The organism is Myxococcus eversor, assembly GCF_010894455.1.
GTDB classification, from domain to species: Bacteria; Myxococcota; Myxococcia; order Myxococcales; family Myxococcaceae; genus Myxococcus; species Myxococcus eversor.
This window is the reverse complement of sequence record NZ_JAAIXY010000003.1, coordinates 57,672-173,014: the sequence shown is the minus strand read 5'-3', so window position 1 is coordinate 173,014 and position 115,343 is coordinate 57,672. Positions and strand designations below refer to the sequence as shown.

96 protein-coding genes and 2 riboswitches (2 of these 98 cut by a window edge) are annotated in these 115,343 nt (G+C 69.2%); of the genes, 50 read left to right on the top strand and 46 right to left on the bottom strand.

Annotation, left to right across the window (positions count from 1 at the left end; all coding sequences use genetic code 11):
• A protein-coding gene (gene fliB, locus G4D83_RS07500; protein WP_163863993.1) for a flagellin lysine-N-methylase crosses the window boundary here: on the top strand, positions 1–197 show its 3' portion. Its footprint begins 1,078 nt before the window's first position; 197 of the gene's 1,275 nt are visible here — the last part of the coding sequence; its start codon lies off the left edge, out of view; its stop codon occupies positions 195–197.
• A gap of 79 nt (positions 198–276) precedes the next feature.
• On the opposite strand, the gene G4D83_RS07495 is transcribed toward fliB, so the two are convergent.
• Positions 277–897 carry a DsbA family oxidoreductase gene (locus tag G4D83_RS07495; RefSeq protein WP_163863992.1) on the bottom strand — a complete coding sequence of 207 codons (621 nt, stop codon included), beginning with the start codon at positions 895–897 and terminating at the stop codon, positions 277–279.
• Between the two features lie 158 nt (positions 898–1,055).
• Here G4D83_RS07495 and G4D83_RS07490 point away from each other — a divergent pair, with 158 nt between their 5' ends.
• The gene (locus G4D83_RS07490) at positions 1,056–3,089 is read left to right on the top strand and encodes a S9 family peptidase (RefSeq protein ID WP_163863991.1); all 2,034 of its coding nucleotides are present in this window, start codon (positions 1,056–1,058) and stop codon (positions 3,087–3,089) included.
• A 57-nt stretch (positions 3,090–3,146) separates the two neighbouring features.
• On the opposite strand, the gene G4D83_RS07485 is transcribed toward G4D83_RS07490, so the two are convergent.
• From G4D83_RS07485 to G4D83_RS07450, 8 genes are all read right to left on the bottom strand, one after another.
• The gene (locus G4D83_RS07485; protein WP_163863990.1) at positions 3,147–3,425 is read right to left on the bottom strand and encodes a hypothetical protein; all 279 of its coding nucleotides are present in this window, start codon (positions 3,423–3,425) and stop codon (positions 3,147–3,149) included.
• A gap of 51 nt (positions 3,426–3,476) precedes the next feature.
• Positions 3,477–3,914, bottom strand: a complete 438-nt coding sequence (locus G4D83_RS07480) for a DUF1622 domain-containing protein (RefSeq protein WP_163863989.1) — start codon at positions 3,912–3,914, stop codon at positions 3,477–3,479.
• An 88-nt stretch (positions 3,915–4,002) separates the two neighbouring features.
• A complete protein-coding gene (locus G4D83_RS07475; protein WP_163863988.1) occupies positions 4,003–5,766 on the bottom strand; it encodes a peptidase MA family metallohydrolase in 1,764 nt (587 codons plus the stop codon).
• A gap of 11 nt (positions 5,767–5,777) precedes the next feature.
• Entirely contained in the window at positions 5,778–8,921 is a 3,144-nt protein-coding gene (locus G4D83_RS07470) for a DUF4175 family protein (RefSeq protein WP_163863987.1), read from the bottom strand.
• A gap of 459 nt (positions 8,922–9,380) precedes the next feature.
• A complete protein-coding gene (locus G4D83_RS07465) occupies positions 9,381–9,926 on the bottom strand; it encodes a MarR family winged helix-turn-helix transcriptional regulator (RefSeq protein WP_163863986.1) in 546 nt (181 codons plus the stop codon).
• 304 nt (positions 9,927–10,230) lie between these two features.
• Entirely contained in the window at positions 10,231–11,940 is a 1,710-nt protein-coding gene (locus G4D83_RS07460; protein WP_163863985.1) for a dipeptidase, read from the bottom strand.
• Positions 11,941–12,105: 165 nt separating this feature from the next.
• Positions 12,106–12,459 carry a ComEA family DNA-binding protein gene (locus G4D83_RS07455; protein WP_163863984.1) on the bottom strand — a complete coding sequence of 118 codons (354 nt, stop codon included), beginning with the start codon at positions 12,457–12,459 and terminating at the stop codon, positions 12,106–12,108.
• Entirely contained in the window at positions 12,456–12,704 is a 249-nt protein-coding gene (locus tag G4D83_RS07450; protein WP_163863983.1) for a hypothetical protein, read from the bottom strand. Before G4D83_RS07450 ends, G4D83_RS07455 begins: the two co-directional genes overlap by 4 nt.
• Before the next feature lie 391 nt (positions 12,705–13,095).
• Between G4D83_RS07450 and G4D83_RS07445 the strand changes: the two genes are divergently transcribed.
• From G4D83_RS07445 to G4D83_RS07370, 16 genes are all read left to right on the top strand, one after another.
• Positions 13,096–13,995 (top strand): MBL fold metallo-hydrolase, encoded by a 900-nt coding sequence (locus tag G4D83_RS07445; protein WP_163863982.1) that lies wholly within the window; start codon positions 13,096–13,098, stop codon positions 13,993–13,995.
• A 67-nt stretch (positions 13,996–14,062) separates the two neighbouring features.
• Complete coding sequence (locus G4D83_RS07440; protein ID WP_163863981.1) at positions 14,063–15,322, top strand: dipeptidase; 1,260 nt, start codon at positions 14,063–14,065, stop codon at positions 15,320–15,322.
• A 169-nt stretch (positions 15,323–15,491) separates the two neighbouring features.
• Positions 15,492–16,595 carry a hypothetical protein gene (locus G4D83_RS07435; protein WP_163863980.1) on the top strand — a complete coding sequence of 368 codons (1,104 nt, stop codon included), beginning with the start codon at positions 15,492–15,494 and terminating at the stop codon, positions 16,593–16,595.
• 44 nt (positions 16,596–16,639) lie between these two features.
• Positions 16,640–17,236, top strand: a complete 597-nt coding sequence (locus G4D83_RS07430; RefSeq protein WP_163863979.1) for an RNA polymerase sigma factor — start codon at positions 16,640–16,642, stop codon at positions 17,234–17,236.
• Complete coding sequence (locus G4D83_RS07425; protein ID WP_163863978.1) at positions 17,233–18,159, top strand: tetratricopeptide repeat protein; 927 nt, start codon at positions 17,233–17,235, stop codon at positions 18,157–18,159. The genes G4D83_RS07430 and G4D83_RS07425 overlap by 4 nt, the downstream gene beginning before the upstream one ends.
• Positions 18,156–19,424 (top strand): DUF7305 domain-containing protein, encoded by a 1,269-nt coding sequence (locus tag G4D83_RS07420; RefSeq protein WP_163863977.1) that lies wholly within the window; start codon positions 18,156–18,158, stop codon positions 19,422–19,424. The genes G4D83_RS07425 and G4D83_RS07420 overlap by 4 nt, the downstream gene beginning before the upstream one ends.
• 117 nt (positions 19,425–19,541) lie before the next feature.
• Positions 19,542–20,066, top strand: a complete 525-nt coding sequence (locus G4D83_RS07415; protein ID WP_240356200.1) for an FHA domain-containing protein — start codon at positions 19,542–19,544, stop codon at positions 20,064–20,066.
• A gap of 7 nt (positions 20,067–20,073) precedes the next feature.
• A riboswitch (cobalamin riboswitch) is annotated at positions 20,074–20,222 on the top strand.
• 59 nt (positions 20,223–20,281) lie between these two features.
• Positions 20,282–22,417, top strand: a complete 2,136-nt coding sequence (locus tag G4D83_RS07410) for a TonB-dependent receptor plug domain-containing protein (protein WP_205522585.1) — start codon at positions 20,282–20,284, stop codon at positions 22,415–22,417.
• On the top strand, positions 22,392–24,005 hold the full coding sequence (locus G4D83_RS07405) for an MXAN_6577-like cysteine-rich protein (protein ID WP_163863976.1): 1,614 nt from the start codon (positions 22,392–22,394) through the stop codon (positions 24,003–24,005). The genes G4D83_RS07410 and G4D83_RS07405 overlap by 26 nt, the downstream gene beginning before the upstream one ends.
• Positions 24,006–24,025: 20 nt before the next feature.
• A riboswitch (cobalamin riboswitch) is annotated at positions 24,026–24,239 on the top strand.
• Positions 24,240–24,387: 148 nt separating this feature from the next.
• Positions 24,388–25,812, top strand: coding sequence for a hypothetical protein (locus G4D83_RS07400; RefSeq protein ID WP_240356232.1), 1,425 nt, complete (start codon positions 24,388–24,390; stop codon positions 25,810–25,812).
• Complete coding sequence (locus tag G4D83_RS07395) at positions 25,809–26,534, top strand: cell surface protein (RefSeq protein WP_163863975.1); 726 nt, start codon at positions 25,809–25,811, stop codon at positions 26,532–26,534. The genes G4D83_RS07400 and G4D83_RS07395 overlap by 4 nt, the downstream gene beginning before the upstream one ends.
• A complete protein-coding gene (locus tag G4D83_RS07390) occupies positions 26,531–27,025 on the top strand; it encodes a QcrA and Rieske domain-containing protein (protein ID WP_163863974.1) in 495 nt (164 codons plus the stop codon). Before G4D83_RS07395 ends, G4D83_RS07390 begins: the two co-directional genes overlap by 4 nt.
• Positions 27,026–27,186: 161 nt before the next feature.
• Complete coding sequence (locus tag G4D83_RS07385; RefSeq protein WP_163863973.1) at positions 27,187–28,869, top strand: FHA domain-containing protein; 1,683 nt, start codon at positions 27,187–27,189, stop codon at positions 28,867–28,869.
• An 83-nt stretch (positions 28,870–28,952) separates the two neighbouring features.
• Entirely contained in the window at positions 28,953–32,237 is a 3,285-nt protein-coding gene (locus G4D83_RS07380) for a serine/threonine-protein kinase (protein ID WP_163863972.1), read from the top strand.
• A gap of 75 nt (positions 32,238–32,312) precedes the next feature.
• Positions 32,313–34,004, top strand: coding sequence for a carbon starvation CstA family protein (locus G4D83_RS07375; RefSeq protein WP_163863971.1), 1,692 nt, complete (start codon positions 32,313–32,315; stop codon positions 34,002–34,004).
• 19 nt (positions 34,005–34,023) lie between these two features.
• Complete coding sequence (locus G4D83_RS07370; RefSeq protein WP_163863970.1) at positions 34,024–36,555, top strand: spermidine synthase; 2,532 nt, start codon at positions 34,024–34,026, stop codon at positions 36,553–36,555.
• A gap of 1 nt (position 36,556) precedes the next feature.
• On the opposite strand, the gene G4D83_RS07365 is transcribed toward G4D83_RS07370, so the two are convergent.
• Together G4D83_RS07365 and G4D83_RS07360 are read right to left on the bottom strand one after the other, a co-directional pair.
• Positions 36,557–37,327: a YoaK family protein gene (locus G4D83_RS07365; RefSeq protein WP_163863969.1), complete on the bottom strand. Its 771-nt coding sequence runs from the start codon at positions 37,325–37,327 to the stop codon at positions 36,557–36,559.
• A gap of 110 nt (positions 37,328–37,437) precedes the next feature.
• Positions 37,438–37,782 carry a histidine triad nucleotide-binding protein gene (locus tag G4D83_RS07360; protein ID WP_163863968.1) on the bottom strand — a complete coding sequence of 115 codons (345 nt, stop codon included), beginning with the start codon at positions 37,780–37,782 and terminating at the stop codon, positions 37,438–37,440.
• Between the two features lie 192 nt (positions 37,783–37,974).
• Between G4D83_RS07360 and hprK the strand changes: the two genes are divergently transcribed.
• The 6 genes from hprK to G4D83_RS07330 all read left to right on the top strand — a co-directional run bounded on the left by hprK (position 37,975) and on the right by G4D83_RS07330 (position 43,664).
• Complete coding sequence (gene hprK, locus G4D83_RS07355) at positions 37,975–38,940, top strand: HPr(Ser) kinase/phosphatase (protein WP_163863967.1); 966 nt, start codon at positions 37,975–37,977, stop codon at positions 38,938–38,940.
• A complete protein-coding gene (rapZ, locus tag G4D83_RS07350; RefSeq protein WP_163863966.1) occupies positions 38,937–39,800 on the top strand; it encodes an RNase adapter RapZ in 864 nt (287 codons plus the stop codon). The genes hprK and rapZ overlap by 4 nt, the downstream gene beginning before the upstream one ends.
• Before the next feature lie 12 nt (positions 39,801–39,812).
• Positions 39,813–40,358, top strand: a complete 546-nt coding sequence (locus G4D83_RS07345; RefSeq protein WP_163863965.1) for a manganese efflux pump MntP — start codon at positions 39,813–39,815, stop codon at positions 40,356–40,358.
• Positions 40,359–40,509: 151 nt separating this feature from the next.
• On the top strand, positions 40,510–42,027 hold the full coding sequence (locus G4D83_RS07340; protein WP_163863964.1) for a flavin-containing monooxygenase: 1,518 nt from the start codon (positions 40,510–40,512) through the stop codon (positions 42,025–42,027).
• Between the two features lie 87 nt (positions 42,028–42,114).
• Positions 42,115–42,960 carry an SDR family NAD(P)-dependent oxidoreductase gene (locus G4D83_RS07335; protein ID WP_163863963.1) on the top strand — a complete coding sequence of 282 codons (846 nt, stop codon included), beginning with the start codon at positions 42,115–42,117 and terminating at the stop codon, positions 42,958–42,960.
• Entirely contained in the window at positions 42,957–43,664 is a 708-nt protein-coding gene (locus tag G4D83_RS07330; RefSeq protein WP_163863962.1) for a QsdR family transcriptional regulator, read from the top strand. The genes G4D83_RS07335 and G4D83_RS07330 overlap by 4 nt, the downstream gene beginning before the upstream one ends.
• A 46-nt stretch (positions 43,665–43,710) precedes the next feature.
• Here G4D83_RS07330 and G4D83_RS07325 read toward each other — a convergent pair whose 3' ends face one another.
• The 3 genes from G4D83_RS07325 to G4D83_RS07315 form a co-directional block, all read right to left on the bottom strand.
• Positions 43,711–44,817: a hypothetical protein gene (locus tag G4D83_RS07325; RefSeq protein ID WP_163863961.1), complete on the bottom strand. Its 1,107-nt coding sequence runs from the start codon at positions 44,815–44,817 to the stop codon at positions 43,711–43,713.
• A 32-nt stretch (positions 44,818–44,849) separates the two neighbouring features.
• On the bottom strand, positions 44,850–46,370 hold the full coding sequence (locus tag G4D83_RS07320; RefSeq protein ID WP_163863960.1) for a DNA cytosine methyltransferase: 1,521 nt from the start codon (positions 46,368–46,370) through the stop codon (positions 44,850–44,852).
• 190 nt (positions 46,371–46,560) lie between these two features.
• Positions 46,561–47,115: a very short patch repair endonuclease gene (locus tag G4D83_RS07315; RefSeq protein ID WP_163863959.1), complete on the bottom strand. Its 555-nt coding sequence runs from the start codon at positions 47,113–47,115 to the stop codon at positions 46,561–46,563.
• Positions 47,116–47,400: 285 nt separating this feature from the next.
• Between G4D83_RS07315 and G4D83_RS07310 the strand changes: the two genes are divergently transcribed.
• From G4D83_RS07310 to G4D83_RS07295, 4 genes are read left to right on the top strand one after another with little or no spacing between them, the layout of a single operon-like run.
• Positions 47,401–49,662 carry a hypothetical protein gene (locus tag G4D83_RS07310; protein ID WP_163863958.1) on the top strand — a complete coding sequence of 754 codons (2,262 nt, stop codon included), beginning with the start codon at positions 47,401–47,403 and terminating at the stop codon, positions 49,660–49,662.
• Positions 49,652–50,497 (top strand): hypothetical protein, encoded by an 846-nt coding sequence (locus G4D83_RS07305; RefSeq protein ID WP_163863957.1) that lies wholly within the window; start codon positions 49,652–49,654, stop codon positions 50,495–50,497. Before G4D83_RS07310 ends, G4D83_RS07305 begins: the two co-directional genes overlap by 11 nt.
• Position 50,498: 1 nt before the next feature.
• Positions 50,499–51,278, top strand: coding sequence for a DUF6339 family protein (locus G4D83_RS07300; protein ID WP_163863956.1), 780 nt, complete (start codon positions 50,499–50,501; stop codon positions 51,276–51,278).
• Between the two features lie 35 nt (positions 51,279–51,313).
• Complete coding sequence (locus G4D83_RS07295) at positions 51,314–51,763, top strand: SitI3 family protein (protein WP_163863955.1); 450 nt, start codon at positions 51,314–51,316, stop codon at positions 51,761–51,763.
• Between the two features lie 35 nt (positions 51,764–51,798).
• On the opposite strand, the gene G4D83_RS07290 is transcribed toward G4D83_RS07295, so the two are convergent.
• The 13 genes from G4D83_RS07290 to G4D83_RS07230 form a co-directional block, all read right to left on the bottom strand.
• The gene (locus tag G4D83_RS07290; RefSeq protein ID WP_205522584.1) at positions 51,799–52,215 is read right to left on the bottom strand and encodes a DUF2000 domain-containing protein; all 417 of its coding nucleotides are present in this window, start codon (positions 52,213–52,215) and stop codon (positions 51,799–51,801) included.
• Entirely contained in the window at positions 52,146–53,072 is a 927-nt protein-coding gene (locus G4D83_RS07285; protein ID WP_240356199.1) for an AraC family transcriptional regulator, read from the bottom strand. The genes G4D83_RS07290 and G4D83_RS07285 overlap by 70 nt, the downstream gene beginning before the upstream one ends.
• Positions 53,073–53,216: 144 nt before the next feature.
• Positions 53,217–53,864 (bottom strand): hypothetical protein, encoded by a 648-nt coding sequence (locus tag G4D83_RS07280; protein WP_163863953.1) that lies wholly within the window; start codon positions 53,862–53,864, stop codon positions 53,217–53,219.
• The gene (locus tag G4D83_RS07275; RefSeq protein ID WP_176435736.1) at positions 53,861–54,415 is read right to left on the bottom strand and encodes a hypothetical protein; all 555 of its coding nucleotides are present in this window, start codon (positions 54,413–54,415) and stop codon (positions 53,861–53,863) included. Before G4D83_RS07275 ends, G4D83_RS07280 begins: the two co-directional genes overlap by 4 nt.
• Before the next feature lie 10 nt (positions 54,416–54,425).
• Positions 54,426–57,758, bottom strand: a complete 3,333-nt coding sequence (locus G4D83_RS07270) for a glycoside hydrolase family 2 TIM barrel-domain containing protein (RefSeq protein ID WP_163863951.1) — start codon at positions 57,756–57,758, stop codon at positions 54,426–54,428.
• Positions 57,755–59,125, bottom strand: a complete 1,371-nt coding sequence (locus G4D83_RS07265; protein WP_163863950.1) for a GH1 family beta-glucosidase — start codon at positions 59,123–59,125, stop codon at positions 57,755–57,757. The genes G4D83_RS07270 and G4D83_RS07265 overlap by 4 nt, the downstream gene beginning before the upstream one ends.
• Positions 59,106–60,101, bottom strand: a complete 996-nt coding sequence (locus G4D83_RS07260; protein WP_163863949.1) for an ABC transporter ATP-binding protein — start codon at positions 60,099–60,101, stop codon at positions 59,106–59,108. Before G4D83_RS07260 ends, G4D83_RS07265 begins: the two co-directional genes overlap by 20 nt.
• Complete coding sequence (locus tag G4D83_RS07255; protein ID WP_163863948.1) at positions 60,098–61,867, bottom strand: dipeptide/oligopeptide/nickel ABC transporter permease/ATP-binding protein; 1,770 nt, start codon at positions 61,865–61,867, stop codon at positions 60,098–60,100. Before G4D83_RS07255 ends, G4D83_RS07260 begins: the two co-directional genes overlap by 4 nt.
• Positions 61,860–62,840, bottom strand: coding sequence for an ABC transporter permease (locus G4D83_RS07250; RefSeq protein ID WP_163863947.1), 981 nt, complete (start codon positions 62,838–62,840; stop codon positions 61,860–61,862). Before G4D83_RS07250 ends, G4D83_RS07255 begins: the two co-directional genes overlap by 8 nt.
• A gap of 2 nt (positions 62,841–62,842) precedes the next feature.
• The gene (locus tag G4D83_RS07245; RefSeq protein ID WP_163863946.1) at positions 62,843–64,498 is read right to left on the bottom strand and encodes an ABC transporter substrate-binding protein; all 1,656 of its coding nucleotides are present in this window, start codon (positions 64,496–64,498) and stop codon (positions 62,843–62,845) included.
• Positions 64,495–65,340: a glycoside hydrolase family 16 protein gene (locus tag G4D83_RS07240; protein ID WP_163863945.1), complete on the bottom strand. Its 846-nt coding sequence runs from the start codon at positions 65,338–65,340 to the stop codon at positions 64,495–64,497. Before G4D83_RS07240 ends, G4D83_RS07245 begins: the two co-directional genes overlap by 4 nt.
• The gene (locus G4D83_RS07235; RefSeq protein ID WP_163863944.1) at positions 65,337–66,563 is read right to left on the bottom strand and encodes an ROK family transcriptional regulator; all 1,227 of its coding nucleotides are present in this window, start codon (positions 66,561–66,563) and stop codon (positions 65,337–65,339) included. The genes G4D83_RS07240 and G4D83_RS07235 overlap by 4 nt, the downstream gene beginning before the upstream one ends.
• A 45-nt stretch (positions 66,564–66,608) precedes the next feature.
• On the bottom strand, positions 66,609–67,373 hold the full coding sequence (locus tag G4D83_RS07230; protein ID WP_163863943.1) for a hypothetical protein: 765 nt from the start codon (positions 67,371–67,373) through the stop codon (positions 66,609–66,611).
• A 521-nt stretch (positions 67,374–67,894) separates the two neighbouring features.
• Here G4D83_RS07230 and G4D83_RS07225 point away from each other — a divergent pair.
• Positions 67,895–68,614, top strand: coding sequence for a dioxygenase family protein (locus G4D83_RS07225; protein ID WP_163863942.1), 720 nt, complete (start codon positions 67,895–67,897; stop codon positions 68,612–68,614).
• A 17-nt stretch (positions 68,615–68,631) separates the two neighbouring features.
• On the opposite strand, the gene G4D83_RS07220 is transcribed toward G4D83_RS07225, so the two are convergent.
• The 6 genes from G4D83_RS07220 to G4D83_RS07195 all read right to left on the bottom strand — a co-directional run bounded on the left by G4D83_RS07220 (position 68,632) and on the right by G4D83_RS07195 (position 75,628).
• Positions 68,632–69,372, bottom strand: coding sequence for a hypothetical protein (locus G4D83_RS07220; RefSeq protein ID WP_163863941.1), 741 nt, complete (start codon positions 69,370–69,372; stop codon positions 68,632–68,634).
• Between the two features lie 11 nt (positions 69,373–69,383).
• On the bottom strand, positions 69,384–71,450 hold the full coding sequence (locus G4D83_RS07215) for a TonB-dependent receptor plug domain-containing protein (protein ID WP_163863940.1): 2,067 nt from the start codon (positions 71,448–71,450) through the stop codon (positions 69,384–69,386).
• Positions 71,451–71,538: 88 nt separating this feature from the next.
• Positions 71,539–72,615: a PEGA domain-containing protein gene (locus G4D83_RS07210; protein ID WP_163863939.1), complete on the bottom strand. Its 1,077-nt coding sequence runs from the start codon at positions 72,613–72,615 to the stop codon at positions 71,539–71,541.
• A gap of 57 nt (positions 72,616–72,672) precedes the next feature.
• Positions 72,673–73,896, bottom strand: a complete 1,224-nt coding sequence (locus tag G4D83_RS07205) for a serine/threonine-protein kinase (RefSeq protein ID WP_275902358.1) — start codon at positions 73,894–73,896, stop codon at positions 72,673–72,675.
• 139 nt (positions 73,897–74,035) lie between these two features.
• Positions 74,036–74,830 (bottom strand): imm11 family protein, encoded by a 795-nt coding sequence (locus G4D83_RS07200; protein ID WP_163863937.1) that lies wholly within the window; start codon positions 74,828–74,830, stop codon positions 74,036–74,038.
• Positions 74,831–74,920: 90 nt separating this feature from the next.
• Complete coding sequence (locus G4D83_RS07195) at positions 74,921–75,628, bottom strand: metallophosphoesterase family protein (protein ID WP_163863936.1); 708 nt, start codon at positions 75,626–75,628, stop codon at positions 74,921–74,923.
• A 194-nt stretch (positions 75,629–75,822) separates the two neighbouring features.
• Here G4D83_RS07195 and G4D83_RS07190 point away from each other — a divergent pair, with 194 nt between their 5' ends.
• From G4D83_RS07190 to G4D83_RS07180, 3 genes are all read left to right on the top strand, one after another.
• Positions 75,823–76,836 carry an SPFH domain-containing protein gene (locus tag G4D83_RS07190; protein ID WP_163863935.1) on the top strand — a complete coding sequence of 338 codons (1,014 nt, stop codon included), beginning with the start codon at positions 75,823–75,825 and terminating at the stop codon, positions 76,834–76,836.
• A gap of 24 nt (positions 76,837–76,860) precedes the next feature.
• Positions 76,861–77,781 carry a diacylglycerol kinase catalytic domain-containing protein gene (locus G4D83_RS07185; RefSeq protein ID WP_163863934.1) on the top strand — a complete coding sequence of 307 codons (921 nt, stop codon included), beginning with the start codon at positions 76,861–76,863 and terminating at the stop codon, positions 77,779–77,781.
• Between the two features lie 89 nt (positions 77,782–77,870).
• Positions 77,871–78,959, top strand: coding sequence for a 6-phosphofructokinase (locus G4D83_RS07180; protein ID WP_163863933.1), 1,089 nt, complete (start codon positions 77,871–77,873; stop codon positions 78,957–78,959).
• A gap of 38 nt (positions 78,960–78,997) precedes the next feature.
• On the opposite strand, the gene G4D83_RS07175 is transcribed toward G4D83_RS07180, so the two are convergent.
• The 3 genes from G4D83_RS07175 to G4D83_RS07165 form a co-directional block, all read right to left on the bottom strand.
• Positions 78,998–79,564, bottom strand: a complete 567-nt coding sequence (locus tag G4D83_RS07175; protein WP_163863932.1) for a protease — start codon at positions 79,562–79,564, stop codon at positions 78,998–79,000.
• 116 nt (positions 79,565–79,680) lie between these two features.
• Entirely contained in the window at positions 79,681–80,787 is a 1,107-nt protein-coding gene (locus tag G4D83_RS07170) for a M35 family metallo-endopeptidase (RefSeq protein WP_163863931.1), read from the bottom strand.
• Between the two features lie 482 nt (positions 80,788–81,269).
• Complete coding sequence (locus G4D83_RS07165; RefSeq protein ID WP_163863930.1) at positions 81,270–81,767, bottom strand: peroxiredoxin; 498 nt, start codon at positions 81,765–81,767, stop codon at positions 81,270–81,272.
• 420 nt (positions 81,768–82,187) lie between these two features.
• Between G4D83_RS07165 and G4D83_RS07160 the strand changes: the two genes are divergently transcribed.
• The 7 genes from G4D83_RS07160 to G4D83_RS45485 all read left to right on the top strand — a co-directional run bounded on the left by G4D83_RS07160 (position 82,188) and on the right by G4D83_RS45485 (position 87,411).
• Entirely contained in the window at positions 82,188–82,610 is a 423-nt protein-coding gene (locus G4D83_RS07160; RefSeq protein ID WP_141647100.1) for a PTS sugar transporter subunit IIA, read from the top strand.
• Positions 82,611–82,643: 33 nt separating this feature from the next.
• Positions 82,644–83,129 carry a PTS sugar transporter subunit IIB gene (locus G4D83_RS07155; RefSeq protein WP_163863929.1) on the top strand — a complete coding sequence of 162 codons (486 nt, stop codon included), beginning with the start codon at positions 82,644–82,646 and terminating at the stop codon, positions 83,127–83,129.
• 4 nt (positions 83,130–83,133) lie between these two features.
• The gene (locus G4D83_RS07150; protein WP_163863928.1) at positions 83,134–83,850 is read left to right on the top strand and encodes a PTS sugar transporter subunit IIC; all 717 of its coding nucleotides are present in this window, start codon (positions 83,134–83,136) and stop codon (positions 83,848–83,850) included.
• Positions 83,847–84,614 (top strand): PTS system mannose/fructose/sorbose family transporter subunit IID, encoded by a 768-nt coding sequence (locus tag G4D83_RS07145; protein WP_163863927.1) that lies wholly within the window; start codon positions 83,847–83,849, stop codon positions 84,612–84,614. The genes G4D83_RS07150 and G4D83_RS07145 overlap by 4 nt, the downstream gene beginning before the upstream one ends.
• Positions 84,615–84,638: 24 nt before the next feature.
• A complete protein-coding gene (locus tag G4D83_RS07140) occupies positions 84,639–84,917 on the top strand; it encodes an HPr family phosphocarrier protein (protein WP_163863926.1) in 279 nt (92 codons plus the stop codon).
• Between the two features lie 46 nt (positions 84,918–84,963).
• Positions 84,964–86,781 (top strand): phosphoenolpyruvate--protein phosphotransferase, encoded by a 1,818-nt coding sequence (ptsP, locus tag G4D83_RS07135; protein ID WP_163863925.1) that lies wholly within the window; start codon positions 84,964–84,966, stop codon positions 86,779–86,781.
• A gap of 135 nt (positions 86,782–86,916) precedes the next feature.
• Positions 86,917–87,411: a hypothetical protein gene (locus G4D83_RS45485; protein ID WP_176436891.1), complete on the top strand. Its 495-nt coding sequence runs from the start codon at positions 86,917–86,919 to the stop codon at positions 87,409–87,411.
• 220 nt (positions 87,412–87,631) lie between these two features.
• On the opposite strand, the gene G4D83_RS07125 is transcribed toward G4D83_RS45485, so the two are convergent.
• From G4D83_RS07125 to G4D83_RS07105, 5 genes are all read right to left on the bottom strand, one after another.
• Positions 87,632–88,141: an MgtC/SapB family protein gene (locus G4D83_RS07125; RefSeq protein ID WP_163863924.1), complete on the bottom strand. Its 510-nt coding sequence runs from the start codon at positions 88,139–88,141 to the stop codon at positions 87,632–87,634.
• An 11-nt stretch (positions 88,142–88,152) separates the two neighbouring features.
• Positions 88,153–88,752, bottom strand: coding sequence for an MXAN_6521/LA_1396 family lipoprotein (locus G4D83_RS07120; RefSeq protein ID WP_163863923.1), 600 nt, complete (start codon positions 88,750–88,752; stop codon positions 88,153–88,155).
• 66 nt (positions 88,753–88,818) lie between these two features.
• Positions 88,819–91,494 carry an efflux RND transporter permease subunit gene (locus G4D83_RS07115; protein WP_163863922.1) on the bottom strand — a complete coding sequence of 892 codons (2,676 nt, stop codon included), beginning with the start codon at positions 91,492–91,494 and terminating at the stop codon, positions 88,819–88,821.
• Positions 91,495–91,621: 127 nt separating this feature from the next.
• The gene (locus tag G4D83_RS07110) at positions 91,622–93,769 is read right to left on the bottom strand and encodes a site-specific recombinase (protein WP_163863921.1); all 2,148 of its coding nucleotides are present in this window, start codon (positions 93,767–93,769) and stop codon (positions 91,622–91,624) included.
• Positions 93,770–93,876: 107 nt separating this feature from the next.
• Positions 93,877–94,452 (bottom strand): Tgt2/MlaC family protein, encoded by a 576-nt coding sequence (locus tag G4D83_RS07105; protein ID WP_163863920.1) that lies wholly within the window; start codon positions 94,450–94,452, stop codon positions 93,877–93,879.
• Positions 94,453–94,680: 228 nt separating this feature from the next.
• Between G4D83_RS07105 and metK the strand changes: the two genes are divergently transcribed.
• On the top strand, positions 94,681–95,862 hold the full coding sequence (gene metK / locus G4D83_RS07100; protein ID WP_163863919.1) for a methionine adenosyltransferase: 1,182 nt from the start codon (positions 94,681–94,683) through the stop codon (positions 95,860–95,862).
• Positions 95,863–95,949: 87 nt separating this feature from the next.
• On the opposite strand, the gene G4D83_RS07095 is transcribed toward metK, so the two are convergent.
• Positions 95,950–96,771 carry a penicillin-binding transpeptidase domain-containing protein gene (locus tag G4D83_RS07095; protein WP_163863918.1) on the bottom strand — a complete coding sequence of 274 codons (822 nt, stop codon included), beginning with the start codon at positions 96,769–96,771 and terminating at the stop codon, positions 95,950–95,952.
• A 414-nt stretch (positions 96,772–97,185) separates the two neighbouring features.
• On the opposite strand from G4D83_RS07095, the gene G4D83_RS07090 reads away from it, so the two are divergent.
• Both G4D83_RS07090 and G4D83_RS07085 read left to right on the top strand, forming a co-directional pair.
• Complete coding sequence (locus G4D83_RS07090) at positions 97,186–99,969, top strand: CHAT domain-containing protein (RefSeq protein WP_240356228.1); 2,784 nt, start codon at positions 97,186–97,188, stop codon at positions 99,967–99,969.
• A gap of 42 nt (positions 99,970–100,011) precedes the next feature.
• Positions 100,012–100,656 (top strand): hypothetical protein, encoded by a 645-nt coding sequence (locus tag G4D83_RS07085; protein WP_163863916.1) that lies wholly within the window; start codon positions 100,012–100,014, stop codon positions 100,654–100,656.
• A 66-nt stretch (positions 100,657–100,722) separates the two neighbouring features.
• Here G4D83_RS07085 and G4D83_RS07080 read toward each other — a convergent pair whose 3' ends face one another.
• Together G4D83_RS07080 and G4D83_RS07075 are read right to left on the bottom strand one after the other, a co-directional pair.
• The gene (locus G4D83_RS07080; RefSeq protein WP_163863915.1) at positions 100,723–102,318 is read right to left on the bottom strand and encodes a TIGR02996 domain-containing protein; all 1,596 of its coding nucleotides are present in this window, start codon (positions 102,316–102,318) and stop codon (positions 100,723–100,725) included.
• Positions 102,319–102,357: 39 nt separating this feature from the next.
• The gene (locus G4D83_RS07075) at positions 102,358–102,828 is read right to left on the bottom strand and encodes a YchJ family protein (RefSeq protein ID WP_163863914.1); all 471 of its coding nucleotides are present in this window, start codon (positions 102,826–102,828) and stop codon (positions 102,358–102,360) included.
• Between the two features lie 124 nt (positions 102,829–102,952).
• On the opposite strand from G4D83_RS07075, the gene G4D83_RS07070 reads away from it, so the two are divergent.
• Positions 102,953–103,846, top strand: a complete 894-nt coding sequence (locus tag G4D83_RS07070) for an undecaprenyl-diphosphate phosphatase (RefSeq protein WP_163863913.1) — start codon at positions 102,953–102,955, stop codon at positions 103,844–103,846.
• 16 nt (positions 103,847–103,862) lie between these two features.
• On the top strand, positions 103,863–104,486 hold the full coding sequence (locus G4D83_RS07065; RefSeq protein WP_163863912.1) for an NUDIX hydrolase: 624 nt from the start codon (positions 103,863–103,865) through the stop codon (positions 104,484–104,486).
• Here the strand turns inward: G4D83_RS07065 and G4D83_RS07060 are convergent.
• A complete protein-coding gene (locus G4D83_RS07060) occupies positions 104,477–105,895 on the bottom strand; it encodes an MBOAT family O-acyltransferase (protein ID WP_163863911.1) in 1,419 nt (472 codons plus the stop codon). The genes G4D83_RS07065 and G4D83_RS07060 overlap by 10 nt on opposite strands.
• Before the next feature lies 1 nt (position 105,896).
• A complete protein-coding gene (locus G4D83_RS07055) occupies positions 105,897–108,779 on the bottom strand; it encodes a GDSL-type esterase/lipase family protein (protein ID WP_163863910.1) in 2,883 nt (960 codons plus the stop codon).
• A gap of 124 nt (positions 108,780–108,903) precedes the next feature.
• Between G4D83_RS07055 and G4D83_RS07050 the strand changes: the two genes are divergently transcribed.
• The 6 genes from G4D83_RS07050 to tpx form a co-directional block, all read left to right on the top strand.
• Positions 108,904–109,968 (top strand): mannose-1-phosphate guanylyltransferase, encoded by a 1,065-nt coding sequence (locus G4D83_RS07050; protein WP_163863909.1) that lies wholly within the window; start codon positions 108,904–108,906, stop codon positions 109,966–109,968.
• Between the two features lie 201 nt (positions 109,969–110,169).
• Positions 110,170–112,119, top strand: coding sequence for a protein kinase domain-containing protein (locus G4D83_RS07045; protein ID WP_163863908.1), 1,950 nt, complete (start codon positions 110,170–110,172; stop codon positions 112,117–112,119).
• 249 nt (positions 112,120–112,368) lie between these two features.
• Positions 112,369–113,739: a phosphomannomutase/phosphoglucomutase gene (locus G4D83_RS07040; protein ID WP_163863907.1), complete on the top strand. Its 1,371-nt coding sequence runs from the start codon at positions 112,369–112,371 to the stop codon at positions 113,737–113,739.
• Positions 113,740–113,741: 2 nt separating this feature from the next.
• Positions 113,742–114,293 carry an NADPH-dependent FMN reductase gene (locus G4D83_RS07035; RefSeq protein ID WP_163864349.1) on the top strand — a complete coding sequence of 184 codons (552 nt, stop codon included), beginning with the start codon at positions 113,742–113,744 and terminating at the stop codon, positions 114,291–114,293.
• 14 nt (positions 114,294–114,307) lie between these two features.
• Complete coding sequence (locus tag G4D83_RS07030; RefSeq protein WP_163863906.1) at positions 114,308–115,240, top strand: ROK family protein; 933 nt, start codon at positions 114,308–114,310, stop codon at positions 115,238–115,240.
• Positions 115,241–115,258: 18 nt separating this feature from the next.
• Positions 115,259–115,343: the 5' end (the start) of a thiol peroxidase gene (gene tpx, locus G4D83_RS07025; protein WP_163863905.1), read on the top strand. Its footprint extends 434 nt past the window's final position; only the first 85 of its 519 coding nucleotides appear in the window; its start codon is at positions 115,259–115,261; the stop codon falls past the right edge of the window.

Genomic DNA, 115,343 nt, shown 5'->3' with positions numbered 1-115,343 from the left:
CGCTGTGCGAGCGCGAAGACCTCCAGCCCACGGAGGAGGCTCGCGCCCTGCTCGACGCGGCGGCGGTGGAGTGCTTCCAGCTCAGCGCGAAGCACCTCGAACAGTCTTCCGAGCTGCACGCGCTCGCCCAGGGACTCTCGGGCGGCGCGGGGCCGGAATCACTGCCCCGGATGTTGGTGCTCCTCCAGGGGCTCTGAGCCGCGCCGAGGTCGCCGCACGCGGCTCCACGCGCGGCCGACCTTCAGCGTGATGACAGCCGCGTGAGCTTTCGCGCGCTCAGGTCGCCGAGCGAGGCTTCGCGCCCAGCCGCTCCATCGCCTGACGGAACACGGCGATGTCCTGCGCGCCCTGGATGCCGAAGCGGTCTCCCACCACGAACGTCGGCACCGCGCTGACGCCCATCTCCCGCGCCTCCCCCACCGCGTCGTCCACCACCTTCTCGAAGTGTCCGCCCTCCACGGCCTGCTGGAGCGCGTCCGGCTCCAGGCCCACCTCCGTCGCCGCGCCGCGCAGCGTCTCCCACGCCCAGAGGTCCTGTCCCTCGCTCCAGTAACGTCGCAGCAGGGCCGCGTGGTACGGCTCCAGCTTGCCCTGGGTTCGCGCGTACTCGGTCGCCTGGTGCGCCCGCCGCGTGGACGGGATGACGTCCCGGTCCACCATCGTCAGACCCTCCTGTGCCGCGCGCACCTTCAACGGGTTGTTGGGGTCCTTCATCTTCTCGCGGATGTGCGCGGGCAGGGGCAGCCCCTCCGGCGGTGTCTCCGGACGCAGGAAGAACGGACGCCAGTCCACCTGGATGTCGTACTCCCGGCTCAGCTTTTTGACTTCCTGCAGGCCGACGTAACACCAGGGACAGACGAAGTCGGACCAGACGCGGACAGTGACGGGCTCGCTCATGCCCCTCTCACTAACCGGAGTGGCGCGTCACGTCATGGCTTCCGTGCTTCCACGACGGTGGACAGCGTCCAGAGGAGCGGGCACGGTCCACCCCCGAATGCCCCCAACCCGAGCGCTCGCCTGGAGGCCAGCGCCTGGGTCCACCCCAGGAGGACACCTTGTCGCTGTCGCTTGTCGCGGCCCTGGCCATCGCCGCCTCTCCGGCGCCCGCCCGGCCCCAACCGTTCACCCACCACGACATGATTTCGATGCGCCGGCTGAGCAACCCGCGCGTCTCGCCGGACGGAAGACAGGTCGCCTACGTCCTGCGCACCACCGACCTGGAAGCCAACAAGGGCCGCAATGACTTGTGGCTCGTCAACCTGGACGGGAGCGGCTCGCGTCAGCTCACCTCCCACCCCGACTCGGACTCCGACCCCACCTGGGCCCCGGACGGCAAGAGCCTCTTCTTCCTCTCCTCGCGCGGCGGCTCCTCGCAGGTGTGGCGCCTGCCCGTCGACGGCGGCGAGCCCCTCCCGGTGACGAAGCTCCCCCTGGACGTGGGCTCCTTCCGCCTGTCCCCCGACGGCACGCGCCTCGCCGTCTCCATGGACGTGTTCCCCGACTGCGCCTCCGGCCTGGAGTGCAACACCCAGCGCGAGACGGAGCGCTCCAAGCGCAAGGCCACCGGCCGCACCTACGACAAGCTCTTCGCCCGTCACTGGGACTCGTGGAAGGACGGCAAGCGCTCACACGTGTTCGTCGTCCCCGTGGCCGGCGGCACGCCCGTGGACGTGATGAAGGGCATGGACGCGGACAGCCCCTCCAAGCCCTTCGGAGGCCCGGAGGAGTACACCTTCACCCCCGACGGCAAGAGCGTCGTCTTCACCGCGCGCGACGTGGGCCGCACCGAGTCCTGGTCCACGGACATGGACCTCTTCGTGGCTCCGGTCGACGGCAAGGCCAGGCCGCGCAAGCTCACCGACAAGAACCGCGCGACGGACACCAGCCCCGTCTTCAGCCCCGACGGCAAGACGCTCGCGTACCTCGCCATGGCCCGTCCGGGCTTCGAGGCGGACCGCTACCGCGTCATCCTGCGCACGTGGCCGGGTGGCCAGGAGCGAGTGCTCGCCGAGGACTGGGACCGCTCCGCCGGCTCGCTCGCGTGGAGCCCGGACAGCAAGACGCTGTACACGGCCGCGGGCCACATCGGTCAGGTGCCCCTGTTCGCGCTCGACGTCGCCAGCGGTCAGGCGCGCCAGCTCACCAAGGACGGCACGGACGACTCGCCCCAGCCCGCCGCTGGCGGCACGCTGGTCTACGTGCATGACGACCTGGACTCGCCCGCGGACCTGCACGTCCTCAACACGGACGGCACCTCCAAGCAAATCACCCAGGTGAACCAGGAGGCGCTCGCGCGCATCCGCTTCGGCGGCTTCGAGCAGTTCGAGTTCCCCGGCTGGAACAGCGAGACGGTGCGCGCCTACGTGGTGAAGCCGGTGGACTTCGACCCGAAGCGCCAGTACCCGCTGGCCTTCCTCATCCACGGCGGACCGCAGGGCTCCTTCGGCAATCACTTCCATTACCGGTGGAACCCGCAGGTCTACGCGGGCCGAGGCTACGTGGCCGTCATGGTCGACTTCCACGGCTCCACCGGCTACGGGCAGGCCTTCACCGACTCCATCACCGACGACTGGGGCGGCAAGCCGCTGGAGGATTTGCAGAAGGGCCTGGCCGCCGCGCTGCAGCGCTACCCCTTCATCTCCAAGGAGAAGAAGTGCGCGCTGGGCGCGAGCTACGGCGGGTACATGATCAACTGGATTGCCGGCAACTGGCCGGACGGCTTCAAGTGCCTCGTGAACCACGACGGCATCCTCGACGAGCGCATGGGCTACTTCGACACCGAGGAGCTGTGGTTCCCGGAGTGGGAGCACAAGGGCACGCCGTGGGAGAACCCGGACGGCTACGGCAAGCACAGCCCCATCAACCACGTGGCGAAGTGGAAGACGCCGATGATGGTGGTGCACGGCGGCCAGGACTTCCGCGTCGTGGAGACGCAGGGCCTGGGCACCTTCACCGCGCTCCAGCGCAAGGGCATCCCCTCCAAGCTGCTGTACTTCCCGGAGGAGAACCACTGGGTCCTGCGCCCCGCCAACAGCATCCAGTGGCACGACGAGGTCCTGGCCTGGCTGGACCAGTGGACGCGCAACTAGCGAGCTGAACAACACCCCGGGGCCCGCGTCACGCGAGCGGGCCCCGGCGGCTTCTCTTCAGGGAACGACGAAACACTCGTCGATGCAGTGCTCCAGGTACTCGGAGCAGCTCTTGTCGGCGGCGCAGTCGGCACACTCCGCCACGGCGTCCTTGCGGTCCTCGGAGTCGCGGTCATCCACCCAGTCGTTGATGGTGTCCGCGCACTTCCCCGTGTCGAGTTTGGAGTCGAAGCACTCCTTGCGATGGTCACAGATGGTGTCGGCGTTGCTGGAGCAGCCGGTGAGCACCGCGCTGAGCGCCAGGAGGGTCGTCACTGCGATGTTTCGGATGGACATGGGGCGGTGTCCTAGCGCACCCGGTCCGCTTCGGGAAATAGCCCTTCACGCTCAATGTCGAGCGGCTTGTCCCGTGGGCCGTGTGCGAACCACCCGGGCCGGACGCACCGGCGGTGGAGGCGGGCGCGGCGGAGAGGACGCACGGTGCTCGCGCTCGGGCTGCCACGGCCAGCGGCCCTCCAGCTCCACTGTCAGGGTGAAGCTGAGGAAGGTCCGGACCAGGACGATGAGGCCCAGCACCAGGACGTCACGCAGGGTGGGCTCGTTGCTCACGGTGCGCAGGATGTCCGCGGCGACGAGGAACTCGAGGCCGAGCAGGATGGCGCGGCCCAGGTTCAGTCGGAAGCGGCGGTAGGCCTCACCGGCTGACAGCTCCTGGCGTCGGAACAACAGCGCGGCGAGCGCGAGCAGGGCGCCCAGCACCATGGCACTGACACCCGCGCCTTCCATCAGCCGGGCGGACAGCGAGACGAGCGGCCGGATGTCCATGACGACGCCTCCCCGGCTGAACCTGGGCACGGAGGGCGTCAGGCTTCAGTGGCGGGCAGGGCCTCGGCTGGCGGCTTGCTGTCGGGCCTCAGCGCCCCGCGTCCGTCGGCCCCGAGGCGGGTGTCGCCGGCGTGGCGGATTTGGCTGGAGCGCCTCCCGTGGCGGGGACGTTGGTCTCCGACAGCTCGCCCTCTTCGCGCAGGAACTGCTGGGCCAGCTTGTCGACCTCCGCGGGCTCCAGGCCGGTGAGCACCGCCGTCGCCGTCTTCGCGCGAGTCGCCAGCGCCGTCTCACCGAGCGCGCCGTGGATGCGCGTCAGCGCCACGTGGATTTCGGGGTCGAACGGGTCCGACGCGAGCGCCTCCAGGTAGGCCGTCTTCGACTTCGGGTAGTCCTTGCGGTGCAGGAGGATGCGGCCCAGGTGCACGTTGGTGGCGGGCGAACCCGGGTGCACGCGCAGGCTGCCGCGCAGCACGGACTCCGCCTCGTCCAGGCGCTTGAGCTCCAGGAGCGCCAGCGCGTACTTGTTGGAGACGGACTCGTACTTGTCGCCCACCAGCTTGTGCGCCTTGGCGTACTCCTCGGCGGCCGCCTTCACGCGGTTGCGCTCGCGCAACAGCTCACCCAGGTGCGCGAACTTGCGCGCGGGCACCTCCGCCACCTCGTTGAAGTCGCCGAAGGAGATTTCACGGCCCTTCTTCTCGCCGTCCTCCTTCCCCTTGTTCTTGGCGTCCTCCTTCAGCACCACGCGGTCGTCGCGCGGCACCAGCTCCGAGGGGAAGGGCTGCTTCTTGATGTGCGCCAGCCACGTCTTCTCGAACAGGGCGAAGGGCATGCCCGTGGCAGCCTCCACTGCTTTCCTGTCCGTCTGCCCGGCCTTCAACTCGCGCACCACGGCGCGCAGCCCCGCCGAGCCCTTCGTCTGGTGCACGTAGTCGATGGCGTAGAACACCTCGGCGAAGGCGGTGGCCGCGTCCTCCGCGGTGGGCAACAGCGCGATGGACGGGTGCATCTTCTCGAACGGGATGAGCGTGTCCGCCTTCACGCGCTTGCCCAGGAGCGCCTGCGTGGACGGCGTCATCGCCAGGCCCGCCTTGCCGCGCCAGCGCGACTCCAGGAACTTGGCCATGCCCTCGTGCAGCCAGATGGGCACCGTGTTGCGGCTCATCTGACTGACGACGAGGTGGATGTACTCGTGCGCCAGCGTGTCCTGCCAGTCGTAGCCCTGCGCCACGGCCTTGGGGCTGGTCACCATCAGCTTGTTGAACTTGCAGATGGCGATGGTGCCGGTGGTGCGAATCTGCTTCTCGGTGAGCGTGCTCACCTTGGACAGCTCGCGCGCGTTGTTCACCACCTCGACGCGAATCTTCCCGCCCGGCGGCGTCCAGCCCAGGTCCTCCGCCATGGCCCGGTGGATGGCCTCCAGCGTCTCCAGCGCGTAGGGCACCAGCACCGCTTCCTTGCCCTTCGGGTAGAAGAAGATGAAGTGCTCGCTCTCCGCGCGCTCGTGGCTCTTGACGATGTCGCGAGTGTCCTTGGCCAGCCGCAGGTAGCTGCCCGGCTTGTCCTCGATGTTGGCGCCTTCGAGCAGCCCCACTGCGTCGTCGTAGCGGCCCTCCTCGAAGGCCACGCGGCCCTGGTAGTACTTCAAGGGCTCCACGTCGGAGGGGATGAGCTGCTCCACCGCGGCCAGCTCGCGCCTGGCGCCGGGCACGTCCCAGTCGTCCAGGCCCTGCTCCACCTGGCCCAGGCGCGTCTTCACCTCGTCCTTGAGGGAGGACTCCTGCTGCGCGACGGCGGGCGTTGCCACGCCCAGTCCCAGGGCCAGCGCGAGGGCCACCCAGCGATTCATCCGGCGGTCTCTCACTTCACCAGCTCCTCGTAGTAGCGCTTCACCTGCTCGCGGTACTTCTCCGGCGCGCCCTGCTTCATCGCGTCCAGCAAATCCTTGCGGAACTCCTTGGGGGCCTGGAATGCGTCCTCGTCGGGCAGCTCCACCTGGTCCTTCGGGTCTCTTCCGGAGTTGCCCTGCTTGCGCCCGCTCATGCCACCGGGCAAGGGCAGCCCGCCCTTGCGGCCCTTCTGGCCCTGCTGCATCTGCTGCTGGAACTGGCGCAGGCCCTCCAGCGCGGCCTGCTGCTCGCCGTAGCCCCGGCCCGGGTCCTTGCCCTGCATCCGCTGCGCGGCTTCACCCATGCGCTGGCCCACGCCCTCCATCTGCTGCGAGGCCTCCTCGCCGAACAGCGGCGCCGTCTGCTCCATCTCCTCCATCTGCTGACGCAGGTCCTGCGCGCGCTGCTCCAACTGCTGCTGCTGCTGGGAGAGCTGCTGGAGCTGCTGCTTCTCCTGCTGCGAGAGCTGTGAGCCGGGAGGAGGGAAGAGCGACTGGAGCTGCTTGTTCACGTCCTGCACGTTGCGCGCGTCGCGGTCCAGGCGCTGGGCCAGCTCCGAGGACTGCTGCCGCACCTCGGGCGGGTTGCCGAACATCTCGTCGAGCTGCTTCTGCTGCTCGCCCATGCCCGCGAGCTGCCGGGCCGCGTCCTCGGCGCGCGCGGCGGCCTCCGCGGCCAGGTCGAAGTCGTTCACCTTCAGCGCGTTCTCCACGTTGCGCAGCTCCGACTGGGCTTCTTCCAGGGGGCGCGCGGCGCGGCTGTTGAGGTGCTCGGGGTTGAGCTTGTCGTAGCTCTGCTGGGCCTGCTGCACCTTGCGCATCAGGTCGCTCTTGATGGACTCACCGCGCTCGGAGAGGCGCTCCTTGTTCTGCGCGCGGGCCTGGTCTCGCAGCTGGCGCGTCTGCTCGGCCACGCGCTGCTGCTCGTCCACGGTGCCCTTCAAGTCCTCCATGAACTTGCCGAACTTCTCCGCGAGCTCCGGGTACTGCTCGCCGCCGAACTCCTCGTTGGCTTCGTCCAGGCCCTTGAGCATCTCGTCCATCTGCATGCCCAGTTCCTGGAGCTTCGCGAGCGCCTCGTCCGTCTTGCCCTCGCGCATCAGCTTCTCCACGTCGTCCAGGGCGCTCTGCATGTCCTGGTCCTTCATCATCTCGGACAGGGCCTCGGCGTTGAGGTGCTCGTCGCGGATGCCCTTGCGCATCTCCGCCATGCGCTGCATCAGCTCCTGGATGCGCGCCTTGAGCTGCTGAATCTGCTCCATCACCGCCTGGCGCGCGGACTCGTCCGGGTTGGCCTTGAACTGCTCAATCAGGCGCGACAGCTCGCGGCGCTCGCCGGCCAGCTGCTTACCCATCTCCTGGAGCGCCTCCAGCTTCTGGCGGTCCAGCAGGGCCTCCAGGTAGAGGATGTCCTTCTCCAGCTCGGCGATTTCCTCCGTCACCACGCCGGACAGGCGGTTGCCGGTGCCCCAGTCCTCGCCCCGCGCGCGCTGGGTGCGCAGGTAGAGGCGGCGGAAGTCCGCGGTGCCGTTGATGTGGCTGCCCAGGGACTCGGAGATGTTGGCGAGCGCGGAGACCAGCTCGGTGGGCACGTCGCGCTCGCGCGACAGCGTCTGCGCCAGCGTGCGCATGTCGGTGATGAGCTGCTGGCCGCTGGTGTCCACGGACGCGGCGGAGGCGATGGCCTGGGCGTCCTTCTGCTTGTCCCGGTCCGGACCCTCCAGCCGGTCCGCCAGGTGGTCCACCATGCGGCCCCAGAGCTGCTCGGCCTTCTCCAGCGCGGCGCGGTGGTGCTCGGCGGCGGAGTAGATGCGCAGCACCTGGGTGCGGCTGACGCCCTTCTTGGGGCCCTCCACCGCGTCGTTGTCCTGCGCCTCCACGAAGTACGTAATCCGGTCGCCAGGGTCCACCTTGAGCGAGCCCAAATCCCACGTGTACGTGTCGCGGCTGCGCCGTCCGTCCTCGCGGCGCAGCGGCACGCGCGTGTCCTTCTGCGCGCCCGGCGTGCGGAAGACGAGCGACAGACCGGACAAGCCGTAGTCATCGGTGGCCTCGTACTTGAGCGTCACCTTCTGGCCGGGGTCGACTTCCAGCTCCGCGGCGGGCGTCATCAGCGTCACCTGGGGCGCCTTGTCCGCTTCCACGGTGAGCGGGATGTCGGGGCCCACCGCGAGCGGCTTCTCGCGCCGCGCGTAGAAGACGAAGCGGTAGTGGCCGGTCTTCTTCGCGATGAAGGTGCCTTCCAGGTCGCGGTTGCCGGTGACCTGGAGCGGCACCGTCTCGTCGTTGATGACCAGCTCCGCGCGCTCCACGGGGCGGTCCGAGCGCGTCTTGAGGACGACCTCGGTGCCGGCCGGAGCGCTGACGGCGCCGTCGGTGCCGGGCACGGTGCGCTGGGACAGGCCGGTGTACGCGGGGTAGCGGTACGTCAGTTCGATATCGCCGGTGATGGGCTCGACCTGGGCCTGGGCCACCGGAGTGCGAGCCACCTCCAGGATGCGCTTCACGCCCGCGCCCCACTTCTCACCGAACAGCCCTAGCACCAGCGCGAGCGCCAGCAGCACGCCGCATGCGGCCAGGGCGCTGCGCTGCGCGGGGCGGCCGTCGACGACGGAGCGCGCGTCCACGGTACGCACCCGCGTGTCCATCTGAGAGAGGAAGGCGTCCGCCAGTTCCGGCGAGCCGTTGGCCTGCCCGTCCTGCTCGCGCCGCAGCTCCACCGCCGCCAGCACGTCCAGCGACAGCTCCGGCCGGCGCTGGCCCACCAGGCGCGCGGTGAGCAAATCGTCGCCCACCTGTCGCCGCGCGAGCCACAGGCCGAAGCCACACGCCACCGCGGCGCCCACCGGCAAGGCCAGCCCGAGCATCGAGCCGCCGATGCGCGGGGCCACGAGTCCCAGCAGGCCGCCACCCACCCACAGGAGGCAGGCCGCCACGAAACCCAGGGCGGTTCCCTGGAGCCACAGGTACCGGCGCTGCCGGGCGCGCACGGCGGAGAGCAGGGCTTCCACGCCACGGCCTCGCGAGGACCTGCCCACCCGCGTGGGTGAGGCCGGTGGCGGAGGCGGCGGGGGCGGCAGCTCGGGGCCTGGGCTCTGCGGGGTGTCGAGGTTCACGCTGTCCTGTCCGCTCAGTGGCGAGGCAACTCCCGGCGGAGGTGCCTATTTCCCGATTCTCTAGCAACGTCCGACGGGCCGCGAGGTGCTTGGGCCCCTGGATTTCACCCAGGATGGGCGGGGCTGTCCGACGCCGGAAGGACCCAGGCGCCGGAGGGTCCGGGAGGCAACGCGGCTGGGGCCTCCCTTCGTCCCGTCGGCCCGCGCCAAGTGCCCGTCATGACTCGGGGAAGGGCCGTGGGGCCCGCCCGTGGAGCCGGTGGGCCGGCGGCGGTCGACCTCGGGCGACACGTGGCCGCGAAGCGGGGTCCCATCCGACGCCGAGATTCTGGGAGGGGTGGAGGAGAGCGTCGAGGGCCTGCGCGGAGGCGGCACCGGGTCGACGCTCGTTGGCTCAGCGACCCGCCGGGCGACCGAGCGAGGGCCCGCCAGGGGAGGGCGGGCCGGGGTGGAGCTTCTTCAGCGAAAGTCCGGCTTCTTCGCGGCCGAGTCGGCGGCCAGCTCCTCTTCTGGATGCGGCACGCCACCCAGCTCCTGCGCGAGCGCGGTGAGCACGTCCTGCGTGCAGAGGATGCGGTTGCGCGACATCCGGGAGAGGACACGCTGCACGGCGGACTCGACGGTGCCCTCGGAGGGGATGTCGAGCGCGCGCCCTGACTCCGTGAGGGCGAACAGCGCCTTGCGCCCATCCAGCGGGTCCGACTTGCGCTCCAGCAGGCCGCGCTTCTCCAGCCGCTTGAGGACGCCCGTCAGGGTGCTCGGGTGCACATGGAGAATCTGGGCGAGCGTGCCGGCGGTGATTCCGGGGAAGCGTCCCACCAGCCGGATGACCAGTCGCTGCGGGCCGGTGAGGCCCAGCGTCGACTCCATCCGCTTCGAGGTGGACTGGAGCCCGTGGTCCACGGCCCACAACAGGCGCATGAACTCGAGCACTTCGCCGAGCGGCGGGCCCTTGAGCCGCTCACCTTCCTGGGGGTCCGGCTCCCCACTGGCCGTGTCCTTCATGACTTCATCTTCCCTCACCTGCCGCCTCCCTGTCTCTGCAAGTCTTTGAGCCGCAGGGGGTCTATCTCTTCGCGCTCCCCCCGCCCTGTAACTTCGTTGTGTATCAGTCACCAGAAGACGTGGGGAGGCTTTCACCTTCCGCCAGTTCCGCCTTCCGCACTCGTGCTTCCCATGACCCGGGAGGGGGGCGCCCGTTCCTCCACCCCGTGAGGTGGGAGGCGGGGAGCGCCCCGCCTGGGTGGACCCGCTCGGTGGCGGGCCCTGGTGGCCCCTCCTGGCCTGGGGCCTGGGAGGGGGCGGGGGACTACGGCGCGGGCGCCACGGTGGGCTTGGGCGCGGGCGGCGGGGGCGTCTTCGGGCCGGGGCCGGGGGCCGCGACGGGCTTGAGCTCCTGGGGCTCGGGCGGCATCTCCAGCGTCTTGCCGCGCTCCTGGGCGATGCGCCGGTACCAGCTCTCCGGGTACTTGGGGTGGTTCACCTTGCCCTGCTCGTCGCGGACGTTGCCGTCGATGTACTTCACCAGCAGCGTCTCGCCGAGCTTCCGCCAGCGCGCGTGGACCTTCTCGCCCTGCTGCACCGAGTAGGTGGTGAGGTACTGCCGCGCCTCTTCCGGGCTGCGCTTGTAGTGCTCCAGCGCCGTCTTCTCGATGTCGGCCTGGTCCGCGAGGAACTGGCCCTCCAGCGCGCCCTGCTCCTTCCGCACGTCCACGGACATGTCGCTCCAGCGCGAATAGGCCTGGTTGGACACCCAGTTGAACACCCAGAAGGAGGAGTCCCAGGAGAACGCCCCGCGGCTGGCGACGCCCTGGGCGAAGTTCCTCGGCACCTGCCGGATGCCCGCGTACATCGGCGTGTAGACGGTCATCGACGTGTCATCCACGCCGAACCAGAGCACGCCGCCGATGGGCGCCGGCATGGAGCCGCGCATCTGCGCGACGAAGGAGAAGCCCGTCTGCTGCGTGGAGATGGCGCGCTCGTGGACGTACTTCTTGCCGTCCACCTCCCACGTCATCGGCCGCCAGCGGTAGGGCAGCGCGTAGGGCCCCGCGCCCACGTCCTTGGACATGTCGAGCGGCGTGTTGTCGAAGTGGTCGCGCATCAGCGCCATGACGTCCTGCACGGACAGCTTCTTGTCCGGCTTGACCCACAGGGGCAGCCGCTTGGCCGGCGCGGAGCCATCCGCGTACTCCGGACCGAAGTTCTTCGACGGCGCCGCGCGCCGGAAGATGCTCCACACCCGCGCCTCGGAGAAGCGCTGCCCGCCGAAGTCGAGCGGGTTGTACGTCTCCGCGAAGCTGAAGTCCTTGTCCGCGCCCTTGAACCAGCCCTTCTCGCGAGCGAAGGAGATGACGTCCGGCGAGTACAGCACGTTGTCCGAGTCGTTCAGCGGGAACTGCTCGATGCGCGACTGGTTGGCGTGAGCGGTGATGTGCCCTTCGGGCAGCTTGCGAGCCACCCACACCGCGCCCTTCTGGCCTTCGCCCTTGCCAATCATCTCCAGCAGCCACGCCTCCTTGGGGTCGGCGATGGAGAAGGACTCACCGGTGGACGCGTAGCCGTGCTCGGCCACCAGCTTGGTCATCACCGAGATTGCCTCGCGGGCCGTCTTGGAGCGCTCCAGCGCGATGTAGATGAGCGAGCCGTAGTCGACGATGCCCGCGGGCGCCTCCAGCTCCTTGCGGCCGGAGAAGGTGGACTCGCCGATGGAGAGCTGGTGCTCGTTCATGTTGCCGACGACGGAGTACGTCACCGGCGCCTCGGGGATGCGCCCCAGGTGCTTGCCGGTGTCCCACTCGATGATGTCGCGCCAGGCGCCCTCGGCGTGGCGGCGCGCGGGCGTGTAGTACAGCTCGCCGTACAGCTCGTGCGCGTCCGCGGCGTACGTCATCAGGGTGGCGCCGTCCGCCGTGGCGCCCTTGTTGACCAGCATGCTGGTACACGCGAGGACGGGCGGAGCAACCAGCGCGGCCGAGACGGGCAGCGCGGTGAGCAGTCGAGGCAGTCGTCGGTTCATGGCGGCGGATGCTCTACCAGCCGGGTTCCAGATACAAACCTCACTTGCGAGGTGCCTGGCCGCTCCCCCGGCGCGAAGCCGGGACTTCGGGCAGGGCCACCGCCCGGGCCACGATGCGGACCCGGGCGGCGACCCCGCTCCCCAGTAGTGAATGGATGCGTCGTGTCAGTTGTTCGTGGCGACCACCTCCTTTCCCTCGGGAGGCGGGGCCACCTGCTCCACCTTCAAGGTGGTGGGGCCGCTCAGCGTCAGGTGGGCCTTGAGCTTGAGGAACTTCTTGCGGCCGAAGCCCTTCACCCGCACCAGCTCCTCCACCCGCTGGAAGGGGCGCTTGCCCCGGTGCTGGATGATGCGCTGCGCCGCCGCGTCACCCACGCCGGGCAGCAAGTCGAGTTCCGCCGCCGTCGCCTCGTTGAGGTTCACCACGCCCGAGTACTGGGTGCGCAGTCGCGCCGCGTCCGCCACGCCGGGCTTCCCCACCAAGAGCACCAGCGCCAGCAGTCCCCACGCGGCCCTCACGAGTGGCCCCCCACGGGCGCCGCGTCCAGCCCCACCTCGGGCGCGTACCGCCCGCCGACTCCCGGAGTGTCCCGCTTCTCCGCCGCCTCACGCACGTGCAGCTTGCCGTCCAGCGGCAGCACATCCAGCAACACGTTCAGCGAGCCGTCCTTGTTCACGAACGCGCTGCCCGCCCGCACCCAGATGCTCCCGCCCTTGCCCTCGCGAATGGAGAACACCGCCAGTCGCTTCCCCGCCATCAGCATCTTCCGCCTCCACACTCCACACCGCGCCACCACGGCGCGACCGCCTCTCCGGCTTGACCGCCTGAGGTCGCCGGCTGCTTGAGCAGTCGCCGTGCCAGGGCCGTCTCCCTCGGAGGCGCGTCATCACCACCGTGCACGCATCCGCGAGGTGTCCCACCGCGAGGACGGGCGCCGGGACTCCAGTGGCTTCTCACGCGGCGAGATGCGTGAGGTTCACCGAGGCGCGCGAGGCGCCCACGCGCGAGAAGGGCGCTGCGCGATTCCTTGCGCTGGCGCGCCGCTTGTTCGCGGGACGGTCCGTGGCTCGCGGGAGAAGTGAGGCTCTCGGGAATGAACGAACGCCAGGTTTGCTAAGAAGCCCGCGGACGCATCCCCGTCGTCTGGAGGTCGCATGAAGGCCGTTGCCGCCGTGCTCGTCCTGCTCCCCTGCCTCGTGCTCGCGCAGGAGCGCGACTTCTCCCAGGTGGAGGTGCGCGCCACGCCCGTCGCCGGCAACATTCATCTGCTCCAGGGCGCGGGTGGCAACATGGCCGTCTCGGTGGGGCCCGACGGCGTGCTCCTGGTGGACGACGACTTCGCCCCGCTCATCGACAAGGTCCGCGCGGCGCTGAAGACCCTGAGCAAGCAGAAGCTCGTCTACGTCCTCAACACGCACGTGCACAGCGACCACACCGGAGGCAACGCGGTGCTCGGGCGCGAGGCGACCCTGGTGGCGCACGACGCCGTGCGCGCGCGCATGTCGAAGCCGAGGGTCCGCCGGGGTGAGACGCTGCCTCCCGCGCCGGAACACGCGCGTCCCATCCTCACCTTCCAGCAGGGCCTCAGCCTCTGGTTCAACGGCGAGGAGGTTCGGATGACGCACCTGCCGTCGGGCCACACCGATGGTGACAGCACCGTGCTCTTCGTGGGCAGCAACGTGTTGCACGTGGGCGACCAGTTCTTCACGGACCGCTTCCCCGTCATCGACCTGGAGGCGGGCGGCAGCGTGGAGGGCTACGTGCGCAACGTGGAGGGCGTGCTCGCGAGCCTGCCCACGGGCGTGCGCATCATCCCGGGCCACGGCGCGCTCGCGGGGCGCGAGGAGTTGGAGCGCTTCGTCGCCATGCTGCGCGAGACGACGGCGCTCGTGCGGCGCAAGAAGGTGGCGGGCAGGACGCTGGAGCAGGTGAAGGCCGAGGGGCTGCCGGAGCAGTACCGGAGCTTCGGCGAGGGCCACGTCAAGACGGAGAAGTGGCTGGAGACCGTCTACGCGGGCCTGGGCGTGGTGGGGCAGGGCAGCACGCGTCCCTGACATCCCTTCATCCCATCCAGGCTCCGTGGGAGAGTCCCCCCAAGTCCCGTCGTTCCGAGGTGTCCGCGTGAACCGCTCCGTCCTCACCGCCCTGCTCCTCCTGGGCGCGCCTTCGCTCGCCGCCGCGCCCGCCGCGTCGTCGCCCATCTCCGCGAAGGCCCGCGCCATCCACGAGTCGGCGCTCATCATCGACACGCACGTGGACACGCCCCTGCGCATGCTCAACGAGGGCTTCGACGTGGGCTCCCAGCCGCCCAATGGCCAGGGGCACCTGGACCTGACCCGCGCTCGCGCCGGCAACCTGGGCGCGGCCTTCTTCTCCATCTGGGTGGAGCCCAAGGAGTTCGCCGGCCAGTACACCCACCAGACGCTGCGCATCATCGACTCGGTGCTCAGCGCGGTGGAGAAGCACCCGGACCAGATGGTGCTCGCCCTGTCGTCGAAGGACATCGTCGCCGCGCGCGCCGGCAAGCAGAAGAAGCTCGCCACGCTCATGGGCGTCGAGGGCGGCCACTCCATCCAGAACGACTTGGGCGTGCTGCGCGACTTCTACCGGCTGGGCGTGCGCTACATGACGCTCACCTGGTCCAACACCAACGAGTGGGCGGACTCGTCGGGCGATATCCAGGACGCGGCGGTGAAGCACCATGACGGCCTCACCGACTTCGGCCGCGACGTCGTGCGAGAGATGAACCGGCTGGGCATGCTCGTGGATGTCTCCCACGTGTCCGACAAAACGTTCTTCGACACGGTGAAGGTGACGCGCGCGCCCGTCATCGCGTCGCACTCGTCCGCCCGCGCGCTCACGGACCATCCGCGCAACATGACGGACGAGATGCTCAAGGCCGTCGCGGCCAACGGCGGCGTCGTCATGGTGAACTTCTTCTCCGCCTTCGTCGACGACACCTACCGCAAGGCCTACGCCGCCATGGCCACCGAGCGGAAGGCCGCCGAGGCCGCGGTGGAGGCGAAGCACAAGAACTCGGACCCCGTCACGCGCTTCCGCGCGGACTCCGAGGTGAGCTGGGAGTGGGCCGCGAAGGTGCCGCGCCCGCCGCTGGAGGCCGTCATCAACCACATCGACCACGTCGCCAAGGTGGCCGGCGTGGACCACGTGGGCCTGGGCTCGGACTTCGACGGCATCAACTCCTCGCCCCAGGGGCTCGACTCGGTGGCGGACCTGCCGCGAATCACCGAGGCGCTGGTGGCCCGGGGCTACACCCGCGAGCAGCTCCACAAGATCCTGGGCGGCAACCTGCTGCGCGTCTTCCGCGAGGCCGAGCGCGTCAGCCGCGAGCTGCGCGCCACCCCGAGCGTCCAGCGCTGAAGCCGCTCGCGAAGGCAGCCTGGAGTCCCAGGCCCATGGCTGCCCGTCCGCCGGAGGATTGCAGGCGCAGCGCGTCTTTTCCGGTGCGCCTGCCACCCACGTCGTCGCGGTGAGGCGTGTTTGCCCCGGGGCTTCCCGCGCGCACTCACGAGACGCTAGCCTCCGCGACATGGCATCGGGCGTCGTGTTGATTCGGCTGGGGCTCGTCGCCGCCCTGTGCCTGGGCGTGGAGGTGCGCGCGGCGGACGGCGGCTCGTGGCTCGCCGTGGCGCGTGTGTCCTCGGACGAGGACGGCGCCCTGCTCGAACGCGTGCGAGGCCAGAGCAGCGACCTGCCCGTCGAGCTGCGCGCCATGCCCGGCCCGTCCCTGGAGGGCACGCCCCAGGACCAGTGGCGCTCCGTCGTCGAGCTGGCGGATGCCCAGCAGGCCCGCGCCGTCCTCTGGTTCCAGCGCTCGGGCTCCGAGCTGCGCGTCCACTTCGCCGAGCCCGGCAGTCGCCACCTCTTCGTGCGCATCGCCCGACTGGAAGGGCAGCCCGGCGCGCTCGAGTGGTCCGCGGGCGCCGAGGCCGTGGCTCTCGTCGTGCGCTCCGCCCTGCGCGCGGTGGAGGCCGGCACGCCCCTGGGAGACGTCGTCGAAGTCGCGTCCCCGCTGCCCGCGCCCGCCACCCCCGAGACGGAGCGCGAGCCCACGCCCATGCCGCCAGAGCTCTGGTCCATGCCACCGGCGGCCTCGGACTCGGTGTCGCTGCGCTGGCAGGTGATGGTGGGCGGGGTGATGACGCTGGATGGGTATGAGAGCTCGGGCCATCAGGGCCTGCTGCTCGCCTCCGGCTGGGAGTTCCGCACGCTGCGCATCCGCCTCCAGGTCCTCGCGGGTCTGGAGAAGAAGCTCCCGGATGGGCGCACGGACGTGAAGCTGGAGCAGTACGCCGGAGGCCTGTGGTTGGACACTCCGCTCATCGAAGCGGGGAACCTTCGTTGGGGCGTGGGCGCGGGACTGGGCCTGCTCATCTTCGGCCGCAGCACGGAGTCGTACTTCGGCGGAATCATCGCCGCCAAACCCCGCTTCGTCCCCGCCCTGCTGGCCGGGCCCGACACCTCGCTGCGCTGGCGCTTCTCCCAACTGGTCGCGATGGAGGCCACCGTCGCCGCCGATGCCGTCTTCGGGCGCCCCCGGCTCGGTTACTCCGAGGACGGAAACTTCGTGCCGCGCAATGAGGGCTGGGCGGTCAGGCCCCGGTTCGCCCTGGCGCTGGTGTTGCTGCCGTGAGTGGAGATGACCCGTTTTCGCCTCGACCTCCCTCCATGGGGGCGATGACGAGCACGGGACGGGAAGTGGTCGGCAAGGCACGTCCTGGAGCGGACCCCCGCATCCAGGCGGCCATCCAGGGACGCCGGGAGGCCGCCGAGTCCTTGCTGATGGAGCTGTTGCCGCGCGTTCGCAACCTCGTGCGCTACCTGGTGCATGGGGATGGAGAGGTGGAGGACATCTCGCAGGAGGCGCTCATCGCGCTGTTGCGCGGGCTCTCCACGTATCGGGGTGAGGGGCAGTTCCAGTCCTGGGTGGACCGGGTGGTGGCGCGAACGACGTTCGCCTGGCTGAAGCGCGCTCGGGGCAACGAGGCGCGGCGCGGCGATGACTCCGCGGAGTTGATGGCGGTGCCGTCCGAGGACGCGCCTCCCGACGAGTACGTGCACCGCCGTCGCATGGTGATGCTGCTGGACCGTATTCCCGACGAGCAGCGACATGCGATGGTGTTGCATCATGTGCTCGGCATGAGTGTGCCGGAGGTATCAGACGAGCTGGGAATTCCCTTCGAAACGATTCGCAGTCGGCTGCGACTGGGGCGCACGGCGCTCCGCGCGCTGGCGACCGAGGACGGCTCCGTTCCGGATGGAGGTACGGAATGAGCCGGCCCCTGGATGAGGACGGGCTGTCGGCGGGGATGCTCGCGCCGCTCGATGAGGGCTCGGGGCCCGCACGGCGACTGTCCCGGCAGAAGTCCGCGGCGCTGGTGCAGGCCGCCATGCTCGCCGCGCTGGATGCGCCTTCGCCGCCACCGCGTCCCCGTCGACGGTACGAGTGGTTGATGGGCGGCGCGCTGCTCGTGGTGAGCGCGGCGGCTGTCGCCACCTGGCACCTGTCTCGCCGGAGTGAGTCGGACGCGCCCGTCGAGCCGTCCGTCGTCGCGAGCCCCACTGGGGCCGAGCCCGCGCGTCCGGAGCAGGTCGACGTGGGGCGGCCATCGCCCGAGGTCACCGGGGTTGGTGGAGCGCGGGCTTTGCCGGATGGTACCGGCGTCAGCGGCGGGCTGACCGTGCCCGAGGGCGCCGGTGTCGATGGCTCGCGGGCCGAGTCCGAGGTGCCTGGCGTCGACGCGGCCCGGCCCGAAATCATCGCGCCGCCACCGTCCACGAAGCCCCGGGTGGAGCACCGGCTTCCGGGTGCGCCCGCGCCGGAGGATTTGTTGCGCCGGGCCAATGAGCACCGGGCCACGGGACAGTGGAAGGCCGCGGAGGCGCTCTACCTGCGTGTCATCCGGACCGACCCGAAGGACATGTCCGCGTATGTGGCACGCGTGGCCTCGGGCTCGCTGCGGCTGGAGCACCTGGGCGATGCACGCGGGGCGTTGCGGCAGTACCAGGAGGCGCAGCGGGGCTGGCCCGGGGGCATCCTGGAGGAAGAGGCGAGTCACGGTGTCGCGGAGGCCCTGCGGGCCCTGGGCGACAGGGACGGCGAGGCGCGAGCGCTGGAGGCCTTCCTCGCGCGACATCCTGATTCGCCCCATGGGGTGGCGGCTCGGACCCGACTGAGGGAGATTTCAGGTCGATGACTCGCGCCTTCGCATCGCGGTGGAAGCGTTCTCCTGGCGGCTTCGTCCTGCTGGGCTGGCTCGCGGTGGGGCCCGCGTGCTCGGTGAGGGACCCGGTGGCCTTCATCAACACCCCGCACAACGACGCGGGTCCGGTGGCCTCGTCCGATGGTGGGCCGACGGGGGAGGCCGAGCCTCCCGATGACCAGGCGGCCTTCTGTGCGTCCACCGGGCCGCTGCTGCTCGTGGGCGACAGCGTCACGGGCGAGAAGGTGTGCAGCGGCCATCTGGCGGAGCGCGCCTTCCGGTTCGCGTTGTGCTCGTGTGACAGGCTCGCGTTCAGCGCGGCGCTCACCACGGACGCGTTCCGGAGCTCCCTGGGCAAGTACGTGCCGGGAGGGCAGGGCGGCGCGGTGGCGACGAATGGCGGCGTCGCGGCCAACGACACGTTGAAGGTGGGCGGTGGGTTCAGCGCGGGCGGCGCGGATGGCATCTCGCTGGGACGAGGCCTGTCGGTGGGCGGCGGCCTGTACAGCGGAGGTCCGCTCACGGGCAACGTGTCAGCGCAGGTGACGGGCGATGCGTGGGTTCGCGGCGACGTGGGTCTGGCGTCGCTGACGGTGGAGGGCAAGCTGGCCGTGCCCGCCGGGAATCTCATGTCCGGCACGGTGACGGCCTCGGAGGTGCTGCGCGAGCCGGTGGAGTCGGTGGCGCCATGCGCGTGTGATGACGCCTCGCGGGTGGATATCCGCGGCCTCATCGCCAACCACGCCGAGCACAACCACAACGCCGCCATCGGCCTGGATGCTGCGTCGCTGGAGGGCTTTACTGGAGAGCGCACGCTGGAGCTGCCGTGCGGGCGCTTCTTCCTGACGGGCATCGAGGGACAGGGGCGGCTCAACCTCGTCGTGCGCGAGCGCACCGCGCTGTTCGTGCGCGATGCCGTCGTCATTGGCGAGCGGCTCTCCGTGGAGGTGGTGCCGCCCGGAGAGCTGGACCTGTTCATCGGCGGCGACGTGACGGTGGCGGGACAGCTGCTGCTGGGCTCGGTGGATGCGCCGGCCCGCGTCCGGGTGTACTCGGCGGGCACCGGGACGCTGGGCATCTCCGCGGGCAGTGTCATCGCGGGAAATTTCTACGCGCCCGGCGCGACGATGACGCTCAGTGGGAACGCGGAGGTGTATGGCTCGCTCTTCGTGCGCCACATCGAGGCCTCCGGCGCCCTGGGGCTGCACTACGACGCGGACGTGCTCACGCTCGGGAGCGCCTGCGGCCTCGCGAAGTGAGGTGCATGCCACTTCCTCGCGACACCGGGACGACTTCGCTCACGAGCGGGGGTGGACAGACGAGAGAGGCGTGCACAAGCTAGTGAGCGCACCTTCCTTCCGGCCTGGAGGACCCCTGTGCTCCACCGTCTGTCAGCGCTGATGGCCCAGCTCCAGGAGGACCGCGAGGCGCTGCTGCGAGGTGTCGGGTGGCCCGTGCTGGTGTGGGACTCGATGCCGCGTCTCCCTCGCGCGGTGTCCCCGGTGGAGGCTCCGACACTGATGGGCCCGTCGCCGTCGCGTGTGGTGGAGCCCGTCGTCTTCGAGCTGCGGCCGCGGCTGCCGGGAAGTGGTTCCGAGGTGACGGTCGGACGCAGCCCGGAGTGCGACATCGTCCTGCCGGAGCCCACCGTGTCGCGACAGCACGCGCGATTTCGTCCGGAGCCGCACACCGAGGTGTGGAGCGTGACGGACCTGGAGAGCCACGGCGGCACGTACCAGGAAGGCGTGTTGATAGTGCCGGGGCGCACCTCACCGCTGTTCAGCCGAGCGTCGCTGCGACTGGGTGGCGCGGAGGTGGTGTTCCTCCAAGCGAGTGCCTTCGAGCAGTACGTGCGCTCGCGTGCCGCGTCGTCCCGGGTGCGCTTGACGCGACGGAGGTGACCCCCTTAGAAGGGGTGCGCCCTTGGGTGCCCATGTCGGGCTTTCAAGAGGGAAACCGGTGAGATTCCGGTGCGGTCCCGCCACTGTGATTGGGTAGCCCGGAGGACAGGGCAGGAGCCCATCAGTCAGGAGACCTGCCCAGGGGTGCGAACGTGTCGCGCGGCGACACGCTCGGATGGCCTTCTCTCTTCGATGGAGAGAGCGGAAGGCGGAGCATGCGGCGCACCTTCCTCGTCGGGCACCTGGTGTGCCTGGCGCTCAGCCTCCCCGCCAACGCACGCGCCCAGGCGTCGGATGATGCCGATGTGGGCACGCCCCCCGAGCACGTCGAGCCCACGGCCGGCGTCGAGGCGATGCCTGTCGGCGGCGACGAAGCGAACTCCGATGCCATGCGGGACGTGGAGGCGAGTCCACCCGAAGTCGCCGTGGAGCCAGAGAGACCCGGCGCGCGCTCCACTGTCGTGCGGGGCAAGTCACCACCGCCTCCTGACTCACCCGAGCGCAGGGACCCGACGGGCGCCATCACCGTCATCGACGCCACCGCTCGCACGGGCGAGGCGCGTGACTCGGCGGAGTTGCTCGTCGGTTCGGTGGGCCTCGCGGTGCAGGACTCGGGGGGCTATGGCCAGAGCAAGAGTCTGGTCGTCCGAGGCGCCGCGTCGAACGGGGTGTTGGTGTTCCTCGATGGAATCCCGCTCAACGGCGCGGGAGGCATGGCGGACCTGTCCCAGGTCCCCGCCGCGTTGGTGGAGCGCTTCGAGGTGCTGCGCGGCGGCGCGGGTGCTCGCTATGGCTCGGGAGGCCTGGGCGGCGCGGTGAACATCGTCACGCGCGCGCCTTCCGCACAGGCGCGCGCCAGTGGCGAAGTCACGTACGGAAGCTGGAACACGGCGCTGGGGCACGTGGCCGTCACCGGCCCGCTGCTCGACGGACATGGCCTCGTGTTGCTGCACGCGGGACGCTCGGATGGGGACTTCGCCTACGAGCTCGATGAGCTGCCCGCCGTGGACGACAACCCCGTCACCGCCGAGGCCCGCGCGCGCAACGATGCCCAGGGCGGCGGCGTGCTCCTGCGCTATCGACGACGACTGCCCGGAGGCTCGCGCCTGGATGTGCTCTCCGAGCTGGCCCTGGAGGACCGCGCCATCCCCGGCACGGTGCAGAACCCCCAGTCCGCCGGGCGACAGGATTTGGACCGGCTCTCGCTCGGCGTGCGCTGGTCGGGTGCGCTCGGAGGCGCGGGAACACAGGGCAGCGCGCGCGGCTTCTTCCGGCGAGATGGCCTGGAGGTGACAGGCGGGCTCCTCGGCGCGGGTGGTCCGCAGCGGCACCTCGTGGGCGGTGTGGAGCTGGAGGGACGGCTGCCGCTGGGCGGCGCTCACACGCTGACCACCACCGTGGCGTCTTCCGGCGAGCAGGTCACCGAGGCTCGGGGCTCGCAGTCCGCGGGATGGTGGCGCGGAAGCGTCATGGCCATGGATGAGTGGGCGCTGTTCGGCGGCGTGCTGGACGTGGTGCCCTCGCTGCGGCTGGAGCGCGTGGGGCCCTACTGGCTCTTCTCTCCGAAGCTCGGCGCCGCGGTGTCGCTGGGCGGTGGCTTCGGCCTGCGCGCCAACGCGGGCCAGTCCCACCGCGCGCCCTCGTTCCTGGAGCTGTACATCCGACAGGGCACGCTCCTGCCCAACCCCGGCTTGAAGCCCGAGCGCGCGCTGTACGCGGACACCGCCCTGGTCTGGGACTCCGAGGAGACCGTCTCCGGTGCACCCCGCTGGAGCGCGACGGCGGGTGGGTTCGCCGCGCTGTACGAGAACCTCATCGCCTACGAGCTGTATCCGCCGATGATGGCGCGGCCCTACAACTTCGACGCCGCCCGCGTGTGGGGTGTGGAGCTGGAGGGCGAGGCGCGGCCCTTCTCCTGGCTGTCCGCCAGCGGCAGCTACACCTGGTTGCGCACGCAGAACCGACTGGGCGACCCGCGCTACTACAATCAGGACCTGCCCTATCGCCCTCGCCACAAGTGGGTGGGCCGCGTGCGCGCTGGCCCCGACTGGCTCAACGCGCGCACCGAGGTGCTCTACCAGGCCGCGCAGCTCGTCAACCGCACCGGCACGCGCGACCTGCCGTCCCGTACCCTCTGGAGCGTGGGTGCCTCCAGTACGTTCCTGCACGCGCCGGACGTCACCTTGTCCGTCGAGGTGAAGAACCTCCTCGACTCGCGGGCCCAGGACTTCACCGGCTTCCCGCTGCCAGGACGCGCGGCCTACGCGACGCTCGCGGTGGCGCTCGACCCGAACCCCGCTTCGCCTCCTTCCTCCGAGGACTCCCATGCCCCGCGCGCCCCGTCTCCCTGAGTCCACGCCGCTGGCGTTGCTGTCGGTCTGTCTCCTGGCGCTCGTGCTCACCGGCTGTCCGGACGAAGGCGTGGTGTGCACCGCGGGCCTCACCGTTTGCGAGGGCACCTGCGTGGACCTGCGCGGCGACACCGCTCACTGCGGCGCCTGTGGAACCACCTGCTCCACGGGCGAGGTCTGTCAGGACAGCGTCTGTGGTTGTCGCGCCGGCACCGAGTCCTGTGGTGGCGCCTGCGTGGACACCGCGACGGACGTGGCCCACTGCGGGGCGTGCGGCTCGGCCTGTGCCACGGGTCAGGTGTGTGAAGCGGGCACGTGTCGCGCGGGTTGCTCGGAGGGGCTGCTGCGCTGCGGTGGCGCGTGCGTGGATGCTCGGAGTGACGTGCTGAACTGCGGCGCGTGCGGCGTCGCGTGTCCGGACGTGCAGTCGTGCCGCACGGGCCGGTGCTCCTACGACGTGGTGACGGCGTGCTTCACGAACGGACAGCTCGTGGGCATCCAGGCGGGGACGGACCAGCTCGGGCCCCGGCGCGAGTTCGGCGCGGGCGTGCAGTCGCTCGCGTCGTGGGATGGCTACGTGCTCGCGGCGGACATGACGAACGGCAAGCTGCTCCAGGCGGCGGGGGGCAACCTGGGGGCTCTCGTCGAGGAGGACTCGCTGGGCGTGGTGTCCGGCTCACCCAACGACATCCTCGTGGACCCGCCCTACGTGTACGTCATCGATTCGGTGAACAACACGCTCCAGGTGCTCAAGCGCGAAGGCGCCGCACAGGGCAACGGTCTGGGCCTGCGCACGGTGGGCCAGGTGAACCTGGGGGCGAACACCAGTCCCCAGGCGCTCGCGCGCTTCGGCTCCACGCTCTACATCCCGCTGTTCGGCACCGCGAGCTCCAGCTTCCAGCACGGCAACGCCGTGGCTCGCGTGGACATCTCCAACCCGGAGCAGCCGCGCAAGGTGGACACGCTGTCGCTCACGGGCCTGGACCTGAAGCCCTTCGGCGGAGGCCCGGTGATGCCACTGCCGTACTCGGTGACGGCGACGCGCTCGGCTGTCTACGTGGCGCTCACCAACCTCAACCCCGCGAATGACTACCGTCCCAACGGGCCGGGCATGCTCGCGCGCATCGACCCGGCCACTGGCGCGGTGAGCGCCATCGACCTGGGCGCGGAGCGCTGCCTCAACGCGGGCTACGTCGAGGCGGTGGGAGACCAGCTCGTGGTCGCCTGCATCGGCGAGGCCATCTATGACCCGGAGAATGGCTACATCGCCACGTCCGTGCGCTCCACCGGGTTGGTGCTGGTGAAGGACGACTCCGTCGTGGCCTCCTACGCGCTCAACCCCGGCTGCCAGTCCGGTGCGCCCGGGTGTGTGCTCTCCGTGGCCAGTCGCTTCGCGGTGGCGAAGGGCGCGGTGTACCTGGCGGACACCAACGCCGGCCGAGTCTTCGTGGTGGAGGTGGGAGACGGTCGCCTCACCGAGCGCCGTGGCTACTCCACGCCCGAGGCGAAGGGCCCCGCGCTGGAGGCGTGCCCGTTGGACCCGCGTCGCCCCGTGTCCAATGCCATCGACGTGACCTCGCTCCATTGACAATGCACGCCACCCGCCATATCCCGGCCGGCGTCCTCGGTGCTGGCGTGGAAACACGGTGGCTCTAGGGAACCCGGTGTGAATCCGGGACTGCCCCGCAGCGGTGTGCAGGAACGACCGCCGTCACGAAGCACTGGTCCCTCCGTGGGGCTGGGAAGCGACGGCCATTAGGTGGGTGCCCCTGGGGCATCCGCGCCTGCGAGTCCGAAAACCTGCCAAGGACCCGTGCCCTTCGGGCACGGACATCACCGAGGCCTCCGAGGGGAGGCGGCGGAGGCGTCAGCCTTTTTTCCGTGCACGTGGGTGTGCCCGGGACCGCCTTCGACCGCGTCCTCCTGGAAGCCCACCCGCCCGTGGGGGCGGAGAGGGACCGAGGACGCTGATGAAGACCGTTGACTGGAAGCGCGTAGCCCCCTGGACGAAGTCTGCTTCGCTCGCTGTGACCACCTTCGCGGTGGCCCTGCTCGGCACCGGTTGCAATCCCGAGTGCGTCGACCAATTCGACTGCCGCGCCGACAATGGCCAGCCCCCCGCGGGCCAGCAGTGGGTCTGCGTCGACGAGAAGTGCGAGACGGAGCCGGTGGAGCAGCCTCCGACGCCCGACTCGGGTACTCCGGACGCTGGCCCCGTGGACTCGGGCACGCCGGATGCTGGCCCCGTGGATTCGGGAACGCCGGACTCGGGCCCGGGTCCCGCCGACTCGGGAACGCCGGACGCAGGCCCCGTGGATTCGGGCACTCCGGACTCTGGCCCGGTGGACCCCACGCCGGACGCGGGAACGCCGGACGCCGGCCCTGTCACCTGTGAGAACACGCCGCACGACGCGAAGCTGGGCACGCTCGCGCTCCAGCCGGGCTTCGTCGCCACCGAGACGGCCCCGCTGCCGGATGGCATCTCCGCCCTGGGCTCGTCGCCGGGCCCGACGTACGCGTTCTACGCGGTGCAGGGGGGCGGCAAGGACGCCGCGCTGTACTCGATGGGCACGTGGCCCGACCTCCAGCTCTCCACCACCAGGCTCTATGACGTCGTCACCCCGGAGGACCGCGCTGGCAGCGTCGCCGTCTACGCGGGCGGCTACCTCATCAACGACGGGCAGCGCGTCTTCACCGGCTACACCACGGGCGCTTCCGGGGCTCCGGGCTCCGTCTCGCTCTACGACATCGCCACGCCCGCCTCGTCGTCCTTCCTCTCCGCGCCGAAGAACTACTCCGCGGCGGCCTTCTCGAACGGGAACACGAGCGCGGTGCTCATCAACGGCGGCGGTCTGGGCACCCTGCCCACGGGCCTTGGCATCTACGGCCTGGTGACGTCCGAGAATCCGCTGGGCACGGTGCGCGTGGCCAACTTCCCGGAAGGCACGGTCGGCAGCGGCTTCACGGCCGTGGCGGACAACGGCGTCGCCGCGCTGGGCTACTTCAACGGCGACTTCGTCAACGTCATCTACGGCGTGGCCCCGTCCGTCGTTGCCCAGGCCATCACCAGTGGGACGCCGGTGGAGCTGGCGAGCCAGTCGCCCATCGTCGTGGGCAGCGACTTCGACAGCGCGTCCTCCTTCGGCGCGGGCGTGGTGGTCAACCGCGGCGGGTATGACGAGAACTTCAGCTTCGTGAGCACCGACGTGTCGCGCTTCGCGCTGTCCACCAGCTCCGGTGGCGACACCGTCAACGTGGGCGCGCGCGCCGCCGTGCTCGACTACGTGGACCAGTGCACCACCGTCACGATGCTGGAGCCGCTCGGCTCGGACGTGCTGGTGGGCGTCGCGGACAAGAATGGCCAGCGGCTGGTCCGCCTCCAGGTGGTCCCGTGAGTCGCCGCGCGTCCTGGCTCTACAGGGGCTCGGCGCTCGCCGTGCTCCTGAGCCTCACGGCCTGCGGAGGCGAGGACTCGCCCTCCGGAGACGCGGGGCCGAACGACTCGGGGCAGCCTGGGGACGCGAGCGTCGCCGTGCCGGCGGACCCGTACGCGGACGAAGTCGTGGAGTTCCTTCCGGGCCTCGGCGCGGGCTTCGGGCAGGACCGCTTCCCGTCCGTCGTCCTGGGGCCGCCGGTGGGCTCGGGGTTGGACAGCGGCTCGCTCGATGTCCTCTCGCTGGGCAAGTCGGGCTCCATCACCCTGCGCTTCACGGACATCGCGGTGATGGACGGGCCGGGCGTGGACCTGCTCGTCTTCGAGAACGCCTTCCTCATCGCCGGAGGCCCTCGCGCCTTCACCGAGCGGGCGAAGGTCTCCGTGAGCGACGACGGCGTGCGGTGGTTCGAGTTCCCCTGCGCCCCTTCGGACGCGGCGAACAACTACCCGGGCTGCGCGGGCGTGCGTCCCGTGACGGCCAACCCCGCTGCTGGCATCAGCGCCACGGACCCCGCCGTGGCGGGTGGCGACGGTTTTGATCTGGCCACCGTGGGCCTGCGCCGGGCGCGCTACGTGCGCATCCAGGACTCCGGCACCAACGGCTCCGCCGGCACGTCCGCCGGGTTCGATTTGGACGGCGTCGCCGTGGTGAACGGCGTGTCGCTCACCGCCGCGCCATGACGAAGAAGCTGGACCGCCGCACCGCGCTCCTCACGCTGGCCCAGGGTGGCTGTGCCCTGGCCGCGCTGGGAGTGGGGTGCGGCGGAGAGTGGCGGGAGGCTGTCGTCCTGGACCTCCCGCCCGACGGCGCCGCCTGTCCCGGGGCGCCCCTGCCGGGCACCGCCGAGGAGGGTTGGGTGGAGGTGCGGCTCGCGGACCACCCGGCGCTCCAGGCTCCCGGTGGCCACGCGGAGGTGCGCGTGCCCCAGGCCCTCCTGGACGTGGTGCTCGTGCACACGCGGCCCGGATGTTTCGTGGCGTTGTGGCGCATCTGCACTCACGGTGACTGCGCGGTGGACTGGCTCCCGTCCGAGGGCGTCATGGAGTGCCCCTGCCATGGCTCCCGCTTCGCCCTGGATGGCGCGGTGCTCCAGGGGCCCGCGCAACGGGCGCTGACGACCTTCACCGCGGTGCGCCAGAATGAGAGCGTCTTCATCTACCGGCCCCGCTGAAGTCCTGCCCGGCCGGGCACTTGCGAGTCGTCCCGCGCACTGTCAATCTTGACGCGGCGCATGGCACTCGCGCCCGTGGTCCGGGTCACTCCTGTCCCCCCTCTCGAAGCGGTGTCTCCTTCTCTCATGAGACGGGAGAGTCGTGTAATGTCGGGCATTCGATGTGGCAGATCATCATCAACGGGCCCGGCTACTTCGATACGTCCTACGATTTGCCCGAGGGCGTGACGAGCCTGGGCCGAGCGGACGAGAACGATATCGTCCTCGGTGGCGACCTCGTCTCGCGCCGACACGCGCGCCTGTACGTCGAGGCGGATATCCTCCGCATCGAGGACCTGGGCAGCCGTAACGGCAGTCGTGTGAACGGCGCGCCGCTGCAGGGCTCGCGGCAGCTGTCCACCGGGGACACCGTGGCGCTGGGCGAGAACACGCTCGCGGTCCGCCAGCCCAACACGGTGGAGAACGCGGCCACGGAGATGGTGGACCTGGGCGCGGGCGGCGTCGTGCGCTTCGGCCATGGGCAGGACGTGGGCCCCTCCGTGCTGCTCGCCAAGAGCGTGCGGGACGCGGACGTGCTGCGCCTGTTGGACAACGTGGGGCCCATGCCCTTCGAGGACTTCAGCACCGCGTCCACGCCGATTGCGTCCGCCAGTCCCCGCGTGGGCCAGGAGACGCTGGTGCTGATGTTCCGCACCGCGGAAGCGCTCTCCACCGCCACCACGCTGTCCACCTTCCTGGACACGACGATGGACCGGCTCCTGGAGCGCACGGACGCGACGACGGCGGTGGTGCTGCTCAAGCACCCCACGGGCGCGCTGGTGCCCGCGGCCGTGCGCCACCGGGGCAAGCTGGCCAAGGGCGAGGTGCCCGTGTCGGACGCCATCGTCGAGGAGGCGCTGAAGCAGGGCCGCGCGCTCGCGGTGGGCGACGTGCGCGACGACCGCCGCTTCGCCGCGCGCGAGAGCGTCATCCTCTACGCCGTGGACAGCGTGCTGTGCATCCCCATTGGCGCGGAGCCCCCGTACGCGGGCGTCCTCTACGTCAACACCACCACCAAGGGGGACGGGCTGGAGCCCATGCTGGACGCCTGCTCGGCGGTGGCCCACCTGGTGGCCACGGGCGTGCAGAAGTTCTCCCCCAAGGAGGGCGGCGCCACGCTGGAGCGCGCGCGCCGCACGCTGGAGCGCTTCCACCCGCCGGACATCGCCGAGCGCCGCGCCTCCGAGGCCCTTCGCCAGGGAGGCAGGCTGACGGGCCTGGAGGAGCGCACCCTCACCGTGCTGCACGTGGAGCTGGTGGGCTTTGGCGCCCTGGCCCTTCGCATCGGCGCGGCCAAGGCCACCCAACTGCTCAACGACTTCCACGCGCGCGCCACCGGCATCGTGTTCAGCTTCGAGGCCACGGTGGAGGGCTTCCTGGGCGACTCCATGCGGGCGCTCTTCGGCGTGCCGTACATGAAGGGCGAGGACTCCGTGCGGGCCGTGCGCGCCGCGCTGTCCCTGCGCTCCGACTGGGAGCGGGCCATGAGCCGCCGCCCCCAGGACGAGCGCTGCGAGCTGCGGCTGGCCCTGCACACCACGCGCGCGCTGGTGGGGATGATCGGCAGCGAGGTGCGCTCGGACTACACGGCCGTGGGCGAGGGCATGCCCGTCGCAGGGTGGCTGGCCGCCACGGGCAACCCCGGGCAGGTGCTGATGACGGGGAAGATGCTGGCCTCCGTGGGGGCCCGCTTCGACGTGATGCCCCTGGGAGAGCGGCTGGTCCGCGCACCCCGGGAGAAGGTGGCCGTCTTCGAGGTGCTCGACGAGGACGTCGGCACGCTCACCAACCCGGGCCTGCGGTGAAAACCCCTCGCGGCAGGTTGACGGGTTGATGCAGTGGCCCTGGACGGGGTTCAATGGAGTCCCAATGGTGGACCCCCGCCTCCATGAACGCCCATAACCCTTCCGCCCGGCTGCGTCCGTTCCGGCCTCAGCCCTTTGGCCGGTACACCCTCCTGTCCCATCTGGCGACGGGCGGCATGGGCGAGATCTACCTCGCCCGCCTGGAGGGCGCGCAGGGCTTCGAGAAGCTGTGCGTCATCAAGAAGATCCTCCCGCAGCTCGCGGAGGACACCGACTTCGTCGAGCGCTTCGTGGGCGAGGCGCGCACCCTGGTCCGGCTGAGCCACGGCTCCATCGCCCAGGTGCTGGACATGGGGCTGCACGAGGCCGAGGCCTACATGGCCCTCGAGTACGTGGACGGCAAGGACCTGCGCAAGGTGGCCGCCCGGGTGCGCGACAGGCAGGTGCCGCTGCCGCTCACCTTCATCCTCTATGTCATGGGCCGGGTGCTGGACGCGCTCGCCTATGCGCACCGCAAGAAGGATGACGACGGCGAGGACCTGAAGCTGGTCCATCGGGACATCTCTCCGCAGAACATCCTCATCTCCTACGAAGGGGAGGTGAAGGTCGTCGACTTCGGGCTGGCCAAGAGCCGGCTGTCGGCGGCGAAGACGAACCCCAGCATCATCCTGGGCAAGTTCCTCTACATGTCCCCGGAGCAGGCGCGGCACCAGCCGGTGGACCGCCGCAGTGACTTGTACGCGGTGGGCCTCACGCTCTACGAGCTCATCGCCGGGAAGAATCCCTTCGACGGCATCCACCCCGGCGAGCTGATGTCCGTCGTCGCCAACCCCAAGGTGCCGCCGCTGGACGAGGTGGAGCCGCTCACGCCGCGCTCGGTGACGGCGCTGGTGGCCAAGGCGTTGGAGGTGGACCCCGCGCAGCGCTTCCAGACGGCGGAGGAGTTCCGCGGCCGGCTGCAGACGTGCCTGATGGAGATTGACGCGAACGCGGGCCCGGAGAGCGTCAGCCGCTTCATGCGCGAGCTGTTCACCGCGGACTTCCAGTCCGAGCGGCGCCTCCTGGCCAGCCTCAAGGAGGTGCCGCGCGGTGGCGGTGCCCCGGAGCCTCGCTCGGGCGCCTCGGAGCAGGATGACGGGGGCCCCGCGCCCCGCGCGACGCTGCCGGCGGGGGCGATTCTGCCCGCGAAGACCATCCGGCTGGATGGCCCGGTGGAGGCGCTCTCCTTCCACCCCACGCCGCGCAGCCGTGAGGCCGGGGGGCCGGTGAACGACGGTGAGACGCGTCCGGGCATCCCCATGGACGAGTCCACGCGGCCCGCCTTCCCGCTGGAGGCCCTGGAGGAAGAAGCCCGCGCCCGGGCAAGCCGGCTGAATCCGGACACGTCGCCCTCGGTGGAGGTGGAGCCGGAGGCCTTCAACCGCCCTCCTCCCGCGCCGTCGCCCGCGGTCCCCGCGGTGATTCGCCCTCCCTCGCAGACGCGCGAGGTGCCGCTGGCCACGATGCCGCCAGAGGCCATTCCGCCCGCCCCCTGGACGCCGCCCGCGCCGCCGCCTTCGCGGCCGGACATGCGGCCCACGGAGCTGGAGCTGGTGCCCATGGGCTCCGTGGTCGGCCCCGCCGACGCCGGGCCGTCCCCCTGGCCGGTGGAGCCGACGGAGCCCCGCGCGGAGCCGCTGCGTGGAGCTGGGGGCGAGTTGCTGCGGCCCGGCGCGACGTCCCGGTCTCCGGCGCCCGCCTCGGGTCCCCGTCCCGGTGGGCCTCCGCCTCCAGCGCCCCTGCCGCCGCCCGCCGCGCCGGTGCCGCCCGCGACGATGCCGCAGCGTCAGGCGCTGAGCGCTCCTTCGGGGTCGCTGCCTCCCGGGGCTCCGGCGCGCTCGGGGGCGATGGTGATGCCCGCGGTCTCCGCGGCGAGCGGCCCGTTCTCCTCTCCGCCACCGGGCGCTCCGACGCGCTCGGGGGTGATGATGATGCCGGCCGTCTCCCTGCCCGCGACGCCGGGCACGCCCGCGCGCCCGGCCCCGGGCGGCGCGCCTTCGTCCCGAGGCGCTGAAGCGAGTGGGGCCGACTCCGATGCCGAGGCCTTGGCGGGCTTCGAGTCGGATGGGGCCGAGATGCCGGTGCTCACGCCCGAGCAGATGGGCCACGACGAGCAGGCGGCGCGGGTGGAGGAGATGGACACCAACCCGCGCGCGTCCCGGCCGCCGCGCGCGGAGCGCTCCGACGACACGCAGCCTCGCGGGCCTCGCGACTCGGACACGGACCCTCGGGGGCCGCGCGTGGCGGACATGCGTCCCGCGGCCGTCGCCCATGAGGACACCCAGCCTCGCGTGGTGCTCGACGAGGGCTTCCTTCGCGATGCGGAGGGCGCCGCGCGGGAGCACGAGGAGCGGCAGGGGGGCGCGCGTCCGAAGACGGGCTCGAGCCGTGTTCGGGCGTCCTCTCCCGGCATGCGGCCCGTGCAGGGCGGCCGGCGCACCGGGTCCGCCTCCGTCATCCGTCCCGCGCCAGCCCCGGCGCCCGCACCCGAGCCCGCCGAGGACGAGGAGGAGGACGCGGATGTTCGCGTGTCCATGCCCTCTCACGACGAGACGCGCCGCACGGCGGTACCCGTCCGGCCCAACGCGCAGGCCACCGCGCGCCGCGCCGGAGAGGACACCCGCAGGACCTCCATGCCCCGGCGCTCCAAGGGCAGGTCCGTGGTGATGTGGGTGGTGGTGCTGGGCGGCCTGGGCGCGTTGCTGGCGGGCGCCGCCGCGCTCGTCCTGAAGCCCGAACTACTCAAGCTCCTGGCACAGCAGTTTGGGCTCGCCCAGGTCAACGAGGGCCCTCCGGCCGCGAAGCCCATCGAGCGGACTCCGCCCCCGCCTTCCGACACCGCCATGGCTCGCGCGGAGCCCGCGCCAGACGTGCCTTCATCGGCCGCGCCGGGCGTGGAGGCCGCAGGGGACAGCCCCTCGCCCACACCCGAGAGCGCCCCGGTGCCGCCTCTGACGGCGCAGGCCGAGGACAATCAGGGCGAGGACTCGCTCCTGGCCCCGCTGTCGAACAACAACAGCGCCACGAAGCCCGCCCCTCCGAAGTCGGCCTCTCCGAAGCGCACCCCGGCCTCTCGCGTGCGAATCGTCACGGCCCCTACGAGCAAGGCCCAGGCCGAGCTGAAGAGGGAGTGGAAGGAGACGCTCAATGTGTTCAAGAAGCTGGAGGACATCAGCTCCTGCGACAACCTGGGCCTCCTGTGCTCGCAGCGGGACGACACGCGCGAGTTCGTGGCGGCTTCCGAAGGGGAGCCCGACCCGAAGCTCATTGAAAAGGTGAAGCGGCTGAAGAGGGAGGCGCAGCGGCAACTGGACCGGTTGACGCAGTGAGTCCGCCGCCTTGTTCCCGAGGCATCCAGAAGTCATGGAGTTGACCGGAAGTCCCGAGCAAGAAAGCCTTCAGGGATGAGCCTCCCCCTGATTGCCGGCGTGTTCCTGGTGGTGCTGGCCCTCGGCTATCGTTTCTACGGCGGCTTCATCGCCCGGCAGTTCCGTCTGGACGGCGAGACCGCCACGCCCGCGCACACGAAGAACGACGGCGTGGACTTCGTGCCGACGAAGCCCTTCTATCTGCTGGGCCAGCACTTCAGCGCGATTGCCGCGGCGGGCCCCATCGCCGGTCCCATCCTCGCGGCGCAGCAGTTCGGCTGGCTGCCGGCGCTGTTGTGGATTGCGGTGGGCTCGGTGTTCATCGGCGCGATGCACGACTTCGCCACGCTGGTGGCCAGCGTGCGGCACGGCGCCGTCTCCATCGCGGAAGTGGTGCGCAGCCACCTGGGACCCACGGCGGGGCTGGCGATGCTGGCCTTCATCTGGGTGGCGCTCGTCTACGTCATCGTCGCCTTCACGGATGCGACGGCCGCGACGTTCGTCAGCGGTGACGCGGAGCTGGAGGGCCTCACCTTCCGCTTCAACCTGGGAGGCGCGGTGGCCTTCGCGTCCATTGCCTACCTGGGGCTGGCGATGGTGATGGGATGGGTGGACCGCTACCTGAAGCCGCCCTTGTGGCTGCAGACGCTCATCTTCGTGCCGGCGACGCTGGGCGTGGTGTTCCTGGGCACGCGAATGTCCACGCTGTTGGTGATGGATGCGCGCGGCTGGGCGGCGCTCATCCTCGCGTACTGCTTCGTCGCGTCGCTCACGCCGGTGTGGGTGCTCTTGCAGCCGCGCGGTTACCTGGGCGGCTTCGTGCTCTACGCGGCGCTGGCGGTGGGCGTGGTGGGCATCTTCTACGGCGGGCTGACCGGGGAGCTGTCGATTGAGCAGCCGGCCTTCGCGGGCTTCGACGTGCCGGGGCCGGGAGGCGCGCTGTTCCCCTTCCTCTTCGTCACCATCGCCTGCGGGGCGTGCTCGGGCTTCCACGGGCTGGTGTGCTCGGGCACCACGTCGAAGCAGATAGACAAGGAGCCGCACTGCAAGCCGGTGGGCTACGGAGCGATGTTGCTGGAGGGCTTCGTGGCGGTCATCGCGCTGGCGACGGTGATGATTGCCACCAAGGGCGAGCTGACGGGCAAGGCACCGGGCGCGGTGTACGGCGCGGGCCTGGGACGCTTCCTCGTCACGGTGCTGGGCAAGGAGCACCTCGTCTTCGCCACGACGTTCGGCGCCATGGCCTTCTCCACCTTCGTGTTCGACACGCTGGACGTGTCCACGCGGCTGGGGCGCTACATCCTCCAGGAGCTGACGGGCAAGAAGGGGCGGGTGTCGGCGATGGTGGCCACGGCCGTGACGTGCGGGGTGCCGCTGGCCTTCGTGCTGCTGGCGGGCACGGGGGCATGGCGCTCGTTCTGGACGTTGTTCGGCACGTCGAATCAGCTGCTCGCCTCGCTGTCGCTCCTGGGTGTCTGTGTGTGGCTCAAGAGCACGAACCGGCCGTATGTCTATGCGCTGGTGCCCATGCTGTTCGTGGGGGCCGTGACGCTCACCAGCCTCGTCCTCCTGGTGCGCGAGGCGCTGCTACCGACGAGCTCCGCCGCCTCCCGGGTGAACGGGGTGGTGGCGGTGGTGTTGCTGGCGTTGGCATTGTCTCTCTTCACGATTGGGGCGCGTGCGCTGCGCTCCCGGCGTTCACCCGCGGCCCCCGCGCCCGCTGTCTGATTCCGCCTCAAGGTTCTGCATGCTCCGTTACGCCGTCGCCATCTTCACCAGTGCCTTCCTGTTGTTCGGAGTTCAGCCCCTCGCGGGGCGGTATGCGTTGCCCTGGTATGGCGGCACGCCCGGCGTCTGGACCGCGTGCATGCTGTTCTTCCAGGCGGCGCTGCTGGGCGGGTATGCGTATGCGCACGGGCTCGCGTCGCGACTGACGCCGAGGACGCAGGCGAAGGTGCATCTGGGGGTGGTGGCGGTGGCGGTGGCGGTGCTGGGGGCGAGGGCGCTGTGGGTGGGTTCGCCGGTGGCGCCAGGGCCGGAGTGGCGTCCAGTGGGCACGGAGCTGGCGGTGCCCCGGCTCCTGGCGATGCTGACGGCCACCATCGGCCTGCCGTTCTTCGTGCTGAGCACGACGGGGCCGCTCTTGCAGTCCTGGTTCGCCCGAGCCAGGCCCGGCCGCTCACCGTATGCGCTGTATGCCCTGTCCAACGTGGGCTCGCTGCTGGCGCTCCTGGGCTACCCCTTCCTGGTGGAGCCGTGGGTGGGGCGGGCCTCTCAGGCGTGGGGCTGGGGCGTGGGCTTCGTCCTCTTCGCGGTGGCCTGCGCGGTGTGCGCGGTGGACGTGCTGCGACACGAGCGGGGGACGGCGGGCTCGACAGGGGCGGAGGGAGCTGGCGTCAACGTCGTGAGCGCGTCGTCGGGCGTGGGTGTCACGGGCGAGCTGCCGGTGAGCGCCGAGGTGCTGGGGACGGGCGCAATCGGTGCCTGGCCCGCGGTGGCGACGGGCGGTGTCTCGGGCCCGCACGGTGCCGCCGCGCAGGAGGGTGAGGGCGCTTCGCGGAGGGCCGAGGCCAGCGCCCGTGCGAGCACGGAGAACGGGCTCGCCGTGGCCTCCTCCCCGACGTCACTGGAGCCCGCGTCATCGGCAAGGACGGACCCGGATGCGGTGCGTGAAGCGGCCTTCGAGGCGATGCGGCGAGAAGCGCGAGGCGCGCCCGCCCCCATCGACTCCGAGGCCCGGCCTGGAGTGGCGCGCACGCTGGCGTGGCTCGGGCTGGCCACGTGCGCGTCGGTGCTGCTGCTCGCGACGACGAACCAGCTCTCGCAGGACGTGGCCGCGGGCCCCTTCCTTTGGGTGCTGCCGCTGGCCGTCTACCTGCTCACCTTCATCATCGCCTTCTCGCGCGAGTCCTTCTATTCGCGCACCATCTACGGGGTGCTGCTCATCGGCTCGGGAGCGGCGGTGGCGCACGCGCACGCGGCGGGGGCCCACTTTCCGCTCCCCCTCCAGCTCCTCGCCTACGCCTTGTCGCTCTTCGCCGGCTGCATGGTGTGTCACGGCGAGCTGTACCGGCTGCGTCCGGCGCCGAGTCACCTGAGTGCCTTCTACCTGTGGGTGTCCGCTGGTGGCGTGCTGGGCGCGCTGTTCGTCAGCGGCGTGGCCACCGTCTTCTTCCGCGCGTACTGGGAGTACCCGCTGTCCCTGGGAGGCTGCTGCGCGGTGGCGCTCGCGGGCATGGTGCGCGGGCCGGCGGCCGAGACGTGGAGTCAGCGGGGCCGACGGGTGCTGCGCGGCGCGATGCTCGTCATGGTGACGGTGAACCTGTTCCTCTCGGTGAACCGGGAGCTGGACAAGGCGCTGTTCAGCGAGCGGAACTTCTTCGGCGTGGTGCGGGTGACGGAGCAGGGCGAGGGGGACCCCGAGAAGCACTTCTACAGTCAGCGCCACGGCGCCATCACCCACGGCATGCAGTACGTCAAGCCGGAGTACCGCTCGCGGCCCACGACGTACTACACGCGAGAGGCCGGGCTGGGGCTCGCCATCGCGGAGCAGCGTCGGCTGCGCGCGGCGGTGGGCCTGCCTCCGGGCCTGCGCATGGGCGTGCTGGGGTTGGGCGTGGGGACGAGCGCGGCGCTGCTGGAGAAGAGCGACCTGGGGCGCTTCTATGAAATCAACCCGGCGGTCATCTCCCTGGCGCGAGGCGAGGGCGGCTTCTTCAGCTACCTGAGCGACTCGCCCGCGACGATTGAGGTGGTGGAGGGGGACGCGCGCATCTCCCTGGAGCGCGAGCTGGAGCGGGGCGAGCCCGGCGGGTTCGACGTGCTGGCGTTGGATGTCTTCTCCTCGGACTCCGTCCCCGTGCACCTGCTCACCGAGGAGGCCGTGGCCCTGTACAAGCGGCACCTGGCCCCGCACGGCGTGCTGGCGTTGCACATCAGCAACGTGCACCTGGACCTGGTGCCGGTGACGCTGTCGCACGCGCGCCGTCTGGGCATGCACGCGGCCTTCGTCTTCCACGACACGCAAGGGGACGCGCTGCGCAGCAACTGGATGCTGCTCAGTCCGGACCGTGAGTTCTCCTGGGGCCCGACGTTCACCCGCGCCACGGCGCGCGTGCGGCGCCTGGGGTTGCGTGAAGAGCAGGACTTCGCCTGGACGGATGACCGCAGCAGCGTGCTGCGGGTGCTGCGGGACATCGAACCCGATGTGAATGTCGTGGATGTGGAGGCGTCCTCGGGCCCGCCGAAGGTGCCCCTGGCCCGGCCCGCCGGGCGGTGACTCAGGCGCGCGAGGCCGAGTCCGGCTGGCGTCGCGCCGCCGGGCTCAGGTCCAGGCCGATGAGCAGGAGCAGCACCGCGCACGGCAACCCCAGCGCCGCGGCCCCGTGGCGGACATAGAGCAGCGGCCCGCTGATGCACCCCAGGAGGAACGCGGCGCCCAGTCCCAGGTGCAGGCGCGTGCGCTCGAACTCGATGGCCGAGGGCAGGGCGCGCAGCCCGCGCCACACGCCGGCGACGCCCTGGCCGCGAGCCCCGTCTCGTACCCAGGCGAACATCCGCACCAACTGGATGCCGATGTCCGTGAGGATTCCGGTGACGTGTGTCGTGCGCACCACCGCGCCGGACACCCGGGTGACGAGCGCGTTCTGCAGCCCCATGGCGAAGGACAGGCCCCACATCAGCACGGGCGCGCGCGTCCCCGGCGAGGACGTGAGCGCCGTGCCGATGCCGGCCAGCGTCACCACCTCCACCATCAGCGCGGCGACGTGCCGGCCTCGCGAGCGGTGACGGGACGCATCCAGCAAGGCCGCCGCGCACACCGCGCCCAGCACGAAGGACAGGAGCAACTGCGCGGCGAGCACCGCGAGACGCGCTTCGCCGGTGGCAAGCGACTCGCCCAGCGCCGCCATGTTCCCGGACATGTGAGAGGTGTGCATGCCGAGCGCCACGAAGCCCGTCGCATTCACCGCGCCGGCGACCGCCGCGAGCAGGAGCGAGAGCACCGTATAGGCGCGGCGGTTGCTGGGAGAGGATTCCGTGGTGAAGGGCATGCGCGGCGCACCCCTGCGCTGTCAGGGAACGCTAGCACCCGCTCACCCGGCTCGCGTCCACTCCCGGCCAGAGCGCTCCGGCAGCCCGGGGCGCGGCGCGAGACGCCCGCTCAGCCTGGCGGCCAGAGGAGCGGCCGACCGGCCAGCAGGTGCAGATGGATGTGGAACACCGTCTGCCCGGCGTCGCGGTGGGTGTTCATCACCACCCGGTACCCGTTGCTGTCGTGGCTCCGCTCCTTGGCCAGCTTCGCCGCGGCCACGAAGAGGTGGCCCACCGCCGCCTCGTCCTCGGTGGAGATGTCGTTCACCGTGGCGATGTGCTTGCGGGGGATGAACAGGACGTGCGTGGGCGCCTGGGGATTGATGTCCTCGAAGGCCAGGCAGGAGTCGTCCTTGTAGACGACCTTGGCTGGAATGAGGCCGTCTCGAATCTTGCAGAAGAGGCAGTCGGACATGGGTCGGGGCTTAGCAACGCGCGAGGCGCGGGGAAATGGCCTCGGCGCTCATTGTTGAGGTCCCAAGCGATTCCCCAGGAGGGCGGCCAGGGCTTCGCTCGGGTGGGCAATCGGCGGTAGAGGTGGGGGACGACATGCCAGGTGGGCACTTCGCCTCAAAAGGTCCCACCGGTGATATTCCAGGCCCCGACGATGAAATCCATCCGCATCTCCCAGCTCATCGAGGACCACGACTACGACTTGCGCCTCACGCTCATCGCGGGCGCGAGCGGGCTGACGCGGACGGTGGACTCGTCGCGCATCCAGAAGCCGGGGCTGGCGCTGGCGGGCTTCACCGAGCACCTCCACCCCCACCGGGTCCAGGTGTTCGGCAACACCGAGATTTCCTACCTGGCCACCCTGCCGGAGCCCCGGCAGCGCGAGGCGCTCTCCAAGCTCTTCGAGGAAGAGGACCTGGCGTGCGTCGTGGTGACGAAGGAGCTGGAGATTCCGCCCGTCCTGGTGACGGCGTGCGAGGCCGGCGGGCTGGCGCTGATGAAGACGCCGCTGCTCTCCAGCGAGTTCATCACCCGGGTGCAGTCCTTCCTGGAAGAGGCGCTCACCGAGTCCAGCAGCCTGCACGGCGTGCTGATGGACGTCTTCGGCGTGGGCATCCTGCTGCTGGGCAAGAGCGGCATCGGCAAGAGCGAGATTGCCCTGGACCTGGTGATGCGGGCCCACCGGCTGGTGGCGGACGACATCGTCGACGTCACCCGGCGCAAGGGGGCCGTCTACGGCGCGGGCAACCCGGTCATCAAGCACCACATGGAGATTCGGGGCCTGGGCATCATCAACATCAAGGACCTGTTCGGCGTGGCGGCGGTGCGCGAGCAGAAGAAAATCGAGCTCGTCATCGAGCTGCAGGAATGGGACCCCCATCAGGAGTACGACCGGCTGGGCGTGGAGGACAAGCATCTGCAGATTGTGGGTGTGGACATCCCGCTGTCGGTGGTACCCGTGCGTCCAGGCCGTAACATGGCGACCATCATCGAGGTGGCCGCCCGCAACCAGTTGTTGAAGCTTCAGGGCCACCACTCGGCGAGGGAATTCGCCGAGCGGCTCAACCGAGCCATCGCCGAAGGGGCGATGCGCCGCACCCTGGGAGAAGAGGTCGAGTGACCGCGCCCGCGAAACAGTTGGTCGTCATCACCGGCATGTCCGGCTCCGGCAAGTCCACCGCCATCCGCGCGTTGGAGGATGCGGGGTTCTTCTGCATCGACAACCTGCCGGTGCTGCTGCTGCCCAAGCTCACGGAGCTCGCCGGTGGGGGCAACATCGAGCGCATGGCGCTGGTGATGGACGTGCGCGAGGGCGTGTTCCTCAAGGACGCCCCCCGCGTGCTCGACGAGGTCCGCCGCGCCGGGCACCACGTGGAGGTGCTCTTCCTCGACTCCAGCGACGACAGCCTCATCCGTCGCTTCAGCGAGACGCGCCGCCGCCATCCCCTGGCGCCCAACGGCACCGTGGCGGATGGCATCAAGGCGGAGCGCCAGGAGCTGCGTGACTTGCGCGAAATCGCCGACCAGGTCATCGACTCGTCGGTGCTGAACGTGCACGACTTGAAGCGGATGGTGCAGGCGCGCTTCAGTCCGGAGCCCGCCGCGGGGCCGAGCCTGTCGGTGATGTCGTTCGGCTACCGGTACGGGGTGCCGCCGCAGGCGGACCTGGTGCTGGACGTGCGCTTCCTGCCCAACCCGTACTTCGTCCCGGAGATGAAGGGGCTGACGGGCAAGGTGCCCAAGGTGGCCGCGTACGTGTTGGAGCGCGAGGAGACGCAGCAGTTCCTCGAGAAGGTCGTGGACCTGTGCCGCTTCCTCTTCCCTCGCTACCAGAAGGAGGGGAAGGCGTACCTCACGGTGGCGCTGGGGTGCACGGGTGGCAAGCACCGCTCCGTGGCCATCGCAGCGGAGCTGACCAGGCGGCTGACCGACGAGAACACCCGCGTTCAGCTCTGGGACCGCGACATCGAGAAAGAGTAGCCCGAGGCTCCCATGACCCTGTTCCTGCTCGCGCTCGGGGTGGCGATGGATGCCACCGCTGTCTCTGGCGGCATGGCCATTCGCGGCGCCCGTCCGCCGGATGTCCTCAAGCTGGCGTTGACCTTTGGCCTGTTCCAGTTCGGCATGTCCCTGGGCGGTGCGCTCGGGGGCAAGGCCATCCTCACGCACTTCTCCGCGGTGGACCATTGGATTGCCTTCGTGCTGCTCGCGCTGGTGGGTGGGCACATGATTTGGGAGGCGTTCTCCCATGACGAGGAGACGCGCGCCGCCACGGGCATTCCGCTGCCCATGCTGCTGACGCTCGGCGTGGCCACCAGCATCGACGCGCTCGCCGTGGGCGTGACGCTGCCCGCGCTGAACCTGAGCATCCTGCTGTCCACCGGCGTCATTGGCGTGATGACCTTCGTGCTGTCCATCCTCGGCGCCTGGGCTGGCAAGCGGCTGGGAGAGCGCTTTGGCACCAGCATCGAAATCCTCGGCGGCCTGGTGCTCATCGGCATCGGCTTCAAGACGCTCTTCGACCACATGAGCGCGTAGGCCTTCTGGCGGTGGGCTCGGTGCCCCCGCCCGAGGCTGCCTCTCGTGCGACACCTCGCTGTCCTACGTCATGGGTGAGTCAAGATTGCGAAGTGACTCATGACGCGCCATGCTGGGAGTCCGTAGCGCGGATTTCCCACTGGAGGCCAGGATGTCCCTTCCCCTGACGCGGCACTTCCACGTGGCCATCGCGGGCAGTGGGTTCGGCGGCCTGGGGATGGCCATCCGGCTCAAGCAGGAGGGGCTGGAGGACTTCGTCGTCCTGGAGCGCGCGGACGACGTGGGCGGCGTCTGGCGGGACAACGCGTATCCGGGCTGCGCGTGTGACGTGCCGTCGCACCTGTACTCGTTCTCCTTCGCGCCGAATCCACGCTGGTCTCGGGCGTACTCGCCCCAGGCGGAGATTCACGCGTACCTGCGCGACTGCGCGGAGCGGTTCGGCGTGGTGACCCACGTGCGCTTCCGTCACGCCGTGGAGGACGCGCGCTGGGACGACGAGGCGGGGCACTGGCGCCTCCAGACGTCGGAGGGGCTCTTCACGGCGGACGTCTTCATCCTCGCGGCGGGAGCCTTTGGTGAGCCGGTGCGGCCCGACATTCCGGGCCTGGAGCGCTTCCAGGGCAAGGTGATGCACTCGGCGCGGTGGGACGCTGACTACTCGCTTGCGGGGCGCAAGGTGGCGGTGGTGGGCACGGGCGCGTCCGCGATTCAGTTCGTCCCGGCCATCCAGCCGAAGGTGGCGAAGCTGGTCCTCTTCCAGCGCACGCCGCCGTGGATTCTTCCGCGCAACGATTACGCCATCTCCGGTTGGAAGCAGTGGCTGTACGCGCGCGTCCCTGGGGCGCGGTGGCTGATGCGCGCGGGCATCTATGCGGTGAAGGAGCTGTCCGCGCTGGCCTTCATGCATCCGTGGATCATCCGCCTGGCGCAGCGGGGCGCGTGGCGGCACTTGAAGGCGTCGGTTCCGGACCCGGTGCTGCGCGCGAAGCTGCTGCCCGGCTACACCCTGGGCTGCAAGCGCGTGCTGGTGTCGGACGACTATCTGCCGGCGCTGACTCGGGAGAACGTCGAGGTCGTCACGGAGGGGCTCCAGGAGGTGCGCGAGCACTCCGTCGTCACGACGTCGGGCGTGGAGCATCCGGTGGACGCGCTCATCTTCGGCACGGGGTTCCAGATAACGGAGCCGTCCTTCGCCCGGCACATCCGGGGGCGTGACGGGCGCACCCTGGCGGAGACGTGGGCGGGGAGCATGAAGGCGCACCTGGGGACGTCGGTGAGCGGGTTCCCCAACTTCTTCATGTTGCTGGGGCCGAACACGGGGCTGGGGCACACGTCCGTCATCCTGATGATTGAGAGCCAGCTGGCGCACGTGCTCAGCGCGCTGCGCTACCTGGAGGGCAGGGGGCTGGCGGCGGTGGAGCCGACGGCGGACGCGCAGGAGGCGTTCGTTCGCGAGGTCGACACGCGGATGGCCCAGACGGTGTGGATGCGGGGCGGCTGTGTGAGCTGGTACCTGGATGCGACGGGGCGCAACTCGACGCTGTGGCCGGGCTTCACGTTCGACTACCGGCGCCGTGTCTCCGCCTTCGAGCCGACGGAGTACGTGGCCATCCACCGGCGCGCGCGTGCGAGGGGTGAGGCGGGTTTTCAGAAGAAGGCGCATGGCTGACGCGGTGGCGATGGCGGCGCTCGCGATGTCGTCGCGCCGCATGCTCGATGAGGGTCTGTCGGGCCGGACGCGGAACGGAGCCAACGGATGAAATCGGTGAAGGACAAGGTCGCGGCGATTACCGGAGCGGGCTCGGGCATTGGCCGGGCGACGGCGGTGTTGCTCGCGCGTCAGGGCTGTCACGTCGCGTTGTCGGACGTAAATGTGCAGGGGCTCTCCGAGACAGAGACGCAGTGCCGCGCGCACGGCGTCCGTGTCCGGGTAGACCGGGTGGATGTCGCGAAGCGCGAGCAGGTGCACACCTGGGCGGACGAGGTGGCGCGGGAGTTCGGCGGCGTCCACATCATCATCAACAACGCGGGCGTCGCGTTGGGGGCCACCATCGAGGACACCCGGTACGAGGACTTCGAGTGGCTGATGAACATCAACTTCTGGGGCGTGGTGTATGGGACGAAGGCGTTCCTGCCGCACCTGAAGGCCGTGGACGAGGGGCACATCGTCAATGTGTCGAGCGTCTTCGGGTTGATTGGGGTGCCGACGCAGGCGGCGTACAACTCGGCGAAGTTCGCGGTGAAGGGCTTCACGGAGGCGCTGCGGCAGGAACTCGAGGTGGAGCCGGGGACCATCGGCGTCACCTGTGTGCACCCGGGGGGTATCAAGACGAACATCGCGCGCAATGCGCGGGTGACGCCTCGCGCGGGGTGGACGGACGAGCGGTCGTCGAGTGACTTCGAGAAGTCGTTCGCCACCACGCCGGAGCGGGCGGCCGAGGACATCCTCCTGGCGATTCGGAAGAACCGTCGGAGGCAACTCATTGGTGGGGATGCGGTGCTCATCGACCTGTTCCAGCGGTTGTTGCCGACCCTGTATCAGCGGGTGCTGGTGGCGGGGATGCGGCGGCGGCGGCGGAAGATGCTGAGCGCGGCGACATGAAGCGCACGCGCGTGAAGGATGCGAGGAGCGCGACGAAGGCGGCGCCTTCGAGGACGCGTCGGCCGGCTTCGCGAGAGAAGGCGCGGGGGCGGGTGACGCCGCTCTCGCAGCGGTTGGAGGTGCCCTCGCGGGCGACGCCGCAGGACCTCTTCGCCCTGGCGATGCGGTGGTGGGACGAGGGGGAGCGGTTCGATATCGGCCGGATGGCGCAGGAGCTGGGCGTGAGCCGGGCGACGGTGTTCCGCTGGGCGGGGACGCGGGAGCTGCTCTATGGGGAGGTGCTGTCCTTCCGGTTCGAGGCCGCGCTCACGGCGGCGAGGCGCGAGTTCAAGGAGGAGGGGGCGGCGCATGTGGCGGAGGTCACCCAACGCCTCATCCACCTGATTGTGGCGGATGCGCCGCTGCGGCGCTTCATCCAGCAGGACTCCGAGTATGCGATGCGGGTGCTGATGTCGAAGAGCAGCCGCGTGGAAGAGCGCTGTGCGGCGAGCATCCGGAGGGCGCTGGAGGAGGGCGTGAGAGAACGACGCCTCCGTCCGGCGATGAGCCTGGACGCGTTGTCGAACGTCATCGTGAGGGTTGGACAGTTCTTCCTGTACCGGGACGCGCTCACGGGCGACCCGCCGGACGTGCAGGCCGCCATCACCGCGACGCTCATCCTGCTCACCGCGGAAGTGGGGGATGAGCGGTGGAGCAATAGGTGACGGTCTGAAGATCACCAGTATTACGAGCCAACCGGCTTGGTGGGCTTCAAATCAATCGTGATATTATGACGGAATGCTCAACCGTGAAGACCTCTGGTTTGAGTTGGATGCTATCGACACTTACACCTGCCGGCAGGGAAGCCAGACTCTCAAGGACCTTTTTCGCATACAGGTCCACTGAGGCAAGAATCTTCAACTTGGGGCTCGTACCAGCAAGGTCATAGACCCGCGCGATTCGATAGTTCGGCGTTCTGGCTGCAAAGCGTAGTTCTGCGATGCTCATGTGCAGCGGACGCTCGAATGCACCTTGTGTTGTTTTGACATCGACGAATACCCTGGGGCTGTCCTCGATCCATCTGGCTGCAAGTACGTCGAAATCAAAGGCTGCACGCGCGTGGGTTGACGATACCCAATCGAAATCCTCTTCTCCGTGCTCGCTCTCCGACAGCCAAGTTCCAAACAACTCTTCTCCCTGCTGACCCGTTTCTTCTGCGCGGCGAAGTTGTTCACGAAGTTCCTGGGTTGTCAGTGCGACAGAGCGACCATCCGATACAATCGGCTCTGGAACGGTATTTCCGAACAAGACATCTTCTATTGTGTCCTGGCTCAGGAGCAGGGAGTCAAGAGGGTGTTCGTCAGTACCATAGGCAGTGGTGGTCTCCGCCCGCATCCTGGCGAGGCCCGTTTCTGGAAGAGCCTGCATGGTGCTCCTGCCAGGGAATTCAAGCGTATTTTCGATGACTTGGTGGAGCGCAGGGTCTCCTCTGGCTGAAACAAGCACAAGTGTTGCGGCAGTAGGTCGTTCATTGCCTTGGAATGCAATGATGGCGAAGTCGTTCTCGGCAAGGTTGTCGTAACGGCCCGGTGCCTCAGGCGGATCATGGATCACTTCGCCGTTGAGTCGCCAGTTCTTTGCACCTGGGGGCCGCAATGCTTTGCGCATCAGACGGTGTGGTTCATTTCCTGCTGGGCCTATGACTGCCAATGGCATGGGAACCGGGTCTGTGATTCCTCTGAGGCCTGGATAGAAACGATCGATGAAAATGTCGCTATTGAGGTTGATGGCCTTTTGCTTCGATAGCCTGAGGTGGGTTTTGAAGAACGACAGATCTGATGCAGTCAGGCGCTTGATCGCAACCTTGGTGTTTTCCATACCTTCCTCGGGGATTTGTTCTGCTCAACCGATCATCCGGCTGCGCTGACTTGCACCTTCGGGACGTCTTGCGTCCTGCGGGACTCATTAGCGCCAATGCCTAGTGCTGTGAGAAGCGGTTCGGCAAGCGCATGGGCCAGCAGTGGTGGGACTGCATTGCCAATCTGCCGGAACGCAGGGTTCATCGTCCCTGAAAATTTGAATCCATCTGGGAAGGACTGAAGGCGAGCAGCTTCGCGGACGGAGAGAACCCGGGCCTGTTCGTCGTCGTAATGGATGTGGCTGTAGGAGTCTTTGCCGAGGTGAGCCATCAGAGTGCGGGCAGGCTCATCAGGTGCCATCTTGCGCCACTTGTTGGGGAATTTGCCCGGGTCATAAGGGGGGACATAGTCACTTCTGAGTTCATCGTAGTCCGGGGTACCGGGGAGGAGACGACGTCCAGCTCGCTTTTCTGAGGCCAGTCGTTGGGCGAAAAGGCGCTCCGCCAGTGCATATGCCTTCGGATAGTCATCCCCCCACTTCATGGCACGGAAGAGACGGTAATCGCGGTCGCTCAGCGAGCGGATGACATGGTCCCAGAGCTGTCCGTCGCCTTCGAACCCCGGCCACGATCGCATCAGACGGGCGTAAGCCGACGGAGAAACATCCGTTCGATAAGTGACCGCTTCATTGAACCTCCGCGCCCCGCGGCGCAAAGTCCCATCAAGATGGCTGGTAATGGGAGGGAGATCCTCGATGGCTTCCTGCACAGACACAGGTGGCCGGCCCTTGCGCTTGGATTCAAGGACAGGGACATACCGAGTCTTTGGTGCGAAGAGGTCACCAAGCACCACATGCTTCAGGGCTACGTCTCGTGAGCCCTGATATCCTGATGGGAAGACGACCTTCCGTGTGGGCGCTGGGAACGAATAATATGCCCCCGCTGCTTCATGAATGCCGACCAGGATGAACCGCTCCCGCATCTGGGGCACGCCATGGTTGGCGGCGTTCACAAGCGTGTACCGGCAGCGGTATCCCAGCCCTTCAAGAATCTCACACACCTCTTCTGCTAGGTTGTGCCCACCGAAGTTGAGGATGTCCGGTACGTTCTCCATCAAGAGCGCCACGGGCATGAGTTCCTTCACATACTCAAGGTATGGAAGATAGAGCTTGGCCCTAGGGTCGTGTCGGAAGGCCTCAGGGTGTTCGTGGACCTCGCGCAGTTTTGCGCGCCCGACCCGGGTAAACGCAGGGCATGGAGGTCCACCCACCAGCAGGTCGACGGCGTCTACCGGCTTCTTGATCCCGAAGGAGGCCAACAGTTCATGGGACTTCGTGACCGTGATGTCCTTGGGGCGGGCATGGGCTTCGAGCAGTTCCGGGGACAAGTGCGGATGGAAGTTGAGGGCGTGCGAGCGGGAGGCATGCTCGTCGAACTCGACACCGCCTACGATGTCGCACCCCGCGAGCTGGAAGCCGAGGGTCAACCCGCCACACCCGGAGAACAGGTCAAGCAGGCGCGGGCGCTCTCCGCGTGCGAGGCGGTTGAGCTTGTACTCGATGGTTCGATGCATGGTGCTCTAGGTCCTATGGCCTGGCTGTACCCGGTGTTCGTCAGATGGAAGAACAGGCCCGACCGCTACGGAGGCATACCCAATCGACTCCTCGGCTGAGGCTACTGCCTGCCAGGGCGGTTCGTCCCGGGTTTATACCGCAGTGGGTCCGGCTCGCCACCCATCCTGCAAGCTACAGGCCGCTACCAGACTACCCGTGAACACGCTTCCACTTCTTCGTGCTCCTCCGGACCTGTTTGGACCGACGTGGTTCCCGCCCACGCAGGTCCTCAAGCCAGCGTTCTTCCAGGTCCTCTCCCCCTGGCAACGCGTCGACCTGCACGACCCGCCACGAACCAGCCGGACTCCAGGCGTCGTCGCGAAGTGCTGATTGCACGGTGAAGAGGACCTGGGGGAGCGATTCGAAGATCTCGTGTTCCCAGAACCGACAGACGCGCCAGCCCTCTGCTTCGAGCTGGAGCGTCTGCCTGCGGTCCCGCTCAACGTTCGTGCGGAGCTTCGGTCCCCAGAACTCCTGGCGGGTCCGCGGGCGGACGTAATGTTCCGGGCATCCATGCCAGAAACACCCGTCTATGAACACGGCCACCTTTGCGCGGACGAAGACCACGTCGGGTCGTCCATACGGCGTCCGGGATTGGAGCCGATAGCGGGCTCCTGTCCGCCACAGCGCAGACCTGAGCAGTCGCTCCGGGACGGTGTCCTTTGCGCGAATCCGGGACATCTGTTCGGAGCGGGTGCGTCCCATCAGGCCTCTCTCTTTGGCGTCCATACCACCGCAGTGGTAGTGCCGCGACGCCACAACGGTCGGCAGCGAAGGTATCATCCCGCCTATGGGCTGAGAATCAGAGTGCGGCTTGCCGCGTTGACTGATCGGATGAGGTCGACGTCATGCATGCAGTGGATGTCGAGGTCCAGTTGAACCCAGGTTCTCATCGGCTTGTGATTATGGAGTAGCATCAGGCTGCGTTTGCAAGTCGCGTGAGGGGCGCATCGCATCTGTTCGGCTCGGACCTTCTTTCAGGAGCGATCGATGTCAGAGACGAAGTGGTTCTTTCCTACGACGCAAGGGGGCGAGGAAAGCGGACTGAATGACCCGGGAATCGAGTTTTTCCGGAAGTCAGGCTCACTCGCTCGCGAGACAATCCAGAACAGTGGAGATGCCCGAGTAGATCACTCCAAACCAGTAATCGTCACGTTCGAGTTGTTCCAGTTGCCCGTAGCGTCATTTCCGGGAGTCGACCGGTTCCGTGAGGTTGTGGAGCAATGCCGCAACTACGTGCTGAAGTCATGTAAGACGGAACAGCAGAAAGACGAGAACGGCCGGAAGTGGTTCGAGAAGGCCCTGGGGCTGCTTTCGGGGACGCATCTACCGGTACTCCGCATCCGGGATGAGAATACGACAGGATTGGAAGGCGGCGAGCGCGACGAAGACAAGGCCTGGGTCCGTCTCATCAAAAAGCAGGGGAGTGCCTCAATGCATGGCGCGGGAGGCGGGACCTTCGGGATCGGTCAGCGCGCGCCATTTGCCTTCTCAGGTCTTCGTACGGTCTTCTATTCCACGATGACCCGGAATGGGGAACATGCATTTACTGGCAAGACGATCCTGAGTTCGTTCCGAGAGCAGGAGCACGTCTACAGGCCGATCGGATTCTGGGGAACGCAGTCGGAGGACCAACCCGGAGTCTTCGCGGTGCGGGAGCCAGAACTGATCGTCGAGCCGTTCAGGCGGACATCGGTGGGGACAGACCTCTATGTCATGGGGTTTGAGCCGCAGGGGTGGCGGGACGCCATTGCTGACTCCGTCGCACATAATTTTTTCGCCGCCATCCAGGGAGGAGGACTGGTCATCCGGTTGCTCGCGGATGAAGGCCCGCTAGAGTTCAATTCCACCACCATCGAACAACTGGTGGACGAGCGGTATCGAGTTCTGATGGCACGTGCTACGTCAAAGACAGCGAAGAAGGACGTGCGGGATACGCTAGGGGTCACGCGCCATTATCTCAAAGCGCTGCAGTCGCCGACTGGAGGAAAACCGTCGTTCAGTCTCCAGCATCCAGAGCTGGGACGCGTCGAATTATATGTGACGTTGGACCCCGAAGCTCCATCGAGAACCGCCTTCATGCGACGTCCGCGCATTCGAGTCTATGAGCGGACGCAGAATCTGCTCTCGGGATACGCGGCTGTGCTTCTTTGCGAGGACTCCAGGGGCAATGATCTCCTTGCTCGGATGGAAGACCCGTCTCATTCAGAATGGAGCCGGGAGCGACTGCCCGGTGGAGCAGGACGTCCGTCGGGCGACAAGCTCCTGGCGGATATCTATGATTTTGTCAGGGCTTCGCTCAAGAAGCTTGCGCAGCAGGATTCGGAAACTCCGCAAGATCTCCCTGACCTGGGCCGGTATCTTCCGGAAGACGATGCCCTGCGCCCTGGATTCAGGCAGACGGGTGTTCCTGTCCGGACGCCGCATGTTTCCGAGCAGGAGTCCGCGAGACCACAGCAGCCACAGGGACGGAAGCACGCCTTGCAACGGCCTCGTCCGCCGACAAGTCCTCAGGTATTGCATATTCCTGTCGAAACATCCGAGCAGGGAGAGCAGGGACTACTGATGGAACCGTCTGGACGTGTCCCATTGGGAAAGGAGGATTCCAGTGTCAGTCAGGTCAGCACCCAGGTTGTTCCACAGGGCAGGGCACAAGTGGGTGTCCGCATGGCTGGTGTGGGGCTGAACGGTACCGAGGGTCGCGGGCCGGACGATGGTGGACTCATGGAGCCTGGCAATGGGGTTCGCAATAATGAGGTGACGCGAACCCGAGGTGGAGAGGGACCCTTCGGACCAGAAGGAGAGGGGACCGTGGCGTGGCCTGGGCCGGCATCCACGCAGGGCGCCCCCGTCGCGGGAACAGATACCCATTCCGGACACACAGAGAGTTCATTGCTTGCTGAAGGTTCCAGTGGAACGGCGAGCAGTACCAACACGGGACTTCGCAGACTGGCGAATGCGCAGGTGACGGTGCGGGCTTGGTTCTCTGCAGAGAATCGGGCCACGCATCTACTGTTGCGAGCGACGCGTCGTGGTCGCGCTACGCTCAGGCTGACGGCTTCTGGAGAGGATTCTGACTATGAGGTGAGGGTTGCTTCGGCTGTTGATGTTCGGACTGGTGCTCTATTCGAGTGTGTGGGCGACAAGATCCTGGATGTCGACTTTGAAGCTCAGCAAGGACGGGAATTGCTACTGGAGCTCCGCCCCGCTCGTCGTGTGGCAGTTTCTGTGGAGGTGGTTCATGGCGCGTAGATCGCGGCCGACATCTTTTCCTCACCCCGTGGTTGGCATAGGTGATGACATAGCAGGGCAGTTGCTTTGCAATGCGCCTGATTTTGACTTTGGTGCCGACACGACAGTTGTGCTTGTGGATGGTCTCGTCGTGACGAACCAGACGATTGCCGGACTTGTTCGGGACCAGAAGGCTGCATTCACGGTTCGGGTAGGCTGTGGTGCTACATACTATCGAGAGACATTTCGGACTCACGAGGCTCGGTTGCGGCTGACGTTGCCGTCGGCGACGCTTGTTGGAGATGTGGAAGTCCAGGTTCGTGTGTGTGCCCTTCAGCGAATCGAGCAATATGGCCCTGTGCAGTTGCATCCAGACTATGGAGATCGAACGTTCGATGTCCAGGCAGGAGATGTGCTTGCACTTGGGGCTGATTATGCGCTTCGTGTCGAGAAGCAGTTTGATCCGCTGGCTGCCGATATCCCTTCGATCATGCGGCTTCAAAAAGGCAAGCATTTATCGGGGCCTTTTGAAGTGAATTTTGGAGGAGAGCAGATCATCCTGATTCTTTCGGCGGAGGACTATGAAAACTATGGAATCGCTAGCAGGAATGAGCCTGAGTTGGTGCATGCCGCGTTGGTGATGCCTGTGCTTTGTGAAGCCATCCGGATCATCCGTCGACGCGCTGACGAAGATGAGATGATGACGGGCTTGAACTGGTTCCGGAGACTGGCTGCGATGATGGATGCCCGGCGAATCGATGAGAATGATGAGGTGCTGACGGCGGCGCAGAAACTGCTTGATATGCCGCTGTCGAGAGCATTCAAAAGTGTTGCCAGGAAGAGTGAGGAGGCGTGAAATGCCACGTGTCTATGTTGTTCGCGAACAGACGCTCAAGGATATGGAAACACGGATTCTCGTTGGGGATGGGGTTGAGTTGTATCGAGCGCCGGGCGTGTTTGACTTTGCTGCGGAGCAGCTTCTTGCGTTTCCTCACGAGCCGCGTACCGAGCCTCCGAAGTTCTTTGTTGAAGACTCCCGGCGTGGTCGTGCATCTACCGACTTTGAGCAAGCACTTCAAATCTACGAGTGGATTGGGCCGCTGTCAGAGACGGAAGCCCGCGACAAGCGACTCTGGGCCTGGATGGCCCATGTTCCATTTGCTGATTACACGCGAGAACGGTGGCCGATTCCCGCCGATACCAAGGAAGCCAGGAATTCTATCCTGAAGCATTGGTTCGTTCGAGGAGAAGGCCGCTCGTCCTTACGTCGACACTCCGTAGCTCGCCTTTGGTGGGCGATCCATCTTACCAGGGCTCCGTGGGAGCAAGATGAATCAATGCGTGTCTTGGTGAATGTGAACGACCCGTATGTCTATGCGCGAGTGCTCCTTGGCAATCAGGAGGTATTTTTTCATACACTGGAGCGGGAGTTTGGCAGTGACCGTCGCATTCTGATCGCGCTGTTGGAGGTGTTGAGGAGATCTGCGCGCCCTCAGACGCCCTTGGTCAAGTGGCTGGCGAGAGAGGTCAATCTGGCTTGCCAGTATCGCGAACTTCATCTTCTGCCTGTCGAGGAATTGATCGCATTCATCGAATCGCTTGCGACGCTGGAGCGTGAGTCGTCTGCCCGCACTTGAGTCGGTTAGTAGTGGGGTAGCTCAAGAGTGATCCCATGTCCCTGGACTACAACTTCCGCATCGCCACCGAGCTGGAGCCTGAAAGGGTGCTTGCAGTAGTTTTCCACTCCCTTGAACTGCGCCTCGATACCGGTGCCTCGGGCGAAGAAGTTGAAGGGCGAGGATTTCTGCTCACGGCCAGCGCTGTTGCACCGAAGAGCAGGGAGATGGTCGAAGAGGCTTTGGGCTTCTCTCCTTCGGTGGACCTCCAATTCTGGCTGGATGACAGCGAGCGGCGCGTGGCCATGGCCGCTATGCTGCGAGGTGTGCTCGCGGTGCTGCATCAGGTTCCAGGTGACGCAACGCTACTGTGTGGAGGCGACACAGTCCTGCTGCTCCGTCGCGAGGGACAACTGATCCTCGACTCGGGGACAGGCGCATGGACACCAGAGCGGCTGGCATCCGTGGATGCACTCTACGAGATGCGACAGTTGCCCTCGCTGTAGCCACGGCTCGATGCAGAGTTAAGGGATGCCCGCGCTCACTTGTGCAGTGTGAGCCCCTTGGTGGCCTTGTCCACCTGCTTGCGTTCACCCCGCAGCGCCAGTCCCACGAAGTCGAAGTCCTCGGGGTTCTCCGCTCGGAACGCGGCCCGGTTGTTCACGTCGTTGCCCGTGGCGAACATGGCGGCCACGTACACAGCGGTCGTCAGTCCACGCTCCACGGCGGCCCGGTGCGCGGCTTGAAGCTGCTCTCGCGTGGCGCTGAACACGAGCATCGGCTGGCCCAGGAGCCGACTGTACTTCCTGCCCGTCGCGTCTTCATACGGCTCACCCAGCATCTCCGGAGCCGATGCGGCCATGCCCGTCGCGAGGAAGGCGGTGACGTTCAGCTTCTGCCAGACGGCGAGGTCTTCGCGGATGACGATGGCGATCTTGGTCGTGAACAGCTCGGGCATGGAGGTCTCCTCTGTCGCCGTTCATCCTCGACAGGGGCACGCTCCATGTCTGGAACGTTCGTGCACATCGCGCGGTAGGCAGCGGGCGTCAGCCCATAGGCCCGTCGGAACCATCGTCCCAGGTGACTCTGGTCCGCGAAGCCCACCGCCACCGCGACACTCGCGGGCGTCTCTCCCCGCGCCAAGCTCCCGCGTGCAGCGGCGAGGCGAAGCTGCACCAGATACGCATGAGGTGGCAGTCCATAGGCCGCGCGGAATGCTCGCGAGAGCTGGAATCGATTCGCTCCACACTCACGCGCCAGCTCCTCCAGCCCCAGGTCCTCCTCCATCCGCGCCCGCAGGAACTCCCGCGCCCGACGCGTGGACCGGTGCGCCGCTTCTCCCAGTCGCGTCACCACTGACGCCCCGAGCTGCGGGGTGAGTGCGGCCGCCAGTTCCTCCAGCGCCTCGTCCCGCGCCAGCCGCGAGCCTGTCCCACGCAGTCGCCAGAACGCCCGTTGGATATGTGCCGCCAACCGAGGCTCCTCCGTGAGAGTCGCCTGGAAGCCCGGCCCTTGTGAGACCCCGCGCCCATCCGCCACCCGCTCGCATGCCTGAGCCACCCACGATGGCTCCAGGTAGAGCATCAGGTACGTGAAGCCCGTCTCGTCCCGCGCATGTCCGTCATGTGTCTCCCCGGGCTCAATCAGGATGACCCGCCCCGGCGTGCTCTGGTGCAGGGCACGCCGACACGAGAACTCCTGAAGCCCCTGCTCCGTCACGCCCACGAGATACGCGTCGTGGAAGTGCGGGTCATACGCATGGCCCGTGAAGTGCGCCCGGATGCTCTCGATTCCCGTTGCCTCGTCACGTGCCACGTCGACCCAGTCCCGCTTGAGCCGGGACGCTGGGGAGCAGCTCGGACAGGACGGACGCGCACCGGACATCGCGCGCAATCCTAACACCGTGCCTCGACCCAGGCCCGCTCCCCAGAACCAGGGAAGCGGGCCCAAGTCTCACGGCTAGTTCGCCGTGAAGTACAGGTTGTCCAGCAGCAGCGCGTTGCCCGAAGGCCCGCCTCCCGCGATGAACACGAAGGGCGACAGCACCGCGCCCAGGCTCACTCCCGCCGAGGAGAAGTCCGACAGCGGAATGGCCAGGTGGTGCCACTGCCCGTCATTCACATACCCATACTTCGCCACGTCGAGCTGCACGCCCTCCGTGTCACTCATCCCAATCTTCACCGAGGCGAACCCCGGGTCCGACGAGTTGAGGCTCACGTGCAGCGTCTTCCACGCGTCCAGGTTGTGCCCCGTATCCCAGTGGATGCCGAAGCCCAGCCACCCCTTGCCCGCGTGGACGATGCGGTCCGCCGTCTTCCCCTCGATGCGCGTGTTCGAGGCCTCAATCGTGACGGTGCCCTCGTACAGGTAGAGGTGCGTGTCCACGTCGTTGATGACAATCTCCTCGGACCGCCCTCCCTCGTAGAAGCCGACGAACAGGCGCCGCTGGCCCGCCTCGAACGGGAACGGCCCCGGGAGCGCCTCGTCCTGGGGATTCGGCCCGGCGTCGTCCTGCGAGGACGGCTGGTGGTTCTCGTAGTCGTTGGCCCCCGGGTCCGGTCTGCACGCGGCCAACGTCAACAACAGCACTCCCACGGTTCGCTTCATGGTCGCACCGCCCTTTCACCACCGCTCGAGGTCCGCACCAGCACCCAACCGCCCGTCACCGTCCCACCCATCTCCACGATGGCCTTGTAGGACGGCGTCAACAGCTCGTAGGGAATCGTCCCAGTCGAGTCGTACGTCACCGCGTCCGGGAAGTTGTCCAACACCGACTGGTACGCGCGGATGGCCATGTCCCGCACCACCGGCAGGTCCTCCTGCCTAGCCAGTCCGTTCTGATACACGCCGAGCAGGTTGAGGCCGACGTAGTACTGCGCCTCCCCATACGGCCCTCGCGCGAGCACGGTGGCCCACGAGTAGAACGCCGCCACCGGCCCCGCGTTGGCCTGGAGCACCCACTTCGTCTCCGTCCCCGGCGTCGAGTCCGCGAACGGATTGTTCGGGTCGTCCAGGATGGTGGTGCTCGGATACACACCCATGGCCGGGTCGAAGACCTCCAGCGTCAGGTCCTCCAGCGGCTCGCCATAGACATAGCTCGCGCGGTCATAACACCCGAAGGTGCTCAAGGCCGCGAGGAGCACGAGACACGTCCTCATACGTCGTCCCTCAGAGCGAAAGGATTGCATACGCACCCACCTCGTATTCGCGGCCCTTGAGTCCCTCGGCGATGGCCATCGTGCTCATGCCCTCCGAGTACTCATCCAACATGCGCACCAACCCTCGCAGGCCGAAGCGCGTGGACACCGCGCCCAGCACCGGCCGCTTGAGCCCGTAGGACACGTCTCCGCCCAACTGCACCGGATACGTGAGGTTGAACACGCGGTGGTAGTCGTACGGACCCCAGTCGTTGAACCGCAACTGCGTGGCGAGCAGCAGCGTGTCGTACAGCACGTTGGCGTCCAGGCCGAAGCGGCGCACCTGCCGCGCGTCCTCGCCTCCGGACTGCACGCTGCCCACGAAGGCCGTGCCGTACAGCTTCAGCCGCTGTGACGGGTTGCCCACCATGCGCAGCGTCGTCTCCCACTCGTCGCGCGCCGGCGGCGCCCCGGCGAAGGCCACCGCGCTGCCGTCCGCGAGGATGGCGATGCTCGCGTCTCGCGACGTCGGCTGGCGGCGGTACACCAGGTCCAGGCCCGCGGCGAAGGGCGCGTCCTCGCGCATCTCCCGGTCCCACGCCCAGAACCACGTCCCCGGCGTCGGGTCGAAGGTGATGAGCAGCTCCGCGCCGAGCGTCTCGCGGTTGTCGAGGACGGTGAAGGCGTCCTGCAACACGTTGCGCGCGCGCACCGCCGGGAAGTACGTGCCCGAGTCCTGGTCGAACGTGTCGGGGATGTTCGGGTTCGGTCCGATGAGGGGCTTCTGGTACAGCACGTTCGGCGCCACCTCGATGGTGCCCAACTGGAACGCCGCGCCCGCCTGCGCGCCGAAGTGGTTGCCGCGTCCGCTCTCCCGCAGGCTCCAGCCCGTCAGGACGATGCTCGGCTCGGGGCCGCCGTCCGCCACCAGCCCGCGGAACGAGCCCTGGGCATACAGCCGCACGCCGCCCAGGTCATACGTGGCCCGCGCCTTCGCGCCGAGCGTGTCGAGGAACTGCACCTCGTCGCGCAGCACCTCCTGGCCCGTGCCCATATAGCTCGCGCCACCCTTCGACTCGCGCGTCCAGGTGAACTCCTCACCAATACGTTGGGGCGCCGCCAGGATGCCGCCGATGTCGAGCGCGAGCGGACCCTTGTTCCATTCGAAGGTGAGCGCGGTGCGACGCGCCACGCGCTCGCGGATGACGGAGGCCGTCTGCTGCGTGGCGCCCCGGGCGATGTCCTCCTGGTGCACCAGCGTCAGCGCCATGTCCCCGAAGCCCTTGCGGTACTTGGCGACGATGGACGGGTTGGCGCCCCAGTACAGCTCCGGACCCACCGCCAGCTTGAAGCCCTCGAAGGAGCGCTTGCCGCTGAGCACCACGCCGAAGGGCGCGTTGCCGTGGTAGATGTCGATGTTCGGCCCGTAGTTGGCCTCGCGATACAGGCCGAAGAAGTCGCCCTCCTCGCCCCAGTGGTAGTGGCCGACGCGGTAGTAGCCCTCCAGCGCGAAGTCCGCGCGGTCCAGCTTGAACTCCGCCTGGTACAGCGCGAAGCGGTCGAAGGCGGACACACCCGGCTGGGCGACGCCCGGTGTCGGCGAGCCCGTCGTCGGCGCCGTCGGCGTCGGCGTGGTGCCCCGGTTCTCGTAGAAGAGGTTGTTGAGGCGGTTGGTGGCCACGTTGCCCACCACGTTGAACGACGCGCGGCCGTACACCCCCGTCGCCGGCTGGACCGCCAGGTCGAAGAAGATGGACTCCGTGTGGTCCGCCGACGTCAGGTTGGGCCGCGTCGTGGCGATGCTCCCGCGCGACAGCGAGCTGTCCATGACCAGGCGCAGGTTGGACACGCGCACCATGCTGAGCTCCTCCGTCTTCGCCAGGGCGATGGAGGACTCGTAGCTCTTCGACATGTCGGAGGGCCGCAGCGCGGAGAAGTGCGCGTGGATGCGGTCCAGGTCCGTGTCCGCCGCGTACGGGTCCAGGCGGAAGGCCGCCTGCAACATATAGTAGGCCGTGCGCGGCTGGATGCGGGAGATGCCCGCGTCGTCCGGCTGGCCCAGGGCGCAGATGCCGAACCACTCCTCGTTCATGTTGTTCTGGCCGGGCACGAAGTCCGCCGCGTAGCCACCGTTGGGCCACGACGCCGTCGTGTCGTGAATGGAGAGGTTGGCCTCCTGGCCCATCTTCCACCAGCCGTCCACCCACTGGAACACGAAGCCGCCCAGCGCGTTGCCCACGCGGCCCTGGCCGTAGGTCTGCGTATAGATTTCCTCCCACTGCTGGCGCAGGTACTCGGCCTGGGACAGGTGGTCCTCACGGCCGTCCCGCGCGTTGAACGCATCCGCGCCGAACTCCGAGAAGAGCACCGGCTTGTCCGTCTTGCGCAGCACCTCTTCGAACAAGTCCCGGACGCTGGGGCCGCGGTAGACGTTGGCGCCGAAGATGTCGATGTCGGTGCCGTGCTTGGCGATGAGGTCGATGTACTGGAGGTCGCCGTTGGCCAGGGCCACCGGGTGGTTGACGTCGCGGGCCTTGATGGTCCGCGCCGCCTCGCCCATCAGCGTGTAGAGGTGCACCGCGCGCGCGGCGTCCTCCTGGCCCGGCAGCGCCTCGATTTCGTAGCTCGTCCAGTGCAGGCCGTAGTTGTTCTCGTTGCCGAGCAGCCACATCAGCACGCCCGGAACGCCCCGGTAGACCTCCACCTTCTTCGCCAGCTCCTCGAGCAGCGCCTTGCGGTGCGCGGCGTTGGAGTAGTCGATGTTCGGCACGAAGGCGTTGTTGACGGTGGCGCCGTAGCGGCCCATCAGCGGGTTCACCACGGTGGTGATGCCGTAGTTCTTGAAGATGAACTCCACCCAGCGCGGGGGGATGTCGTCGAACTGGCGGATGGAGTTGACGCCCATGTCGCGCAAGAGCGTCATCTCCCGCGCCAGCACCGCGCGCACGAAGTCGTCGGGCTGGTTCCAGAGCGAGTAGCGGTAGTTCTCTCCAATGGGCGTGTAGCCCCAGTTCATGCCGCGCAACAGGAAGTCGCGGCCGTCCACCTTCAACTTGAAGCCGCGCTCGTCGTGCTGAATCTTGACGACGGTGGCCTGCTCCGCGCCCGGCTTGACGTCCACGGGCTGGAGGGTGAGGGGCTGCGGGGCGGGAGACGGCGTCGGACTGGGAGGACCCGAGGGCGTCGTCGTGGTGGCGGCGGGAGGCGCGCCACCCGGGGGAGTGGCGGCGGGCGGCGTCGACTCCACCGGCGCCGTTTGCGGTTGGGCACCGCCGGGCTGGACGGGCTGCGCGTCCTGCCCGGCATGGACGGGGGCCTGGTACAGCGCCACCGCGAGGAGGGGTGCGAGGACCAGGGCGCTCACGCGGCCAGCTCCACATCCAGCCCGTTCTGGGCCACCACGGCGCGGTACAGATGCGCGCTGTCCTTGGGGATGCGCTTCTGCGTGGCGTAATCCACGTACACCATGCCGAAGCGCTTCTGATAGCCGTAGGCCCACTCGAAGTTGTCCAACAGCGACCACGCGAAGTAGCCCTTGAGCGGCACGCCCTGGTTGATGGCCTCCAGCGAGGCCTCCAGGTGCGAGCGCAGGTAGTGCACGCGCTTGGCGTCCCTCACCCGGCCATCCGGGTCCGGCGCGGTGCCGTAGGCGGCCCCGTTCTCCGTGACGTAGAGGTGGCCCGGCTTGTAGTCCTGGTGCAGCCGCACGAGCAGCTGCGTGAGGCCGTGGGGCGACACCTCCCAGTCCATCTCCGTCTTCTCGGAGCTGACGTGGACGGTGCGAGGCGCGTTCTGCGCCTCGGGGATGCGGTCGCTGCGGATGACGCCGCGGTTGTAGTAGTTGACCCCCAGGAAGTCGATGGGGACGGCGATGTCCGCCAGGTCGCCCTGCCGCACGAAGGGCAGCGTGTCCGACTTCAGTCGCCCCTCGGCGACATGGTCGTCAATCACGTCGCGCGGGTAGCCCTTGCCGTAGAGCGGGTCCAGGTACCAGCGGTTGAAGCCGCCGTCGAAGGAGCGGCACGCGTCGTGGTCCTCCTTGCTGGGCGACGCGGGCTCCGCGGGCACCAGGTTGAGGGTGATGCCGACCTCCGCCTTGGGCACGTTGGAGCGGATGACGGGCACGGCCTGCCCGTGCGACAGCAGCACGTGGTGGGCCGTGGCCAGCGCCTGGCCCCAGTCCTTGATGCCGGGCGCATGCTCGCCGTTGGCGTAGCCCAGGATGCTGATGCACCAGGGCTCGTTGTGCGTAATCCACTTCGACACGCGGTCCCCGAGCTTCTGGCTCACCACGTCCGCGTACTCGACGAACGCGCTCACCGTGTCGCGCGAGGCCCAGCCGCCCTTGTCCTGGAGCGCCTGCGGCAAATCCCAGTGGTACAGCGTGACGGCGGGCTCGATTCCCACCTCCAGCAGTCCGTCGACCAGCCGCGAGTAGAAGTCGAGTCCGGCGGTGTTCACCTTGCCGCGCCCGACGGGGAGCACGCGCGGCCAGGCGATGGAGAAGCGATACGCCTTCAACCCCATCCAGCGCATCAGCTCCACGTCCTCGCGCCAGCGGTGGTAGTGGTCGCAGGCGACGTTGCCGTTGGTTCCGTCGGCGATTTTACCGGGCGTGGCGGCGAACCTGTCCCAGATGGACTCACCGCGCCCGTCGGCGTCGGTGGCTCCTTCAATCTGGTACGAGGAGGTGGCCACACCCCACACGAAGTCATGAGGAAACTGCCGCATCGTCAGGGACTCCTTTCGAGGACTCGAGATGGCAGCGGACGTGGTGCTCCGCCGCCGGAAGGTGAAAGGGAGGAAGCGCCTCGTGGCACCGCACGTCGGCGTGAGGACAGCGGGGCGCAAAGGCACACCCCAGAGGCGGAGGCGGCGTGGTCGCCACGCGCGCGGGGAGGGGCGTGCGCAGGAAGTCCGCGCCATCCGGCACCGCGGACAACAGCAGCCGCGTGTACGGATGCCGAGGCGCCTGGAGCACGTCGCTGGTGCGGCCCGTCTCCACGACGGAGCCCGCATAGAGCACCAGCACCCGGTCCGCCAGGTGACGGGCGCTCGCCAAATCATGGGTGATGAAGAGGATGCCGATGCCGCGCTCGCGCGTCAGGCCCTTGAGCAGTTGGAGCACACCCCGGCGCGTGGACACGTCCAGCATGGAGGTGGGCTCGTCCGCGATGATGACGTCGGGCTCCACCGCCAGCGCCCGCGCCACGGCCACGCGCTGCCGCTGGCCACCGGACAGCTCGTGCGGATAGCGCTTCGCCAGTTGCTCCGCGGGCGTCAGGCCCACCGACTCCAGCAGCGCGTGCACCTTCCGCGTCAGCTCCACGCCGCGCGCGCGCCCGTGGCGCACCAGTGAGCGCTCCAGGTGATAGGCCACCGTGTGCACCGGGTTGAGCGAGGCGAACGGGTCCTGGAACACCATCTGCACGCGGCCCCGGTAGGCCAGCGACGCGGAGCCGCCCTCGCGGGCGAGCACGTTCTCTCCGCTGAGGAGGATGTCGCCCGAGTCTGGCGTGTCCAGCCGCGCCAGGAGGCGGGCCAGCGTGGACTTGCCGCTGCCGGACTCACCGACGAGCGCGAGGATTTCTCCGCGCTCCAGCGAGAAGGACACGTCCGTCAGCACCTTGCGGCGCGCGTGGGACAGGAAGCCTCCCACGGGGAAGCTCCGGTTCAGCCGCGCGGCTTCCAGCAGGGGAGGGCTCATCGACGACCTCCAGGCAGTGCGGCGAGCGGAGCCTTCAGCGCGCTGGCGGCCTGCTCCAGCACGTCGGGCGTGGGCGCCTGCGTGTCGGTGGCCCCCAGATGCGGGAAGGACGACAGCAACAGGCGCGTGTACGGGTGACGGGCGTCCGTGCGCAGCCGCTGCGCGGTGTCCACCTCCACCAGCTTGCCGGCCTGGAGGATGCCCACGCGGTCCGACAGCGCGAGCAGCAGCGGCAAGTCATGGGTGATGAAGAGGACCGCGAAGCCCAGCCGCGACTTCAACTCCAGCACGCGCTGGAGCAGCTCCTTCTGCACCACCACGTCGAGCGCGGTGGTGGGCTCGTCCATCACCACCAGCCGGGGCTCCAGCGCCAACGCCAGGGCGATGCCCACGCGCTGCCGCATGCCGCCGGAGAGCTGGTGCGGCCACGCGTCCACCAGCTCGGGCTTCAGGCCCACCATGGCCAACAGCTCGCGGCCCCGCGCATACGAGGACGCGCGCGAGCCACCCCCGTGGGCGGCGAGCGTGTCGTGGAACTGCTCACCCAGCGTGAGCACCGGATTGAGCGCGCTCATCGCGCTCTGGAACACCATGGACACACGGCTCCACCGGAAGGCGCGCAGCGCCTCCGGCGACAACGCGGTGACGTCCGTTCCCTCGAAGAGGATGCGTCCCTGGGTGATGGCTGCTGACGAGGGCAACAGGCGCAACAGCGCGTAGCCCAGCGTGGACTTGCCGCTGCCGGACTCGCCCGCCAGGCCGAACACCTCGCCCGGGGCGATGTCCAGGGACACCTGGTCCACCACGCGGGAAGGCCCTGCCTGCGTCATGTATTCGATGCTCAACTCGCGCACGCTCAACAGCGCGCCGGGCGCGGTGGCTTCCTGCGCGGGAGTGGCGACGGCATGCACCACCGCGGCCTTGGGCGCCTTCGGAGGCGCGCGCAGCGAGGGGTTGGTCAGCTCGTCGATGGCGGAGCTGAGCAGCGTGAGCGAGAAGCCCACCAGCGCGATGCAGATGCCCGTGGGGACGAAAATCCACCAGGAGCGCGTCAGCAGCGCCGCGTCGTTGCCGGCCCAGTAGAGGTTGGTGCCCCACGTCACCGCGCCCACGTCGCCCAGGCCCAGGAACTCCAGGCCCACCTGCGCGCCCACGGCGTACAGCGTGTTTCCAATGAACGAAGAGGCCACCAGCGACGCCATGTTGGGCAACAGCTCGCGGGTGATGATGCGCGCGTGGCTCTCTCCGGCGACCACGGCCGCCGCGACGAAGTCCCGGCCTCGCAGCGCCAGCGCCTCCGCGCGGAAGACGCGCGCGTTCCAGGCCCAGCCCGCGAAGGTGAGCACCACCACCATGCGGAAGGGGCCGGAGGGCAGGTAGGCGCCCAGGACGATGGCCAGGGGCAGGCCCGGGATGACCAGGAAGATGTTGGTGGTGAGCGTCAGCGCGTCATCCACGCGGCGGCCCAGGTAGCCGGCGGTGATGCCCACCAGCGCGCCCACCAGCGTGACGAGCGCGCCCACCGCGAAGCCGATGGCCAGCGTCTCTCGCGCGCCCACCACCGTCTGCGCGAGCACGTCCTGGCCCTGGCCCGTGGTGCCGAACCAGTGGGCACTCGAGGGCGGCTGGTGGGGCTGGCCCATCAGCTCCGTCGGGTCCATCACGAACCACGGGCCCACCAGCGCGACGAGGAGGAAGCCCAGGAGGAGGGTGCCTCCCACGGCCGCCTTGCGCTGGCGGAGCAGGCGTCGAAGGGTCTCACGCATGGGCGCGGGTCCTCGGGTCCAGCCAGAGGCAGAGCAGGTCCACGGCGAAGTTCGCGGCGAGCACCGCCAGCGTGATGACCAGGAAGAGCCCCTGCATCAGCGGGTAGTCCTGGTTGCGCACCGCGAGGATGAGCAGGTAGCCGGTGCCCGGATACGAGAAGACGATTTCCGTCAGCAGCGAGCCGCTCAGCACGAAGCCCAGCGCCATGCCGAAGCCCGTGACGTTGGGCAGCAGCGCGTTGCGCGCCGCATAGCGCAGCATCACCTGACGCGGCGGCAGGCCCTTGGCGTGCGCCAGCCGCAGCGTGTCCGTGCCCAGCACCGCCACCATGGTGTTGCGCATGCTCAGCATCCACCCACCGAGCGTGGCCACGACGATGGACGTCGCCGGCAGCACCGCGTGCCGTCCCACGTCGGCGATGAAGGTGAGCGTCGCCCCGGGCTCCACGTCGTGCGAGTACGCGTGCCGCAGCGGGAACCAGCCCAGCCCGAAGCCGAAGAGGTACAGGGCCAGCATGGCCAGCCAGAAGTAGGGGAAGGCCCCCAGGAAGGCGAGCGCGGGCGCGAGCGCGGAGTCCAGCCAGCCGCCCCGGTTCCACGCGGCCAGCACGCCCAGCATCGTCCCCACCGCGAAGCTGATGATGACCGCGCACCCGGCCAGCCCCAGCGTCCACAAGAGGCCCGTGCCGATGACCTCCGTCACGGGCGAGGGGTAGTACGCGTACGACAGGCCCATGTCGCCGGTCACCAGGTGCTTCAGGTACGTGAAGTACTGCACGTGCCACGGCGCGTCCGTGAAGCCGAACGCCGTCTTCAGCGCGACGAGCGCCTCGGGGGAGATGCGGCCCTCGAAGCGGGCGAACATCGCCGTGGCCGGGTCTCCCGGCGCGAGCCTCGGGATGACGAAGTTCATCGTCAGCGAGGCCCACGCGGCGAGCAGGTAGAAGCCGAGCCTGCGGAGCACGTAGCGCATGGTCAGGGCGCCTCCCTCGGGGCGAGCGCCGTCAGCACCAGCAGGCTGTCGGGCTCGGCGTGGGGCGAAAGCCGGGCGTAGGGATTCGCCTCGGTGGGAAAGCCCGTGAAGCGCTTGGAGTTGGACTCGCCCCAGGACGGGTTCGGGAACAGCGGAATGGCCGGCGCCGTCTCGGAGAAGCGCCGCTGCACCTGCGCCATCAGCGCCTGCTGCTCCTCGCGCGAGTCGGTGACTTCGAAGCGCTCCAAGAGCGCGTCCGTCTCCTTGTCGCCGTAGCGCTGCCAGTTGGCGGGTGCCACCTCGCCCACCGGGCGCACCGTCGCGGACGACAGCATCCACTTGTAGAAGGTGTACGGCGTGGGCCCGTCCAGCGACCAGGAGATGGCCATCTGGAACTCCCCCTTCTGGAGCCGCGCCTGCCACGCGCTGAACTCGTACGTGCGCAGCTGCGCCTGGAGGCCGAGCTTGCGCAAGTCACGCGCGACGACCTGGCCCGCGCGCACCCAGTCCGACCAGCCGCCCACCACCTCGATGTCCAGCGTCAGCGGGCTGCCGTCCGCCTGGCGTCGCAGCCCGTCGGGCCCCCGGGTGAGCCCCGCCTCGTCCAGGAGCCGCGCGGCCTCCTTCGCGTCGTGGCGCACCCACGCGTCGTCCGCGACGTCCGCGTCCCGCCAGCCCGTGTACGCGTCATTGAGCCCCGTGGCGTCCGCCGGCCGCGTGTAGCCATACATGGCGATTTCGACCAGCCGCTCGCGGTCCAACGCCATGCTCAGCGCCTTGCGCACGCGCACGTCGTTCAGCGGGGGCTGGGTGGTGTTGGGGTAGAGGAAGACGGTGCTGCCGAAGAGCGGGAACCAGCGCGCGTGGTGCTTCGGGTCCTTGGCGACGAAGGTGCGGTCCACCGCGGGGACGAAGTTGCCCGCCCAGTCCACCTCGCCCTCCACCAGCGCCAGGTTCGCCTGGTCATTGGTGGGGAAGGCCAGGAAGCGCAGCGCCCGGACGGCGGGCTTTCCCGGCTGCCAGTAGTACGGATTGCGGCTCAGTTCGTACACCTGATTGCGGAAGACACTGACTTGCGTGAAGGGCCCGGTGGCCACGGGGCTCGGGTTGGTGAATGTCACCGGGTCCGCGACGAGCTCCCAGATGTGGCGCGGGACGATGGGCTGCGCGGCCAAATCACCAAGGCCCGGGATGAAGGTGCGCGAGAACTGGAAGGCGACCGTGTGAGGCCCCTCGGCGCGCACATCCGACAGGAAGCGCCACACGCCACCCGCGTCCAGGGCCGCGTGCTTGCGCAGGAGCTGGAAGGTGTAGGCCACGTCCTCGGCGGTGAAGGCCTTGCCGTCGGACCAGCGCACGCCCTCGCGCAGCGTGAAGCGCAGGGTGCGGCGGTCCTCGGACCACGCGTGCCCCAGGGCCAGCCACGGCTGGTAGTCACCCTTGGACGGCGTGTACAGCTCCAGGCACTCGTAGATGCCCGCGCGCGTGGGCCATCGCGAGCCCGCGCCCGGGAAGAGCGGGTTGAAGTTGCGCACCCACGCGCTCTGCTGCTCCACGGAGACGAACAGCGTTCCGGGCGGACGCGGGCGTGGCTCGTTCGAGCACGCCGCGCACAGGAGCAGGAAGAGGGTGGAGGCGATGAGGCCCGCGGGCCTCATTCCACCCTCGTGTAGGCGCGCACGTAGTCCACCCGCATCTGCTGGGGGAACTGCGTGGTGCCGTCCACCGGACCCACGAAGCCGCCACCCACCGCGACGTTGAGGATGAGGAAGTGCGGATGGTCGAACACCCAGCGGGCGTTGCCCGGCAGGTCCCTGGGCGTCACCTCCATGAAGGCGATGTCGTCCACGAACCAGCGGATGCGGTCCGGGTCCCACTCCACCGCGAAGATGTGGAAGTCCTCGTAGAGCCTGCCGCCGGCGACGACGTGCTCCTGGCCGATGTTCTCTCCGCCGGAGTAGCCCGGACCGTGCAGCGAGCCCCGGACGATGGCGGGCAGTTGGCCCCGGTGCTCCATGATGTCGATTTCACCGCACGTGGGCCAACCCACCTGGTTGAAGTTCGCGCCCAGCATCCAGAACGCCGGCCAGATGCCCTTGCCCGTGGGGAGCTGGATGCGCGCCTCGAAGCGCCCGTACGTCCGCTCGAACTTGCCGCGCGTGGTGTAGCGCGCGGAGGTGTAGTCGTTGCCCTGGTAGCGCTCGCGCCGCGCGGTGATGACCAGCCGGCCCTCGCCGTCCAGCGACGCGTTCTCCGCCCGAGCGGTGTTGTGCTCGTACTGGCCATTGCCCCAGCCGTCTCCTCCGACGTCCGCGCCCCACCGTTCCGCGGAGGGCAGCGCTCCCGCCGGTCCGTCGAACTCGTCCTGCCACACCAGGCGCCAATCCTGACGCTCCGGTTGCTGCGTGGTGGGAGGCGGGTCGGTTCGTCCTGAGCGGGCCGGGTCACAGGCCAGGCTTCCCAGGAGCGCGAACCACGGAAGGAGTCGGCTGGGCGTCATGCGGATTTTCCGACGTGTTGGAGGGGAAACAACGTGCGGTCCCGGAGGGCCGCCTGGAGCACGAGTGTGGCCGCGCCCACCGCGATGGACTTGTCGCCCAGCGCGGAGGTGACGATGCGCGTCTCCGCCATGGACGTGGACAGCGCGCGCTTGCGCACCGACGCCCGCAACGGGTCCAACAAGAGGTCTCCCACCGAGGAGATTTCGCCGCCGAGCACGACGATGGCGGGGTTGAGCAGGTTGAGCAGGCCCGCCACGGCGACGCCCAGGTACTGGCCCAGCCCGTCGATGATCTGCCGCGCCGCCGGGTCTCCCGCGCGCGCGCCTTCGACAATCTCCCGCACCGTGGGCGCCTTGCGGCCCTTGGTGCCCATCAGCTCCCGCGCGCGCTCCACCAGCGCTCCGGAGCCGATGAGGGTGACCAGGCAGCCGCGCAGGCCGCACAGGCACGGCGGGCCCGCCGAGTCGACGGCGATGTGGCCAATCTCTCCGGCCGTGCCTCCGGCGCCGCGGTACACGTCGCCGTGGATGATGTGGCCGGAGCCGATGCCCGTGGCCAGCTTGATGTACGTCAGGTCCTCGCCACCGATGCCCGCGCCCCAGTAGCACTCCGACAGCGCGCCGAGGTTCGCGTCGTTGTCCACGAACACCGGCAAATCGAACGTCGTGCTCAAGGCCTCTCGCACGTCGTAGCCGCGCCACGCGGGCAGGATGAGCGGAGACATCTTCCCGGGCGAGGACGGGTGCACGGGGCTGGGCGCGGCCACGCCCAGGCCCACCACGGAGCGCCGGGGCACGCGCTCGGCGTCCAGGCACTCCTGCACCAATGTCCGCACCGTCTTCAGCGTGCCCTCCGGGTCATTGCGAACCTGCTGCGAGGCCGTGCGGTGGGTGCGCACGCGACCTCTCAAGTCGGTGAGCACCACGGTGACGTGGGTGGCGCCCATCTCCACGCCGATGATGCTGAAGGCGTCGTCGCGGAAGCCGATGAGGGTGGGGCGACGGCCGCCTCGGGAGACGCCGGCGCCAATGCTGCGCACCAGCCCCGAGTGCTCCAGGTCCGCGACGATGGCCGACACGGTGGACGGACTCAGCTCCGTCCTCCGGGCAATCTCCGCCCGGGAAATCTGGCGCTCGCGCCAGATCATGTTGAGCAGCAGGCTGCTGTTCTGCGCCCGCATGCCCGCCGCGTCGACCGTCAGTGCCGCCGTTCCCACTTTCATCGTCCCCTTACGCTCCATTCCGCCGCGCGGAAGGCGCGGTGGGTGTCATCTCCACTGGATGTCGTCGATGTAGAAGACGACCGGGGTCGGCTTGCCCCCCGCTACCCAGCCGAAGCCACCCACCACCTTCCCGTATCGGACGCGGCTGACGTCGATTGTGTACTCCTTTGGCTCCGCCGTGAGCGTCTGGTCTCCGGTATCGAGGCTGAAGCCGTCGACCGCGGAGCTCAGCCCCACCAGGAACTTGACGACCTCGCCGCCGGTGGCACCCCACGCATGGAAGGCCAGGACGGTCGCGCCCGCGGGCACGTCGAAGCCGGGCAGGTCACCCCAGTTGTTCTCGGGGTACTGCCACCACACGCCGCCCCAGCCGTTGCCACCCGCCGTATAGGTGAACTTGTGGCAGTTGCCCTTGCCCGTGCCCGGCCGCGTCGCGGCGCACTCGGCGACGGTGGCGATTCCGCCCGACGAGCCGTCGCCCATGTACCCGCTCGGCGCCCAGTGGGTATCCACGGCCACTGGCAGCGTCACCGGCGGGGGCCCCGCGTCCGGAATGCCCGCGTCCGGGGGCGGCTCGCCCGCGTCCGGCGTCCCCGAGTCGGGTACTCCCGCGTCCGGTACTCCAGAGTCCGGCGTGCCCGAGTCGACAGGCCCCGCATCCGGCGTGCCGGAGTCGGGCTTCGTCCCCGCGTCATCCTGAGCGGCGGGTTGCTTGTCCCCGTCGTCCTCCGGGTCACAGGCTCCAAGCAGACTCATCGCTGCGAGCAACCCCGCCGCGGCACACGTCCAGGCGAAACGCTTGTGTTGCATGGGCTTCCCCTCCCTGCTGGAAAACTTCGTTCGCACTGCGAAGAAACCAGTCGACGCAACGAGCCAGCGCTCGCGTGGTGCGATGCGTCATGAAAGGCGCTGTGCTTCAGAGGAGAGTGAGGTGACTCACGCCGTGCCCATCCGCCAACACCCCCGGGGCCCACCGTCACTCCGCCACGAACGCGTGCTTCATTCGTTCGAGTGCCGAAGAAAGTACCAGCGACGTTGGTTGGAATGCAAGCCGCCGCGTGACAGGCCCTTGACGCCAAACCAGACATGGCGCCGAGGGCGGACCCCTCCCAATGCCTGACGCAACGCGGCGTTGGCGCGGTGAGAGGGATAGGCGCGCGAGCCGGTGAAGGAGGGCTGGAGGCGGGCTGGAAACTTTGTTCGGACGGCGAACTAAGTCGGGAGCGGGGGGCGCCGGGTCATCCTGGAGGGGCGCTGGACGGGGTGCGGCTCACGTCCGGCTCCGAGCGGAATGACGACGACGGGGGCCACCATATCCTGGGGCCCCCGCCTTGGAAAGTTTCAGCTGGACCTGGCGCAACCGGAATCCGGGCACGGGTCACCTGTTGCTCGTCTTCATGAGCGTGTTGAGTCGACGTTCCGTCCTGCTGGGATTGGGGGCCTGCGCCGCGGGCGTGCAGGCCTGCACCTGCGCGGCCCCGGCCGAGGCTGTCCCGGTAGCGCCCCGCGTCAGAGCGCGGCTCTACACCTGCGAGGGCTGTGAGGCGGTCGCCGAGCGGGGTCCGGAGCGCCTGGCGCCCTTCGTCCGGTTGGCCAGCGGCGCGGAGCCGGGAGAGCGGATGACGCTGACGGGGCGCGTGTTGAGCGCCGAGTCACGCGAGCCCGTCGCGGAGGTCGTCATCTACGCGCATCACACCAACGCGGCCGGGCTGTATGCGAACGGTACGCAGGAGTCCGAGTGGAGTCGTCGCCACGGCCGGTTGCGAGGGTGGGCCAGGACAGGTGGGGACGGCGTCTATACGTTCGACACCATCAAGCCCGCGCCCTATCCGAACGACACCCTGCCAGCGCACGTGCACCTGTTCATCGGCGAGCCGGGGCGACCTCCGTACTACGTCGATGACGTCGTGTTCGACGGAGAGTTCGGCGTGACGCCGGAGTACCGCGCGCGGCAGGAGTTTCGAGGCGGCAGCGGCATCGTGAAGCTGTCGCGCACGGCCGCGGGCGTGTGGCTCGCGAGGCGGGACATCGTCCTGGAGCAGCACCCCTGACGCGAGCGGGCTGAGGCTCAGAACGGTGCCAACTGGAAGGCGTCCATCAGGAGCGGCAGGGGGCGCGCGCTCCACAGCACGGCCCACTGTCGTTCATTCACGCCGCGCATATGGACGTCGCCCACGTACAGCGCGACGGCGGCGCGGGCCTCCAGGTCGATGAGGAGCGCGCCCTCCTCACCCGCCACCGAGAAGGGCCGGTCATCCGTGGCCGTGACGAGCACCTCGCGTCCGTCGTTCTCGCTCACGGAGATGATGCGGCCTTGCCGCAGTCCTCCCCGGTAGGAGTACTTCACCACGGAGCTCCCCACGCGAGGCGCCGCCACCCGGGGCATCCAGGGCACGGGCGGGTACTCGTCCGTGCCGCGCTCCTCCGGGTCCACGGGCGCGGCGATGCAGGCGTCGAGCAGGCCCGGGGGGGTCCACCTCCATGCTCCCGTGGCCACCACCTGTGCGACCCGCGTGTCGGTGGTGACGTGGCGGAGCCAGCGTCCCTCGGCACGGCGGTCCACGACGCCGTCCTCGTGCCGCGAGTCCGGAAGGGGTTGCGGCACCGGGCCTCCCATCGGGAGCGTGCCGGGCGCCGGTGGGAGCAGGGGCGGGGGTCCCAGTCGGTGCTCCACGGTGAGCAGCACGGGGGCGCCGGACCCGCGTTGGCGGAACCAGCCCCCGAGGGAGGTTTCATAGGGGCTGCCCTCCTCGCTCAGCGGCTCGCCGGCAATCAGTCGGGGGCCTCTTCTGTCGCCGCGCGTGCTCATGGTCGCGACTTCTACAGCTCGCTCAAGCCCGGGTCGAACAGGTAGCTGAGCTTGACGAGGAACTCGCGCGAGAACACGGGCATGGGCGCGTGCCCACCGTTGTAGGGCTGGGCGATGCGGAAGTTCGTGCCGAGCAGGTTGTAGATGCCCGCGCCCACCTCCAGCCCCTTCGTGCCCACGTTCTCCGCGCGCACGTAGAGGTTGAGCAAGAGCTGCGTGGGCAACTCCTCCACCGCCGCGTTGCCCTCGTCGTCTGGCACGTCCACCGCGAAGCGCCGCCCCACGAGCACCGCCGTGGGATTCACGGACAGCCACGGCTGCACCTTCAGGCTGCCCGACAGCGAGGCCTTGTGCGTGGGCATGCCGGTGAATGTGTTGGAGTGTCCGGGCACCTGGTAGTCCGCCACGTCGTTGCGGCCCGACGGCGCGTAGAACGAGTAGCTGAGCGCCGCGCGGCCCCAGCTCCCCTTGACGTGGTAGTCCAGTTCGACGCCCCGGCTGCCCAGGCGTCCCAGGTTCCGGTACGCCTCCTCGTTCGTCACCGCGTCGTACGAGTAGATGATGGGGTCCGACACGCCCACGTCGAAGGCGTTGGCGCTCAGCGCGTGGCCGTCGCCGAAGCGCAGCGTGCCCTCCAGCTCGTACACGGTGGTGCGCTCGGGCTTCACGTCCGCGCCCAGGCTGATGTTCTCGATGCCTGGCGCGCGAAACGCACGGCTGAAGAGCGCCTTGGCGCTGAACGGGCCGAAGCCGCGCAGGAGCACCAGCCGGGGGACGAACGAGCTGCCGAAGTCGCTGTGGTTCTCATACCGCGCGCCCGCGACGACGGTGACGAAGGGGTTCTCGGAGAAGGCCTCCACGAAGCCCGCGACGTTGAGGTACGAGACGCTGATGGCGCCGTCCTCGCCGAAGGCCGTCTGGAGGCCCACATCCGCGGGGCCCTTGAGCTTGCCCTGGTCCGACGCCACGTCCACGCCGCCGGTGAGCTGCAGGAAGTCCAGCGCCGCCCAACGCGCCATCGTCCGGCCGCGCAGCCGCATCACCTGCTTCTCGTAATAGAACTCGGAGGCCTCGTCCGCGTCGCGGAACGGCTCGGAGAGCGTCAGGTTGAAGCGGGGGATGATTTCCACCCGCTCGCTGGGTCGGAAGCGGTTGCTCAGCTCCGCGTGGAACGACTCGAAGTCGGAGGACGAGGGCGCATCCAGCACCTCGTCGAAGGCGACGATGGCCGACGTCGCGAAGCGCTGGTACAGCACGCTCAGTTGGAGGTCCCGGTAGCCCACGCCCGCCTGCACCGTCGTCGGGTTGAGCTTCGTGTTGCCGCCCATGTCCGCGGTGTTGCCGAAGAAGTCCTGGAACTGGGCGTCGCTGCGCTGGCCCTGTCCCAGCGACGCGGAGGCGAAGACGCTCAGGCCCGGCGCGGACTCGAACACCTTGCGTCCCGACAGCGTCAGGCTCCGCCGTCCGTTGACCTTCTCCAACTGCCCGTAGGTGCCGGACACCATCAAGTCGGTGCTGCCCTGCACGCCCCGGGTGATGACGTTGATGACGGCCAGCTCCGCGTTGCCGCCGTAGATGACCGAGCCGGGGCCGCGCACGACTTCGATGCGCTCGATGAGCTCCACGGGCAGCTCGTTGCCCAACTGCATCGTCGAGTAGAGCTGCTCGTTGAGCTCCTTGCCGTCGACGACGAGCAGCACCTTGCCCTCGTAGCCCCACAGCCCGCGGAACCCCGGGCCGACGGCGCCCTGGGTGTCCACGCCGAAGAAGAAGCCCGGCACCTGGAGCAGCAGGTCCATCAAGTCCCGAGCTCCCGAGTTGCGAATCTCCTCCCCCGTCATCGACGTCACCACGGCCGGCGAGTCGCGCAGCCTGGTGATGGCGAACGACGCCACCTGGCTGTGCACGTCGGACTCCTCGTCGAGCGGCACGTCCTGGGCCTCGGCGGGAGGCGGCGCGGGCGAGGCCTCGGAGGCGGGGTCGGACGTCTCCGGCTCCCACTGGGCGAGGGCGGAGGGGGCGCCGCAGAGCAGCAGTGGGAGCAACAGGTGGCGGGGCCAGCGAAGGCGGAGTGACATGGAGGGCGGACCTCTGGGCAAGGAAGGGGCGAGGGCGGCCAGGGCCCGCGTCCGACAAGGATGGGGAGACAGCGGTGCGCGGCGGGGTTCAGCGCACCCGGACGGCCGTGCGACGACCCGGCTCGACCTCGACACTCATGCGACGCTTCACCTCGCCGTTGACGCGGACCTCCACGCGGGCAGGGCCGGCGGGCAGGTTCTGGGCGATCAGCGGAGGAAAGCCATAGGGACGGTTGTTGACCCAGACCTCGCCGTAGAGAGCCGGAGAGGTGATGTCCAGCTCACCCCGGCCCGTCGCGGCGGCCTTCGCCACTTCGGGCGCGGCGGCGGCCACGGGCGCGGCGACGGGCGTGGGCGCGTGGGCGGCGGGAGGCTCCACGGCGGCGGCGCCCGGCGCGGTGACGGCGGCCACGGGCGAGGTGGGCGCGGCGGGCCGCGTGACAACGGGCGTGAGCTGTCCGCTGACGTCGCGATTGATGGAGTGCACCGCGTCCTCCTCCAGCTCCACCGTCTCCTCCACCAGCTTCCGGTCTCCCTGCGCGAGCGCCACGCGGTACGTCCCCGCGCGCAGGGGCAGCCGCGCGGGAGTCATGTCCACGGCCTTCCCATCCACCTGCACGACGAGGCCCGGCGGCGTGGACGTCACCAGCAGCAGGCCGCCGCGAGGCTCCTCCAGCACGGCGGGCTCCTCCTTGGGCTGCGCCCGCGCCGCCGAGGCCGTCTTGGAGGCACGCGTCCGGGCCGCCTGTCGCGCCGGAGGCTCTCGCGTCGCCTTGGCCTGCTCCGTGCGTCCCCGGTTGCGCTCGCGCGACTGGAGGTCGGTGGCGATGCGCAAGAGCTCCACCAGGTCTCCGCCGGGCGTCTTGCGCAGGCTCAGCGCCTCGGTGAACTCGCTGACGGCCGTTTCGTAGTCGCGGTCTTCCAGCGCGGCGAGTCCGGCGGCGCGGCGCGCGCGGGCCAGTCCCTCGCTCGCGTCATCCACCGGAGCCGCGGGCGGGGGCGGAGGTGGGGTGGCTGTCGCGGCCTGCGTCGGAGGCGTGACGGGGGCGGTAGTGGTGGTGGGAATGGCGTCCGTCGCGCGGCGTTTGCGCACCACCACGTAGGCCATGGCGTTGAGGGCAAGGGTTCCGACGACGATGACGGCAATCCAGGTCTTCTGTTTCATCCGCTTCTCGGTCTCACCGCACGCGCCACATCAGCCCGGGCACGAAGGCCGTCCGCTTCAGACGACGACGAAGTACCAGAACAGGGCACTGGCGCAGGCCGCGGCTCCCGCGGTCAGCACGACGGGCCAGGGGAAGGGCGGCTCGTCCAGGTCCACGGGGATGGACTCGGGAAGCACCGCCACGGGGCTGCGCATGGTGGGCGAGGTCCGCTCCTCCACGGGGGGCGGCAGGCGCGAGACGGGGCTCGGCGTGCGCTCGAAGGGGAGGCCGCCGCCGGACATGCCGGACATGCCGCTGCCGGGCGACGAGCCGAACGCGGACAGCGCCGTGGCGTGCTGGCCCGTCGTGTCGGCGGGGAACAGCGACGTCACCAGCGAGGCCAGCTCGCGCCCGCCGGACGTCCACTGCTGCGCGGCGCGGAAGCGCTCCAGGTCCATCGCCAGCTCGCGGGCGCTCTGGTAGCGCGCGTCGGGCTCCTTCTCCAACAGGCGCAGGATGATGCGCTCCAGCTCCGGCGAGAAACCCGGTGACACCAGCGACGGAGCAGTCACCTGCACCTGGGTGGCGGCGATGATGGTCTGCTCCACCGTCTCGCGCTTGAACAGGCGGCGCCCGGTGGACGCCTCGTACAGGACGATGCCCAGGGAGTAGAGGTCCGAGCGGTGGTCCAGCTCCCGGTTGGTAATCTGCTCCGGGGACATGTACGCGTACTTGCCCTTCACCACGCCCACGCTGGTGCGCTCCACATTCACGGCGCTCTTCACGATGCCGAAGTCGGCCAGCTTGATGATGCCGTCGCGCGACACCAGCACGTTGCCCGGCGTGACGTCGCGGTGCACCAGCTTCAGCGGCGTGCCGTCCGGCAGCGTCTTCGAGTGCGCGTACGCCAGCGCGTCCGCCACCGCGATTCCCACGTCCACCGCCACCCGCTGGCCCAGGGGGAAGTGCGACTTCCACGCGTGCCGCAGCACCCGGTCCAACGCCTGCCCCTGAATCCACTCCATGGCCAGGTAGTACTGGCCATCAATCTTCCCGAAGTCGAAGACCTGCACGATGTTCGGATGCGTCAGCAGCGCGGCGACCTTCGCCTCGTCCGCGAACATCCGGCTGAACGCCTCCAGGTTGGCGTACTCCGGCAGCACCCGCTTGATGACACACGGCTTGGAGAAGCCGTCCGGTCCATCAATCGAGGCCAGGAAGATGTGCGCCATCCCGCCCGCCGCGAGCCTTTGCAGAATTCTATATTTCCCGAAATAAACGTCTTCAACGGGAACCGGCACCGGCGCGTCGAGCCTGTCCAACTGTCGCCTCAGGAATTAGCTGTAAGGCGAGAAAGATACAGTTGGTTCACCTACCCCACAAGTTCGCGACCCTCGGGTGTCAAGCCATTTGGGAATCAAACGTTGCGGGTCGGGTGGGTCATCCGCGTCTCGGTTTGCTCCGCGTCTTGCGACGGCGTTTGCGTGCGGGCGACGGAGGGGTGACTTCGGCGAAGCGGAGGCCGGAGACGCCCGCGTGCTCCAGGGCCTCCTTGATTCCCTCGGAGACGATGAGGCTGACGGGCCAGCCCCAGGTGCGCAGCACGCGAGCGCCCTGCGTCTTCGTCGCGTCGATGCGCAGGCCGCGGACGGTGCGGTAATGACCCACGCGCTCCGGTGGGCCGTCCTCGGCGGTGTAGTGGGAGACCTCCGCGCAGGCGCGTTCATCCAGGCAGGGGATGAGGCGGGTGGCGACGAGGATGAAGAAGGGCTCGGGCTCGCCTTCGACTTCCACGGGGATGAGCTGAACGTCCTCCGGGGCCAGCTCCCGGAAGATGGAGGCCACGGTGGCGTGGACGATGGGGGTGAGGCCCGCGCCCGCCAGGGAGAAGTCCAGGGGGCGGCCGGGAGGCTCGGCGGTCAGCTTCAGCCGGCCCTGGTGCGACACCGGGGCGCCAGAGGTGAAGGACCAGACGGAGCGTGGCTTCTTCCCGTCCAGGGCCACCGGGTCGCTCAGCTCGCGCCGGGCCGGGTTGCGGAAGTCGTCGTGCAGGTCGAAGTAGCGGGACGCGCGCCCTGGCTGCTGCGAGGCGCGGCGGGCGGCGGGTGCTCGGCGGGCGCTGTCCGGAGCCTCCTCGGAAGGTACCGCGCCGCCGCGTGGAGTCCCTTCGTCGGAGCTCGGACCCGGGATGCTCCGCGCGAGCAGCCGGAGCGCTTGGGTGAGCCGCCTGAACATCCGGCGATGTTACTTCGCCCGTCCCGGGTGGGAGCGAGCGGAACGTGAGGGGCCCGGTCCGCTGCCCGCTCCGCGTCCCGCCAGCCCGCGCTACCAGGACGTGTGGAGCGCGTACTGGCCGGCGCGGGTGTCCAGGCTGAGGAAGGAGAACTGGCCCTCCGAGCATGTGCCGCTGTTGAGGAACAGCCGGCTGCCGTGCTCCACCTTCATGCCCAGGTGGGTGTGGCCGGTGACGACGACGTCCGCGGCGCTGTCGCTGGCCCGCGCCAGGGCCCACTGCTGGAAGGTGCACCGCGCCGGGTCCGGCAGCGCGTGCGAGAGCCGGGCGTCCAGCGCCTTGAACATGCGGAACATCGCGCGCAGGTGCATCCGCCGCAGCCACCCGCCCGCCCACACCGAGGCCTCCGAGAACCAGCGCGCCTTGCGGATGACCCAGTCGTGGTGGTGCCCGTGGGTGAACAACATCCGGATGCCGTCGGCCTCGAGCACCAGGTGCTCCGGCGCGCCGAGCGCCGTGCCGGAGACGAGGTCATGGTTGCCGTGGACGTAGTGGTACTGGGGCTCGGCGAAGCGGCGCACCAACTCCGGGTGGGCGGCGCGCGCGGCCGCCAGCTCGGCCGCCTGGTGTCCAGGGGCCCGCGAGGTGAGCGTTTCGAAGATGTCGCCCAGGAGGACGATTCGCTCGAAGTTGCCCTCCAGCACGCGCAGGAAGCGGGCGAACGAGGAGTCCTCGTGGCCGAAGTGGTCCGCCACGTCGCGTCTGCCCAGGTGGAGGTCTGAAATCACCGCGATGTGCATGAGGCACTCCCTCCCCGTGCATTGGCAAGGTCGGGGGACCCTGTCCAGAAGGAACCAGACCAGCGCTTCCCCGCAAAGCTGCGCATGCACGTCGCATTCGTCCACGACTCGAAGGTCCCGATTTCGATTTGCAATCGTGTTCTTTTGACACTAAGACTGTGTCGACAATACACGAAGCAGCGAGGGGCGGGCGCATGGTCATCGGGTACATGAAGGCGGCACCGACGTCGTATGTGATTCAGTTCGAGGGAGGCACGGTGGTGCGGGAGGGGGCGGGGCTCTCGTTCTTCTACTGGAAGCCGTCGGCGACGTTGGTGAGCGTGCCCTTGTCGAGCGTGGACGTGCCCTTCGCCTTCAACGAAATCACCCGGGACTTCCAGGCGGTGACGCTGCAGGGGCAGCTCACGTACCGGGTGGCGGACGCGCGCAAGCTGGCGGCGCTGCTGGACTACTCGTTGGCGTCATCGGGGCGGCACCGCTCGGAGGACCCGGAGAAGCTGCCGGAGCGGCTGGTGCAGGTGGCGCAGGTGCGCGCGCGCACGGTGGTGCAGGGGATGGTGTTGCGCGAGGTGCTGGTGGGCGCGCAGACGATTGAAGCCCAGGTGCTGGCGGCGCTGTCGACGGCGGAGCCCATCCGGGCGCTGGGGGTGGAGGTGATGGCGTTCTCGCTGTTGTCCGCGAAGCCGACGCCGGAGATGGCCCGGGCGCTGGAGGCCGAGGCGCGCGAGGGGCTGCAGCGTCAGGCGGACGAGGCCGTCTACGCGCGGCGCAACGCGGCGGTGGAGCAGGAGCGGCGCATCAAGGAGAGCGAGCTGGCGACGGAGCTGGCGGTGCAGGAGCGCCAGCGGCAGCTTCGCGAGGCGAAGATGGCGGGGGACATCGCGGTGGAGGAGCAGCGCTCGGCGCTGATGGAGCGCTGGGCGCAGAACGAGAAGCAGGCCGCCGACGCGCGGGCCTACGCGCTGGAGAAGACGCTGGCGCCGGTGCGCGGGGTGGACTGGAAGACGCTGATGGCGACGTCCGTGAATGGTGGGGACCCGGCGCTGAACATCGCGCTCGCCTTCCGGGAGATGGCGGAGAACGCGCACCGCATCGGCGAGCTGAACGTGTCGCCGGACCTCTTGAACTCGCTGATGAGCGGCGCGGGCTCGAAGCCGCCGAGGGACACCGCGCGCAACACCCCACACGGGCCTCCCCGCGAGCGCTGAGCCACGACGAGGGAGGGCCGGGTCATGTACGAGAAAATCCTGCTCGTCACCCGCCGCACGCGGCTGGCGGGGCTGGTGGAGCGCTTCAACACGAAGAAGCAGGCGAAGTTCTACGTGGAGCACGCGGGGCAGGACTTCGAGGAGTTCGAGCGCGAGGACGAAGCGTACCTGCGCGCGGTGGACCGGCTCCGCGACTCGCTCAACGTAGGGCTTCCGGTGCAGCAGGTGGACCGGGGCCTGGTGCCCACCTTCCTCTTCAGCGGGAAGGAGGTTGTCGTCGTGGCGGGGCAGGACGGCCTGGTGGCGAACGTGGCCAAGTACGTGGGCGAGCAGCCGCTGGTGGGCGTGAATCCGGACCCGGAGCGCTTCGACGGAGTGCTCTTGCCCTACGAAGTCGCGGGGGCGCGTGGCGCGGTGCGCAAGGTGCTCGAGGGCAAGGCCCGGGTGCGCGGCGTCACGCTGGCGGAGGCGCGGTTGGAGGACGGGCAGCGGCTGTTGGCCTTCAACGACTTGTTCATCGGCGCGAGGACCCACGTGTCGGCGCGCTACAGGTTGAGCCATGGCGGACACGAGGAGTCGCAGTCGTCCAGTGGCGTGCTGGTGTCCACGGGCGCGGGCTCCAGCGGGTGGCTGTCCTCCGTCTTCACGCTGGCCCGGAGCCTCACCGCGCAGACGGGCGGCGTGCCCGGGGAGGCGTGGCGGCTGGCGTGGGAGGAGCCCCGGCTGGCCTTCGTGGTGCGCGAGCCCTTCGTGAGCCGTCACTCGGGCGCGGAGGTGGTGGGCGGCTTCGTGACGGCGGAGCAGGAGCTGGTGCTGGAGTCGCGGATGCCGTCGGGGGGCGTCATCTTCAGCGATGGCATGGAAGAGGACTTCCTGGTTTTCGGCGCGGGGGCGCGGGCGCACATCCGTCCGGCCCGACAGCGCGCGCGGCTGGTGGTGGGCTGAGTTTTCCGGAGGCCGTGTTCCTCGCGTTATGGTGAGGCCTCACGGACGCACGGGGCGTCCCGCGCTGGAACACGCACGAGGAGAGGCTCATGGCCAGGACACTCGCGGTGATGACGTCTGGCGGGGATTCGCCGGGGATGAACACGGCGCTGCGCGCGCTGGTGCGCGTGGCGGCGGTGCGCGGCGTGCGCGTGCTGGGCGTGGAGTTCGGCTACGAGGGGCTGATGGAGGGCCGCTTCCGCGAGCTGACCCGGCCCGACGGCGAGGGCGGTCCGCTGGTGCCGGAGCCGGAGCTGGATGCGAGCGGCCAGTTGGGTGGGACCATCCTGGGCAGCGCCCGCAGCCAGCGCTTCATGACGCCGGAGGGACGCGCGGACGCGGCCCGGCGACTGGAGGACTTGTCGGGGCTCGTCGTCATCGGCGGCAACGGCAGCCTCACCGGCGCGCACCTGCTGGCGCGTGAGTGCAAGACGCCCATTGTCGGCATCCCCGCGTCCATCGACAACGACATCGGTTGCAGCGCGTCCGCCATCGGCGTGGACACGGCGCTCAACACGATTGTCGAGGCGTGCGACCGCATCTCCGACACCGCGCGCGCCCACCGCCGCGCCTTCATCGTCGAGGTGATGGGGCGGCACTGTGGCTACCTCGCCATGGCGGCGGCCGTCTCCGCGGGCGCCGACGCGGTGCTGTTCCGGGAGCAGGGGAGGGGAGAGGCGGACATCCTCCAGGCGCTGGAGGACCTGGTGCGGCGCAACCTGGCGGAGGGGCGCACCAAGCGGCGCGTCCTGGTGCTGAAGGCGGAGGGCGTGGAGCTGCCCACGACGCTGCTCGTCTCGCGGCTCCAGGAGCGCTTGAAGGACATGAAGGGCGTGGAGGCGCGCGGCATGGTGCTGGGCCACCTGGTGCGCGGCGGCAGTCCCACCCACCATGACCGGATGATCGCGGGCCGGCTCGCCTTCGCCGCCGTGGAGGCCGCGCTGGAGGGCGCCACGGACTTGATGGTGGGCTGGCAGTCCACGGTGCCCGGCGGCCAGACGACACCGGACCCGTATGTGAAGCGCTATCCGCTGGAGCAGGTGCTGTCGGAGACGGCGGCGCTGCTGGATGGCAGCAGCCCCGTCACCCAGCGGCGTGTGCGGATGATGGAGTCCGTGCAGGGCGTGCTCGCGCTGTAGTCCGCGCGCGAGCGCCCGGTGCTCCTTCACCTCGCGCCCTACGTGACAGTCACGACGACTTCGGGGCACTTCAGCGCCGCGTCGTGGTAGTCGCCCGCGAGCGCGGGGACCTTCGCCTGCTCCGAGGTGACGTCCATCAGCGGCCCCCGGAAGGTGATGCGGTAGGTGCCCGGCTCCTGGAGCCCGTACGCGGGCGCCACGTCCACGCGGCCCTCCACCGACTCGCCCGGAGCGAGGGTGGCGTAGGAGGAAGCGTCCGGCGGCGCGCGCTTCACCATGGGTCCGCCGTAGGACAGCTCGGAGGCGGCGCCGTCGCGCGACACCTGGAAGATGTCGTTGCGGATGCCCTCCAGCGGCGTGTGCCACTTGAGCACGTACAGGGGCTCCTTCGTGGGGTTGGTGAGCTTGAACACCAGCTCCACCGGCTCGCCCGCCTTCACCTGGGCGGGGCCTGTCAGCGCGCACTCCAGCGTCTTCGCCACGGCTGCCTCCTCCTGCGTCCGCGCATCCGCTGGCGGTGCTGTCTCTTCCTTGCGCGTCGCACAGCCAGACCCGGTGATGGCCAGGGTCAAAAGCGCGATGCGGCCCACGTGTCCACGCGTCATGGATTCCTCCGAGCTCGAAGACGGCGCGGGGCCCCATGCCTCGCGCCTTCCACAAAAGAAAACGGGGGCGCCGGCCGCACCCCCGCTTCCCTTCACATCATGTCAACGGCGGGCTGTCACGGCAGCGCGGGGGTGTTCTCCGCGAAGTACTCGTGGCTGTCCGCGTTGTCGCGGGCGCGCGCGGAGTTGGAGCTGGTCAGGCTGCGGCAGGCGCTCTGGCCGTAGGCCCAGTCATCCGTGTCCGCCACCACCGTGAAGTGGCTCATCTCGTGGACCAGCGTGCCGCCCTTGGAGTCGGTGCCGGACATCGGCGCGCTCCAGAAGGCGTTGCACACGTAGATGCGGTACGGCTGGTTCTTGTAGACGTACGCGTAGGCGCTGTCCGAGCACGCGCAGTCGACGATGACCGACCGGGTGTCGAAGGCGCTCTTGATGGCCGCGTAGTGCGCCTTGATGGTGCTCAGGTTGGACGCGTTGTTCGGCCCGAACCAGGTCGTGAACCGCGAGCCGATGGTGCCGTTGAGGTAGCTGACGGAGTTGTTCGTCATCGACTGCGCGGTGGAGAACGCCGTCGACACCGTGGAGGCGGGACGCGAGCCCGTGCAGCTCGACGTGGACAGCGCCTGCGCGGAGACCGAGTCCGTGCCCCAGGCCACCGGCGCCTGGAACTCACGGCCTTCAATGAACAGCTCCACGCTGTCGGAGCGCAGCTGGGACACGCCCTCGTGGCCCACGTCCGAGTGGTGACCATCCGAGTCGTAGCGGATGCTGTAGCTGCCCGTCTTCGAGAAGTCGTAGATGGTGCCCAGGTCCACCGTGTACGAGACGCTCTCCCCGGCCGCCAGGCGCAGGAAGTCCGTCGTCACCGGCGTGGCCCACTTGTAGTGACGGCCGTTGTACTCCGCCTTCGCGCCGTCCACCGTCACCGCGAACAGGTCCTCCTTGAGGCCGTCCGTCGGCGTGTGCCACTTGAGCAGCCGCACCGTGTCCTTCGCCACGTTGGTGAGCGTCACCGTCACGCTCACGCTCTCTCGGGCCGCCAGCGACGAGCGCGGCACCGACAGCTTCACCGCCACGTCTCCGGCGACGGCATCTCGCGCCGACTCGCCCTCGGTGGGCACTTCACCCGCGCGCTCCTCCGGAGCACCACAGGCACCCAGCAGCGAGACACTGACAACTGCACCCATCCACCAATTGAGGCGACCACCTGAGCTGAAGCTCATGTCGGGGACTTCCTTTCGGGGGGATACTTTTGGGAGTGACTTCGCGGAGTACGCGGCGGTCCTCATTCAGAGAATGCGGCCCTGTCGCGATATCCACTTTATAGCCCCGCCCGAGGAATCCCGTCCAGACCCCGACAGCCGGGTGCGACTAGGGCCGGGCGTACGACACGAGCAGGGCCACCATGCACGCGGCGTAGCCGAGCACGACGGGGCCGAGCGCGAAGAGGACCGTGTCGTAGAAGCTTTCGGTTTGGGGGGTCATGGCGGTGTTCCTTGCGTCGTGCCGCGCGGTCATCGCGTGGCATCCGGACACAAGAGCAAGGCCTGGGCCATGAGCGTTGCGCGGGTGGAAACCCAGGCGCATCGCGGGGTTGGCGCGGTGGGGCGGGTCGCGCGGCCGGTTTCGCCGCGCGGCCTGTTCGCGAATGGGACGCGCGCGTGCGGCCTCGACATTGGAGGCCCGCGCACGCGCTCCGTTCGCGTCACTTCCCTGTGGCGGGCCCGCTTCCACCGGCGAGGGAGCGGACGAGCTCCAGGGAGCGCCGCACGTGTTCGCCCACTCGAACCTGGGATTCGAAGCTGTCGCGAATGACTCCGGCGCGGTCCACGACGAACGTCACGCGGCCGGGGAGCAGGCCCAGGAAGGAGGTGCCGACGCCGAAGGCCTCGCGCGCCTCGCCCTTCTCGTCGCTCAACAGCACGAAGGGCAGGCGGTGCTTGGCGGCGAAGCCCTGGTGGGAGGCGGAGGAGTCACCGCTGATGCCCACGACTTCCGCGCCCGCCGCGACGAAGTCCTCGTACTGGTCCCTCAGGCCGCACGCCTGCACGGTACAACCCGGCGAGTCGTCCCGCGGGTAGAAGTAGACGACGAGCACCCTCTGCCCGGAGAGGTCGCGCAAGCGCACCGGCTGGTTGCCCGCTCCCGTCAACGTCACGTCCGGCAGCGCATCCCCGGCTTTCAGCAGCTTCTGCTTCGCCACGCAGTCCTCCCGCATCGCCGGAGGTGGGGGCCCGGCGCGCCCCAAGTTCCGGCAGTCAACCATGCCCCGAGAGGAGGGGCGAGCTTGCGGACGAGCCCTCCTGTCAGGTGAGGCGGCTGCTCCCTCGCTGTCCGAGGGTGAGAGGAGCGTGGGCGCACTCTTGTTGGCGCCGAGCACCTTCACCCTCCACGCCGCATCTCATATTCGTGGGGGATGCGAATGGCGCTCCCCCGTCCGGCAGGCGACAGCCCTTCGCGAGGCCGGACCCGAAATTTCGGGCACGGGAGGCAACTGCGTCTTACCTTTCGAGACAAGACGTGAGAGCTTATCCAGGGTACAGGGCGGAAACTTTCGCCGGAGTTGCGCAACTTCGTGTTCAGGCGTAGGACGCGATCTCCGGGGGGTTGGTCAGGAGTGAACATGGTCGGCCTCGTCGTCGCATCGCACGGGCGTTTGGCGGAGGAGCTGGTCTCCACCGCGGAACAGATCGTGGGGAAACTCCCCGCGGTGGCAACCTGCAACATCGAGCCGGGGACTCCCGTTGAGGACATCCGCGCGAAGATGAAGCAGGCGGTGTCGCGCGTGGACACCGGTGACGGTGTCATCATCCTCGCGGACCTGTTCGGAGGTACGCCCTGTAAGGAGTCGCTGATGATGTGTCAGCGCATGAACCTGGAGGTCCTGGCGGGCGTCAACCTGCCCATGCTCCTCAAGGCGAACTCGCTCCGTTCCGAGCAGCTCACCCTCCCTGAGATGGCCAACCAGCTGGCATCCCATGGTCAACGCAACATCACCTGTGCATCCGCCCTGCTTCGCGAGGCCCAGCAGCAACCGCGAACTTGACGGACCCGCGCGGGTCGGCGATTCGAGACTGCCGTGATCACCCTGGTCCGCGTCGACAACCGCCTCATCCACGGCCAGGTCGTCGAGGCCTGGCTCCCCCACCTCAAGGTGTCCCGCGTCGTGGTCGCGGATGACGAGGCTGCCTCCAGCCCGCTCATCCGCGCCGCCATGGCGCTGGCGGTGCAAAGCGCCATCGAGGTGCAGATCCTCCCCCTCTCCCAGGTGGACTTCGCGGCCCTGTCCAAGGACGGGGTGCGCACGCTGGTGCTCCTGCGCGACGTGGCCTCGGTGCCCTTCGCGTACGCGCACGGGCTGAGCCTGGGCGAGCTGAACCTGGGCAACGTCCACTTCGGCACCGGCCGGCGGCAGGTGTCCCCGTCCGTGTTCCTGGCGGAGGCGGAGCTGCGCACGCTCCAGCAACTGGCGGAGCAGGGCGTGCGGGTGGAAGCGCGCGCGGTGCCCGCGGAGAAGCCGGTGGAGCTGCCGGACCTGTCCGAGCGGTGGGCGAAGGCCGGGTGAGCGCGTGAGCGTCGTCTGGACCCAGGTGGCGCTGGCGGGAGTGTGGGGCGGACTGGTGGCCGTGGAGCGCAAGGCGTTCCTCCAGGCCATGCTGTCCCGGCCGCTCGTCGCCGCCACCGTCATGGGGCTGCTCCTCAATGACGTGCCCTCCGGGCTGGGCGTGGGCCTGTTGCTGGAGCTGTTCTTCCTGGGCACCGCCAACCTGGGCGCGGCGCTGCCGGAGAACGACACCCTGGCGGCCACCGCCACCAGCGCCGCCGCGGCCACGATTACGCTGGCCTCCGGCGCGGGCTCCACGCCGGCCATCTGGTCGCTGGCGGTGCTGCTCTTCATCGGCATGGGAAGGGTGGGGCGGCGCGCGGACCGGCTCCTGGAGGGCTACTCGGCCCGGCTGGCGCGGGTGGCCCTGGCGTCCGCGGAGACGGGCAACCTCACGCGCGCCATGCGGCAGAACCTGTGGGGCATGTGGCCGCACTTCGTGGTGTACGGCGTGCTGACGTCGCTGTGTGCGCTCGCCGGCTTCTTCGCGGAGCCGATGCTCCAGGAGATGCCCCCCATGCTGGTGCGCGGGCTGGCGTGGGCCTGGCCCGCGATGGCCTCCGTGGCCGCCGCCATCGCCGCGCAGGGCAGCCACGCCAGGCGGGCTCCCCTCTACGCGGCGCTGGGCGCGGCGGCCGTCACTGTCACCGTGGTCTTCTTCCTGCTCCAGGAGCGCTCGTGAGCGCTCCGGACACCGCGCTGCCCTGGACGGTGCTGCTGCGCGTCTTCATGCGCTCGCTCTTCCTCCAGGCGTCATGGAACCCCAAGGGCATGCAGAACCTGGGGCTGGCCTACGCCGTCTTCCCCGCACTGGAGCGGCTGTACGCGTCAGGCACCGCGCGCGAGGAGGCCGTCCGCCGGCACCTGGTCTTCTTCAACACCCACCCGTACGTGGCCGCGGCCATCGTCGGCGGGGTGGTGTTCCACGAGGAGAGAATCGCCCGGGGCGAGGAGACGCCCGACAAGGTGGTGGCCTTCAAGGCGGCGCTGATGGGGCCGCTGGCCGCGCTGGGGGACGGCTTCTTCTGGCTGTCGCTCAAGCCCGCGGCTGGCGCGGTGGGCGCCGCGCTGGTGCCGCTGATGGGGCTGTGGGCGGTGCCGGTGTTCCTGCTGTTCTACAATCTGGTCCACATGCTCCTGCGGGTGCGGTTGTACTGGCTGGGGCTCACCCTGGGAGACCGGCTGGTGGAGGCGGTGGCGCGGGCCAACCTGCCGGCGCGAGGGGCGCGGCTCAGGACGGTGGCGGCGCTGTGCGCTGGCGGGCTCGCGGCCTGGCTGGCGGTGTCCTTCGGGGCCAACGCGGGCGGGGCCCATGCGCCCCTGCTGGCGGCCGGGTGCCTGGCCCTGGGGGTTGCATCCTACGTGCTGGTCAGCCGTCGGGTGCCCAACTACGTGGTGCTCTACCTCGCGGCGATTCTGGCTGGCGCGGCGGGTGCCTTCCTTTAGGTAAGACGAGAGGTAGGAGTCGCGATGTCAACGGTGGCCGAAGGAACATACGAGATCATCAACGAGCTGGGGCTGCATGCCCGGGCGGCGGCGCAGATGGTCAAGGTGGCCAATCGCTTCAAGAGCGACGTCTTCATCGAGGCCGAGGGTCAGAAGGCCAACGCCAAGTCCATCATGGGGGTGCTGATGCTGGCGGCCGCCCAGGGGTTCAAGGTGAAGGTGACGTGTAAGGGAGACGACGCCGAGGCATGTCTCCAGGAGTTGGCAAAGCTCATCGCCGACCGTTTTGGCGAGTCGAAGTGACGGGTGAGAATGCAAACGCGGTAGGACGCGGAGGAAAGAAAGACACGTGAGCAGCCAAGCCACTCCCACACTGAGGTTGATGGGCATCGGCGCCTCACCCGGCGTGGCGGTCGGCCACGCCTTCATCCTGGACCGCAAACGCATCCGCACGCCGAAGCTGAGGCTGGCGGAGGCGGAGGTCGAGCCCGAGCGGATGAGGATGAAGACGGCGGTGGACCTGTCCGACCGCCAGCTCGCCGAGCTCAAGGAACAAATCACGCGCACCGAGGGCTCCGACCACGCCCTCATCCTGGAAGCGCATCGGCTGATGCTCCATGACCCGATGCTGGTGGACGCGGTCAACCAGCTCATCGTCGAGGACCGCATCAACGCCGAGTGGGCCGTCCGCCGCGTGGCGCGCAAAATCAAGCACCTGTTCGACAACATCCCGGACGAGTACTTCCGCGAGCGGCGCTCCGACGTGGACTACGTCGCCGACCGCATCATCCGCAACCTGATGGGCCAGGTGGTGGACGAAGAGGTGGAGGTCCCCGCGGAGGCCATCGTCGTCGCACACGACCTGCCTCCGGCCGACGCCGCGATGATGGCGCGCAGCGGCCGGGTGGCGGGTTTCGTGACGGACCTGGGTGGCCAGACGAGTCACACGGCGATTGTGGCCCGGGCGCGCGAGACGCCCGCCGTGGTGGGCGCGGGAAGGGCCAGCGAGCAGATTTCTCCCGGGGACCTGGTGGCCATGGACGGCACCCGGGGCATCATCCTGGTCAACCCCACGGAGGAGCAGCTCCAGAGCTTCCGCGACGAGCAGCGCCGGCATCAGGAAGCCGAGCAGGTCGCGTTGGCGACGAAGGATTTGGAGGCCATCAGCACGGACAGCTTCCGCATCCGGCTCAATGGGAACATGGAGTTCCTGGAGGAGATTCCGTCGCTCCTGGCGCACGGCGCGGAGGGCATTGGCCTGTACCGCACCGAGTTCATGTTCCTGGACCGGAAGACGGCGCCGACGGAGGAGGAGCACTACCGCGCCTACCGTCAGGTGCTGGAGGCCATGGGCGGGCGCCCCGTCACCATCCGCACGCTGGACTTGGGCGGCGACAAGGTGCCGGGCAAGACGAAGCACGAGAAGGAGCCCAACCCGGCGATGGGCCTGAGGGCCATCCGCTACTGCCTGTCCAACCGCGACCTGTTCCGCACCCAGCTCCGCGCGCTCCTGCGCGCCAGCGTGCACGGCAACCTGCGGCTGATGTTCCCCCTCATCTGCGGGGTGAGCGAGCTGCGCGAGGCCCGGAGCGAGCTGGAGGCGTGCCGTACGGAGCTTGGCCGCGCGGGCGTGCCCGTGGGCAAGCGCTTCCCGGTGGGAATCATGGTGGAGACGCCGAGCGCGGCCATCATCGCGGACCGGCTGGCGCAGGAGGCCGACTTCTTCTCGGTGGGGACCAACGACCTCATCCAGTACTCGCTGGCCATCGACCGCCAGAACCGCGAAGTGGCCTACCTCTACCGGCCGCTGCACCTGTCCGTGCTGCGCATGCTGGACACCATCGTCGCCGCGGCGAAGGCCGCCAACATCCCCGTGTCCATGTGCGGGGAGATGGCGGGAGACCCGCTCTACACGCTGGTGCTGCTGGCGCTCGGCTTCGACGAGCTGTCGATGACGTCGGGGCAGATTCCGGCCGTGAAGCGCTTCATCCGCCGGGTGAGTCGGGTGGACGCGTCGGTGCTGCTGCGCGAGGCGATGGAGCTGACCACCGCCGAGGAAATCGAGCGCTTCATGCGCACGGAGATGGACCGGCGCTTCGTCGACACGGTGGAGCGTACCGAACCCGTGCACGCCAGCACCGCGCCGTCCGGGCGCACCACGGGCTGAAGCACCGCGTCCTCCGCCGGGGCGCGGTGCGGGGGCCTGTTCCCCTGCCTGCCCGGCGGGAGGCCCGTGCCGAGGCGCGTGGGCCATGCCCAGCTTTCAGGTCGAGCAGGTCAACACCTGACCTGGGAGGCGGGCGTGTTCAATCCAGCGGACATCCAGCAGGGCATGACGGCGCGGGACAGGGATGGGGAGAACCTGGGCCTCGTCGTCTCGGTCGACGCGGCGGGCTTCGTCATCGAGAAGGGCGGTTTCTTCCACCGCGACTGCCGGGTGGCCTTCTCGGACGTGTCGGACATCGACCGGGATGACGTGTACCTGCGCGAGGACCTGGCGAGCCTTCCAGGCGTCAGACCGGACGTGCTGGAGGCGCGCGGAGAGACGGCCCGTCACGCGGCCCTGTACCACGACGTGACGGGAGCGCTTGTGGGTGTCGCCCCCGTCGACAGGGTGCGGTCCCGCGCGGACGGAGGAGCGGTGGCCCTGGCGGCCGGGGACGATGACGTGCCGCAAGGGGTGCTGGTGGGCCGGCCCGCGGAGCATGCCGAGGAGCGCCGGCTCGAGCCCGAGGACAATCCTTCCGGGCGCCACGCGGGCCCTCCGTCCGAGGGAGACTCGCACACGCGTCGTTGAGTTTCTCCCGCGAGCGTCCACGAGGGTGGGGCTTGGCGACGGATCCCCTCGCCAGCGCGCCGGCTGCGGGTGATTCAGCCCGGTCGCGAGCGTCCACGAGGACGGAACTGGCGACGGGTCCTCTCGCCAGCGCATCGGCCACGGGGGATTCAGTTCCGTGCGTCCACGAGGGCGGGGCCTGGCGACGGGTTCCCTCGCCAACTCGCCGGCCGGAGGTGATTCAGTCCCATGCGTCCTCGTCGTCGGAGGCCGAGGGGATGGAGCCCTCCACCTTCAGGCCCCGCTTGATGCGATGGCGTCGGATGGCGCGCTCCACGGGGCGCAGGCCCGCGAGGGCCAGCAGGGCGATGACCACCGTGGTGCCGGCCGCCCAGTGGAAGCCCATGCCGGTGGCCAGGCCCACCGAGGCGGTGAGCCACAGGTTCGCCGCCGTCGTCAGTCCCTTGACGTGTCCCCTGTCACGGATGATGGCGCCCGCGCCCAGGAAGCCGATGCCCACCACCACCTGACTGGCGATGCGGCTGATGTCCGCGTTCGAGCCCTTCGGGGAGTCGCTGCCCAGCGTCCACTCGACGAAGACGCTGGCCAGCGTGAAGAGACACGCGCCCAGGGACACGAGGATGTGCGTGCGCAGCCCGGCGGCCTGTCCGCGCAGCTCCCGCTCCAGGCCGAGCACGGCGCCGAGCAGCGCCGCGACACCGAGCCGCAGGGCGATGAGTGTCTCGTCCACGAGGGACGAGCCTACTCACCCAGCTCGATTTTCTCGTCCTTGTCCGCTTCCGTCAGTTCGGGATTGGGCAGCGTCTCCAGCGTGGCCGCCAGCAGCTTCGTGGTGGGCACGACGTAGGGCGCCACCTCCTCGCCCAACTCCTGGCTGAACTTCGTCACGCGCGCCGCGTAGTCCTCGTCGCTCGAGCTCCAGCTCCCCGCCGCCTCCGCCGCCCAGACCTCCTGGCCGTCGGTGCACCGCAACAGCTGCGCCTTCACCTCGGCCTCCGCGCCGTCGCCCTTGAGGCTGATGCTCGGGTCCAACCAGAGCACGCCCTCCACGCCCTCCACGCACAGCCCCTTGAACGTGGTGTCCGCGGGCCGGCCCGGCAGCGCGACGTTGTCCTTCACGATGAAGTCGCGGTTCTGGTTCACCCACTGGCGGGCGATGAGCGTCCACAGCTCACCCACCGCGGGCTTCTCGTCGGGCAGCGGCTGCGCCACCACCACCAGCCGCTTCGTCGCCTTGCGGTCCACCTGGGCATAGTCGCCGCGCACGCGGTGCGTCTTCACCGCGGAGCAACCCGCCAACAGCCCCAGCCCGAGCAGGGGCGCCCATCGCATCATCCTCATGATGTCCCTCTCCCGGCCCCCTTCATGGAAGGGGGCCTCGTGTTACCGCACCGTGTACCGCGTGCCTCAGGCCGCTCGCGTGGAGCTGTCCTCACCGCCGCCGGACTGGGGCGTGTTTCCTCCCCGGGACGCCTCGCGCTGACGCCGGTCGTGCATCAGCTGCATCACCGCGGCCAGCACCGTGAAGGACACCACCAGCGTGGTGATGAGGCCGATGCAGGCCACCATGCCCATGGAGCGCAGGCCGTTGTGCTTGGCGGCCAGCAGCGCGGCGAAGCCCGCCACCGCCGTCAGCGTGGAGGACGCCACCGCCGCGCCCACGCTCCTCAGCGCGACGAGCGGCGAAGTGCCTTCCAGGAAGCGATGCAGGAGGTACAGGCCGTGACTCACCCCGAAGCCCAGGAGGATGGGCAGGATGATGATGTTCATGAAGTTCAGCCGCAGGCCCGTCAGCGACATGATGCCGAGCATCATCGCCACGCCCACGCCCAGCGGAATCACCGACGCCAGCGCCAGCTTCGCGTTGCGGAAGTCCAGGAAGTGCATGGCGAGAATCCACAGCGCCGTGAGCACCACCGTCACCTTGCCGTCCCAGAGGACGATGCGCGCCAGCTTCGCGTACAGCTGCGTGGCGCCCGCGGCCCGGAACTCCTTCTGCGCGGTGGGGCCCGGCGGGTCGAAGTCGTCCTTGTCGAAGCGGCCCGGGTTGTACGTGACGGGGATGCCGCGCGTCTCGTCCGCGAACTGCATCATCTTCTGGCCGTCGAACAGGTCCACGCTCGAGTAGATGAACGTGAGGTAGCCCTTGTTCTGCGCGGTGGGCAGGTTCTTGAACTGGGCCTTGTAGTTGTCCGGCACGCCGTGCACGTCGAAGGGCTTCGCATCCAGCACCTTCATGAAGAACGTGGCCTTGTCCTGCATGTCCGGCGGGAGCGCGGAGATGGAGAAGCCGCGCGCCTCCAGATTCGCCATGTCCTGCTTCCACTCCTGGAGCACCTTCTCGTTGGCCTTCGCCGTCGCCTCGGGCGGAACGAAGGTGAAGATGCTCACCACCTGGTCGATGGACGGGTACTTGTGCGCGTTCTGCGTCAGCTCCCGGTACACGCCCTCGGCCTCGTCCAGGTCCTTGGTGTAGACGGCCATCGGGTCGCTGGAGATGTTGAAGCGGACGTTGATTTCGTCCTGCAGCAGCACCGACGACATGCCGTCCGGGATGAGCGCGCGGGTGTTGTAGTTGAAGCCCACGCCGTGCTTCACGCGGTCGAAGAAGCCGAGCGCGCCCTCGGGAGGCTCGCCCGTGCCCGCCCAGGGAACGGCGGCGGCGCAGATGAGCGCGACGATGGCGGTGCTCACGCCCAGCACCAGGCCGGGACGGGGGATGCGCAGCTCCTGGCCGCTGATGGCGGAGTTGACCGGCGGCGGCTTCATCTCGCCGATGAGCTTCTTGGGCCACTCCGGGTTGATGCGGCCGACCAGCGCCAGCAGCGACGCGCTCCACACGAAGAGCGTCAGGCCCAGGATGAGCGTGCCGCAGCCGGCCAGGAAGCCGAACTGGGAGAAGCCGCGGAACTCGCTGACCATCAACACGAAGAAGGAGCCACCCGTGACGACGGCGGCCACCGCCGCGGGGCGCCCCGCGTTGACGAAGGCGTCGATGATGGCCACGTCGTACGGCTTGCCCGCGCCCAGCTCCAACCGCGTGCGGAAGGTGAAGTGGATGCCGTAGTCGATGCCGAACCCCATCAGGATGCCGCCCAGGATGGAGGTGATCATGTTGAGCTCACCAATCGTCGCGTAGGTGAAGCCCAGCGTATAAATCGTCCCAATCACCGTGCCGCTGACGACGATGAACGTCGGCGCCAGCTTGCGGAAGAAGAGGATGGTGATGGCGAAGATGGTCACCAGCGCGATGACGGTGACGGGCTGCAGCGACTCCTCAATCGCGAAGGAGTCGTCCACCGTCGTCTTGTACGAGCCGGTGTAGCCGTAGGCGATGGTCTGCGAGTCGCCCATCAACTTGTAGTCCTCGACCAGCTTCACCTTGCCGGCCTGCGTGGAGTACGCGGCCAGGTCCTTGTTGAGCTTGTCGAGGTAGTCCTTCGTCTTGCCAATCTCCGTGGTGTCCCACATCGGCTTGACGAGGATGAGCACCATCTTCTTGTCGCTGGAGATGTTGTAGTCGTCGCGGATGCTCTTCTTTCCGACGGACGAGTACTTGTCGACCAGGTCCTGCATGTCCAGCTCCACCGGCTTGGTGGCGCCCATGTCGATGTAGAAGGGGTTGCTGCGGCGCAGCTTGTCCTCGAGGAAGGCCATGATGCGGCGCTTGCCCTCGACCAGGTCCTCCGTCTTCACGAAGAGGACCATGTTCTGCTGGATGAACTCGACGGGCAGCTTGTAGGAGACGGTGCGGACGTTCTCCTTGTCGGCCTCGAGCATCCCGGCGATGTCGTCCGCGGTCCGCTTCATCGCGGCCTCGTCCGTCGAGCGCAGGGCGACCATCAGGAAGCCGCTGCCCCCCACCATGTCGATGACCTGCTTGACGTCCTTCACCTCCGGCAAATCCTGGGAGATGAGGTCGAGCTGGTTGGAGTTGATGCGCAGCTTCAGCGTGGCCCACGTGGACACGGCGAGCAGGGTCAGCAGTACGGCCAGGATGGTGCCTGGACGACGGACCAGCAGCTCGGCGAAGGCGTAGGCGAAGCGAGAATGCGAGTTCGGGTTTCGAGGAGCGCCACTCATTCGCGGGCGACCCTACCGACAAACGCGCTGCCCCGGAAGCACGGCCCACCTGCCCGCCCGGCTTCCGGGCCCCGGGGAAACCCCGGAAGCGGCCCCGGGAATAATTGACAGGGGGCCAGGCGAGCCCTCAGTGCCCCCCCTCCACGGGGAGTACGGCTGGCAGCGGCTCGGGCGGGGCCCGGGGGGGCAGGAAGAACGAGCGGGGGTCGGCGAGGAAGCGGGCCCCCACCGCCTTCAGGAAGGGCAGGGCCTCTCCCACGGGCACGTCGCGGGCTCGCACGGCCACGCCCAGGGCCAGCGAGAACGACACGGTGAAGTTGATGACTCCGATGAGCCCCACGCCCACCAGGGCCATGAGGAAGTCGGGCTGGAGCACCGCCTGGGGGCCGAGCGCGCCGCCGGCCATGGCCATCGAGCCGAGCGCGAAGGTGACGTGGCGGATGTCCAGGGGCAGCCCGAAGAAGCGCCCGAGCACGTTCATCAGCGCCAGGAGGAAGCCCAGCGTCACGCTGGCGCCCACGCCCGAGGCCATGTGCACCAGCCCGTCCGCGAGCCGCTGCGCGCCGCCCACGCCCAGCACGCGCCGCAGCACGCGGTGGTGGGCCAGGGCCTCCGGCAGCCGCCGGTACACCACGAAGTTCTCCAGCCACCCACCCGCCACGCTGGACAGCCACAGCAGCACCCCGGTGAGGGCCGCGTACGGGAGCGAGCCGCTCTTCCACGGGTGCATGGAGTCCACCGTGGCCTGGGCCTTGGCGGGGGAGAGGAAGGGCGTGCCCCGCGCGGCCTGCCACGCCAGGGCCAGGGCCACCGCGGCGGGCAGCACGCAGCCCAGGTTGCCGGTGAAGGCGGCCAGCTGCGAGCGGGTGATGCGCGGGATGATGTCCACCAGGCTCGACAGCCGGTCTCCCCGGGCACCCTCGCCCACCGCGCCCGCCAGCGTGGCCGCCGTGACGGAGGGCTGCTTGGTGGCCAGCGTGAAGCCCAGCACCTGGATGAGCAGGAAGGCCACCGCGTAGTTGAGGCCCACCGCCAGCCACGAGAAGAACGGCGCGAGGGCCAGCGCGGTGAGGGCGAACTTGCTGGCCACCGCGACGGCCGTCACCAGCCCGCCGCCCGCCGCCGAGTGCACCATGGCGTGGAACTCGGCGCGCGTGCTGGTGATGTAGTGCTCGCCGGAGTGGCCCGCGCGCTCGATGATTTTGCGCGCCAGCATCCGCGCGTTGCGGCGCACCAGCTCTCCCACGGAGCGGTCCGCGTGCGCGCGCCGCAAGAGGTCCGACAGGAGGCCCAGCGCCTCGCGCCAGCGCGGCTCACCCCGGGGCGCGCCCAGCACCCGGGCGATGGCCTCCATGCGCTCCAGGCTCCGGCGGATGCGCTCCAGCCGGTACACCAGGTCCACGCTGACGCCCGAGGCCTCCAGGTGTCGCGACACGCTGACCACGACGAGGCGGCAGTCGTCCACGCACGTGGCCAGGTCTCTCAGCGTGTCGGAGGCCGCGTCGCGCGCGAGCACCGCGTCGCACACCATCCGCAGCCGCAGGAAGGGCGAGGCGCGAAAGGACGTCTCCGGGGCGCGGTCCCTCACGTCCTCCATGGTCCCCAGCGCCGCCGTCTGCACCGCCAGCAGCATCAACGCGTCCATCAGGTCGGAGCGCACGCGGGCGGCGGGCACCGGAGCCGGGGGCAGGGGCTCGCCCACCAGCGTCGCCAGCTTCGTCAGCAGCGCGGGCGACAGCAGCGCCAGCCACACCGCGTCCTCCGGCACCGGGAACAGGCGCAAGAGCAGCTCCGACAGCTTGCCGGGCTCCGGCGGGGAGGGGAGCAGCGTGCGGGCCAGCCGGTCGGAGACCTCCGACAGGAAGCCCTGGCCCGCGGGCAGGCCCACCTGCGCGAAGAGCTTCAGCCCCCGACTGCCATCGCACACGGCGGACACCAGCCGCGTCACCGCGGCGCGCATCGCGGGCTCGCCCTCCATGATGCGAATCATCAGCGTCAGGCGGGTGTCGGCGGGGGGCGCTTCGGGTTCGGCGGCGTCCACCAGCGCGTGGGCGGAGATGCGCTCGCGCAACCACGCCATCCAGCGCTCCACCCAGTCGAGCCTCGACTCCAGGCCGTCCTCGGGCACGTCGCGCAACAGCCGGTACAAGTCCCGCACCGCGGGGTTGCCCGGCGCGCGCGGCGCGTACTGCACGCAGAACGCGTCCACCTCCCGTTCGGAGGGAGCGTGGGAGGTGCGGCTCGGAGTGAGCGGAGCGGAGGGGGGGAGGGTCATCGACCAGGCAGGAGGGGGAGGGCGAGACTACGCCAGGCGTCGCCCCCTCGGAACCCCTCCGACGGCCGGGGGCCTGGTGGCCTGGCCGTCGGGAGTGGGAGCGGCGGCTACTTCTTCGCCAGCTCCTGCCGCATGCGCTCCAGCAGCTTGTCCCAGCCACCCTGGGCCAGCAGCGGCTGCACCTGCGTGTCGCGGATGTCCTGGAGCATGGAGGAGCCCAGCACCGTCACGTCCACGACCTTCCACGCGGAGGCGTCCTTCACCAGCCGGTACTTCAGCTTCATCTCCTGCGTCTTCAGCGGGTGCTTGATGAAGACGACGGAGTCCACCGTGGCCTCGTTGCCCGTCACCTCGGCGGGGGAGTAGACGATGTCCTCCAGCGACTTGAAGTTCTCCCGGACGCGCGGGAAGGCGATCTTCGCGAACAGGCCGTGGAAGAGGGTGACGAACTCCTTGCGCTGCGCATCGGTGCCCTTGGCCCACGAGTCGCCGAGCAGGAACTTCCCCTGCTCCTCACCGCCGAAGAGCTTGAGGGCCGCCGCGTCGCGCTCGTAGCGCACGGACGTCACCACCGTCTTCACCGGCTTGACGACCGGGTCGTCCTTCTTCGGCGCCGCGGCCAGTGCGGGCACGGACAGGGTGAAGGCGACCAGGAGGGAGAGGGTACGGAAGCGGGCGTTCATGTCGGGCGAGTCCTCCACAGCGAATGCTCGGCGTTCTGTTAGCCCAGGAGAACGCCGGGCGCCTCGCGAAATTCAACCCCGGATGCTCGGCGGCCGGGCTCCAAGCCCGCTCGCCCCACATGGCGGACACTCGAATGAAGCGGGCTTGCTGGCCGTTTGACTCCCTTGGGACCACACTTTAGTGTCCGCCCGCGCGCGCGGTATGCGCCCCCCTTGCACTGAGACGACATGCCTACCGACTACCTGTTCACGTCTGAATCCGTCACCGAGGGCCACCCGGACAAGATCGCGGATCAGATCTCCGACGGCGTCCTGGACGCCATCATCGCCAAGGACCCGCAGGCTCGCGTCGCCGTGGAGACGCTGGTCAAGACGGGCCTCGCGATTGTCGCCGGCGAGGTGACGACGAACACCTACGTGGACATCCCCAAGATTGTCCGCAGCACCATCTGCCGGATTGGCTACACCGACAGCTCCATGGGCTACGACGGCAACACCTGCGGCGTCATGGTGGCCATCGAAGGCCAGAGCCAGGACATCGCGCGCGGCGTGGACAACAAGAAGGAGCAGGGCGCCGGTGACCAGGGCATGATGTTCGGCTTCGCGTGCGACGAGACGCCGGAGCTGATGCCCGCCCCGCTGCACTACGCCCACGCGCTGACCCGCAAGCTGGCGGACGTGCGCCGCAAGCAGCACGACTGGCTTCGTCCCGACGGCAAGAGCCAGGTGACGGTGGAGTACCGCGAGGGCCGCCCGGTGCGCATCGACGCGGTGGTGGTGTCCACCCAGCACTCGGACGACGTCTCCAACAAGAAGATCCAGGAGGCCATCCGCGAGGACGTCATCGCGAAGGCGCTCCCCAAGAAGCTCATCGACAACAAGACCAAGTTCTACATCAACCCCACGGGCCGCTTCGTGGTGGGTGGCCCCATGGGCGACTCGGGCCTCACCGGCCGGAAGATCATCGTCGACACCTACGGCGGCATGGGCCGTCACGGTGGCGGCGCCTTCAGCGGCAAGGACCCGTCCAAGGTGGACCGCTCCGCCGCGTACATGGGGCGTCACATCGCCAAGACGGTGGTGGCCGCGGGTCTGGCGACCCGCTGCGAGGTGCAGGTCTCCTACGCCATCGGCGTGGCCGAGCCCGTCAGCGTCATGGTGGAGACCTTCGGCACCGCCACGGTTCCCGAGGAGCGCATCGCCAAGGCCATCCGTCAGACGTTCGGCCTGAAGCCGCGCGAAATCACGGAGCACCTGGACCTGCTGCGGCCCATCTACCAGAAGACCGCCGCGTACGGGCACTTCGGCCGCACGGAGAAGGAGTTCACCTGGGAGCGCACGGACAAGAAGGACGCGCTCAAGGATGCGGCGAACAGCACCTCCACGGGCCGTCGCCTCAAGGTGGTCTGAGTTCCTCTCGCGAACGCCCCGACGTCCGGGGCTGACGCGAAAGCCGAGATGGGCCGCCTCCCGAGTGGGAAGCGGCCCATCGTCGTTTCAGAGCAGGCCTTGCGCCTTGAGTGCGTCGATGGCGCTGGAGAGTGCTGGCGAGCGCGCCGGGGACTTGCCCGGGGGAGAGCGCACGGCGCTGACGAAGACGTGGCGGCCCTTGGGAGAGGCGATGTGGCCCACCAGCCAGGTGACGTCACCCTCCGCCTTGTTCGGGTACCAGCCCGTCTTGGCGCTCAGCACCGCGCCCTCCTTCCAGGGACCGCCCAGGTTGATGCCGTCGCGGACGCTGGCCACGGTGTCCGGTCCGTGAGTCATCGTGCCCTTCACCTTCTCCAGAACCTGGGGGCTGACGGGGAGCTCGCCCCGGAACATGCGCGCGAGGAAGTCGAGCTGCTCGTCGGGGGAGATGCGCAGGGGACCGCCCAGCCAGAAGAGGGTGATGTCGCCGGAGGCGTCCTGCGTGCCGTAGTGGAAGCGCTTGAGCCAGTCCTCCATGCGCTCGCGGCCAAGCTGCTTCGCCGTGCCCTGGAAGAACCACAGCGCGGAGCGGCGCATGGCCGTGTCCAGCGTCTGGTCCTGGTTCCACATCGCGATGGCGTGCTTCGTGCCGTCCCACTTGCGCACCTCGTCCACGCTCGACACGACACCTGTCTCCAGGGCGATGAGCGCGTGGGGCACCTTGAAGGTGGAGGCGGGCGGCAGCCGCGTGGCGCACTTCTCCTTGTCGTTGCGACTCACCTTGCCTGTCTCCAGGTCCATCAGCAGGAAACAGCCCGGATGGGCCGGTAGGGCCTTGGGCGCGGCGGCGAGCGCGCTGGAGGTGGCGAGGGTGAAGAGGGCGAGCAGGGTCGAGGGGATGCGGAACATGGGGCTCCGGTTCTGCGCGACGGGGGTCGAGCTTCGCGCGTTGGGGCCGGAGCGGGAGCAAGGCTTGCGCCAGGGCTCGTGGCCGGGGGGCGTGCGGGAGAACCCGTAGGGTGCGTGGTCCTCCGGACGCGGAGCCGTGGCGCCTAGTCCACGGGCGCGTGGCACGGAGCCCACGTCGTGTGTCTCTGGTGGGGCGTGCTCCCTTGCGCGTCGTGCTCGGCCCGTTCTCCTCGCACCCGGGTCGAGGCTATTGGCTCGTGCCCCCGGGTGCAGGTGTCGGGGCCCTGCGGTGAAGCCCCCGCCCGTCAACTTCGGCCGCTCATGGGGAGGTCCACATCCCGGCGGCATCGCGATGACGAAAGAAGCGGCGTAGCGTCCGGCGGGAAGATTCTGGAGCCCTGCCGTTGGGTGGGCATGGGCTTCCAGGGCACATACGCGGGGAGTACGGCGGTGGATGACGGGTCCTGGTCCTCGATTCCGCGGCCGAGGTGGGCCGCGCTCATGGTGGTGGTGGGCATCGCGGGAGCCGCCGCTGTCGCGGCGGGTTTGCGCTCGCGGTGGAGTCCCACGCCCGTATCGCCGGAGCTGTTCCTGACCGGCGCTCCGGTGCGCACTCTGGAGGCGCGGGTGAGCTATCCCGGCGCGGACGTGCACCGTCCCTATGGACCGCTGCGCTCGGGAGATGCGGGCGGTCCGCCTCCGGCGCCGCTGAGCGAGTTGGCGCGGCTGGAGGCCGAGGGCGACATGCATGGGCTCGCGGCGGCCTATCTGGTGCGCCGCAACGCGGAGCTGGCCGCTCCCTATCTGGCGAAGGCGGGGACGTCTCCGGATGTGGCCAGCGACAAGGCCATCATGGCGTTGGACCAGGGGGACTCCGCCACGGCGCTGGCGCTGTTGGAGGGGGTGCTGAGCGCTCAGCCGAAGCATGCTCAGGCGCTGTGGAACCGGAGCCTGGTGCTGCGGGACTTGGAGCTGTGGGCGCTCGCCGCGCGCTCCTTCGACGCCGTGGCCGCGCTGGGGGAGCCAGGCTGGGCGGGGGAGGCGAAGACTCGCGCGGACGCGGCGCGCGCCCGACTGATGGGCACGGAGGACCGGCGCGAGATTTCGGCGCGGGGGCATGCGCTCGTGACGCAGGGCGAGCCCGTGTCCGCCGAGGTCCTCCGTGCCTACCCCGGCATGTTCCGCATGTACCTGTACGAGGCCATTCGCGCGGCGCCCTCGGTGGAGCGGCTGCGCGCGCTGGAGCCGGTGGCCGCGGTCCTGGATGCGCGCGATGGTGGCACGGCGCTGGGAGATGCCATCCACAGGGCGAGCGGACGCGACTTCCGGGTCCGCGCGCCCCTGGCCCGTCGCTACCTGGAGCTGTACCGCACGCACGAAGTCGCCGGTGGACTCGCCGCGTTCCTGGAGGAACTGCGGGACGCTGGCGAGGTGGACCTGTACCTGGGCGCGCTGGTGCGCGAGGAGAAGGTGGGGGAACGGCTGGAGGAACTCACGCCGCTCATCACTCGACTCGGAGACCCGTGGTTCACGCTCCTCTTGGAGCACGAGCGAGCCAGCGTGGCCATCTCCCGAGGAGAGCTGCTCCAGGCGGAGCAATACCTCCTGAGCGCCGCCTCGCTCTGCCAGCAGCATCCCTTCGGCTACCGCTGCATCCCGATTGAAGCGGACCTGGGTGATTTGTATCGCCAGCTCCACCGACTGGCGGAGTCCCACCGTCACCTCCAGGCCGCGCGCGCCCTGTACCGCGTGGACCCGAGGTGGGGCGAGACACAGCTCCTCCTCCAACTCGGGCAGCTCGCCCGCTACCAGGGTGACGCCGCTCAGGCGCGGGCCTACCTGGAGGAGGCGCTCGCGCAGCGTCCCGAGGACTGCACCATCCGCCACTTCGTCCGCTCGAACGACGCGCTGGCCTTGCTGGGCACCTTCTCCGTGGAGCCGGCCCGGGAGCGCATGCGCGAGGCGCTGTCCTGCAAGACGCCCTTGCTGCTCTCGGGAGCGAAGACGCTCTCGGACCTGGCGCGGCTGATGCCGGACCCGGAGCAGGACGCGCGGCTGGTGGCGGGCATGTCGGAGCGGCGCCAGCAGCACACGCTCACCCAGGGCGAGGCCGCGCTGCTCACGCACATCGAGGGGCGCTTCCTGGTGGAGAAAGACAGGGTGCGCGGCGAGGCGTTGCTCCGCCAGTCCATCGACGAAGCGCGACGCCTTCCGTCCACCAGCGTCGATGCGCGCAAGGCCCGCGCCTACAGCTACACGTCGCTGCTCTTCGCGGCGGCCCGGGCGGGAGAGTCGGAGAAGGCGTTCCAGCTCTTCGGCGAGGAGCTGGGCGGCGCGCTTCCTGGACAGTGCGTCCTCGCCGTCACCGTGGATGTCGAGCGGACGTTGGTGCTGGCGCGAGGCCCGGATGGACGGCTGGTGGAGCACCACGACGCGAGCCGCCGCACCCCGCTGGATGAGGAGCTTCAAGGGCTGGTTCCCGAGTCGGTGACGGCGATGCTGCGGGCGTGCCCGAGGGTGGAGGTGGTGGCGCGTCCTCCGCTGCATGGTCGCGCGGGGCTCCTGCCCGAGGACCTGGCGTGGGCCTACCACGTGGTGAGGCCACAGCCGTCCGTGCCGGCGACCAGCATGGGGCGTCGGCTGGTGGTGGCGGAGGTGCAGGCGCCCGCGTCGCTGGGGCTGCCCGCGCTCGGTGGATGGGCGGGGCTGCCTGGGGATGACGCCACGATGTTGTTGGGGCGGCAGGCCACGCCTTCACGGGTGCTGGAGGCGATGGCGGACGCCTCGCAAATCGAGGTCCACGCCCACGGCTTGATGAACCCGGATGTGTCCGAGGCGTCGCTCCTGGTGTTGTCCCCCGAGGCGGGTGGCCGCTACGCGCTCACCGCGGGCGAGGTGCGCGCGACGAAGCTGCGAGGCCAGCCCCTGGTCATCCTGGCCGCGTGCCGGGCCGCGCATGGCACCACCTGGACGTATGAGCGCTTCAGCCTGCCCGTGGCGTTCCTGGACGCGGGGGCACGCACGGTGCTCGCGGCGACGGTGGATGTACCCGATGCCGAAGCGGGACCTTTCTTCAATGCGGTGCGTGAGCGGATTCAGCGCGGAGAGCGCGCGGCGAATGCACTGCGAGACGTGCGGATGACGTGGATGCGGCGGGACCCGCGCAGTTGGGTTCGCTCCGTCCTGGTTTTTGAATGAGGGCGGGATGGGCCCGCCTGGTTCGAGTGGAGGGGGAAGACGATGAAGAACATGAACAAGTGGATGATGTGCCTGGTGCTCGTGGGTGCGGTGACGGGATGCCGCACGCTGGGCACGCGACCGGTGACGCCGAGCCCGTCGTGCCCCGAGCCCGGTCCGATGCCGAAGACTCCCAAGGTCCAACGCCTGCCGCCCAACGCGCGGTTGCCCGAGGGCGCCACGCAGATGGTCATCGGGCTGTGCCCCAGCACGGGCAGGTTCCTCGCGCTGGGCGTCAACCCCGGCCAGAAGACCTTCGCCTACGCCGTATCGGGTGACCGCGTCTCCAGCGAGGCGTTCCTCGCGCAGGTCCACCGCAAGGGCATCCCCACGACGACGTTCACCGCGCCGGTGAGGGCTCGGGGCGAAGGCTCCGTGGGGACCGACGCCGTCGACGCGGGCTCCAACCCGCGGCAGGGCAATCAGGGGGGAAACGAGGAGCAGAGCGCGCCACCGCCGTATGACCCCTGCACCAACCAGTCGGATGAGATTGGGGACAAGCCGCCGCCGGACCCGGAGGACGAGGGAGGTGCGGTGCCGGATGGCTTCGCGGCACTCGCCTGGAGGACCGCCAACGCCGTCGATGACACCAGTGACGCGGCTCCCGCTGCCAAGCCGTCGCCGTCCGGAACGACGGTGCCTCGCTAAGCGTGGGTGAAGTGACGAGGCCCGGAGACGTCACGCCGGGCCTCGTCGCGGTTCCTCGCGAGCGCTTCAGGTCTCGAGCGTGCCGCCGAGCGCTTTGACGCGTCGCTCGACTTCAGCCTTCACGTCCGAGCGCAGCCGATGGGCCATGGTGAGCTTCGAGCGCTCCAACCGCGCAATCTGTTCGAGTCCGGCGAGGAGGTCGTCGCGCACGAGCTGCTCGTAGGGCTCGTTCATCGTCGTGGTGAAGAGGTGGACCGCGTGCTTGCCACTTGGCTCGCGCACGAAACGGAAACCGCAGCTCCAATCCTTGGTGTCGTTGCGCACCAGTCGGAAGGTGATTTCCGGAACCTTCAGCGTCGGTACGAGCGAAAGGAACTCCAGCTCCGTCGAGGAGACCTGGGCGCCCACGTAGATGCGGATTTGGAGTCGCTCCAGCCTCGACACGAGCGGTGTCGCCAGGAAGTCGGAGACCCACCCGAGGAAGAGGAAGATGTCCAGGTGGCGCAGCGCGGGGAACGCGCTGGGGTCCTGGCCCAGCTCCGTCCATTGGTCCAAGGCGCCACGCATCGCGAGGGACTCGAGCCAGGGCATCTTCGCCAGCGTCTGCGTCATCACTTCGCTGTTCGCGAGCGAGCGCAGCGACTTCATCACCGGGTGCGTGGTGATGTCGTAGTCCCCGCGACCTTCCAGATGCTCCACCGTGGCCCACAGGGGATGGCCCGCCGTCTTCTGGATGGCGCTCCGGATGGCGCGCGCGCTGCCTTGCTTCAGCGCGGCGTGGGACAAGAAGCCCCGCGTGAAGACACAGTCGGGCTTGAGCACCTCGTCGAGCGGGCCGAGCAGCTCCTTTCGGGCGCTCTTGAGCAGCTCCCGCTCGCGCTTTCGCTCGGTGGCGGTGAGGGTCCGCCGGGTGGCTTCGAGCTGGAGCGCGATGAGCTCACCGCGAGGGTGGCCCTGCTCCAGCAGCACGTCGGCCAGCACCGCGCGGGCCTCTTCATCCTCGGGCTTCGCGAGCACCTGGGCCAGCAAGGTCTCCGCGTCCGCGGCGCTCCGGGGCTTCGGTGGCGCTGCTTCCTGGAGGGCCGTGTCGAGTTCAGCGAGGACCTTCACGTCGTCGGCTTGAAGCTCGGCGTCCTTGGCGTCCTCGAGCTGGGCGCGAATCCTGTTGATGTGGCCGGTGAGGAGCGTCCCGAAGGACGCCCGCGCGTCATAGTCCGAGCGCGCCTTCAGCATCGCGCTCGCGGCCTGGGCGTCCCGGACGCGGTGCGCCAGGGGCGCCAGCCGCGTCCAGAACGGGCTGGCCGAGGAACTGGTGAATGGCGGATCCACGAACCGGCTCGCGACCCAGCGGTCGATGCGCGGGTCCTCGGGCCAATCCGCGAGCGTCTCCAGCCGGCCGCGTCCCTTCACCGAGCCCTTGTCGAGCAGCGCGGCCAGCAGCGTCGTGAGCTTCGCCGCCTCGGGCTTCTTCGCGAGCGCATCCCAGTCCTTGGGCGGAGGGATGTCGCCGGAGAGCTTCTGTCCCACGGTGACGATGCGGTCGGCCAGCGCTGTGTGGGGCGCGGCGCGCCAGGCTACGAGCAGCCCATCGAGGACGGCCTTCCAGTTGCCTCGGTTCGCGGGCTCCAGCAGGGAGTCCAGCTTCAGTGAGGAGGAAGGCATCTGGCGCCTCGGTCGACGTGTGGGGGCCCGGACCCGGATTCACTTCGGGAAGTTCGCGAGCGTGAGGGATTCCGGAGGGACGGTCAGCTCACCGAGCATGAGCGTGTCACCGGAGAGGTAGCGCCAGCCGGTGCCGTCGTGGCGGAAGTCGGACCGCTCCACGAAGGAGCGCTCCTTGCCCTTCTCGAACACCTTCGCGAAGAAGAGCACCTGCGCGGTGCCCTGGGCGTCGGGCGCCTGACGGTCCATCACCACCAGCTTGGGGAACTGGTGGGCCTGGGCGAAGGCACGCAGCTCGCGCACCACCACGTCTTCGGGTCTCGCCCGGTCCGGGTGGCTGGGGTGAAGTGTCTTCCACAGGTACGTCGGCTCGCGCTGGGCGAAGGCGGCGTAGCGGCTGCGCATCAGTCGCTCGGCGTCCGGCGGTTCGGCTTCGCCCCGGTGGAAGGGGGCGCAGCACTCGCGGTAGCGCAGTCCGGAGCAGCAGGGGCACGGAGGGGCAGGGGGCATGGCGCGCCCTTCAGCCTACCTGGACGGGGCGCCCAGGGGGACGCCGCGTGCTCGCCTCGCCACAGACGCGGAGGTTCGCCCTTGCTGGCGGCGGTGTCCGGGCATACATCCCGGGACCGCGCCTATGAGCCTCCTTGAAGCCATCGTCCTGGGACTGGTCCAGGGTCTCACCGAGTTCTTGCCCATCAGCTCCACCGCCCACCTGCGCATCGCGCCGGAGCTGTTCGGGTGGAAGGACCCGGGGGCCGCGTACTCGGCGGTCATCCAACTGGGCACGGTCGCCGCGGTGCTCATCTACTTCCGCAAGGACATCGTCTCGCTGGTGACGGCCTTCTTCCGCGGGCTGGCGAAGCGCGAGCCCTTCGGCACCGTGGAGTCCCGGCTGGCGTGGTTCGTGTTGGTGGGCACGCTGCCCATCGGCATCTGCGGGCTGGCCTTCAAGAAGGCCATCGAGACGCAGTTCCGCTCGCTCTATGTCATCTCCGGCAGCCTCATCGTCCTGGCCATCATCCTCTTCGTGGTGGAGAAGCGCGCCTCGCACAAGCGGACGCTGGCCGACATGACGTGGCGGGACGGCATCCTCATCGGCCTGTGGCAGGCGCTGGCGCTCATCCCCGGCTCGTCGCGCTCGGGCACGACGCTCACGGGCGGTCTGTCGCTGGGGCTCAAGCGCGAGGACGCGGCGCGCTACTCGTTCCTGTTGTCCATCCCCGCCACCTCGCTGGCGGGCATCTTCGAGCTGAAGCACCTGCTGCAAGCCACCGAGCGACCCAGCGCCGTGTCGCTCTGGGTCGGCACCCTGGTGGCGTTCGCCTCGGGCATGGCGGCCATCGCGTGGTTGTTGAACTACCTGCGCTCGCGCACGACGCTGGTGTTCGTGGTGTACCGCGTGGCGCTCGGCCTGCTGCTGCTGGGCCTGCTCCAGGCGGGCAAGCTCAAGCCGCTGTCCGGCGTGGAGAACCTGGACGTGCCTCGCGAGCCGGGGAAGCAGCAAATCGAGAAGCAGATCACCGACTAGTGGGGAGGCGGGCGTCGTGAGCGTGGAGGCGTTGTTCCAGGGGGTGGAGGCACGGCTGTCGGCGCGTCCCGCTCGCAATGTGGACCTGCCGGGGCTCGTGCTGCGCGAGGCCTCCGTGCTGGTGCCGTTGTTCGAGCGCGACGGCGTGCCGCACGTGGTCTTCACCCGACGCCCGGCCACCCTGCGCACGCACGCCAACCAGTACAGCTTCCCGGGCGGAGGCCGCGACGCGGAGGACCTCACGCCGCTGCACACCGCGCTGCGCGAGACGGAAGAGGAGCTGGGCATCGACCGGCGCGGCGTGCGCGTGCTGGGCATGCTGGACGAGGTGCCCACCATCTCCCAGTACCGCGTGCGGCCCTTCGTCGGCGTGATTCCAGGGGACGGCAAGTACCAGCCCAGCCCTGAAGAGGTGGCCTTCATCCTGGAGGTGCCACTCGTCAGCCTGATGGACCCGGCCATCCTCCGCGTCGAGCGCAAGGAGGTCTTCGGCGCCGAGCGCGACTTGTACTTCTACACGTACGACACCCACGTCATCTGGGGCGCCACCGCGCGCATCCTCCGCGACTTCCTGGGGCAGCTCGCGCAGGTGCCCGGCCTGGAGTCGGTGCTCACCGCGCCCGGACGGCGTCAGAACTGAAGGTACACGTACGGCCGCGTCTCCACGGCCGACAGGTGGCGGATGCCCAGGCCCAGCACGACGAGGGCCACGGCGCGCACCGGCACCGGCATCCGGACGAACACCTCCGACGCCACCGTGTAGAGCTTCATCGGCACCACGTGGAAGAACACCGCCGCCGCCAACATGCCCCACACCAGCGGGCTGACGTTGGCGATGCCCGGCACGCCCTCCATCATCCGTGCGTAGAACTCCCCCGCGTGCGTCATCGTCTTCGCGCGGAACACCACGCGCGTCAGCACGACGATGGTGAACGTGGCCAGCATCCCCATCGCGATGCGAGGGACACCCGGCTTCTCCGGCTTGCCCACCCACCACTCCCAGCACCGTGACAGGCCCAGCACCGCGCCGTGCACGCCACCCCAGACGGCGAAGCGCCAGTCCGCGCCGTGCCACAGGCCACCCAGCACCATCACCGTCATCAGGTTGAACAACACCCGAGGCTTCGACACCCGGTTGCCGCCCAGTGGCCGGTACAGGTAGTCCCGCAGCCAGGTGGACAGGCTCATGTGCCACCGGTTCCAGAACTCGCCCAGGTTCTTCGCCAGGTACGGCCGGTTGAAGTTCTCCGGGAACTTGAAGCCGAACAGCGCCGCCACACCCAGCGCGATGTCCGAGTAGCCCGAGAAGTCGTAGTAGAGCTCGAAGGTGTAGGCGATGGCCGCGACGATGCACTCAGCGGAGGCGTACTTGTCCGGCGAGGCGAACACCGGGTCGACAATGCCGCTGCCCAGCACGTCCGCGATGACCAGCTTCTTCACCAGACCCACGGCGATGCGGAACATCGCCTGTCCGCCTTCTTCCGGCGTCAGCGTGGGCACGTCCTTGAAACGCGCCATCAGCTCCGACGCGCGGACGATGGGCCCGCTCACCACGCGCGGGAAGAAGAGCATGTACAGCAGGTGCTCGATGAACGAGTGCTCGGAGCTGGCCTTCCCCCGGTACACGTCCACCGTGTAGCTGATGGCCTGGAAGACGAAGAACGACAGGCCCAGCGGCAGAATCAAATCGAACGGAGTCTCGCGAACATGGATGCCCCAGGATGCGGGCACCAATTCCAGCGCCGTCTTGCGCAAGAGCTCCAGGTACTTGAAGCCCGCGAGCAACCCCAGGTTCGACACCACGGACAGCGTGACGAACAGCTTGCGCACGCCCTGCGACGTCGCGCGTCCCATCCCCTTGACGAGCAGGTGGTCCACCGTGACGCCGATGAGGAAGATGATGAGCGGGAAGGGCGTGAAGGCCGCGTAGAAGTAGACGCTGGCCACCAGCAGCACCAACAGGCGCGGCCAGTAGTGACGGTGCACCGCCCAGTACAGCGCGAACACCGCGATGACGAAGACCAGGTACTGGAGGCTGTGCGACAGCACGTCAGTTCCCCTCCATGCGCGCGGTCGGCTCGGTCTTCTTGCGCAGCTCGTACGCGGCCAGGAAGTCCCGCGCGAAGCTCGCCGCCAGTCGCTCGTAGCCCTCCGGCGTCAGGTGCACGCCATCCGCGTGGCCCAGCACCGGACGGGAACGCTGCCAGCGCAGCATCGCCCGCTCACCGCCCATGGCCGCGCGCGGAGACCAGTAGGCGCAGCCCGCGTCCCGAGCCACCCGAGGCAGCGTGTCCAGCACCGACGCCAGCGCGGGCGCCTCCGTCCAGCGGCCATTCGAGTCCTGCGCCAGCCGGTCCGTGGGGCCCATCAACAGGCACTCGGCGTTGCCGGTGGCCTTGCGCAGCCGGGCGATGAGCGCGGGGTAGTCGTTCGCCACCGCCGCCGCGTCCAGGTCCGACTTGCCGGCCTCGTTGGTGCCGTACCAGAAGACGAGCAGGTCCGGCCGACGCGAGGCGAGCTGCGCGTCCACCGCCGCCGCATCCATGCCTCCAAGCGTGGAGGCCATGGCTCCGGGCAACCCCAGCGCGTCCAGCACCACGCCCGGCGTGTCGTACTCCAGCGCGGCGCCCAGCACGGTGACGCCGCTGCCTTCCGGTGCCATGACTTCCACCTCGTGCGAGGGGCCGGTGACGGGGAAGGAGCGGATGCGCACCATCGGCGCGGTCAGCGGCTCCGGCAACGGCGCATCAGGAGGCATGTCCTCGCCATCCACGCGAATGTCCGGCGCCTTCGCGTCCGGCACGTCGAGCGCGTACAAGTCGAGCCGCCCCGTCGTCGAGGCCTTCGCGTTCGGGCAGTCCTTGCAGAACTGGATGCGCAGCTTCGCGCCCGGCGAGCCCACGGCGCGGATGCCGGTGAGGCCCCACAGTCCGCCCGGCTCGGCCTCCATCGCGTCCTCCACCTTCCAGTCGCCCACCAGCTCCCGCGCCACGCGCGCGTTCTCCAGGCGAGGGGACGCCTTGCCCGCGGCGATGAAGCCCCGGCCCGCGTCCCCGAAGCGCTTGGTCAGCACCCCGCGCACCGCGTCCGTGAAGTAGTGCGAGGCGGTATGCGACGCGCCGAGCTGGGCGATGCCCACGCGCAGGGCCTCGCCGGACTCGCGGCGGCGCAGCCGGTCGAACGTCTTCGTCAGCGCGGTGTCCGCGTCCTGCAACCCCGGCGCATCCGCCACCGGCACCAGCGGCGCGTGCACCTTCGCGAAGCTTCGCTGGAGCGCCAAATCAAAGAGATGACCGAGCAGGTCCGAGCCCTTCGCGCGCGGGTGCACCAGGTCCTCCAGCATCAGCCCGGCCTCCAGCCACCGGAGGGCCGCGCCCTCGCCACCCATGGCGGTGTACGCGTCCCAGAAGGCACAGCCACCCAGGCGCGCCTCCTCGCGGAAGATGTCGGAGACCTCCTTGGAGCCTCGACGCGGCACCAGCTCGCCGCCCATGGTCCGCACGCCCGCGTCGATGGGCGACATGACGAGGCACGCCGCGTCCGGCACGTTGGCGCGCACGCGCGACACCAGCTCCTTCATCTGCGCGCGCACTTCCTCCAACGTGGTGCGGTCGCGTGAGAAGAAGAACGCCTCGTTGCCGCCGACCATCAGCACCACCATGGCCGGCTTGCGCTGACGGAGCTGCGCGCGGAAGGCCGCGGGCTGGGCTCGCAGGTACACCTCCGCCATGCCGCCCAACAGGCCCACCGTGTCGTAGATGACGCCCGGCGTGCCCGTCTCCAGCGTCACGCCGTGCAGCTCCACCTTGCCGGACGTGGTGAGTGACAGCGTCTTGGCGCCCTCGGGCAGATTCACTCGCGCGAAGGCCGCCTCTGACTTCGTCTTGGAGAAGCCGCGCGTCTGGATGCGCTGCAGCGGCCGGCCATCCACGGAGAGCTGCACGGAGCCGCTGGACGGTTGGGCGAGGAAGAACAGCTCCGCCACCCGCGAGCCCTCCACGTCGTACTTCGTGCTCTGCGAGCCGCTCGCCGAGGTGAAGGCCACGCCCGTCCAGCCCACCCTGTCGCGGGGCCACTTGGTGTCCACCAGCCGGGCAATCTCCCAGCCGTCCGAACCCCGTCCGGAGCGCGTCCACCGGCCCGCGCTGGCGGGGCGGGTGATGAAGAGGAAGCCCTTGCCGCCCGAGCCGAAGCGCTCCTGGAGCCTGTCTCGCACCACGTCGGTGATGTAGTCCGATGCGACGAGCGAGTCCCCCAGGTGCACCACGCGCACCGGTGTGCGTCGCGTGTCCGCGCGCAGCTCCGTCAGCGCCCGGTGGAAGGGGGCGAGCCCGTCCTCCTCACAGGTGCCGTCCGCGCGCGCCTTGCGGCAGTTGGGCTCGATGTCGACGTGCTGGGCGCTCATCCGCTCGCGCAGCGCCTCCAGCTCCACGGCGCGCGCCAGCGACGGCGCGCTCAGCTCCTCCAGGCCGATGCCCGGCACCGTGGGCACCGCGGGCGTGGGCACCGCGTCCACCACCTCCGTCCCCGCATCGTCCGCCGGGTCCTCTTCCGGCACCGCGTCCTGCTTGGGCGTGTCCGACGCCACCGCCTCGATTTCAGGGGGCGGGGCGGGACGGCCTCCGGTGAAGGACGCGGGCAGCGCCAGCGCCACCAGCTTCGAGCCCAGGGGGCCTCGCTGGAGACTGGGCAGGGGGCGCCACGACTCTGGAATCGGGGCGAGCGAAAGCCCCAGCGCCAGCGCGACGGTGAGAACGAGCGTCAGCCCGGTGGTTCTGGCCTTGAAGAAGTCCAACAGCGCGGCATGAGACTGGCTTTTCGGGGGCGGGTCAAAACTCTCGCCACTCAGAGCCGCTTCATCGTCCGGAGGGCGGACAGGCGGGCTCGGGGGCTCTGAAGGTGGGAGGCGCAACGGCCTGGGCGGGGGCTTCATGGGAAGCGGCTCCCCTCTTTCCCGGAAAGGCCGAAACGCTATGGTGCGCCGCCATCCACGCTGGGGGAAGACCCTGGCGCCTCCCGCTGGCGACGAGCCGGCACTCGCAGGAGTCGTACCCCGCATGGCCCTCTATCCCGTCATCATGGCCGGTGGCTCCGGCACTCGCTTCTGGCCCCTGTCCCGTCAGGCGCGGCCCAAGCAGTTCCTGCCCCTGGCCTCCAAGCTGCCGCTCATCACCGACACCGCGGGCCGCCTCAAGGGCCTGTCGACGGTGAAGAACACCTTCATCGTGTGCGGCCCCCTGCACGCGAAGGCCGCGGCGAAGCTGGTGAAGGGCCTGCCCAAGGCGAACATCCTCGTGGAGCCGGTGGCTCGGAACACCGCGCCCGCCATTGCCCTGGCAGCCGTGCACGTGGCCGCGAGGGACCCGAAGGGCATCATGGTGGTGCTGCCCTCGGACCACCACGTCGCGGACGTGGCCGGCTTCAAGCGCACGCTGGAGGAGGCGGCCCGCATCGCGGAAGGCGGGCACATCGTCACCCTGGGCATCCAGCCCAACCGACCTGAGACGGGCTACGGCTACATCCAGGTGGGTGACGCGCTCACGGGCGGTGGCCGGGGCGTGAAGGCGTTCAAGGAGAAGCCCGACGTCGCGACGGCGAAGGCCTATGTCTCCTCGGGCGAGTACCTGTGGAACGGCGGCATCTTCGTCTTCCGCGCGGACGTCATCCTGGCCGCCTTCGAGCAGCACATGCCGGAGATGAAGAAGGGCCTGTCCGCGCTGAGCAAGGTGGCGGGCAAGCGCACGTTCGGTTCGGTGCTGAAGAAGGTCTTCCCGAAGCTGCCCTCCATCTCCATCGATTACGGCGTCATGGAGAAGGCCTCCAACATCGCGGTGCTGCCCGGGGACTTCGGCTGGTCCGACGTGGGCTCCTTCGCGGCGATTCCGGAGGTCCGCCCGGCGGACGAGAACGGCAACGTCATCTCCGGCGCCTCGGCGGTGGTGGTGGACTGCAAGGGCTGCGTGGTGCTCGCGGACAAGCGCCCCCTGGCCGTCGTCGGCCTCACGGATGTCGTGGTGGTGGACTCCGGTGACGCGGTGCTGGTGGTCCCCCGCGAGAAGAGCCAGGACGTGCGCAAGGTCGTGGAGGCGCTCAAGGCCCGCAAGCTTCAGAAGTATCTGTAGGCGCAGGCGCCCAGTGTGCGCTGGAGAAACTTCCGACCCGGGGGCTGAAAGAACTTCCGCTTCGTGGGTAACGGGTTTCCCCGGGTTCTCGTCCCGTCGGGAGGTTGTCCTGTCCGGTGGGTGACGAAGCCGGGGGTGCACGGGGGTTGCAGTGTCGTCGCCGCCCGCCCCATTCCGGGGCGGCAGGGGCGGTGGGCGAACATGGCATGCAGGCACTGCGCGGTGGAGCATCCGGTGGGCACGGGCTGTCCCCGGGCGCCTTCGCTGGAGGGGCAGCGTCACGGTCCGCTCGTGCTGCGCCAGTCGCTGGGAGCCGGAGCGCTCGGCACGGTGTACCTGGCCGAGCACCAGCCCACGGGCCACCGCTTCGCGGTGAAGGTGCTGCACCCGCACCTGGCCGCCCAGCCCATCGTTCGCGCGCGCTTCCAGGCGGAAGGCCGGGCGCTGCGCACGCTGAAGCACCGCCACGTGGCCCGCGTGCTCGACGTGCGCCGGGGGCCCGGTGGCCTGCCCTGCATGTTGATGGAGTACGCGGAGGGCGAGCCCTTCTCGCGACTGCCCATGCCGCTGGCCTCGGCGGAGGTGGTGCTGCTGCTGGCCCAGGCGCTGTGCGCGCTGGAGACCGCGCACTCGCGAGGGCTGGTGCACGGTGACTTGTCCGCGGACAGCCTCATCCTGACGTGGGACTCGCGCGGTGAGCGGCAGGTGAAGGTGCTCGACTTCGGCACGCAGGCGGTGCTCTCCGCCAGCCTCTCTCCGGAGGAGCGCGCGTGCGGCATGGTGGTGGGCTCGCCCGCCTTTCTCGCGCCCGAGCAGTGGGCGGGGGACGCGGTGGATGGGCGCACGGACCTGTATGCCCTGGGCGTGGTGGGCTACCTGCTGGCCACTGGAAGGCTGCCCTTCGGCTTCGGCCGCGTGGGCGGGATTTCTCCCACGGAGCCGCACGTGCTCAATCCGCGCGTGCCTCCCGCGCTCTCCACGGTGTTGCTGCGCGCGCTGGCCCAGCGTCCCGGAGAGCGCTTCCCGGACGCGCGCTCCTTCCGCGAGGCGCTGCTGGAGAGCCAGGGCATCGGTCGGCTGGAGCCCTCTTTTCCGTCGCGCACGCGCACGTCGAAGGGCGGCGTCTCCATCTTCGGGCACATCCTCCCCGAGGATGGCGCCACGCCGCTGCATGTGGCGCTGCGCGACGCGGCCCATGGCAACGCCGCGCCGACGGAGGTGAAGCCGCCGAGCATGGAGTCGCCGCGAGGGCTGGGCGTGCGGCTGGGGTTGGCGACGGACACGGAGCTGGTGTCCGTGCGCGTGGGCGACGTGACGGTGGACGGTTTCTTCGCGACGTGGTCGGGGCCGCTGCCGGAGCTGGCCTCGCAGCTCCCGGTGGAGCTGTCACTGGGAGGCCGCAAGGTGGCGTGCGACTGCGACGTGGTCCGCCACGTGACGCGCGACGAGGCGCGGGCGTGGGGCGGGGCGTCGGGCCTCTATGTCCAGTTCGCGGGCGAGGCGGCGCGGGAGCTCCTGGGCCGCGCGCTGGGCGTGGGCGTGACGCGGGGGGCGCTGGACGCGGAGCCCGTGCCGGACGCGGAGCTGGCGCGGCTCCTGTCTCGCGCGGCCGCCGTGGCGAAGGACCCGTATGCCCTGCTGGGCGCGCTGCCGCACGAGGACTTCGAGCAGGTGCGCCGCCGCGCGAGCGCCGCGCTGCGCCGGCTGAACCTGTTCCGTCAGCGCGCGCTGCCGCTGGGCCAGCGTCAGGCGCTGGAGTCGCTCCTGCGCCGCGTGGAGGCGGCCGGACGCGTGCTGGGCGAGCCCGTGTCGCGCGCCGGCTTCGATGCCACGCGAGGCAACCTCGCGGGGGTGGCGCGCTGCCTGGACGCGGGCCTGACGGAGACGCAGGCGGAGGTGCTGCGCCGGGCCTTCCTCGCCGCGCGTCCCCTGGCCGAGTCGCGGGCCCGGGCCCTCTTCACTCAAGGGCACGCGCTGGAGGCCCGAGGCTCGCTGGACGCCGCGCTGGAGCGCTACATGGAGGCCCTGTCGTTGGATCCGCTCAACGCCTCCTGGCTGCGCCACTCCCAGGAGCTGCGCGGGCGGGTGCGCCAGGGCGCCGTCACCCGGAGCCTCGAGTCCCGGGGCCTGGAGGCTGTCACCACGCACTGAGTGACTCCCCCGTGACACCCTCCGCGTCCCGGGAGGGCTGGGGGCCCTGGAGCACGGACCGCCGCCTGCCCGACAGTCGGGCATGGCCGGGGGTTGATTGGCACCCCAGGGACTTGTGAAGGGTCCCCGAAGGGCCTCAGTTCAGCAGGTTGCGCGCCTGTGTCGGCGGGTGCCGGGAATCCTGGCGCTCGTGTAGAGTCCGCCGCCCTCTGTCATGCCCTCCGGTTTCGCGAGGGCGGGGACACCTTCATGAACGCGCATATCTTCCGCGAGTACGACATCCGAGGTCTGGTCGATAAGGACCTCACCGCCGAAGTGGTGGAGCTCTTGGGCAAGGGCCTGGGCACCATCATCCGGCGCAAGGGCGGCCGCTTCATCGCCGTGGGCCGCGACTGCCGCGAGTCCTCCACCCGCTTCCGCGACTCGCTCTGCGCGGGCCTCACGTCCACCGGCCTCAACGTCTTCGACGTGGGCGTCGTCCCCACGCCGCTGGTCTACTTCGCCGCCAACACCCTGCCGGTGGATGGCCTGGCCATGATTACCGGCAGCCACAACCCGCCGGAGTACAACGGCTTCAAGGTGGGCGCGGGGAAGACGACCTTCCACAGCCACGAAATCCAGGCGCTGCGAAAGCTCATCGAGGCCGCTGACTTCGAAGTCTCCGCCACGCCCGGCACCGTCACCCCGTTCGACATCATCACCCCGTACAACCACTTCGTGAAGCAGACGGTGAAGGTGGGCCGCAAGGGGATGAAGATCGTCATCGACGCGGGCAACGGCACCGGTGGCGCCATCGCCGTGCCGCTGTTCGAGAGCATGGGCTTCGAAGTCGTGCCCCTGTTCTGTGAGATGGACGCGACGTTCCCCAACCACCACCCGGACCCGACGGTGGTGGAGAACCTCCAGGACCTCATCGCCGCGGTGAAGCGCGAGAAGGCGGAGGTGGGCATCGCCTACGACGGCGACAGCGACCGCATCGGCGTCATCGACGACCAGGGCAACATCCTCTGGGGTGACCAGATCATGGTCCTCTTCAGCCGCTACGTGCTGAAGGACAGCCCGGGCGCGGCCATCGTCGGCGAGGTGAAGTGCAGCTACACGCTGTACGACGATATCGCGAAGCGCGGCGGCAGGCCCATCATGTGGAAGGCGGGCCACTCCCTCATCAAGGCGAAGATGAAGGAGGAGCACGCGGAGCTGGCCGGAGAGATGAGCGGCCACATCTTCTTCAAGAACCGATACTTCGGCTTCGACGACGCGGTGTACTCGTCCGCGCGCCTGCTGGAGATTCTCACCCACGAGAAGCAGAAGCTGTCCGAGCTGCTCTCCGACGTGCCCAAGACGTTCGCCAGCCCCGAGCTGCGCTTCGACACGAAGGAAGAGAAGAAGTTCGAGATGGTCAAGCGCGCCACGGAGACGCTGCGCGCGGCGGGCCACGACATCATCGACGTGGACGGCGTGCGCGTGACGTTCCCCGACGGCTGGGGCCTCATCCGCGCCTCCAACACGCAGCCCATCCTCGTCCTCCGCTTCGAGGCCAACACGCAAGAGCGCCTCAAGGAGATCCAGGAGCTCATCGAGGGCACCGTGGCCCGCGTGCAGAAGGAAGTGGGTGGGTGAGCATGTCGTCGCCTCGCATCCTCGCCATCAGTGGAAGTCTCCGTAACGGTGGGTTCAACCAGCTGCTCCTGGCGGTGGGCGTCGAGAAGGCCCGCGCGCTGGGGGCCGAGGTCGATGTCGTGGACCTCAAGTCGCTCGGCATCCCCCTCTATGACGGTGACGTGGAGGCCCAGGGGCTTCCCGCGCCCGTCGTCGCGCTGCGCGAGCGGGTGGGCAAGGCCCAGGGCTTCCTCTTCTCGAGCCCCGAGTACAACTCGTCCATTCCCGGTGGCCTGAAGAACGCCATCGACTGGGCGTCGCGCGCGCCGGGCCGGCTGTTCCAGGGCAAGTGGGCGGCCATCATGGGCGCGAGCCCCGGCAACTTTGGCACGTCGCGCATGCAGCCTCACCTGCGTCAGGTGATGTCGTCGGTGGGCGCGCTGGTGCTGCCCAACCAGGTGCACCTGGCGAAGGCGGCGGAGGCCTTCACGCCCGAGGGCACGCTGAAGGACGAGGCGAAGAAGAAGGAAGTCGAAGCGCTGGTCACCGAGCTGTTCGGCCGCGTGAAGGGCTGAGAAAGGACACCGCCATGGCGACGCTTGGAATCGACCTGGGTGGAACGTTTGCCCGCGCCGCGGTGGTGGACGCGGCGGGGAAGGTGCTCGCATCGGCCAAGGTGGCTCTGGAGGAGCGCAGCCCGTCCGGAGTGGTGGAGACGATTGCCCGAGCGGCGTCCGAGGCGGTGAAGTCCGCGGGCGTCGTGGTGGGCGGCTGTGGAGTCGGCGCGGCGGCGCAGATTCACAAGGACTCCGGCGTGCTGTCGGTCGCCCCCAACCTGGGCTGGCGCAACGTGCCGCTGGGCCAACTGCTCACGGACCGGCTGGGGCAGAAGGTGAAGGTGGTGAATGATTTGTCCGCCGCCGCCTGGGGTGAGCTGCACGCGGGCGCGGGGCGTGGCGCCCAGGATTTGCTGGTGGTCTTCGTGGGCTCGGGCGTGGGCAGTGCCATCATCGCCGGTGGACACCTGCTGGATGGCGCGGGCGGCGTGGCGGGAGAGCTGGGCCACATCAAGGTGGTGCCGGGCGGCCGGCGCTGCGGCTGTGGCGAGCAGGGGTGCCTGGAGGCGTATACCGGCGGGCACAACCTCATCGCGCAGTCGCGCGAGCTGCTGGCGGCCGGGAGCTCGCCCGCACTGGCGGAGCTGGTGGGGAATGACGCCTCGAAGCTGACGCCGGTGACGCTGGAGCAGGCGGCGGAAGCAGGCGACGTGGCGGCTCGGGAGGTGTATGAGCGGGCCGCGCAGTTCCTGGCGCTGGCGGTGGCCAACCAGGTGACGGTGTTGAACCCGGCGCGACTCATCCTGGGAGGTGGGGTGTTGAACCACTGCCCCGGCATGCGGCGCCGGGTGCTGGAGGGTGTGCGGGCGTGGGCGTCCCAGACGTCCCGCGAGGGGTTGCTCATCGCCGACGCGGAGCTCGGTGACGACAGCGGCCTCATTGGTGCGGCGTTGCTGGCCGCGTGATGAGAGGAGCGCGGATTCATGGCCGAGTTCAAGTACCAGGTCACCTACCGGGGACAGCCGGTGACGCTGGAGGGGGATGGACAGGTGCAGGTGGGCGACGTCG

Coding starts and splice junctions, on each gene's coding strand:
- G4D83_RS07385 (WP_163863973.1), top strand. CDS start 27,187: ATGTGGCAGATCATCATCAACGGGCCCGGCTACTTCGATACGTCCTAC.
- G4D83_RS07115 (WP_163863922.1), bottom strand. CDS start 91,494: ATGAGTGGCGCTCCTCGAAACCCGAACTCGCATTCTCGCTTCGCCTAC.
- G4D83_RS07380 (WP_163863972.1), top strand. CDS start 28,953: ATGAACGCCCATAACCCTTCCGCCCGGCTGCGTCCGTTCCGGCCTCAG.
- G4D83_RS07080 (WP_163863915.1), bottom strand. CDS start 102,318: ATGCCTTCCTCCTCACTGAAGCTGGACTCCCTGCTGGAGCCCGCGAAC.
- G4D83_RS07305 (WP_163863957.1), top strand. CDS start 49,652: ATGGCGCGTAGATCGCGGCCGACATCTTTTCCTCACCCCGTGGTTGGC.
- G4D83_RS07235 (WP_163863944.1), bottom strand. CDS start 66,563: ATGAAAGTGGGAACGGCGGCACTGACGGTCGACGCGGCGGGCATGCGG.
- G4D83_RS07140 (WP_163863926.1), top strand. CDS start 84,639: ATGTCAACGGTGGCCGAAGGAACATACGAGATCATCAACGAGCTGGGG.
- G4D83_RS07435 (WP_163863980.1), top strand. CDS start 15,492: ATGGCATCGGGCGTCGTGTTGATTCGGCTGGGGCTCGTCGCCGCCCTG.
- G4D83_RS07220 (WP_163863941.1), bottom strand. CDS start 69,372: ATGAGCACGCGCGGCGACAGAAGAGGCCCCCGACTGATTGCCGGCGAG.
- G4D83_RS07290 (WP_205522584.1), bottom strand. CDS start 52,215: ATGCCCGAGCTGTTCACGACCAAGATCGCCATCGTCATCCGCGAAGAC.
- G4D83_RS07465 (WP_163863986.1), bottom strand. CDS start 9,926: ATGAAGGACACGGCCAGTGGGGAGCCGGACCCCCAGGAAGGTGAGCGG.
- G4D83_RS07050 (WP_163863909.1), top strand. CDS start 108,904: ATGGCCCTCTATCCCGTCATCATGGCCGGTGGCTCCGGCACTCGCTTC.
- G4D83_RS07070 (WP_163863913.1), top strand. CDS start 102,953: ATGAGCCTCCTTGAAGCCATCGTCCTGGGACTGGTCCAGGGTCTCACC.
- G4D83_RS07310 (WP_163863958.1), top strand. CDS start 47,401: ATGTCAGAGACGAAGTGGTTCTTTCCTACGACGCAAGGGGGCGAGGAA.
- G4D83_RS07325 (WP_163863961.1), bottom strand. CDS start 44,817: ATGGAAAACACCAAGGTTGCGATCAAGCGCCTGACTGCATCAGATCTG.
- G4D83_RS07265 (WP_163863950.1), bottom strand. CDS start 59,125: ATGCGGCAGTTTCCTCATGACTTCGTGTGGGGTGTGGCCACCTCCTCG.
- G4D83_RS07110 (WP_163863921.1), bottom strand. CDS start 93,769: ATGACCCTCCCCCCCTCCGCTCCGCTCACTCCGAGCCGCACCTCCCAC.
- G4D83_RS07085 (WP_163863916.1), top strand. CDS start 100,012: ATGAAGAACATGAACAAGTGGATGATGTGCCTGGTGCTCGTGGGTGCG.
- G4D83_RS07280 (WP_163863953.1), bottom strand. CDS start 53,864: ATGAAGCGAACCGTGGGAGTGCTGTTGTTGACGTTGGCCGCGTGCAGA.
- G4D83_RS07055 (WP_163863910.1), bottom strand. CDS start 108,779: ATGAAGCCCCCGCCCAGGCCGTTGCGCCTCCCACCTTCAGAGCCCCCG.
- G4D83_RS07240 (WP_163863945.1), bottom strand. CDS start 65,340: ATGACGCCCAGCCGACTCCTTCCGTGGTTCGCGCTCCTGGGAAGCCTG.
- G4D83_RS07365 (WP_163863969.1), bottom strand. CDS start 37,327: ATGCCCTTCACCACGGAATCCTCTCCCAGCAACCGCCGCGCCTATACG.
- G4D83_RS07445 (WP_163863982.1), top strand. CDS start 13,096: ATGAAGGCCGTTGCCGCCGTGCTCGTCCTGCTCCCCTGCCTCGTGCTC.
- hprK (WP_163863967.1), top strand. CDS start 37,975: ATGAAATCCATCCGCATCTCCCAGCTCATCGAGGACCACGACTACGAC.
- G4D83_RS07315 (WP_163863959.1), bottom strand. CDS start 47,115: ATGGGACGCACCCGCTCCGAACAGATGTCCCGGATTCGCGCAAAGGAC.
- G4D83_RS07030 (WP_163863906.1), top strand. CDS start 114,308: ATGGCGACGCTTGGAATCGACCTGGGTGGAACGTTTGCCCGCGCCGCG.
- G4D83_RS07035 (WP_163864349.1), top strand. CDS start 113,742: ATGTCGTCGCCTCGCATCCTCGCCATCAGTGGAAGTCTCCGTAACGGT.
- G4D83_RS07215 (WP_163863940.1), bottom strand. CDS start 71,450: ATGTCACTCCGCCTTCGCTGGCCCCGCCACCTGTTGCTCCCACTGCTG.
- G4D83_RS07250 (WP_163863947.1), bottom strand. CDS start 62,840: ATGCGCTACGTGCTCCGCAGGCTCGGCTTCTACCTGCTCGCCGCGTGG.
- G4D83_RS07040 (WP_163863907.1), top strand. CDS start 112,369: ATGAACGCGCATATCTTCCGCGAGTACGACATCCGAGGTCTGGTCGAT.
- G4D83_RS07210 (WP_163863939.1), bottom strand. CDS start 72,615: ATGAAACAGAAGACCTGGATTGCCGTCATCGTCGTCGGAACCCTTGCC.
- G4D83_RS07475 (WP_163863988.1), bottom strand. CDS start 5,766: ATGAATCGCTGGGTGGCCCTCGCGCTGGCCCTGGGACTGGGCGTGGCA.
- G4D83_RS07390 (WP_163863974.1), top strand. CDS start 26,531: ATGACGAAGAAGCTGGACCGCCGCACCGCGCTCCTCACGCTGGCCCAG.
- G4D83_RS07095 (WP_163863918.1), bottom strand. CDS start 96,771: ATGTTCCGCATCCCCTCGACCCTGCTCGCCCTCTTCACCCTCGCCACC.
- G4D83_RS07420 (WP_163863977.1), top strand. CDS start 18,156: ATGACTCGCGCCTTCGCATCGCGGTGGAAGCGTTCTCCTGGCGGCTTC.
- G4D83_RS07160 (WP_141647100.1), top strand. CDS start 82,188: ATGGTCGGCCTCGTCGTCGCATCGCACGGGCGTTTGGCGGAGGAGCTG.
- G4D83_RS07185 (WP_163863934.1), top strand. CDS start 76,861: ATGTACGAGAAAATCCTGCTCGTCACCCGCCGCACGCGGCTGGCGGGG.
- G4D83_RS07105 (WP_163863920.1), bottom strand. CDS start 94,452: ATGAACGCCCGCTTCCGTACCCTCTCCCTCCTGGTCGCCTTCACCCTG.
- G4D83_RS07495 (WP_163863992.1), bottom strand. CDS start 897: ATGAGCGAGCCCGTCACTGTCCGCGTCTGGTCCGACTTCGTCTGTCCC.
- G4D83_RS07370 (WP_163863970.1), top strand. CDS start 34,024: ATGCTCCGTTACGCCGTCGCCATCTTCACCAGTGCCTTCCTGTTGTTC.
- G4D83_RS07450 (WP_163863983.1), bottom strand. CDS start 12,704: ATGCTGATGGCGGGGAAGCGACTGGCGGTGTTCTCCATTCGCGAGGGC.
- G4D83_RS07075 (WP_163863914.1), bottom strand. CDS start 102,828: ATGCCCCCTGCCCCTCCGTGCCCCTGCTGCTCCGGACTGCGCTACCGC.
- G4D83_RS07410 (WP_205522585.1), top strand. CDS start 20,282: ATGCGGCGCACCTTCCTCGTCGGGCACCTGGTGTGCCTGGCGCTCAGC.
- G4D83_RS07260 (WP_163863949.1), bottom strand. CDS start 60,101: ATGAGCCCTCCCCTGCTGGAAGCCGCGCGGCTGAACCGGAGCTTCCCC.
- G4D83_RS07090 (WP_240356228.1), top strand. CDS start 97,186: ATGGGCTTCCAGGGCACATACGCGGGGAGTACGGCGGTGGATGACGGG.
- G4D83_RS07485 (WP_163863990.1), bottom strand. CDS start 3,425: ATGTCCATCCGAAACATCGCAGTGACGACCCTCCTGGCGCTCAGCGCG.
- G4D83_RS07345 (WP_163863965.1), top strand. CDS start 39,813: ATGACCCTGTTCCTGCTCGCGCTCGGGGTGGCGATGGATGCCACCGCT.
- G4D83_RS07480 (WP_163863989.1), bottom strand. CDS start 3,914: ATGGACATCCGGCCGCTCGTCTCGCTGTCCGCCCGGCTGATGGAAGGC.
- G4D83_RS07320 (WP_163863960.1), bottom strand. CDS start 46,370: ATGCATCGAACCATCGAGTACAAGCTCAACCGCCTCGCACGCGGAGAG.
- G4D83_RS07190 (WP_163863935.1), top strand. CDS start 75,823: ATGGTCATCGGGTACATGAAGGCGGCACCGACGTCGTATGTGATTCAG.
- G4D83_RS07245 (WP_163863946.1), bottom strand. CDS start 64,498: ATGAGGCCCGCGGGCCTCATCGCCTCCACCCTCTTCCTGCTCCTGTGC.
- G4D83_RS07175 (WP_163863932.1), bottom strand. CDS start 79,564: ATGACGCGTGGACACGTGGGCCGCATCGCGCTTTTGACCCTGGCCATC.
- G4D83_RS07230 (WP_163863943.1), bottom strand. CDS start 67,373: ATGCAACACAAGCGTTTCGCCTGGACGTGTGCCGCGGCGGGGTTGCTC.
- G4D83_RS07295 (WP_163863955.1), top strand. CDS start 51,314: ATGTCCCTGGACTACAACTTCCGCATCGCCACCGAGCTGGAGCCTGAA.
- G4D83_RS07340 (WP_163863964.1), top strand. CDS start 40,510: ATGTCCCTTCCCCTGACGCGGCACTTCCACGTGGCCATCGCGGGCAGT.
- G4D83_RS07195 (WP_163863936.1), bottom strand. CDS start 75,628: ATGCACATCGCGGTGATTTCAGACCTCCACCTGGGCAGACGCGACGTG.
- G4D83_RS07430 (WP_163863979.1), top strand. CDS start 16,640: ATGACGAGCACGGGACGGGAAGTGGTCGGCAAGGCACGTCCTGGAGCG.
- G4D83_RS07375 (WP_163863971.1), top strand. CDS start 32,313: ATGAGCCTCCCCCTGATTGCCGGCGTGTTCCTGGTGGTGCTGGCCCTC.
- G4D83_RS07425 (WP_163863978.1), top strand. CDS start 17,233: ATGAGCCGGCCCCTGGATGAGGACGGGCTGTCGGCGGGGATGCTCGCG.
- G4D83_RS07170 (WP_163863931.1), bottom strand. CDS start 80,787: ATGAGCTTCAGCTCAGGTGGTCGCCTCAATTGGTGGATGGGTGCAGTT.
- G4D83_RS07120 (WP_163863923.1), bottom strand. CDS start 88,752: ATGAGGATGATGCGATGGGCGCCCCTGCTCGGGCTGGGGCTGTTGGCG.
- G4D83_RS07200 (WP_163863937.1), bottom strand. CDS start 74,830: ATGTTCAGGCGGCTCACCCAAGCGCTCCGGCTGCTCGCGCGGAGCATC.
- G4D83_RS07460 (WP_163863985.1), bottom strand. CDS start 11,940: ATGAACCGACGACTGCCTCGACTGCTCACCGCGCTGCCCGTCTCGGCC.
- G4D83_RS07275 (WP_176435736.1), bottom strand. CDS start 54,415: ATGAGGACGTGTCTCGTGCTCCTCGCGGCCTTGAGCACCTTCGGGTGT.
- G4D83_RS07405 (WP_163863976.1), top strand. CDS start 22,392: ATGCCCCGCGCGCCCCGTCTCCCTGAGTCCACGCCGCTGGCGTTGCTG.
- G4D83_RS07255 (WP_163863948.1), bottom strand. CDS start 61,867: ATGCGTGAGACCCTTCGACGCCTGCTCCGCCAGCGCAAGGCGGCCGTG.
- metK (WP_163863919.1), top strand. CDS start 94,681: ATGCCTACCGACTACCTGTTCACGTCTGAATCCGTCACCGAGGGCCAC.
- G4D83_RS07300 (WP_163863956.1), top strand. CDS start 50,499: ATGCCACGTGTCTATGTTGTTCGCGAACAGACGCTCAAGGATATGGAA.
- G4D83_RS07045 (WP_163863908.1), top strand. CDS start 110,170: ATGGCATGCAGGCACTGCGCGGTGGAGCATCCGGTGGGCACGGGCTGT.
- G4D83_RS07330 (WP_163863962.1), top strand. CDS start 42,957: ATGAAGCGCACGCGCGTGAAGGATGCGAGGAGCGCGACGAAGGCGGCG.
- G4D83_RS07360 (WP_163863968.1), bottom strand. CDS start 37,782: ATGTCCGACTGCCTCTTCTGCAAGATTCGAGACGGCCTCATTCCAGCC.
- G4D83_RS07335 (WP_163863963.1), top strand. CDS start 42,115: ATGAAATCGGTGAAGGACAAGGTCGCGGCGATTACCGGAGCGGGCTCG.
- G4D83_RS07400 (WP_240356232.1), top strand. CDS start 24,388: ATGAAGACCGTTGACTGGAAGCGCGTAGCCCCCTGGACGAAGTCTGCT.
- G4D83_RS07180 (WP_163863933.1), top strand. CDS start 77,871: ATGGCCAGGACACTCGCGGTGATGACGTCTGGCGGGGATTCGCCGGGG.